Source organism: Chryseobacterium sp. PMSZPI, assembly GCF_002835665.1.
Taxonomy (GTDB): domain Bacteria; phylum Bacteroidota; class Bacteroidia; order Flavobacteriales; family Weeksellaceae; genus Chryseobacterium.
Window position 1 is genome coordinate 1 of the sequence record NZ_PIZV01000060.1, and the last position, 86,674, is coordinate 86,674.

Below are 86,674 nucleotides of genomic sequence, written 5' to 3' on the forward strand. Positions count from 1 at the left end.
ACCGGAGTGGTACTTCTGGAAACAGACCATACAAGGGATCTATTATATCCGATACCAAAAATTTTGGCACCGAAATCGATTCCTTTATTATCTGTTTTAGTTGTTGTGAATGAGAAATTACTCTGTAGGTTAATGATTTTCTTTGGAGAGGTGAAGGTAAGATTACCATTAGCTAAGCTTCCTGAACTTACGTATAAACCATCGCTAGGCTTTCTATATACAATATCCTGAATACCATCTCCATCGAAATCTATTAGATTTTGGGCATTTTTTGCCTCGGCTTTTGTAAAACCGAATAACCCTGATACCTGAAAATGTCCAAAAGGATTTTGTGTTGGCCATAAAATACTGATTCCTACGCCCGGGATTCTTCCGTTGATTCCCCATTCAAATGATGAATTCGCTTGAATTTTAGAAGGAGTAAGAGATGCCGGAAGATAAGGGAATGCATCCGCAATACTTGCATTGACATCCTTATCTGCCGTAAAGTTGGCTCCTGTAGTTTTTAAGTCATCATAATATTCAAGATCATGTCGGGAAGCAATGCCGCCGTTCTGATCGAGTTCTTGAATGCTTTGAAGAAGTGTTTTGTAAAATTGACCGGTGGTATAATTCATCTGATAACTTCTGATCAGCTGACCGTTATATCTTACATAGATTTTATTAAGCTTATAAGGCTCAATTCTTTTTACTCCCTGTTTAGCATTGATGCTGATATCCTGCCTTGTTACTGACGTTTCTCTTTCAAAGTCTACGCTATAAAGACCATTGGCACCGTCGTACCCTGTATAAATAATGCTTTTGATATGAAATACACGTCCTCCGTTAAGGTTGGCATTGTCTCCTGAGAAACCACCTGGAGAAACATTATCATAGACATACTTGATATTGTTTTTGTTTGGATCCTCTACTTTCCATATTCCCCAATGAACGATGTTTCCTGCCGGATTTGTGATAACAGATTGTGCATCAACTCCATTTTCGTCACCTCCGTAATAGGTTTTCATCCCGTCTGTACCAGTTACTACCCATCGATAGTTTGCAGGGCTGGAACCATATCTTTCGATTTTTGTAAAATCATGGTTTCTTCGTAAGAAAAAGACTTTTTTGTTGTTGGCAAAATTGTCTGTTCTTTTCTGTTTGTTGGTGGTATATATACCGCTGGTTTCATCAATGTCGTTATGCCTGTGGGGAAGGTAGCTTCCGTCATATACCAACATTTCGCCATTTAGAGAATATAATTCTGTTTCGTCTGAAGGACTGAAAACCGGGCTTCCCCATCTTGTATCGATGGTAATTGAAGACAATCCGCTGACGTCCCAACCTTCACCAAGCCATCCGTTTCCGTTACTACTGCTATAAGCTACCGATAGAGAAGGTTGCATTCCTTTTCTTCCTGATGGGATTACGATAGGGTAGGATACATTTGCATCTCCTTTCTGACTTGCAGAAGGAGGTTTTACAAATTGTACAGCAGAAGTAGGGTCACCAGCTTTAAGTCCACTGATGCTTGTTGGAGCAAATGCATTCGTTTGAGGGGATTCAGGAACCGAAATGATTCCGTTGATATAATCATTATCACCACTACTTTCAATAGTAACCGTCTTTGTCTTGGTATCCACTACCGCAGACTTTTCTACGATCCATTGCTTTTTATTGTAATCAAAATAAAAAGTCTTGATATCCTTAGGCGAAACCAATCCCAAACGCTTTTCATCGTAAGGAATAGTAAGCTTCACTTTTTTATTTAATTTCCCTGATACTACTGAAAATCTGTAAGCAGAGACTTCAGGAGTAATATTTTTAACGCCATTAGAAGTAGAAGGGAAATCTTTTGTTCTAAGCTTTAAAAATTGAACGGCTGCTGCTTCTGTACTTTCTTTTTCAATAGCTACACCAAGATTTTCGTAAGTAAAGCTATATTCTTTATCTTTTAAAATGTCAATGCTTTTTGCTGTAGCATAGTTATCGGCAGAGATTTTAAAAGAACGTGTTTCAGCAGGAATTTTAAATGCTTCTGTTACGCCTCCTGAAGATAAAGTAAAGGTACCTGCCGCCTTATCTTTTTCAGAAAGGGTGATGGTTTTTTCAAACTCTCCGTTCTGAGTAGCAACCTGTTCTGTATTGATAATAACATTTCCAGAGGAGATATTATTTCCTTTGATATATAGTTTATCACCAGAAAGAATCGTACTGATATTAAAATGATTTCCGGTTTTGTGGTTTTTGCCGAAGGTAATTTTAAGGTTCTTTACTTTATATTTTATTCCTGCTGAAGGAGAAGAAAACATAACGGTGTTTACTCCTGTGTGCAAAAGAGCAGAGCTGATTTCTTCTCTCTGATGTGTCCAGGAAGTGTTTGGAACGATAATTTCTCCTCCCACAGCGATATTACGGTTGACAGATCTTGGAACCGATTCGTGTGAAGCAAGTCCAAAAAGATCATATTCAAGATAAGCCGGTACGTTTTCTTTAGCACCGGAAGATAGATCTACTGTAAAGAAATTGTCCGAAATACGATCTTCTTCGTTTTCAGAGAATGTTCCTATGGTTCCTTGCTTTTCTCTTGCTTCATGTGAAATGGTTTCAATAGAAAGCGGCTCTTCCGAAAAAGAAGTAGGTATTACAGTATTCTGTACAAGATCAGTAGCTGGATGAGTATCGGATTCTAAAATACTTTTCAAAAGCATTTTATCTTCTTTTGCCAGAACGTTCTCTTCGGTCTGATTTTGATGAGGAGGATCTTCAGTCAGAAGTTTCTGAGTTCGATCTTTCTTCCATCTGCTCATGAGCTCCTTCTTGAACTCGCGCACGCGATCTCTGTCCCTGCGTGTAAAGCTGGCAAAGACAAACATGCAGGCAAAAAAGCACACCAAAAGTATGGGCTTCTTTGTAAAAGGAAGTCTTTTGATATTTATTTTCATGGTTTTCTGTTAGTCGACGATTAGTTTAAAAGTTTTTATGATTTTTCCGTTCTGGGTCAGATTCACGATATATGAACTCTGAATTCCTAATTGCCCTAAGTAATGGTTTGAGTTTCTGTCTATCTTTTCCAGTTTAACCAATCTGCCGGCACCGTCATAAACTGATATTTCCAGATTTTCCATAGGAGGGAATACAACCGTAAAGTTTTGTCCCTTTTTTACAGGATTTGGATAAAGAACGATCTTATCAAGATTTATTGTGGACTCTGTTTCATTATGAATGGAGGATTGTCCTGAAGTATTAGTTTCTCTTGGATCTTTAAGACTGCTGGAGGCAAATGTAAAATAGTTATGATCTCCTTCCCTTGAAAAATCTACACGACTGAAATCGATGTAGTTTTCATTTTCAACACCCTGGATTTTAGTGATATTACCTGAAGCATTTTTTAGGAACATCCAGTATACTAAAGAATTTCGATCAGGATTTATTACCGTTTTATTGATTCTTACCTTATAATTGGATTTTGGAATTTTAGAACCAATAAAATTGATCTCCCAGTTTCTTTCAAGAACATTAAAATTTCCGTCTCGTTTCAAAGAAAGATCTTTTCCGTCGTCCGACCACATTACAAAATTTTTGTCATCAAGTTGTGTGGGGTTTTCTCCATTAATCCTTTTAATATCATTCATTCCTATGGTGAGGAAAAGATCAGCCTGGTTTACCGATTGTTTCTGATAAAGCTCATTACCATCATCCCTTCCTAAACCTGTAGGGCGAAATTGATAATCCTTATGTTTGGCCGGATCCCAAATCACATCACCTGTACTGGAATAATATTTTCCTTTTTCCAGGGAGATACCATATTTAATGGAGAGGTAAGAATGGATTTTTCCAAGTTCAAGTTTATTTTCTCTTTTAGGAATAAATACGAGTTCATAGAGGTTTTTATCATCAAAGCGTATTTCAAGTGTATCCTTTTTCTGGAGAGCGTCTGAAGTGCTCACGAAGGAAAAAATACTTGGTTTCTGTCGTATTTCAAGTTTTTTCCCCGTTTCATTTTTTTGGAATATATTGTTTCCCAGAGAGGAATGGGTGTCCTTATTTTCCCATATCGTTTCTTTGTCTTTGGATATGTGAACAAGGCTTAAGGTGTGGCTTTTGTTCCGGCTATACCGGATATATTTTTTTGCAGAGCGGTTTTTAATTCCGCAATGGAAGTTAAGCAGTGTTCCGTCACTGCATCCCGAATCTTCGCGGGTACCGGGAATTGTCCGTTCCCAAAGCTGTACTTCCGGCTTCGTCAACTGTGAATACACAGCTCCGGAGCATGATAGAAGCAGCACGGCCAGAAGCTTTGGCCGAATGAATCTGTTATACATATGCTATTAGTTTTTTTAATTATCTCGATAAAATCATTAAAATGCGAAGTACTCTGCAGAGTATGCGGACCTAAACGTATTTTTTAATGTGGGGGGATACCCCCAAAAATGGCAAGGAAAGAACCTCCTGCCCAAGGAAATAGTAGTTCTTAAGTTGTTCATGTTAGCGTGTTATTAGTTTTAGCAAATGTAATGAAAGATCTCTGATGTTTGTGTGTTTTTTATTAATAAATTTTTAATAAATATTAAAATAAATTAAAATTAGATATGTTTATTTCTTCAAATGTTGATTGTTCTTACGGTTAAAAGGTGTTTGTTTTTTATTAAATCTGTTTATTGGGATATATTGTGTTGGTGTTAAAAATATCTTTCGGTGAAATTTCCCAAAACAGAGATTCTGTTACAACTTACCTTAATTGAGATACTTTAATTGTTCGCACTCTTCTGAACTTTGTCATGCAAAAACAACAGAGTATAAATGCTTTAAAATATTGATGATTACTATCACTCCCAATGATATGTTAGGTTGATTCTTTATTTTAAAATATAAAATGAAAAACAAAATGCAAACAATATTAGGAGCCAGCGGGCAGATTGGCGAAGAACTGGCAAGAGAATTAAAAAGAAATTTTACTTCGGAAATTCGTATTGTCAGCAGAGATGCTAAAAAAGTAAATGATACGGATGAGGTATTTTCGGCAGATTTGTCTATTCGTGAAAAAGCTATTGAGGCCGTAAAAGGAAGTGAGATTGCTTATTTTACATTAGGACTTCCCATCAGTTCGGATCTTTGGGAAAAACAGTTTCCATTAATACTTCGTCATGTAATTGATGCTTGTAAAATTAATGAAACAAAGCTTGTGTTCTTTGATAATACTTATATGTATCCGCAAGATGATAGGGTTTTAACTGAAGATACCGTATTTGATCCGGTAGGAAGAAAGGGAAGAGTAAGAAGAGAAATGGCAGACATGGTGTTGAAGGAAATTCAGACCGGTGAGCTGAAAGCGGTAATTTGCCGTGCCCCAGAGTTTTATGGTCCCGGAAAAACACAAAGTATTACCAATACATTGGTTTTTAATAATATCAAGGAAGGAAAGAAATTAAAGGTACCATTGAGTACTCATAAAAAAAGAAGCCTGATCTGGACACCTGATGCGAGCCGTGCTACAGCACTGATTGGAAATACCCCTGATGCGTATGGGCAAACATGGCATCTTCCGGTAGATAAAAGTCATCCGACTTATCAAGGATTCATCAGAATTGCTTCCGAGATTTATGGTAGAGATCTGAAATATTCTGTAATTCCTAAATTTGTTTTTAAGATCGGATCATTTTTCAACCCAAAAGTAAAAGAATTATTGGAGCTACTCCCAAGATATGAATACGATAATATATTTGATGATTCAAAGTTCAGAAACAGATTTCCTGAATTTCAGGTAACGACTTATAAACAAGGAATTAGCCAGATTAAAGACGAACAGTTTTCAGGAAAACAATAAAACTGTAACTTAGAATTAATTTTATACATCATATTCAAATCTGAAAATCAATTTATGAAAACTCCGGATAAAGTTTCGTCAATTAGCACTTTACATCAATTTTTAGGATTGAAGAAGTCATCAAATCCGTTGATCAGTGTGTTCAATTTTGATGATGTGAAGCTGGAATCCGAAACGATTCTTAATGCAATCATCACAGATTTTTATGTAGTGGCGCTTAAAAAAGATTGCGCAGGAGGGAAGTGCAGGTATGGGCAACAGTATTATGATTTTGATGAAGGAATTATGTATTTTATTGCTCCCAATCAGGTTTTGCAGTTTGATAATATACTCTTGAACGGGGTGAAAGGATTTGTGTTGGTCGTACACCCTGATTTCTTTCAAGGTTATCCTTTAGCGACAAAAGTAAAAGACTACGGATTTTTTTCCTATGCAGCGAATGAGGCTCTGAATCTTTCCGAGAAAGAAGAAAAGTCCATTGTCGATATCATTGATAATATAGAACGGGAAATAGAAGCCAATATGGATTCTTTCACGCAGGATTTGCTTGTATCTAATCTTGATCTCTTGTTGAAATACTCCGATCGTTTTTATAACCGTCAGTTTTTGACGAGAAAGAAAGTCAATAATGATTTGCTTTCAAAATTGGAAACAATATTGGATGATTATTTTAAGAATGATAAACTGATTGTGGATGGTATTCCTACCGTCCATTTTATAGCCAACGAACTGAACTTAAGTGCCAATTATCTCAGCGATATGCTTCGGGTACAGACAGGGCAAACCACACAGCAACATATTCAAAACCGGCTGATTGAAAAGGCAAAAGAATTATTATCTACCACAGACATGTCGGTTTCCGAAATTGCCTATCATTTAGGCTTTGAACATCCTCAGTCTTTTCATCGGCTTTTTAAAAATCGTACCTCTTTATCACCCTTAGAATTTAGAGCATCGTTTAACTAAATTATGTAGACCCCAAAATCCAGAGATTAGGTTACAATTGACTGGAGGAAGGAGACTGAAAGTTATTTTCAGTTATAATGATTGATAGGCGACAATGCCATTAATTTTTGCTTTAAGATTGATAAAAACAAATGAATCATTATTCTTTATGACTTTCATAACTTCCAGCTTCAAAATTTTTTTATCCCTAACTGATATCAGATAAACTCGTTTTTAATTTTACTAGGAATTACATTATATTTTCTTTTAAATGCTGCAGAGAAGTGCCTTGGATTTTTATACCCAACAATTTCGGATATTTCATTAATATTTAAATCTCCTTCAAGAAGCATTTTTTTGGCATGCTCCATTTTTATATCGTTCCAGAAATTAAATACAGTTGTTCCGAACAGTTCCTTAAATCCTTTTTTTAAGGTAAATTCATTGGTTCCTACCCGATGTGCAAGGTCAATTAATGAACAGTTTTGATGAAGGTTATTGACAATAAAATCTCTTACAGCATAGATTTTTTCTTCATCTTTTTTAAGTATGGAAGATTTGGAGGATTTGCTTTTAAAAAGTTGTTCCAGCTGCAAAAGAAGGAGTTCAGCCACTTTAGCTTCAAGGTAAATTCTTTTAAAAACACCTTTTCTGTCACAGTGGATAATATCGTTAAGAATTTGATACATCTCCAGACTGATTTTGTGATGGTCCGGATGGATAAGAGCTGAATGTTGTTTGTCAATAGAACTTCTGAAAATGTTGAATAGTTCAGAATCTTCAGGAAGAAATCGCTTAAAAAAGTCCGGTGCTAAATTGATTTCCAGAATCTGCATTTCTTGCCCATCAAATTCCATTTGACCACACATTTGATGCGCATAAATAATATTATGTTGATAGCTGTCAAAGCATACTTTATAACCAAAGTTTTCTGAAAGAGCAGAACTCTTACCTTTCAATGAGAAATGCATTTCAACACTTTCAAAATCAGCTTCAAAATAAAGCAATATCTTGTTTTCCAGAGATGCATTTCCAAAGCCGATATGAACATTTTCAAAACAGATTTCATGATAATATCCGTTTCCGTAAGGAGGTTTCAGATAAGTAATGCACTCTTTGATATCACCATCATCCATGAAATAAGCATTGGGATATGGTTTTTCTACCAATCTTCCTCCAATTTTATCGTCGTAAATTCGTAATGTCATTATTACTCTATTTTTTAATTAGAATTCTCCTTTTTACGGACTTTTTACTCCTTATTGCGTACCTGTATGTGTTGCTTTAGATATTACTTTTGCACAAAGATAATAATTATTTAGAATGATTCTTAATAACAACTTGTTTTTAATCATACGAAATGGAATAATAAATAAAAGAAAAAGGACAATGAAAAAATATGAAACAATACAGGGTGAATTTACTGTAACCGGAAAAAAATACATTACTCCGCATTATATCAGGATTTTTCTTACGGGTGAAAAAGTTTCTCAAATTGCCAATACAACGATTGGAGTTAATAATAAAATCCTTATTCCTCCAAAAGGAGTGAATACCATTCACTTCCCTGAATTTGATTATGAAAAAATGCAATGGAAACCTCAGCCGGAAAATATACGCCCGAGTATTCGAACATATACCCATCGGGGAATTGATCTTGCTAAAAATGAAATATGGATTGATTTTGTAGCTCATGGAGATGAAGGGCCGGCATCAGCCTGGGCCATCAACGCCAAAGAAGGTGATGTGTTAGGAATTTTAATGAAAGACGGAAAAACCGAGTTATACGCAAAAGCCACCAACTACTTTTTGGTAGGCGACGCAACGGGAATTCCCGTCATTGCTTCGATTCTGGAGGATTTACCACCATCATCAAAAGGGATCTGTATTCTTGAAGTAGATAGCAAAATTGATGAACTGGAATTGCAGACATTAGCAGATATCAGGTTTATCTGGGTTCATAATGAAAATCCCCAAAAAGGAAGTCGATTGGCGGAGATCGTCAAGCAACAAACCCTACCGGAGGAATCCCGTTCAGGATATGTGGCTGCAGAATTTTCATCTGTTAAAGAAATCCGTCATTATCTCCGAAAAGAAAAACAGTGGAAACAGGAAGAGTTATATGCGTATTCATATTGGAAATCGGGAGTAGCTGAAGATAAATCAGCGACAGAAAGACATGAGGAAAATGCAGCTAAATAAACGATTTTAAAATATGAAATATTCAAATAAAATAAACTGGTCTTTTGCAGCAGCAATAACGGTATCTCTTTGTTGGCTGACTGGTGATATTTTTGTTGCCGGATTCGATCCGAACCCTGCTGATTATCCATTGTTTTCAAAGACGTATGCTGATCAGGTAAATGTAGAATTTGCGACTTTAATGTTGGAGGGATCAACATCTCGTTTGATGTTCGGAGCCTTGATCGGAGCCCTTACAGGTCCGTTGTTGCTGCCGGCAACCTGGTTGGTTTTTCAATTTTTTAAAGAGACTCAACAATGGTATTCGGATTTTGTTTATTGGGTTTTGCTGGTAGGGGCGGTATTATCTCCTTTGGGCCATGCCGGATTCTTTTATGTTGGCGAAATCTACAAAGCGATATATCATACGGATCCGATTGCCCATTCCTATCTTTTAGAAACAGGCAGAGGATTTATGAAAATGCTTAATATCGCCTGGGGAGCAGCCATCGTAGTTTTGGCAGTCGGCTGGATCTCATTTGTAATATGCATTATATTGAATAAAACTTTGCTTCCAAGATGGATGGCACTATTGACTCCATTTGTTCTGACTTTGTTTATCATTCCTATAAAAGGATTATTACCCCTTCCTTATTCGGGCTGGGTTGGGGGAGCGATATTTAATATTGCTTATTTAGTATTCTTTAGTTCATTGCTGTTGTTTTTTAGAAAGAGACTTAATCATGTTTAAAATAAAACTAATAACCATGATCTTTGCATAGTAAATTTGAAATTGAGCACTAAAAAAGTGCTCAATTTTTATAAAGATATGAATGTAAATCGACTTTTATTAGTATGAAAAATATCCTGACGAGTAGAAGCAAATATAAGCTTATAATTTAGTCTCAGTTAGAAGTAGAACGAAATAGGAATCAAGATTTTTGAGTACCTTAGGATAATCAAAAAATAATAACCATTAAAATTTAAAATCATGAAAAAAACAATATTCATTGGTTTTCTTTTCTTCAATATTTCCATTATAAGTGCACAATTGATAGAGTCGGGAAGTCACAATACAAATGGCTATATTAAATCGGACGGAACGATTGAAAGCAGTAGCCATTCTACGGTAGGTTACGTTAAAAAAGACGGTACCATAGAGAATAGCAGCCATTCTACTTTGGGGTACATCAAAGATGATGGAACAGTAGAAAATAGCAGTCACAGTACGATTGGTTATGCTAAAGGAATAAAAAAAGAATGGGCAGCAGTCGTTTATTTCTTTTTTAAACTTAACTGATCATTGGCTTTGTAATTTCCCGCAGATCACACAAATTCCGCAGATCAGCATAATCGATCCAACTTTCGAGAGGATTTATTTTCATCATCAATGGACGAATACTTTATGAATATGGGATCAAGAGCAAAAGCTGGAGCTTAGAATATTTAGATCTATTTAATTTAAAAATTTCACGCAAAGGATTTCTATTATTTGGTGTTGTATTTTGGAAGCAAAGGTTGAATCAATTGTATTGATTCTTTCTAAGCGTACGCATATCTACATCGCTTCATCAGCGATTTTTGTCGCTCTCTTAGGTCCCTTATCAATGATCAATTGCATCTTGTCTTTGCATCTAAATAAAATTTCAGTATAAAGTTTTTAGAGGAGTAAAAATATAATTCATTTTTTACCTAGTCCCCAAGTTTTGTACCTGATCCTGAATATGTCCTAGTTTGAGATTGTATATCTGACTTTTCGTATTTCCTAATTAACGATCAAGTCTGTAAATATATTCCTCAATCTCCATTTGTCTGGCGTTGGCGAAACCAATGTCAGTACCGATTTTAACAAAGCCATTTTTTTCCAGGACTTTCTGCGAACCAAGATTGTCAAAGGCAACGCGTCCAAAAATGGGCCTGTTTTTTTCTAGGGTAAGAAAATTTTTCAACGCTGATGATGCAACGCCTTTTCCCCAGAATTCTTTATCAATCCAGTAGGTAATTTCTGTATCACCCATCATAACAAACTTGGCAATGCTTCCTGCAATCATTGAATCAGCTATAATGGTCTGGTTGTTGACTGTCGGATCATTCAGTAATTTGGTGTACTTGGCTAGATAAGTCTCTTTATTGACGGTATCTTTTGAAGTAAATGCAGCAAGGTGTCTGCCTTCCTGGTCAAGCTGAAATTGAAAAAGAAGATCGAGATCCTCAACCGTTGTAGGTCTGAGTTGTATCTCATATTGAGTATTATTCATTTTGGTCGATTTTTTAGTGTATCGTCAAATATAATTAAATATTGAGGTGGAAAGTGAACTTGTGGTATGCCTAAGTCAATAACTACTGTTGGCCAGGATGTTGGAATAATCAATTTAATTCGGTTTCTTGTTTTTAGTGCTAAACTTTACTATTAGGTTTACCAGGTTTAAAATATTTAATAATAAAATTGAAAATATCCAAATCCAATAGGCCGAATCTAACTCTATTATTTTTCCATTTCTACCGCTTTCGCTAACTAAAATTTCATTCCATTTTATAAAACTTATTGAAACTCCAAATGCTAAAAAGGAAAACAATATTCCAATTTGAGGATACTTTTTTGAAAAAAACAGCGAATTTAATGCAAGAATATTCGAGGACCAAACCAAAGTTTCAAATATTCCACCTCCTAAAAAAGCAAAAAATCCGGATAAAAATAGTTCCAGTCCGGAATATTTTTTAATTCCATCATAATCTTGAACTACTAAAGCATTAAAACATAGCGAAAGCAAGAAGAAAAATATAATCAGAATTTGATATTTATATTTTTTAAACCAAGATTTTATTTTCATTAAGATCATCTGATATTTTTATTCCCGAATATAAATACTATTATCAATTCTACAAAATGAGCCGCATGCGATATGATACTTGATGAAAATGATAATTTAATGCAGATTTAATGCTGAGGTCATCTTAATAACAATGGAATCCGGTAGTTTCGTAAGCAATTTACAAATTATTAAATCCTATTATTTACTTAAAAACTAATCATGATTCAAAGACAAATACTTGGATGGATGCTTATGCTTGCTGTGACGGGCATCGGATGTCAGAATAATCAATTGACTTCAGCTTCGATGGAGGAAGAGTTTTCTTCAAAATCCAATACCGGCAGACTCGCTGCGACAGATGTTAGTGTTAATCCTTTTGTAGATACCGGTGCTTATATCAGTTCCGGTTTTAGCTTTTTAAATCCTTCCCAAATTAATAAAAATCGACAGGCCATTGGCGGGAATGCTTATACTGAAGTCTACGGATTCAATATTCCGGAAGAAAACAGGGTAAGGGGTATTCGGTGGAACACTGATGATGAAACGACATCGATCTGGAGGCCGCAGGGTATTGCCGGATTTACCAAAGATGGCGTTCGGTACCTGTTGGTGAGTTGGTATGCAAAGGATGATGCTGAATATAAAGGTTCACGTATTACTCTGATTGACATTAGCCCAAGTTCAAGTACTTATTTAACGTATCGGCATATTTTGCTGGTACAACCTGATATTCCGACAAGTACAGCCACGTATACCCAGTATGGTTCTTTTGCTTCATTGAAAGTACATGCCGGAGGTATTGCTTATTTTAAAGGCAAAGTGTACCTCAGCAGTACCAATTTGGGAGTTCGCATATTCGATCTTGATAAAATTATTGAGGTGAGTACAGGAGACAATACGAATGATAAATGTGGTAAAGATGCCAATGGTAATTTATTCGCCTTCAACTATCGGTATATATTGCCCCAAACAGGATATCAGAAGATCAATAATGCAAATCCGTTCTCTACCATACAGGTTAATGATGAAGGGACTCAGCTCTGGACCGGACAATATTATGCAGGCAGTGCTGATGCTTCCATTGTCCCTAAGGTTTTTGGTTTTCCTGTAGACACCAGCGGAATGCTTCAAAACTCGGGAATAATTGCCGTAGTTCCCAAGAATAGCCTTTTTGCAGATAATCATGCCCATGGTATCCAGGGTGTATTTAGAAAAGGGAACAGAACATGGCTTTCCTGTACCGGATCTCCAAGCAATTCTTACGGTTCCAATGCCAGACTGGCAAGATATACCGATGGGGCTGATGACACCGTGCGTTACCGATGGCCATATGGTGCAGAATCCCTTTATTATGAATCCCAATATAATTATCTGTGGAGTCTTACAGAATATGAGCCCAATGCCGGAGCGCAGAATGGAAGCCAGGTCAACAGATGTATTTTTGCAGTGGATTTTTCAAAATATGAATAGCAGCAAATACAAAATATTTAAAAATAAAAACCATCATAACGCAATGATGGTTTTGTTTTGATAATGATCTATTGAGAATTTAAATTCTTTCTTTTCTGCACGATTAGAAGAGGAGCAGATTTCTTCCAACTTCACAAAAAGCGGATTGTTGAATGTTGGCAATTTATAAAAAACATTCTTGACACCGGCTGGAAATGTTTTAAAAAGTTAGCGGACAAGAAACCAGATTGCAGCAGCAATTCCGGCATAAGCAGTCACCGTAATAATATCAGCTATGGGTTGTGAGAAGCGTTTTTCTGCAATTCTTTCACTATTGATCTGGTTCTTATGGAATTTTAGAATTTTTTTAGGATTATGAACCGGGTGTGCCACCAGACTATCTCTTTCCCATTTATCAACGATTATTTTATAACTCCTGCCGTCAACGTCAATTTTCACATTTTTACCTGCGGCAAGTTTCTCCTGAATGTTAACCGGAATAGGTGCTTGTTGAGCATTCATGTTTTGGGGACTAGCTGTTGTTCCGGAAGGAATATTGGCAGGAGCTGAACCTCTTTTAGATTCCTGTTTATTGTCGGTTGTTGTCTCCACTTGCTTTTTTACCTGGTAAGTATAGCAACTGGCAAGGGAAAATAATACAATGATGAGATAAAAATTCTTTCGCATTAGCCAAATTTAATAATTTAACGGAATATTTAGTGTTTTCTTTTGAAAGATATTGTTAAAAAAGGAATTTTAGATAATATTGTTGTTAGAATGTTTAATTTATAGTATTAAAACTACCCGAAAGGAATTATAAGATAACAGGAAAATAAGATTGTAGAATTTTGAAGAAATAGAATCTTCAAAATTGTGAGTATTTTAGAGAGTGACATTAGGGTTTTCCGTAATTAATATATTATTATTTCTTGTATGTTTACAGGTAAAAAACTTATATGTTGCTAACCTTAATTAATATTTCATTTGGTGTTGGTGAATTTTTTTCAACAATATTCTTAATCTTGATTATTTTATCATTCTGTGCATATCTCTATAGGACTTCGAAATATGAAAAATTTCAGAAATCTAAATATGCAATTTCATGTCTTTCAATCATGCTAACTTTACATTTAGTAGTCTTTCCTTTTTTGTACACCTTGATGCTCAAAAATAATCCGGCTAGTTTTGAATTTAAAACTGCTATCCATGATAATCGGAAAAAGGTGGTGCTTAATGAATGGATTGATGATTCTAAAAATATTCCTTATGAGATTAAATATCTAGAAAATATTAAACTCTCAAATTATAAAATATTAAACAAAACATTAAATGAACTGAAGCAACTGACATTTACAGAAGGAAGTATAGTACATAGCGATATCAATTTTAATATTCCTGGTAAAGATTATATGGCTACCATTTATGTTTTTGATAAAAATGGCACTTTGAAAAAGCAATTACACAAAAATGGAGGATATACTGAATTAGATTCTATGAAATTTGGAAAGGTGTTAACTGAAGATATTAATTATCTAAAAAAAGAACTTCATTACTACAAAGTTAAAAAAGCTGAATTAGACAGAAATAATTTTTGGACTTTTGCAACATTACTTCCATATAGTATATCTTCTATTTTTACAGGAAATATGTCTCCATTAACACCAATGGCTAATGTATTCTACACTTTTCATTATATTTTAATCTATTGTATTGGAATAGGTGTTTTTCTTCATTTTTTAATTCTAAATCTAGAGTTAATTATTAGAAATCGTAAATCTTAATTTTGAATTTTATAACTGTAATTATTGCAAAATGTATTATAGTTTTTCATAAAATAAAAAATCTCAGCATTGCTGAGATTTGAAAGTTTCTTCGGGTAATTTTAAAATCATTTTGAATCTCCAGGTTTGTGTTTGTGAGGTTTTAGATCTGGATGTTTTGGTTTTACTTCTGGAGTAACTCTTCTCCTTCTGTCTGGAGTTCCATCAGGTTTGTTAGGTTTTGGACCTGGTTTAATTGCTTTAATTGTTTTCATAATAAATTTATTAATATGTTGAATTTAAGTAGAATAAAACGTTTGGAGTTATGGAAAACCGTATTGTTCGGAATTTCATGATTATTTTAATTGATTTTTCATTCTCTAATGATTAATAATTATAATGTCGAAATCACCCGAAGTGGTTCGTATAATAGAGTGAGATCTCTTATATTTGATTCGGCTCACTGGCTGAAGTAAGTGAAACCTAAACTTTAAAATTTCTTATCTGAAATAATGATGAATACAGATACTATAAGATTTAATAGGTTGATTCCTGAATTATTAGTGACAAATATTGAAAATTCTAAGAAGTTTTATATTGAACAATTGGGATTTACACTGGAGTATGAAAGAGAAGAAGACTATTTTGCATTCATTTCATATGAAGGCTCTCAACTTATGCTTGAACAGGATTGTCGCGATTCCTGGATGACTGATGAACTTGTTTTTCCCAGAGGTCGGGGTATTAATTTTCAGATTGAAGTAAATCGCCTGGATGATATTATTGATAAAATTAAAGCTAATAAGTTAACGTATTTTAGAGAACCAAAAGAAGTTTGGTACAGAATAAATACAGTCGAAGAAGGTGTTAAGGAGCTTCTTATACAAGATTTTGACGGATATCTTTTGAGGTTTCAACAATATCTTGGAGAACGGGAAATAAGTCAGTAAACTTTTATTTTTTCAATCTGGTGAGAACTTTGATTGTACTTAGAAAAGACTTTTAAAATAAAATGATTCAATATGAAGTCTGGAGAAAGACAAAGCCTCTGACAGTCTTAAATTAATATAGACAGAACAGCCTTTCAGAAAAACTGAAAGGCTGTTTTTATTACTTAAAAATCTCCTGATCATAAAGCAGATGATCATCTTCATCAAAACTTATTATCAAAACTTTATATTGTTTGGCAGTGTCGTTATTGAAGAATTTAATTCTCGGAGGAACATTATCGCTATCAAATAGATTCGGGTTCCAATATAGAGTTTCGCGGGTATCGTTTTCAATTTTTACATCATCATCTAACATTTCAACAAGGAATTCCGATGGTTTATCATAGCCTTTTACAATAGATGAATTATTCTTTTTTGTTTCCTTTTCATCATTCTTAGATTTCATATTGCCTCTCATTGTATAGATGGCTACGGCATCACCTATTAATCCGGCTCCTTTGATAATTTTAACCATAGCAATATTGCCGATAGGAAGGTTAGAGATCATGGAAGCATCAGTAGGAATTTCATCCAAATAGAGCTTAGCTTGCTGGCCACGGATATAAGGTACATTGATTCCCGAATTGTTTCTTTGAAATGATAAACCGGCAGCTCTTCCTTGTAGCCAGTCTAAGATATTACTCGAGCCGGCAGCATGTTGATCTTCATTAACGAAATCAAATATGGTAGAGTTGACGGAGCTAAACATTCCGGTGGATAGTTGTTTATTTAAGTCTTCTTTGGGGTCTTTCTTTTTTCCGACTAATTTTACCTGCTCAATTTGTATGTCATTGTCCTCTATTTTTTTATTGTTTTTTTGAGTATTGATTGCTCTGGAAATGGTTGGAGGAAGGGCTTTGCTCGTATTAGCTTTTACCAGAGTATATTTTGTCCCCGGGAAATTGCCTTTAAATTGATTAGGTGTAACCAATGGTTCTACCGTGACGAATACGTTATCTGTACCGGATTCTTTATTATTTTCCGAATTGGTAAATACCGAAACCTCTAAAGGATCATTGTAGTTAAGATTATTTAAATAAATATATCCGTTTTGATCCGTTTTAAATTGCTCAAAAACAGGCTCACTTTTGCCTAATTTCAATACTAAATTAACTGTAGTATTGATTAGTTGGGCATTATTTTTAATAGGTTTTAGTTTATAAGAAAGAAATTGTTGAGAACGGGTTGTTATGGTAGGTGTAGCTCCGCTAAGTACAGAATTCCAGTCGAATCTTTTCCAATTTTCAGAAATAAGCAAGGCGTCCAAAGCTTCGCTATTGGCATTCTTAGAAAAATATTGGGCAGGCCGGTCTATTTTTGTCGTAAAATCTCCCGTTAACCAAAGGCTGCTCAGTAAATTTTCTTCTTCCGGGTTTTGAGTACCATCATCTTCGCTTACCAAAACCGTGTAATTTTTAAAATAAGAATCCGGGGAAAGATCAATACTATTGAAAGATCTTGGAGTTTGTTTGATCTCCTGACCTATAATTTCAGCTTTCTCAATCTTTAAATTATTAGGTTTTATAAAGCAAAGCCTTTTGGCCACAAGGTTGTCCTGATCGTCAAAAATGGCCAACTGCAAAATACCGTTAGCTCCATTGCTGATTTTAGTCGGAATAAGACTCGAAGCTTCATTGATTAGCTGGCTGATATTGGCTTTGTAAGCAAGGTGATTATTGATTGTTCCAATGATTTTATAATTCTGAAGCTGTTGTTTGAGATTGACTCCTTTTAAACTGTATTTTATCCCTTCTTTAGAGCTGGTAGCTTCTAGATGAAGACCGCTGTCTGCGACTTGTGGCAGATCTGTCGTTTTACTTTTTCCGGTGTTATCCTGAATAATAACTTGGTATTTTTTTCCTAAAACCGGTGTGATGGTAAAGGATGCCACGTTCTTATCAAAAGATTTAAATGTAGTTATAGAAGTATTGGGGTTTTGGGTATCTATTACTTTTCCGGTCCAGTTTTCCGGCAAATAAGTATTGCTTGATAATCTTACTGCAAATTTAGTAGGCACTCCATTAATAAAAGTTCCACCCTCAGGAAAGGCCTTTGCAGACCAATCGGAGCTTTTGGAAATAACCAATGATTCCGGGGAATTAGGGTTATAAATCGGAATTGTTTTAACAATCTGAAAATCTTCATTAAAATTAGTCATGTAAGGTGTATAGGCTCTTACATAATAAACCTGTTCAGGAAGATCCTCTTTCAACTGGAAATCTCCACTGCCTTCACCGTTGGTTAGCAGGATGGTTTTCCAATCTATTAATTTTTTATCAGCATTATACAATTCAACAAATAGGGTAGTAGATAATGTGGAACGGTTATAACCGTCAAATACAAAGCTTTTAAACCAAACCTTGTCACCGGCTGCATATTGTGATTTGTCGGTAAGTACATATACTTTTTCCTGTTCGTAGTTATCCTCAAGATTTGTAATTGCTTTTTCCAGTTTCGTTTGAGCCAATATAGGCTGCACCATGGAAAGGAGCAATACACCAAATATATTTTTCATAGAAATCTTAACGCATTTTAATTCAGCGCTAATTTAATCATTTAAAGATTCGAAAATTGATATTTGGGTATTTCAAAAGAAAGAAGTTATTAATTAATACCTTTAGACTAGGGTTTATGAGCAATAGAAAATTTGTTAATCTATAAAATTGAACAAGTATTGAAGTTTCTTTATTCTTCCTTATGCCGGGATAATGCAATAATGTTGTTATTTATTTATTTATTTATTTATTTTCTGTGTCATTAATACTAGAACTTTCTGGTATCTTTTTACAGTGTTAAATAAATTATTGTTGTGGAAAATAGGTATGATGTTTTTTTGCCTATTTTCGGTAAAAATTTCGATGTGTTTTATAGGATAAGAAGTAATTTAAATATATCAATTGTAATTAATAAAACGGATATAAAGAACATTATTAATATTGTTCCTCAGATTGTATGGAAGAGAAACTTTATTATTAAAAAGACAAATACTTGCCTTATCTCATCCAATACAACCGTACGTTGTCAGATACAACTATAAGTAGCATAATTACAACCAAGAATATCTATAATCCTGATATATATGGATGACCTGACTGCTATCTTTGTCCTGTCAAAAAGATTTAAAATACAAGAATATGGACATAAAAAAACTAGGCGATAAAATCGTTCATGCACGAAAAGAAAACAGAATGTCCCAGGCACAGCTTGCGCAACTCCTGTTTATCAGTCCGCAGGCGGTTGGAAAATGGGAACGTGGAGAATCCGTACCTGATTTTATTACCATTAACCGTCTCTCTGAAATTTTTAATTTGGATCTCAACTATTTTTCAGAGAATGTACCATCTCAAAAAGACGGGGCAGTCATTAAAAATACAGCCAATATTACTGACCAAGCTGAACAAAAAAATAGTACAGAGATTACCCCTTCAATTTCTGTGAATGAACCATTACTTACTGATTTTAGTGGAGGGGCTTTCGTAGGGACGGATTTTGCAGAAGTTAACGCTCCGGAGAGAAAATTTTGGGGAAGTGATCTGAAGGGAGCCGATTTTTCCAAAGCAAATTTAAGCGGCAGTTCTTTTAAGAATAGTGATGTGAGTGATGGTAATTTTGAAAGTGCAGATCTTACAGATTGTGTACTATCTAATAATAACCTCTCTGGAACAAATTTTAACAAAGCTGTTCTGCTTCGGACAGAGTTTTCCTCATCTGATCTTACTCAGGCAAGATTTACCAATATAAACTTAATTGATGTAAGGCTGGTGAGTGGTGATCTGAGAAAAACAATTTTTGAAAACTGCGAATTTGACGGAGTAGATTTTAGCTCTTCAGATATGAGTGGGATTTGTCTGGATAGACAGCTTTTCATTAATGTGAAATTTGATAATGCCAGACTGAAAGGGGTTTCTTTTAAAGGATCTGCGTTAAAAAATGTTTCATTCCGATCAACATTTGCACTTACCAACAGATACTATAAAACCCTTAAAAGTATTGATTTTGAAGGTGCAATGATGGATAAATTAACTTATGCAGCCCTCAGAGGAGCTGGGGTAGATTTACCGAATGTAATAACAGTATAGATTGTTTGATAATAGTCAAAGTGCTTCGTTGAATACATAAAATACTGATTGCATTTAAAAAAAATAAACATTAGAAATAAAGATTAACCCCAAAAAATAAAATAATATGTCATTTCAAACTTACATTAAAAACATTGAAGAAAAAACCGGAAAATCCCGTTCTGATTTTGAAAATTTGGCTGCTGAAAAAGGATTTACCGAAGAAGGAAAAATAAGGAAGGGAGTGAAAGCAACAGAAATAATCAATTGGTTAAAAGAAGATTTTGAACTAGGACATGGACATGCTACCGCTATGTATGCCTATATTAATGGAAAGCGTGAATAAAATTGAATTTTTTCTATTCCTGTAAAAAAATAATGAGGCTGTCTAAAAAGTCAAATAATTTTGGCTTTTGTCATTGACTACGTCGAATCTTCGATTTCTGACGTAGGAAGAATCTCATTGATTATCATTTATTTGAGATTTTTCACTCCATTTCTGAACTACGTTCGTAAACTTTCAGTTTATGTTCAGAATGACACTTTTTAGACACCTTCATTATAGTTAAATGTGAAGAGGGTATTTTTCAGATCACTTCTTTAGAGTACAGAATTGTTAAGCCAAATTAAAATAACATTATTCTATCCAAAAATGTCCTATAGAATAGGTTCTGGCTTTACCGGCCACAATTACTCTTTCGCTTTTGTTTTCACAATAGAGTTGGCCGCCTCTTTCTGATAACTGGCGGGCAAAAAGCTTATCTTTTCCTAATCTTGATGCCCAGAACGGAATGAGAGAACAATGTGCAGAACCGGTTACCGGATCTTCAAGAATTGAGGATTGCGGTGTAAAATATCTTGAAACAAAGTCACTGTCGGTACCTGCTGCGGTCACAACAACGCCTCCCGGATCCAGATTAAGAAGATCAAAAACAGATCTTTCAACATTGATCTTTTTGATATCTTCCTCGGACTCATATAGCAGAACATAGTCTCTTGATTTGAAGACCTCTTTAGGCTGTATATTAAGAGACCTGATTATATTATCCGGAAGTGTGGAAGGTTCAGGCATTCTTGACGGAAAATCCATATAGTAAAATCCGTCTTTTACCTCTACTGTTAATTCACCACTTTTGGTTTCAAAAATAATTCTGCTGTTCGGATAGTTTAAGATGGAAGCTAAGCAATGAGCCGTAGCAAGAGTAGCATGTCCGCATAAATCCATTTCAATTTCAGGCGTAAACCATCTTAGATGAATCGTGTTGCCATTGTCAATAAAGAAAGCTGTTTCTGCCACAGCATTTTCACGGGCTATTTTTAAAAGGATGTCATCGGGTAGCCAGTTTTTTAACGGGACAACGCATGCAGGATTTCCATGGAAAATCTCTTCTGTAAACGCATCTATTTGATATAATTCTAACTTCATGATTGAGAAATTTTAGGTAAGTGGCAAAGATAATCTATTTTAGAACAGGTATTTGATTTACTGTATTTTTTAAGTATACCGCTGGGCATTTTGACTTAAAATCACGTGAGTTAAAATATCAAAATGCACAACGGAGTTTAAATATATTTTATGGTAAAATTCAACGCTGATATTTTTACGATTGTGTTGTTTTTTTAAATACAGAAAAACCCTTCGATGATTCACTTTTTTCTTTTGTTTTTGATGAGAATACAGGATGTTGACTCAATATTTTCATGGTTGGTGATTCACCTTTCCAGCCCATGCTTTTATCCAGAAAATAAAAAACAGAGCCATCATTGGTTGTAATCTCAAAAAAATAATCCGTGAATTTGTTCAGTGTATGTCTTACAGGCATATAGGTTATTTCTTCTATTTGCTCAGAAGGATAAGACTTTTCGTTGATGATCAGGCTGTTATCGGCTAGTAAAACGTCCGCAGGTGGAAGATGTTTTCTTAGCATTCGATATTCTGTAGAACAGACCAATAATAAAAAAAGAAAACATAAAATACTTGGCATAACCCAAATAAAAAGTTCTTTTTCTTTAGTGTAGATAGAAAGTGATATTGTAATTACATGAATACCAATGACAATGAATCCATATCTGGAAAAAAAGAATTCAAAATAACTTGGGTTTAATTTTTTCATAAATAATAGTGTTGGGTTGTCGCTGCAATGAAATTAAGCGAACAGAAAATGAATTTCATTCTATAAAAATACAAAAGTTTATAGAAAAATTTAGTCTGATATTTCTCAGTGCCTATGGAAAAGCCTATTTATACAAGAAAAATAGGTTTGCCGGAACCATCCATGCAATAAAATCTATCATTTGTTTATAGAATCAAATCTAATTTGTTTTCGAATTATATCTATGGGGTAAAGTGTTGTATCTAAGAAGTATATGGTAGTTTTGTACTTACAAAAATTAAAACACAAACTTATTATAGCGAACCTTAAAATGCCTAATATAGAACGTGTTTTATAAGTGACGACTTGTCAGGCATTTTAAGTTCACCAAAAATATTATAACCAATGGAAATACCGGCTTTTATATAGAGGAAATCGTTCTCTTTACAGAACTTTACTTTAGTATTCTCCGAACTTACCTTAATTCGAACCTTAAAAACAATCAAATGAAAGAAAGGATACGTTTTCTAATACTCGCTTTTGGAGTATTTTATTCTTCTGTTAATGTATTGCACTCCCAAGTTGGGATTGGTTTATTAAATCCACAAGGGGCTTTACATATAGATGGTGCTAAAGATAATGCAGCAACCGGGACGCCGACAGCAGCACAAGTTGCGAATGATATCATTATTAATAAAACAACAGGTTTCATTGGAGCAGGAGTACTTAATCCCCAGGTTAAACTCGATATGAGATCTGCAGGAGCAGAAAATGCTTTAGGGCTTAGTACAACTACGATGACTGCTGTAGATGCCGGTGCAGGAGCGGTGAGGTATGATGTAGCTAATATTCCTACAGGTCCCAAAATTGAAGTTTCAGATGGAACAGTTTGGCATAAAGCCTATATTGCCCCTCAAAAAGCAGTGGTAGTTGCCCGAAAAATAACCAGTCAATCCATAACACAAAACACAGCTACCAATATCAACAACTGGAATATGGTACGGGATATGAGTAATAGTTTTGATGCCACGTCTGGTGTTTTTACGGCTCCTCGCGATGGTACGTATACCTTTCTATTGACCTTTAATTTTAATGGAGCTGTAATCAATGACGGATCCAGAGTAGAATCACAATTTTACAATACTACTACGAATACCGTACTGGCATCTGTTTACAAAACGTTCGGACAATCTATGACCGGAACTGCTGACGATGCGAACTCCACACGGTCGACACAGGCAGGAGGATCAAGTACCGTAACCCTTACTCTGACCGCCGGTACACAAGTTGTAACAAGGCTTTGGCATAATCTGGTATCAAGTGGCTCTGTGGCACTCAGGGTGACTACTAACCCTGCAGATCCCACAAATCCTGATGATGGATTTAACAATTTAACCATTATAGAACATTAAAAATAGATGATTATGAAATTGAAAATTAGTTTCGTTTACCGGTTAATAGCTTGTATTCTATTTTTTTCTTCAGGTATAATAGCCGCTCAGGTTGGTTTTTTTACTAATAAGCCCCTGAAACCATTGCAAATTGATGCTGCCAAAGATAATGGAGCTACTCCCGATGCATTAAAGTTATCTAATGATGTAGTTGTAGACTCAATTGGAAATCTGGGGGTTGGGGTTTTAAATCCTATCACAAAAGTGGATCTTCGCTCTTCAGATAATAAAGGACTGATTGGTTTGGGAGCCGGTACCCAGACACCTGTTGAAGCCGGTGGTGGCGCAATACGCTATAATGCAAATGGCTATTTGGAATATTCTGATGGTGAACAATGGATTGCTTTGCCCCTTACCGCCCCTACCAAAGCCCTTGTAAATGCCAGTAAAAGTACTGCTCAGAGTATTGCAAGCGGTTCGACGGTCTATATATCAGATTGGATTGAAACGGTAGATCTGGGAACAACAGCCAACGGTGATTTTAATCCTTCTACCGGAGTATTTACTGCACCTCGTGATGGTTTTTATCTGGTTTCTTTCAACATTACTTTAGCCAACGGCGCTATCCCGAAAAATACATTTATAGAAACTGCGATAGAAAGTGACCGCAATATTGAGAATATTCAGACTTATAAAACGGTCAATTCTTATCCTGCATTTCAGGCTGGGGTAGTGAGTAATTTTATAAGTGGAAATTGCAATGCGATTTTTAATCTTAAAGCAGGAAATACAATTAAATTTAGTGTAAAACACAATATAGGTTCTGCAAGAAACACCCTGAATGACGGAAAATTTAATAACCTTAGTATTAGTGAATTATAAAAAAATAATAATGAAACAATACAATATAATAAAGAACCTGGGAGCTGCTTTTGTTTCTCTTCTTTTCGGGACTCAGGTTAGTGCCCAAATTGGAATTGGAGTCGATAATCCAACAAATCCTGTTGAAGTTAAAACTGATGCCGGTAAAGTGATAATCGATAAATCCGGTAAGATAGGAGTGTTGGTTGCTAATCCGAAAGTAGCAATAGATCTACGCAGCGGAACTAATGGAACGGTTGCAATAGGGAATACGAATAAAACGGCTGTACAGGCCGGTGCCGGAGCTCTACGTTATGTTGCGAGCCCAGCCATTGGAGTAAAAGGATATTTGGAGTTTTCTGATGGAACAAATTGGGTGAGTTTTTTTCCGAAGGGTAAGCCTCGTATTGTTGTTATGGCGAATAAAGTGACTCAAGATACTTATTTGTTTGAAAGTGGAAATTCTTCAGAAATTGGAACTAAATCCGGAATTGTACAAAGGCGATCATCTTATTTAACCAATTGGACGGAAAAACTAGATTCCGATTCTGGCGTTCCTACCAATAATTTTGATCCGTCTACGGGAGAGTTTATTGCTCCCAGAACCGGAGTATATTTTGCAACCTTTACTTTTGCATTACAATCAAGCCAGGTAAATACCGGAGGAAATAACCAGACAGAAGCGATATGGGAAGTGAGAAACCCTGCCGGAACAATTACTCAAAGGGTAAAAACAAATAACGGATATGCTTCTGATACCGGAGCAAGTCCTAATGCTGTACCTGTAGGCTCTGCCTGTACTGTAAGTGTTTATTTGAATAAAGGAGATAAATTAAGACCATTCACCTGGATTACGGTAGCATTTGATGGGACGGTAAGTCAGTTTGATGTTTCAGGGAGCGGAGTTTATAATTCATTGACGATTGTGGAACAGTAAAAAGAATTTAATCTTTAAGTATATATCATTTTTTGTATAAAATGTAAAAGCCATCGGCTGGAAATATTTCCAGCCGATTTTTTGTGTTTTGTTTGGAGTGAGTATAATGTGAAATTATTGTATTTAATTGAATTTTAATTTGTTAATGCCGGTTTCCTAGACTTGAATTTTGAGATATATTGAATTGTTGTTCTAGTCTATTTTATCGGTATGTAACGAAATCAATCTTAGAAGCAATGATTACTCAGGAAAAATGAAATGAACCATGAAATGGATGTTGCAATACTTAATAAATTTGCTATATTGTTAGTCTGAAGTGTAAAGTATAAATAATACATATTAGGTGTATTTCAGAAAGCACCTCTTATAAAAACTATAAACCAAAACAAAGTAAAAACATGCGAATTGTGAAAAAAAATATCATTCTGTTGCTTTCTTTCATGGTGTATCTACCAACAAAAGCGCAAACAAACGCTTCCTCAGATTCTATAGCACAACGGAATTTATTTCAAAGTTTACAACCCGAATTTGAAAAATACGAAAAACAACACGGAAATTATATTCAGACCAATAATGTTAACATGCATTATTTGGAGTGGGGAGATAAAAAGAATCCAACATTGGTTTGGATTCCCGGAACGTATAGCAATGGGTATGAATTATATGAAATTATAGACCAATTGGTAAAAATGAACCTGCACGTTATTGCCATTGATTATTACGGACACGGATTTACCCCAATTTCTAAAAAAGATCTTTCCATTTATCATGTTGCGGATGATATCAAATTCCTTTTAGATACAAAGAAAATCAAAAAAGCAATAATTGGAGGCTGGTCAAGAGGAGGGACTATAAGTTCAGCATTTTATAATGCTTATCCGGAAATGGTTCAGGCTCTTATTTTGGAAGATGGCGGTTCTGTTGCCTGGGATTTTCAGACAAAGGCTGCCAACATTGCGAAAGATATTGAAGAAACCAAACAATATTATACCAACAAAAAAACAATGGTTTTTGATAACGAGTTTGATGCATATTGGTGGATGTATAACAATTGGGGGATAAAAGGAAAAGAAAAAGAAAAGCTGAAAAAAGAAATTTTTACTTCTTATGCCCGGATCAAGAAAAATGCAAGCGGAAAATATGAAATAAACCCTGGAGCCGAAGAACTTACCGGTGAAAACTCTGCAGAAGAAAACATCGCCATTATTTACACTCCTTTTACTTCCAACACTGCTTTCGGTGCCTCAACACACCAATTAAATCCTAAAATTATTTATCGGAATCTGAATAAACCTGTGCTCATTTTAGACCCTGTGAGTAAAAATGATTGGTTCGATTTTAAAGAAGAAAATGACAGGCTTACAGATGAACATAAACCTTTTATTGTTCACAAAGTATATGAAAATACCTGGCATGGCGTAAAAGACGAACGCCCAAATGAAGTAGTGAAGGATATTAAAACATTTCTACTGAATAATAAGCTGATCAAATGAAATTTTCACTTCTCTCTGCGCGAAGTCTCCTGACTTTGAGCTAGGTTATCCAAACAGCTGTAAAGTAAAAATATTTAAAAATGAATTTTAAGATCGTATTACCACTTTTATTATTTACTATCAATTTTGCTCCTGGGCAAAGCACAACATTAAAAAAGCCGGGGTTACTTGACAAATCACTGAAAAAGGACAGCGTTATTGCCGAGTTTTCAGAGCTCTATCATTTAACCAATACCATTCATCCCGGGCAATTTATGTTTTGTTCAAAAAATGAATTTGATACAACATATTCCTCTTTAAAAAACTCTATAAAAACCGATCTTTCTCTTGTTGAGTATTATAAATTGACAGCCACCTTAATGGCAAAAATTAAAGACGGGCATACAGCCGTTGATAGGGGACGAATTATTGATTTACTCAATGACAGATTGATTTTTCCTTTCAGTATCTATGAGATTAAGGGCAGCTATTATCTGGATAAATCATCCCAGGAAAATAAAGAATATACAGGATTGAGAATTCTAAAAATAAATGGAAAAGAGATCCATGCTGTGGTGAATGATATTAAACAATACATTCATGTTGAAGGTAGAAATGAAACAGGATTAAATGCGCGGTTTAGTAATTTTCCCTTTTATTATTTTATTTACGATCAGACAGAAAAATTTGAAATTGAGTATGTAGACCGTAACCAGCGTAAACTGAAACGTATATTTCAAGGAATGCCATTTAAAATGTATACCGGTATTATTTCAAAAAAAATGGAACCTTTAACCACAGAGTTCAAAACGAACGATTTAGCTGTTTTAAAATTCCGTTCATTTGAAAATGGGTATAATGAGGCAGATAGAAAAATTGCAGAGAAACAATTAGACCACTTTTTTATACGACTTGACAGTTTAAAGACTAAAAACTTAATTATCGATTTACGGGATAATAGCGGCGGCTCAGCAGATATTGCTAACTATTTATTTTCATATTTATGCAGCACTCCCTATTATTATTTTGATTATATGGGAGCAAAATATAAAAGCGTAAAAGACTGGAAGCATTACGCTCAATACCCGGACAATATTGAAGAAATAAATCTGAACGAAACAAAACTCAAGGATGGATTAAACTGCTACACAGAAACCAACAGTACAGATTGGTGGTTTAAACTCCAACAAAACAAGCCCAATTTTTACAAAGGAAAAATCAGCGTTCTGATCAATGGCAGTTGTTTCTCCACCACCGGACATCTGTTAGCATTGATGAGAGAGTATAAAATCGGGAAATTGTATGGAGAATATTCACAAGGAAGTAATTACAGTAATGCGGGAGGACAGGCATTTGTGTTGCCGTATTCTAAAACATTAGTTTGGATCCCTACTTTTCAGTACAGAATGAGAACTCCTCATTTCATCAGTGATCCAAAAGGAATTAAGCCGGACGTTGAAATACAAACAGAACCAGATGACCTGAGAATAGGGTTTGACAGACCAATGGATTTTGTGATGAAGCAAAACTAATTATGATGAATTTTAACTACAAAAGTCATAAAAGTTTTATTTTTTTAACACTTTAGTGCACTTTAGAAAGTTTAAAGAAATACTGCACATTTAAGTTCACATAAGATGAAAATCTTTGATTTTCAACAAAACTTTAGTGTACTTCTTATACGGAAAGTATATAACTTAAATAGCTTAAGTGTTTAAAAAATCTTTTGTGACTTTTGACTACGTCGAACCTACGATTTGTGGTTTAATAAAAAAATAAACAGTATTATTATTCTGATTCCGGTTTTTTTTAATCATAAAATCCTTAAATCTAGGTAGTTTCCCGTTCGTATTTTATTTGTAAGTTAGTGTCGCAAAAAATAGGACAGTATAAAATACACCGAACAGCTTTAATAAAGGAGAATTCATACTGTTTTATTTCTCACTATTAAAAAAATATACACCAAAACCTAAAAATTATTAATATGAAGAAGGCACTGATTATTCTGTCAATAGGCACTTTGCTTGCTGCTTGTAACAAAAAAGCTGAACAAAAAACGGATGCTGCAAAGGATACTGTCGCCATAGAAAATCCTACAGCTATGGAAAAATCTTCGGGTGGAACTACCCAATTTGATATCAATTCCATACCGGTTTCCAGCGCTGAAGTGGGTGAATTACCCTTTTTCAGTTTTCCCAAAGGGTTGGGCTTCCAAAACAAACCGGTACAAAGAAGTTATGACCTGCTGTTTTTTCCACTTAAAGGCGTAATGACACCAATAGAAGGAAAAGTATGGAAAACCTATGTAGTCAACGAGAAAAGCAATACAGAAGAGTGGTCGTTGCCTTATTTTTTGAAAAGCTATGATGATGCGATTACAAAAGTGGGGGGTGTAAAAGTATTTGATGGTAAAGTTTCTCAGCAAGAGCTTGACAGAATAAAAGAAGAAGCCAAGTATTTTGGAGAAGAAGGCTCTATAGATTATTGGAATGAACCCGTAAAAGTGTATGTCATAAGAAGACCAAATGGCGATGATATTTATATTCAACTTTATGGAAATACGGCGACCGGAGCAATACAAATTCTACAGAAAACACCATTTGAGCAAACAATTTCAATATTAAAATCTGATGAAATAAAAAAAGCATTAGATGCCACAGGCAAGGCTGTATTGCATATTAATTTTGATACAGACAAAGCGAGTTTAAAACCCGATGGCAAAACAGCCGTTGATGAAATAATAAAGGTCCTGAAAACCGACAGCAATCTAAAACTTGCCATTAACGGATATACAGATAACAGCGGAAATGATGCCCATAATGTTCAACTCTCAAAAGATCGTGCTACAGCAGTATTGAATGCTATTACTATTTCAGGTATTGATAAAACAAGACTTTCAGCAGAAGGCTTCGGCAGCAAAAATCCGATTGCAGATAATAGTTCTGAAGAAGGGAAGGCGCAAAACCGTAGAGTGGAGCTGGTAAAAAAATAATGAAACCCTTATAAGAATATAGGATTAGATATTCTTTTGCTTAAAACAAATCTCAACGAAAGTTGGGATTTGTTTCATTTTAAATTCTGCTGTACAAAGACTCTTCAAATTGTTTTTTTTTAAATTTATAACTATTTTATATAAAGCGGATTCTATAGTCTGTATTTATGTTTTTAATAAAATATTTGTTTTGTAATGATTAATAATTTATGAATTTTAATAAAATTTAAATTTAATTCACGTATAATTGATTATTATTATGTAATTTTAGTTGTATAAATCAACGGACTAATAATCAAATATGAAAATTTATTTATTAATTTCTTCAGGAGGCCCTGCTTTAAACACTAGCTTAATAAGCGCTATACGAATTCTGTTAGCGCGTATTGGGCAAATTCCAACAGTTCATCCCAAAAAGAAAAACCTCATTATATAAATAGAGGTTCTTTTGCTTATAGAAACACAAACACACAACCTAAATATTAATTATATGAAAAATTTATTTTTCTGTGGCATCACTATGCCCAAAGTAGTACTGTCTACATCATTACTTGTTACAAACATTTTGTGCTATGCACAGCTTGAAAAAACCTATGCAACCAGCCAAACTAACCAGGTTTATGGAGTCTGTGTACTTTGCTCTGTTCAGAACCCCCAAAAAGCAGTAGGTTCTAATGAAACCGACTATGCTACTATTAATCTCCCTGTAGGTCTTGATGCTAGTATTGAACAGGAATTTACATTTCCTTTGGCTCCTGCATACCGTAAAATTTCTATTGGTATTGGTACTGCTAATACTCCTACAAAACAACAACTCCAAAGAGAAATTTACGTTGAAACTTTTAATAATAATGTATCTAATGGTGATAGAAGAAGAGTGGTTGACAACATGTATAAGGCAACAACAAACAATAAAAGAGGAACTATTGAATTTGTTGCTGAAAAACAATTTGATAAAGTAATAGTTTCCATAAACAGTGGATCAGTGGGAATCAATCTGGCTGAAGAGCTAAGGATTTATTATGTCCATCATCTGCCAACACAATTTACTGCTTGCGGGAATCCTCCTGTGGATCCATATGTTTATTATCCGATGGATGGAGATCTCAATGATAAAATAAGAGGAAAATATCTTTCATCTTCTGGTCATCTATTTTCAGACGGAAAATGTGGAGAGTCCATTGAAGACGTATTAGGAGGGACGGGGCTTGCGACTGTTGCTGTAGATAAAGCAACTTTGCTAAGCACTGGTGCAACCATTTCATTTTGGGGAAAAATAAAGACAGTCAATCCGGGGCTTGTATCCTATATACGAGTATTTGATATTCAAAACATGGAATTTATGATTGCTACCGATAATACCTATTTATTTCAAAATTTCACCCCTGAAGCCCCCGAAAACATCAATTTTGGTCTTAACCCTGATGAGTTTGCTCATTATTTATTAACGTTTTCTCCAAATGGAGATAACTCAACACTTACTTTAACATTGTATATAAATGGAGAGAGACAAGGGGAAATACAAAATTGGGACACTCCTAAAGATGATAATTTTATACAGTTCCATTTAGGGAAATCAAGTATTGATGAGCTAATCATTTATAATAGAGAATTGACCGATGAAGAAATTCAATCATTTGCAAACCTTTATAATAGACCATCAAACCTTATAGCTTCTAAAGCTCAAAGAGCACCAGCCAGCGAAATATTTACCCTATCTCCAAACCCTACTACAGGGCAAATTACGTTGAATGGAGATATTCAGTTTGCAGATGCTGAGATTTTCGTTACCAATACTTTTGGAAAAAAAGTATATAGTTCAAAATTCCAATCTAAAACTTTTGAGCTCCCTGCCACATTGCCGGCAGGTATTTATATCCTTAATCTTAAAACAAAAGAAGGTAAAATATATTCTCAGAAAGTGATGCTGAGAAGGTAAAAACTATTTTCAATAGCTATACCATAAATAAGGCAGGTTATGAGATAAAATAACCTGCCTGTTTTTTAGATGTTTTAAAGGCTTTCAGAAGGCTTGGGCAGCTGTAGATAATAGTTCTGAAAAGGGTAAGGCGAAAAACCGTAGAGTGGAGCTGATAAATAAGATTATTTCCTTTAAACTTGCTCCAAAATCAGGAGACTTCAGAGAGCGGATGTAATCTAAAAAAAAAAGAGATGAATCAAACTGATTCATCTCTTTATTATATTGTTCTTGTATTAAGCCTCAATAAACTCCAAAAGATCTTTATTAATTGTTTCGTGCTCCGTAGTAGGCATTCCGTGAGAAAAACCGGGATACGTAATCAATTTTCCGTTTTTCAATAGTTTTGCGGATTTTATAGCCGAATTTTCGATAGGTACAATTTGGTCATCTTCACCGTGAAGAACCAAAACCGGAATGTCCACACCTTTCAGATCTTCAGTGAAATCAGTTTCAGAAAATGCTTTGATTCCCTCATAATGAGCTACAATACCACCCATCATTCCTTGTCTCCACCAGTTTCTTTGTACACCGTCTTTTACATTGGCACCTTCTCTGTTGTATCCATAGAAAGGGAACGTTAAATCAAAATAAAACTGGTTTCTGTTATTCAAAGTCTGTTCTCTGATCCCATCAAAAACTTCCATTGGAACCCCGTCAGGATTGTTTTCACTTTTTACCATTACCGGTGGAACAGCACTAATTAAAACTGCTTTTTTTGCTCTACCATTGGCATATTTATGGACATATCGGATCACTTCACCACCTCCTGTAGAGTGTCCGATGTGTACAACATCTTTCAAATCAAGGAATTCTACAAGTTCTGCAGCGTCAGAAGCATATTGTTCAATAGTGTGATTATAGATGTTCTGGCTTGAGCGGCCGTGTCCTCTTCTGTCATGGGAAATTACTCGGTACCCTCTCTGTAAGAAAAAGATAACCTGTGCATCCCAATCGTCAGATGATAATGGCCATCCGTGGTGAAACATCAATACCGGTCCTGCTCCCTGGTCTTTGTAATAAATCTCTGTTCCGTCTTTTAATGTAAGTGTGCTCATAGTTGTAAATTTTTAATGTTAATGAATATTTTATTTTATAATTTTTTTGTTGTCTTGATTCTTTAGCAAATGTATAACAGTTCGTTTTCACAGAAATTAATCTAGTTTAATTTCGTACATTTTGATAACATTTTTTTGTTTGGGTAGTTTAATTTAATTTCTGACCCAATCTTTTTCTCAGATCATTATTAAATCTTAGCATTTTGGTATCATCAAATAGCTTCTGAACAATGAAGTTTACACGTTTTTTTCTAATTTGCGGCCGTAAAATAAATGTATGTTTCAAAATATTATCAAAAACATCTCACGATTTGTGATCCTGACCCCGGAAGAAGAAAATATATATGAAGGTTTGCTGACCCTTCAGAAGTTCCCGAAGAAAACACATCTTCTGCGCGAAGGAGAGATTTGCCAGTTTGAAGGGTTTATAAAGGAGGGCTGTGTCCGAACGTATTATCTTGATGAAAACGGTTTTGAAGTAACCCTTCTGTTTGCTGTTGAAGATTGGTGGATTACCGATATTGATTCTTTTAATAATAGAACACCCTCGAAGATTTTTATAGAAGCCCTGGAAGATACCGAAATTTATATGTTGAATCCGGAAACTAAAGAGGAACTGATGCAGAAGGTTCCGAAGTTTGAAAGAGCATTCCGGCTGATGATGCAGCGGTATGTGGTGACGCTTCAAAACCGACTGGTTAACACCATTTCTCAACCTGCTACAGACCGTTATCTGGAATTTATCAGGGTTTATCCTACCATTCCGCAGCGTGTAGCACAGTATTATATTGCATCGTATCTTGGCGTTTCAAAGGAGTTTGTGAGCACCATCAGAAAACGTTTAGCGAATAAAGAGAAACAAAAATAAGACATAGAAAATTTTCCTCTCCCGGAGCGGCCGTGAAAAATAAAAAACTGAAAGGTGGTTTATACAAAATGTGTAAACCACCTTTTTTATTTAGAGTAAAAGAAAAAGCAATTTATTAAACCAGTTAAATTTCTAAGATTTTTATCAGTTCTACATTTGCTGTATTAATTTAAACCATAAAAAATGATACAGGAAAACAAAACAGCAGAAGGCTTGGGAATGCCTTGGGAAGATATCTACGGATACGCACAGGCGGTAAAAAAAGGAAATACCGTTTGGATTTCCGGTCAGTTGGGACACAACAAAAATGGAGAATTGGCAGAAGGAATGGAAGAACAGATGAGACAAACCTATGCCAATATCAAAGAATTATTGGCAAGATACGATATGACGATGGAAAATGTGGTGGAAGAAGTTATCTATGCAATGGATATGGCAACAGCGTTTGAGGCAAGGAAAAATTTCAAAACAGAATTTTACAATCATCCTAAATCTGTAGCCAGTACAATGGTTGGAGTAAGTGGACTTGCATTGCCGGGACAGCTTGTCGAAATTAAAATTGTGGCGACTGTCTAAGTTTCTTTATATTCTAAAAATATGATTTATTAAACTAGTTAAATGTACATTATATTTCATCACTCTAAATTTACAGTATCAAAAAGACGGAGATTTTGGATTCATTAAAATTCTTGATTATTTCCGATTTGAACATTAGTTAATTTCAGAAAGTATAGAGGTTTTACTGATGAATTTTCCGATGGTGATGTAGTGATAAAAATTAAACAGTGTCTTTTTTAAGAGTGAAACGTATGAAGTGTCTAGGCTTGGATTTTATGATCTAAGCCTATTTTTTTTGTTTGTATTTAAAGTGTTGTTTTAAATTTAAATGCTTTATTATCATTGTTTTTTGTTGGTTGTTATTTAGGTTTTGATTAAATAGAGTGACAACGTTTGAAAATAAATTCAACTTTTTATCATTAAAGATGATTTATTAAACTAGTTAAATGTATAGTCTTTCTGACTGCTCTAAATTTGCCATATCAAAATCAAACAAATACTCAATAAGATTTTAAAATTTAGAATAAAATTCTTACTAAACAACATTTAAAAATTAAACATTATGAAAAAGTTAATCTTAACATTCGCAGCAGTAGTAGTATCGGTAACAGCATTTGCTCAGAACGCAGGGAAATCAATGCTGAATCCAACAAACCACGCTTTGGTTTTAATTGACCACGAAGGACAGATGGCATTCGCAACAAAAAGCATCAGCATGGAAGAGCTGAGAAATAATGTAGCCTTAATTTCCGGAGGTTCAAAGATCTTCAAAGTTCCTACAGTGGTAACTACAGTGGCAGAAAAATCGTTCGCTGGACCTGTTTTTCCTGAAATTTCAGAAGTTTATCCTGAAGCAACAAGTGGATATGTGGACAGAACTACGATGAACACTTGGGAAGATGTAAATGCTCATAAAGCCATCACAGGAAAAAATAAAAAGAAACTGGTTCTGGCAGGTCTGTGGACAAGCGTTTGTGTGGTAGGCCCGGCTTTATCTGCTATTGATGAAGGGTATGAGGTGTATATCATCACAGATGCTTCTGGTGATATTTCTAAAGAAGCTCACGATCAGGCGGTTACAAGAATGGTTCAGGCTGGTGCACGTCCAATTACATCTGTTCAGTATGTTCTTGAATTACAGAGAGATTGGTCTAGAAAAGAAACATATAAACCAGTGAATGATTTGATGAAAAAATATGGTGGGGCTTACGGTCTGGGAATCCAGTATGCACAGGATATGCTTAAACACTAATCAATTTCAACAATGGCAGGTTGAAAACCTACCTGCCTTTTCTTTTTCAAACCCCTAAAAGTAAATTATGAAATCAGTACATAAAATTCTATTCTCAATGGTGTTAGGAGCAGGATTGATGAATGCTCAGAAAGCTGACTTAATTGTAACCAACGGAAAAATAACAACGATGGATGATAAAAATCCGGAAGTTCAGGCAGTTGCCATTAAAGACCATAAAATTTTCCGGACAGGAACGAATGTTCAAATTTTAAAGCTAAAAGGAAGCTCTACAAAATTAATTGATGCTAAAGGAAACAGAGTAATTCCCGGATTATTTGATAGCCATTTACATGTAATTCGTGGGGGAAGATTTTATAACACAGAGCTTCGGTGGGATGGGGTAAAAACCTTGAAGAGAGCTTTAGAGATGCTGAAAGAGCAGGCTCAGAGAACACCGAAAGGACAATGGGTAAGAGTGATTGGTGGCTGGAATGAATATCAGTTTGAAGAAAAAAGGTTACCAACTTTGGCAGAAATCAACGAAGCAACGGGTGAGGTTCCAACTTTTGTGATGTATCTCTACGGAAAAGCCTGGTTGAATAAAGCTGGTTTAAAGGAATTGAATATTAACGGAGACACCCCCAATCCGTCTCAGGGTTTAATTGAAAAAGACAGCAACGGAGATCCTACTGGTTTGTTGGTGGCAGAACCTAATGCATTTATTCTGTATTCAACTTTAGCAAAATTACCTGAATTATCAGAGGCAGAAAAAGAAAACTCTACATTACAGTATATGACTGAACTTAATCGTCTTGGAGTAACTGCTGTGATGGATGCAGGTGGTGGTTTTCAGAATTTTCCGGACGACTATGGAACAACAGATGCTCTGAATAAGCAAGGAAAAATTACGGTTAGATTACCTTATTATCTGTTTGCTCAAAAGAAAGGTTCTGAATTGTCTGATTATACAAAATGGACCGGAATGGTTGATATTGATGATCACGGGCATAATGGCCACAATGAAATTGATTATCATGTGAATGGAGGTGGAGAAAACCTGGTTTCAGATGGTGCCGATTTTGAAAATTTTCTTTTTCCAAGACCGGAATTACCTGCAACAATGGAGAAAAATATGAAAGATGTGGTAAGTCTTTTGGTGAAAAAAAGATGGCCTTTCAGAATTCATGCAACCTATAATGAAAGTATTACAAGGTTTTTAAATGTCATTGAAGAGGTCAATAGAGAAACCCCTTTGAACGGATTGGTCTGGTTTATTGATCATGCTGAAACAGTGTCTGAAGAAAACATGAAAAGAATTAAGACCATGGGCGGAGGTATTGCAGTGCAACACAGAATGGCCTATCAGGGTGAAAGTTTCATCCACCGCTATGGTAAAAAAGCTGCTTTGGCTTCTCCACCGGTAAAGAAAATGCTTGAAATGGGAATTCCAGTAGGGTTGGGAACAGACGGAACGAGAGTGGCAAGTTATAATCCATGGGTTGCTTTATATTGGGTTACTTCAGGAAAAACTTTGGGTGGAACTCAGGTTATGGCAAAAGAAAACGCTCTGGACAGAAAAACAGCTTTATCACTTTCTACTTTTGGGGGGTATGAGCTTATAAAGGATTATGAAAAAGGAAAAATCAAAGAAGGATATTTCGCAGACCTTACCATTTTAGACAGAGATTATTTCAGCGTTAATGAAGAAGAAATTAAAGATATTACTTCAAAATTAACCATTGTTGACGGAAAAGTAGTGTATGGAGACGAAACATACAAACATGTTGCTCCAGCTTCGCTTCCTGTACTTCCAGAATGGTCTCCTGTAAAATATTACGGCGGGTATCAAACCAAATAATATTAAAATCATAGTAAACCTTAACCTAAAATTAGGCAGATTTTACAACTGAAGGGCTAAACATTCCCCTCCCTTGGAGGGGTGGCGAAAATTCAAAGAATTTTTGACGGGGTGGTTATCTCAAACCACAAAAACCTCATAACACTTAAGTAAAATATAAGTTATCATGCATGCTGTTGAAAAGAGCACTTAAGTATTATGAAAATCTCTGATTTTCATCTAAAGTGAACTTACTGATACAGTCGCAGTATAAACTTTCTTAAGTGAACTAAAGTGTCAGAAAAACACATTATGTAAGTAATACACTTCTCCAAACAGTTTCCATTAAATATAACCATCATGAAAAAGTTCATCCAAACCATCACCAATCCAAGCCTTGAAGGAAAATTAATTCACATTGCTTTATTGACTTTCAGAATAGCATTATCATTAGAATTAATCTTTGCTCACGGACTGAAAAAACTCGGAATAGGTGTTGTGGAAGCAGAAAAGGTTCCCAATCCATTAAATCTTCCGGAAGCATTCAACAGTCTTTTTGCTGACGCCGCTAATTTGTTTTTTCCTGTATTTGTCATCTTAGGATTATTGACAAGAGCAGCAGTTTTACCAATATTAGCGGTGACTTTAACCGGATATTTTGTCCTTCATTGGAATGATGCTTTACTGATAAAAGATACACCGTTTATGTATAGTTTATGTTATTTGTTTCTGCTTTTTGTGGGCCCGGGGAAATATTCTATTGATCATTATATAAGAAAAAAATTACAATGAAAAAGCTGATTAAGATAGTATGGATTGTTCAGATTATGCTTCCCATTGCGGTTTCAGCACAGTTTAAACTCATGAGGTTTGATGAGAATTATGCAGCGTACCGGGATTCAACAAAAACATTTTATAATTCTCTGAAATATATTCCGCTTTCTGAAAATAATAACGGTAAATATTTATCCTTAGGCGGAGAAGCAAGAGCGGAATTTGTAGAATTTAATAATGAAGACTGGGGCAGATTGGGAATTGGAAGCAATCCTTTTTTTATCCAGAGATATACAGTTCATGGTGATTTGCATTTAGGGTCAAGGGTAAGGGTTTTCGGACAGTTGCGAAGTGCCTGGGAGAACGGAAGGAAGAACGGGCCAAGACCAATAGATGAAGATCATCTTAATGTTCAGAACCTTTTCCTGGATGTAGATGTCGTTAAAAATGAAAAAGAAAAATTAACCGTTCGTGCGGGGAGACAGGAACTTGATTATGGAAGCGGAAGATTGATTTCTGTGCGGGAAGGTCCGAATTTAAGACTTTATTTTGATGGATTTAAACTAATGTATCAAAGAGGAAATTTCAAATCAGATGCTTTTGTGATGATGGCAAGCGAAATTAATACCGGAGCCTTTGATAATAAGATTTCAAAATCTGTAAGCCTTTGGGGAAGTTATAATACCTTGATTCTTCCGAAAAGTGGGAATTTAGAATGGTATTATCTGGGAATTCACAGAAAAGAATCCCGTTTTGAAGATGGAGTAGGAGATGAAACAAGGCATACTTTAGGCGGCCGGTTTTGGAAATATGGAGGCGGTTTTATTTACAACTTTGAAATGGCGTATCAGTTCGGGAACTTTAATAAAGGAACAATAAGTGCATGGACGGCTTCTGCGGATATAGGGTATATGTTTGAAAATGTGAAAGGAAAACCCACCATCAACCTTCGTAACGATTATATTTCGGGCGACAAAAACAAAGGAGATGGGAAATTGGGGACTTTCAATCCGCTCTATCCGAAAGGTGGGTATTTCGGATTCAATCCACAAATAGGACCTGTGAATCTTATCGATATACATCCTTATGCAACCATAGATTTGAGTAATACAATAACAGTTCAGGCAGATGTGGTTTTCAATTGGAGATATTCTTTACAGGATGGTGTTTACAGGCCAAGCGGCTCATTGAATCTCGCTTCCATGAACTCTAAAAAGAGATATATCGGAACAGCTTTTTTAGGCAGTTTTAATTATAAAATCAATAAATTTTTCACCTTTAATACTGGGATCCAGTATTTCAAAACCGGAGCATTTGTAGATGATATTATCGAAAATGACAAAGACGGACTTTTTATTAATTCAAGAATAGTATTCAAATTTTAATGAATCGGATCTTTTTAATTATCTCACGTCAATGCTGAGAATGATTTCTAAAACTAACTTTGATACATACTAAAACTTAAACATTTAAAACAATTATTATGAAAAATATAGTAAAGAATACATTGAGTAAATCCATGTTAATTACCGGGTTGATTTTTTCAACGTTAACTTTTTCTCAAACAACAACTGCAAATTCCTCTGTAGTTCCTACAGCTGTTGGAACTTCAAAAAACTGGGGTTCTGTGGATGGGATTTCAATGATTGGATTGGTTCAGGGACCCTCTTCTGCAGAAGCTCAATTACAGGTTGCCTGTGTTTTTGAATATACGGATAATGACATCCACAGTGCTCAGGCATTACCCGCAAACCTAAATGGATTGGTGCATTTGGATGAAGCTTTGAAAGGAGAATTTACAAAAATAAGACAAGGCGGTTACTTCAAAGGACATTCTTTGGAAACTATTTTGATTTCTCCTCCAAAAGGATCCATGTCTGCAAATAAACTGTTGCTAATTGGTTTAGGAGACCGAAACAAATTCACTCCAGAATTGATGACATCTGTGGGAGAGGTTGCAGCACGTGAAGCCATGAGATTAGGAGTAAGTAATTTTGCCTTTGCAAGCGATTTAAAAGATGCCGGTATTGATTCTCCAACAGCTCTGGTAGCAGGAAATGTAGTAAGAGGTATTGTGAATGCGAACCGCTCCGAAGTTTATTTGAAAGAACATAACCTTTCCAAAACTAAGAAATTAGAAAAAGTACATCTTCTGGCAGGGCCTTCATTCTTTGAAGTTGCCGGAGGGGGAATTAAAGAGGCTATTGCGGAAGTTAAGAAATAGCTTTACTCTGATAGGTTTAATTCACTGGAAAGTCTTGACTAATTCAGTTTAATATTATAAAATGCCGGATATGGAAAATACCTGGCATTTTTTTTAATTTTTGTTGTGAGAAGTTGCGAGACTTTGAGCTAGTAAATAAAATCATTTCCTTTAAACCTGTTCGAAAGTAAAGAGACTTCAGAGAGTAGATAATATAAACATCACTTATGATTTTTCCATAAAAAATGCCCCTAAAAAGGTCTGGCTTTTTGGGGCATTCTATTGTAAGGATATTCTATTATGGAGCTTTTACTTGCTCTATCTTTATATATATTTTAGAAAGGTTGGGTTGGGCACTACCTGAAGTAGGTGCACCTACCATAATGGTTGCGGTATAAGCGGTTTTTGAAGAAGGATTACTGTCTATCCAGGTATATCTTCTATGCTCGGGTCCGCCACCGGCTCCGTCTATAATTCCTATGTTCCCCCAGTAAGCCGTTCCTATTGGCCCTGTGCTCTGAGGAACCCAAGTCGTTGATGAATCTGCCATACCACCCCATACTCCTGAAGTAATATTGTTTGTTGTTACGGCTGAACCAATATAACCACCATATTCGGTATTATAGTTCCAATACAGATTAACGGTAGAACCTGTATTATTAAACAATTGCACATTAGGAACTGCAGTGGTTGTACCACTTGTCGTATCAAATATTACCCTGATCGAATACTTACCATCCGGAGTAGCAAGAGGTAGAGTGTAGGCTTGTTTCCCGTTGGAATCGGTTGTTAGGGTTGGATATCCCATCACAGCAAGAGATGAAATGTCTGCACGACTTGTATTTCCCACTGTAGCAGTACAGTTTTGTGCTGCTGTTAAGAAAGGAACTGTAGTGCTGTTCATAGGAATACTCATATCATTAGCAGTGGTAGGAGTACCAGTCACAGAGAATACCAATTCGCCATCACCAAACTCCAGAGTTCCGGGTCTTAGTTGAAAGGTTAATCCGTTCACAGTAAAAGGAGCTCCTGAATTATACGAACCTCCGTTTCCTTGATTATAGGTAATTCTTAAGTTTCCATTGTAAGGAACACCGGGAGTATAAGTAGAAGGATTTAAGTAAGCTGTATTACACTGTAACGCGGTAATAGCCGAAGCAATGGTATTTGTTGTTGGTGTAATTCTTTGCCATACATTTCCATCAAAATAATAATAGCCGATAGCAGTAACGTTAATACGTTGTCCTGTAGCATCACCACCGGTAACATCCGTAATATAAATTAATGCTCCTCTCTGATCGCTGCCATAGGAAGCAGTATTTGCGGTAAGCTCGGCTCTTGTAAGTCTCGGAGCCTGTAATCCGTATGTTTGTGTGTTATCCGTAATTACTCCAGAATTATCTCTTTTAGCAGATACATCCATCGTTGTTTTTGGTAAAGATGTATTGATGCCTACTTGGGCAAGCGAGAACCCAGAAATCAGAATAGCACTGAGGTGTGTAAATTTTGTTTTCATGTTAGGTGTTATTTTGGGTAAGTCAAATATAGCTTTTTTTTATGAAAAAATAAAAAAAATTACCTTTATGATAAAAAAAAACAATTAATTCATAAGGTTCTATTGAAATATGAGATTTTGAGCGGGTTTGTAATGTTTTTAATTTCAGTATCCTTTTTTTGATTAAAGCTCTTATATCAACTTTTGCTCACCTAAGAAGTTTAAAATAACCCCCGCATAAGTTCACATAAAAGGAAAATCAAAAATTTTCATAAAAATTAGTGCTTTTATCTACGCAATGCTTGTCGTTTAAAAATACTAAAATGTTTAAAAACTTTTGTGACTTTTGGCTATGTGGACCCTTCGGTTTGTGGTTTAATAAAATATTTAAACAGATTTAACATAATCGGGCACGGTCAGGTATATAATGTCATAATTTTTTCTATATTTAGAAGTACATTAGTATATACAATGCCAATACACCCAATACCTCCGGATGGAGGCATGTTATATAAAGAAACAGATATGACTCAGTTTTTCCCTGAGCCATTAAATGCAATAACTGCTCTGTTGTTTTTAGCCATAGCTATTTTTTGGACCGTTAAAATGAAGGGGAATTTTAAAGAATATCCTTTTTTAACCTATTGCCTGATTTTATTATATATAGGTGCCATTGGAGGAACTGTTTATCATTCATTCAGACAATGGCCGGTATTTATCATGATGGATTGGATGCCCATTATGTTGCTGTGCTTGTCTGCCGGATTTTATTTTTTAGCTCAGAGCATCAGATGGTACTATGCTGTTGTAATGGTTCTTGTATATCTGATACTTATGTTTGTGTTGAGAAATTGGATTTTAATAGATAATACAGCTCTCTTTATCAATGTAAATTATGCCATCATGGCTTCATTTGTGCTTTTTTCGGTATTAAGTTATTTGATATATACTCAATGGAAAGCTGGCAAATGGGTAGGCTTTGCTTTATTATCTTTTGTTCTTGCGCTTACTTTCCGGATCATTGATAAATGGGATTGGGCGAGTTTCGGAACACATTTTTTATGGCATACATTTGGGGCGGTAGCAACATTTTGTATGTTTAATTATATCTATCTTACGCGGAATATAATGAGAAACCATAAGTGGTTTTTATTTTCATTGAACTCCTTATTCATATATGAAATCTGTTTAAGCTTAACCACAAAAGTCACAAAAGTTTTTATTTTTTTAACACTTTAGTCCACTTAAGAAGTTTAAAATGCCCCTGTATAAGTTCCAGTACACTTAAGATGAAAATCAAAGATTTTCGTGAAACTTTAGTGCACCTATCTGCACAATTCTTGTTACTTAAAAATACTAAAGTGTTTAAAAAGCTTTTGTGGCTTTTGACTGCGTCGAACCTTCGATTTGTGGTTTAATAAAAAAATAAACAGTTTTTCTATGAAATTCACAGTTTACTTCTTTTACTGTTGAAAGAAAGATGATTTACTTATATTTGCTCTGCAAAGTAAAATTAAATGTTCAAAAAAGTAAGCACTGTATGTATCCTTGGATTGTATACGGTTTTTTGTTCGGCCCAGCAGGTCCGGCCCTCCAAATCATCTGAAATTTACCGCGAAATCAAAACCCTTAAACAGCTGCCTAAAGTTTTATACCTTGCGGCTCATCCCGATGATGAAAATACGGGATTGCTGTCATGGCTAATCAACGATCAAAATGTAGAAACGGGTTATTTGTCTTTAACCAGAGGGGATGGCGGTCAGAATTTATTAGGTACAGAGCAGGGTGCTGCGTTGGGTTTAATCAGAACGCATGAACTTTTAGAGGCAAGAAAGCTAGACGGTGCCCAACAGTTTTTTACCCGTGCGATTGATTTCGGATTCTCTAAAAACACTACAGATACTTTTAAACAATGGAATATAGATAATATTACAGCAGATGTAGTCTGGGTAATCCGTAAATTCCGTCCGGATGTTATCATTTGTCGTTTTCCTCCTACTGCAGCAGCAGGTCATGGACAGCATGCCGCTTCGGCGGTGGTTGCAGAAAAAGCTTTTAAGCTGGCGGGCGATAAAACAGCTTTTCCGGATCAATTAAAATATGTTAATACATGGCAGCCAAAACGCGTATTGTGGAATACTTTCCGCTTTGGTGGAGTCAATACAACCGATGAAAATCAACTGAAAGTTACCGTTGGGCAATATGATGCACAATTGGGAATGGGGTACGGAGAATTAGCAGGATTAAGCAGAAGTTTGCATAAAAGTCAGGGTGCAGGAACACAGTCTGTAGCCGGTATCAGAACTGAATATTTTGCCCATGTTGCTGGTGAGCCCGCAAAAACAACACTTTTTGATGGAGTAATGAAGACTTGGACTTCACAAGGAAACGCTGATATTGACCAGTCATTAGATAAAATTATTTCTGCTTTTAATTTCAATAATCCTGACCAGAGTTTGCCAGCTTTGCTTGCTTTGAGAAAAAAGGTCATGACACTAAAAGATGCAGATCTTAAAACGGATAAAATTAAATCTCTTGACCATATTATTTTAAGCTGTGCCGGGTTTATGGGTGAGGTGGTTACCAATCAGGCTGAAGCGGTTGCCGGAGATCATTATAATTTCAGGTTAAATCTGATTTCAAGAGCTTCAAATCCTGTTGTTTTAGAAAATGTTAAATGGTTAAGTCAATCCGAAAGCTTCAACAGAAAACTATCCAAAGATTCTTTGATTACCATTCAGCATGACATTCAGATTCCTGCGGATGCAGCACTTACAGAACCTTACTGGTTGGCAAAACCTCCTGTAAATGCAGCAACTTTCTCTGTTCCAAATGATACTTTAGTCGGTTTGCCAGAGGCAGAATCACCATTGAATGTTTTGCTGGATTTAAAAATCGGTTCAGAAGATTTTCAGGTTAAACTTCCTTTATCTTTCAAGAAATTAGACCCGGTGCGTGGTGATGTAGTTGAAGCCTTGCGCATTGTTCCTGCATTGGAACTGAAATTTACACAACCACTTTATGTAGCCAAAGAAAATGAAGATTTACATTTGAGTTTAAATGTTAAGGTTAACTCTAATAAGCCGTACAATAAAGGTATTCTCAACCTGATGTATAACGGAGAACGATTAGGGGAAACTACTATAAATTCGGTTAAGGGGAAAGACTTTACCGTTGACTATATGATTCCAAAAACTAAGCTTGCCACAATCAATTCATCCCGTTTGCCATTGGATGCGAATTTTGTTGCAGATGGAGTCACTTATAATAAAAAGCAACTATTAATTCAGTATCCGCATTTACCTTCCTTACAATATTTTGCGCCTGCCACTGCCACCGTAATGAAAGGCGATATTCAGGCGAAGGTTAAAAAAGTTGGGTATGTAGAAGGTGCGGGCGATTTCATTCCCGATTTCCTCCGCATCGCAGGTATTCAGGTAGATGTTTTGAAAGACGAAGATTTTTATGGAAACATAGGTGAATCTACTGGAACCGGCAGTCAAAACAAATTATCACAATATGATGCTATTGTATTGGGTGTTCGTGCAAACAACACAGAGAAAAAACTGGGGCGCTGGATGCCTTTCTTATGGTCTTATGTAAAAGCCGGAGGTAATCTGGTGATGCAGTATAACACGAACCAGGATACAACCGTTGATCAATTGGGAATGTACAATTTCAGTGTAGCCAATAAGCGTGTTACCGAAGAAAATGCTGCGGTTACATTTTTAAATCCCAATCATAAATTACTGAACTTTCCGAACAAAATTACTGCGGATGATTTTAAAGGCTGGGTACAGGAGCGTGGAGCCTATTTCCCTGCTCAATGGGATGCAGCGTATGAACCGCTTTTTGAAATGCACGATACAGATGAAGAGCCATTGAAAGGATCAACTTTATATGCCCAATATGGAAAGGGTAATTTTATTTACACCCCATTGGCGTTCTTCAGACAGCTTCCTGCGGGAAATGTGGGTGCGGCACGTTTATTTTTTAACTTTTTATCTGCACAAAAAAACTGATGAGCAAACAACTTAAAAATTGGAATATCTGGTACATACTATTAGCCGTTGCATTGGTATTGCAGATCGCATTTTATTATTGGTTTACTAAATTCTGGGCATGAGTACTATAGATTGGACAGTTCTTATTGTTACACTTGTTGCAGTGGTGGTGTACGGCGTATTCATCGGTCGTGGCCAAAAAAGCAACGAATCCTACCTGAAAGCAGATAATAAAATGCCCTGGTATATTGTGCTGATAGGGATTATGGCTACACAGGCAAGTGCCATTACATTTTTGTCAGCGCCGGGTCAGGCTTATACAGACGGGATGCGTTTCGTTCAGTATTACTTTGGGTTACCTTTGGCGATGATTGTGATTTGTATCACTTTCATTCCGATTTTTCAGCGCTTAAATGTTTATACGGCTTATGAATATTTAGAAAACCGTTTTGATAAAAAAACAAGGGTACTTACTTCACTGCTTTTTCTTTTTTCCAGAGGTTTATCAACGGGAATCAGTATTTACGCTCCGAGTATTATCTTATCAAGCGTTTTAAACTGGAATATTTATTTAACCAATGTCCTGACAGGTGGTATTCTGTTGATTTATACCTATGTTGGGGGAGCAAAAGCGATTGCACACACTCAAAAGTTACAGTTTCTCATTATTCTGGGAACCATGGCTTTTGCAGGGTATTTACTTATCCAGAATATGCCGAATGGAATCGGTTTTAACGATGCGCTGTATCTGGCAGGAAAATCCGGAAAGCTTAATGTAATTACCACAGAATTCGATTGGAAAGATAAATACAATATTTGGAGCGGGCTGATCGGTGGCTTTTTTCTGGCGCTTTCTTACTTCGGTACAGACCAGAGTCAGGTGGGAAGGTATATTACAGCAAAAGACAATACCAATGCAAAAATGGGTCTGCTGTTGAACGGGTTGGTTAAAATTCCGATGCAATTTGCTATTCTCCTGATCGGTGCCTTACTTTTTGCTTTCTTTTCTCTAAAACCTGCTCCTATTTACTTTAACGAACGTTCTTATCAGTATTTAAAGGAAACAAAACCTGAACAGGCTGCGGCTTTTGAAAAAGAACATCAGGATTTACAGATAAAATTTAATGCAGAATCGAAAGAAATTTTAAAATTGAAAGAGAATAATTCTCCCCAACTTAATAAAACAATTCAGGATTTTAAAAATACACAAACCGAGGTAAAAGCATTGCACGGAAGGGTGGAGGAAGCGATCAATAGTTCAAACTATAATGCAGAAAAAACGGATACGAATTACATTTTCCTGTATTTCGTGAAAAATACCCTGCCTGTAGGAATGATCGGTTTGCTGTTTGCCGTCATTTTCCTGGCCAGCTGGGGTTCCATTTCGGCAGCATTGAATTCCCTTGCCGCCTGCTCATTAAAAGATGTTCATCTGATATTTAAAAAAGATATTCCTGATGATGCAACAGAGTTGAAGTATAGTCGCCTGCACACTTTAGCCTGGGGTATTTTCTCAATCGGTGTAGCTATGTTTGCCACTCAAATGGGCTCCCTTATTGAAGCTGTGAATGTATTAGGTTCTCTTTTCTACGGTCCGATATTGGGGATTTTTCTGGTTGCATTTTACTATAAAAAAATCACCGGTTCCAATGTATTTATTGCTGCAATTTTATCAGAAATTGTGGTTATTGCCATTTACCAGTTTGATATCGTTTCTTTCCTTTGGCTTAATGTAATCGGTGCTGCAGCGGTTATTGTATTTTCAGCAATCGGATTGCTATTTTATAAGCAAAAAGTAGTAAATTCGTAAGCGAATAATGACAAAAACAAATAAATAAATATAATATGAAAGCAATAATTAAATCTGCTACCGTCCTTGTTGCGACAATGACAATCTCCATGAATGCCTTTGCACAGGATACTAAAAAACCTGCCAGCCCTCCGGCTACTGCAACCGGAAAAATTAAAGATGCAACCATTACCATTGCCTATAGCAGCCCTTCTGTTAAAGGGCGTACCATCTGGGGTGGTTTAGAAGCTTATGATAAAGTTTGGCGTGCAGGTGCCAATGAAGCAACAACTTTCGAAACGGATAAAGACATTACCGTTCAAGGTAAAAAACTGGCTGCAGGTAAATACAGCTTTTTCTTAATTCCTAAAGCATCCGGAACCTGGACTGCGATTTTTAATAAAGAACCAAAGCAATGGGGTGCTTATAAATATGAACAAGCTAAAGATGCTCTACGTGTTGATGTGAAAACAAAAGCTTTACCGGTAACACAGGAAACTTTAGTGTATAAAATAAATAATAATGGTTTCACAATGGATTGGGATAAAATCTCAGTTCCTGTAGAGATCAAATAAATGTAAATATAACAAGTTAAAATCCCGGTTAATCCGGGATTTTTTGTGTAAAATTTTGATTTGAAAATTTTACTTCTTTATTTCATTTTAGTTAAAATGTTGATTATTAATTTATTATGTAATGTAGTGTGTCTCGTTTCATCAGTAAGGTTAAATGATTTTTGATTGATGTTTTTAACGATAAGGAAATTGCCATTATAGAATCAATTTGATTGAGAACGCTATTCTTTGAATTTATATTTGTGGATATTTTTCCACAAGCTGATCAATATATTTCCACAACATTCATAAATTCTTACATCAATCTTAGAATATCTTTACTACCGTAATAACAATATCAATTAAGATATATAAAAGAATAATGAATGGTTAAAATTTATACAAAATTATTTTTTGCAGTGTTAGCTTTAAGTCCGGCTATTGTTTTTTCTCAGGCAGGGAATGTTGGTGTTAATACTGCTAATCCAGGTTCCACTATGGATATCTCCGGATCATTAGCCGCAAATTATAATGCTGTCAATACAAACTCTTATAATTTGACCTCAACAGACTTTCACGTCTCTTATAATGGAAGTTCCGATGCCGTTTTTAATCTTCCTTCTGCAATAAGTGGGATTGGAAACTATAAAGGACGGATCTATAGGATTAAAAATAATACAAATTTTAGCATTACAGTAAATTCTGCAGTTCCAGAGACCATTAATGGAAGCCCTAGTGTTCTTGTACCGGCCAACCAAAGTGTAGAATTAGTTAATACCGGGCTTACAGGAGCTGTTTCGTCTTGGGAGATACTTTCAAAAGGAACTTCTTCTACAGGAGATTATATTATTGTAAAGCCTAATGCTATTCAAACGATATCTACCGGATCAGATGTTACATTCGGGTCTGTAATTGCAGTTAATAACATTACTTATAATGCAGGTGTTTTTAATTTGAAAGCCGGTAAAACATATGTGCTCCGTTGTCAGTTGCATGCTACAGAATTCTCATTGGCTGGAGGCTTCTTTGTCTATGAATGGGTGGATGCTTCAAATAATTCTGTTCTTCCTTCCAGTACCTCTGGTGTTGTTGATGCAATCAATAATTATCCTGCAACTTCAATAGGCGGTCAACCAGAAGCTTATGCTATTTACAGGCCTACAGTTGATGCTTCCGTAAAGGTAAGGCTAGGAGGAGCAGGAACCGCTCAGCTGAATCCTCAAATAGGATTTATGACCGTAACAGAACTTGCAGGAGGTAATGGAAATGGCGGAACAACAATTATTAATAACAATATTACCGCGAGCAATGGTCTTACTTTATCAGGTACAGATGTAAAGCTGGGAGGAACTCTTTCACAAGCTACTAATATTGTAATGGCGGGAAATAATTTAAGTATTAATGGTGCCGGGAAAGTCCTGATGGGTACCAATACAGTACCGTCAGGTGCATCTAATGCAAAAGTAATAATTGATAATGGCACTACCAATGGAGCTCTTCAGATTAAAGACGGTACTCAGCAGTTAGGTTATGTACTGACAAGTGATGCCAATGGTTTAGCAACATGGTCGTCCACAGTTACTACAGCATTTGCTAATAATTGGACACCATATACCGGAACATTGGTAAATCCTTATACAGGAGGAACCGGGGGAGCCGGATTGAATACAGGGATTCAGGTCACTATTCCGGCGAAGGGCTGGTATTTTTTTAGATGTGGAGTCGCCATTAATTCTGACTGTAATGATTACTTTTTCTATATTAACGGTATTGGTGATGTCTGGAGAAGCTACTGTGGATCAAACACTGCTGCATTCATGTTTCCCAGAGATCAGAACCGTGTATTGTATTTTGCTACACCAGGAACCTATACTGTTTTAGCTGGTAAAACAAATGGAGTAGTACCGGCCTCATTCAATGCTGGAAATCCTTCTTTTTATCTCGATTTTGTAAAATTCCAAAACTAATATAGCAACCTTTTTACTGGAATAATAAGATTCAGCAATTCTAATAAAACAGATTACAATACTGCAAGGAATAAATCCTTGCAGTATTGTTTTGTATGATTGCTTTATTAAGCCTCAATAAACTCCAAAAGGTCTTTGTTAATTGTTTCGTGCTCCGTAGTAGGCATTCCGTGAGGGAAACCTGGGTATGTAATCAGTTCACTTGGATTTTCAAAGCTGTATTTTTTTGCAGAATTTTTTTTGAGTAAATAGTAGGTATCAATACCTTTATCTACATCGTTGAGCGATTCCTTTCTTATAGCTCGATAAATAGATCTTTTAGGAATACCACTTGCGTAGTTAATCAGATGACGTATGGTTACTTTCTCCGACCATTTGGGCAATCCTAAATTAAATTTGGGAATCGGGTCATCAAGATTAAGAAGACCACGCTCCACCAAAATCATGATGGAAACCGCATCAAACTCCTTTGCAATAGAGCCTGGATTAAATATTGATTTGTTATTTAATTCCGTTTGTTTCGTTTCATCGGTAAAACCAAATGATTTTTTGTAAATAATGGTATTGTTTTTAACAACAAGAACATTTCCGTTGAATAAGCCTCTTTCATAAGCCTTTGTCATCACGGAATCAATTTTACCGGCATAAGCGGAACCTTTTTCTGTTTTCAAATGTCTGGTGCCGCAGCTAAATACAATCAATAAGGTTAAAAAGGAGCTGGTATTTCTTGCTCTAGTAAGTGTTTTCATGAGTGTTTGTTATTATTTTTTTAGTTTAAGCTCTAATCTTTGTCAAGGTTCCAAACCTTGACAAAGATTATGAAATAGGTAGCTTTTTGGATTTGATTCTATGGTGAATATTGATGTTTTTGTAATATATCAGTCAAGGTCTATTTCATTTAATATAGCTGCAATTTAATATTTAAATAGGAAAGCTTTAAAATGGAACAAGAGCAAAAGTTGTGGGGCTTAGAATATTTAATTTTTAAATTTTACGCAAAGGATTTCTATTATCCGGTGTTGTATTTTAGGAAGCAAAGAGCTGAATCAATTGTATTGATTCTTTCTAAGCGTACGCCTATCTACATCGCTTCATCAGCGACTTTTGTCGCTTTCTTAGCTCTCTTATCAATAATGAATTGAATCTTGTCTTTGCGTTGAAATTAAATTTCAATATAAAGCTTAGAGACGTGAAAGATAGAACATTTTTCCTCTTTAGATTAACCAAACTTTTTGCTTAGTCCACAACTTTTGGAACTGATCTTTAATATTTAAATAGGAAAGCTTTAAAATTTATTAAGAGTTGAAATATGGTAATAAAAAAACGGCAAATATCTATGATATTTGCCGTTTTGTGAGCTCGACAGGATTCAAACCTGTAACCTTCTGAGCCGTAATCAGATGCGCTATTCAGTTGCGCCACGAGCCCGTTTGTTATCTTGTTGTTTAACGGTTGCAAATATACCACTTTTTTCCGTTCTTTGAAGAATGAAACAGAAAATTTTACTTTTATTTACGGTATTTTCGCTAATTGCCTGTAAAAGAGAATCAAAAATTTCGTCCTCAGACTGGACAAATATCTCAAAACGTACCCAATACAAGGAACAAGAAGGAAACTTGGAGTTGAAATCGGGAAATTTCACCTACAATTTCAACAAAAATCAAACTCCTTTTAAAAAAATCATCTTGCTTAATGCAAGTATGGCAGGGTATATTTCAGAGCTTGGTGCAGAAAATCTGATCATCGGAGTGTCGAGTCCGGAATATATTTATTCGGAAAAAATCCAGAACCTATTGAAAGAAGGAAAAATTCAAAATGTAGGAAGCGAGCAGAAGTACGATGTTGAAAAAATTATTTCCCTGAAACCCGATGCGATTTTTACCAATCATATTGCAAGTTTTGATAACACCTATGAACTGTTGAAAAATAACGGAATCCAAGTAGTGTTTTTAGATGAATATATGGAACAGCAACCGTTGGAAAAAACAGCATATATCAGGCTTTTTGGAGAACTTTTAGGAAAAGAAAAAGAAGCGGGAGAGAAATATCTGGAAATTGAGAAAAGCTATAATGAATTGAAACAATTAGCTTCAACAGCAAAAGAAAAACCGGTTGTTTTAGCTAATGAAATGTATGGTGATGTGTGGTATCTTCCGGGAGGAAATACTTCTGTAGCCCATTATATTGCTGATGCCAATGCTTCTTATATCATGAAAGATAATAAAGATGAAAAAGCTTTAACCATGAGTTTTGAGGAAGTATATGCAAAAGCAGGCGGAGTCCAATATTGGGTTAATGCAGGAAGTCACACTTCTAAAAAGGAAATGTTGAAAATGAATGGCTTCTATGGAAAGCTTGACGTATTCAATAAAGGAAAAATTTATACGATGACCGGTAAAGAAAGACAGAAAGCGAATGATTTCTTTGAAAGCGGTGCCGTAAGATCCGATCTGATTCTTAAAGATTACATTAAAATTTTTCACCCTGAATTGCTGCCTAATTATCAACTGACTTATATGAAAGAGTTGCAGTAACTCGGACTATTGCTTATTTTTGCCTTTCCTTTTTATAAAGTTATGTGGAAAAAAATTAAACAACTGATTTTCATTATTCTTGCTCTAAATGTAATTTTTATTATTTGGGGAAGATTCTTTAATCCGCCTATTACCATCACCCAGATAGGAGGACTTTTTGAATATGGAAAATTACATAGAGACTATATTTCCTATGATGAAATGGGTAATAATGTAAAAAAAGCTGTAATTGCTTCTGAAGATCAGAAATTTTTCGACCATAACGGCTTCGATTATACGGCGATTGAAAAAGCGATGAAGCATAACGAACAGGGAAAGAAAATAAGAGGAGGAAGTACCATTTCTCAGCAGACGGCAAAAAATGTCTTTCTTTGGCAAGGCCGAAGCTGGATCAGAAAAGGGCTGGAAGCCGTTTATACTTTCATTATCGAGAAAGTATGGGGAAAAGATATCATTCTTGAACGATACCTGAATTCTATCGAAATGGGGCAGGGAGTATTTGGTGTGGAAGCTGCCGCTCAATATTATTTTGGAAAATCATCCAAAGATTTAAGTGCCTCAGATGCAGCTTGGATTGCCGCTGTATTGCCTAATCCAAAGAAGTACGACCCTAAAAATCCATCCCCTTATTTGAGGAAGAAACACAATTGGATTATGAGACAGATGAGGAATGTGAGTTTGAAATAGTATCTTTGTACTAATGAAATTCTTTAATTCCAGCACAAATTTTGAGTCAGTTCTTAAAAAATATTTTTCTTTTAAGAACGAAACCCTTTCTTTAGAGCCATTTGCAGAGTTTTTAGAGAGTGTTAAAAGGGCGGATTTTACCGATGTGCTCAATTTTCTCAGAAGCAATCCGAATTTTGCTGAGAACTTTAAACATTACATTCATAATATTTTTAAAGACAGGCCTTTCAACCTATCCTTAACGGAAGCGAATATTCTTTCTGAAAATGCCTTCTTTCCTGAACTCAAAAAGAGAATCCTGAATAAGGTTCTTCCCCCTGTTGAGAACGAGAAGACGGTATGGTACATGATCGATAACGTCAGTATGAGGCCGAAAAAGGATTTAAAATATTTACATAACCTTCCTGAAAATGAGATTGATGAGTTCCTGTCTATTATAGGAGCCTCCGATTTTATTATTAAACCCAATGTGAAGAAAGAGCTTATTTTCTCAATGAACATTCTTTCATGGAGGGTAACGGGAATGGCCATGGAAGTAGAAGTGGTGAGAATGGCTCCACAATACCGAAACCTGGATAATCCATTTCTGGCGCTTCAAAATGAATTGGAAACATTAGCAGATGATCTGGTAAAAGATCCGGAGCTGCAACTTCATTCTAAAGACAGTCGATATAAACAGATCAAAATTTATGCTGAGCAATGCCTTGAGTTTGTTAATATAGCCTTTAAAAACTCAGCAAAATATGGTATTTCGGGAAAAATCAATCAATCGTTGTTGAAGATCCGTCAGCAGACTAAAAGGATTTATGAAATCGTACAGTTATTGGTGATTGACACGGATGAAGATGTGTTGGTTAAGTCCAAACAATTGGTCTTTAATATATTGAGTTATAAGTCTCATAAAAATAATATTGCAGACCTGATCAATGATAGTACAAGATTAATTTCCCATCTTATTACCAACCATACTGCAGAAGCGGGAACCCATTATATTACTTCTACGAGGAAAGAATATATGACCATGTTCTATAAAGCCAGTGGTGGTGGGATTATTGTAGGAGCACTTTGCGTATTGAAAATGCTTTACGGTTATATTCCGGGAAGTGATTTTTCCCATGCATTTTTGTATTCGATGAATTATGCGATGGGATTTGTGATGATTTATCTGATGGGATTTACGTTGGCAACAAAGCAGCCGGCGATGACTGCTGCAACAATGACTAAAGTCTTATCCGAGGAAGGAAACAGTAAAAGAAATAATACCGAATTTGCTCATCTTGTATCCAAGTTATTCCGAAGCCAGTTTATTGCTTTTGTAGGAAATGTATTGCTTGCTTTTCCGATAGCATTAGCTATTATTTATGGTTTGGATGTCTTTTTTTCACAGAATCTTGCTGTTGAAAGATCAGATAAATTATTAAAGGATCTGGACCCTTTTAAATCCAAAGCGATTCTGCATGCGAGTATTGCCGGTTTCTATCTGTTCATTTCAGGGATTATTTCAGGGAATATCGGAAACAATTCCGTGTTTTATCAGATTCCGGAAAGGATCGCGAAAAACTTATCTATCAGAAATTTCTTTGGGAAAAAATTTGCAAAAGGATTATCTAAATATTATGCTAAAAACTGGCCGGGAATTATCTCTAATTTTTGGTTCGGGGTTTTCTTGGGGGCAACTGCTCCGGTAGGGATGTTTTTCGGTCTCGATTTAGACATCAGGCACATTACCTTTGCCGCAGGAAACTTCGCTTTAGGCCTTTACGGAAAAGACTTTTCTGTAGATTCTTATACCTTCTGGATTTCTTTTTTTACGGTCTTTTTAATAGGGTTCTTTAACTTTCTGGTAAGTTTCAGTTTGTCTATGTTCCTTGCGTTTAGATCAAGAAAGATGAACTTCGGACAGGTAAGTGAGATCTATAAAGAAATTTTCAGGTATTTCGTAAAGCATCCGCTGAAATTCTTCCTGCCATTAAGTTCAGGATTGGACAAAAAAGCAGATGACCTGATGAGCAGTACGATTTCCAATAAATCGGAAGAGCACTGATCAGGTTTAATAATATAAATAACAAAAAAGCAGACTGCCTTTAAGACAGTCTGCTTTTTTGTTATCCTGCTGCAACAGTTTATTATGGTCTACAATCAGTAATAAGACATAATGTAGGAAATGATCCCGACAGTATACTGGTCGGTCTCCATCGCTGATTTGTTTTAGTTTTTTGTACAGTAAGTGCTTTTTTTATGATAATTTGATTTTATTTATAGACTCTGAGTATGTCAATTATCCTTGGGATATTTTATTTTTTTAACAGTTCAATATGCTTTTCCAATTCAGAAAAAGGAGCATAGCCTTGTTCAATAATGGTATATTTTCCATCTTTTTCAACCAGCATTGTTGGGAAAGATTGGGCGTATTGCGCAGCTTTATGAAAGTTGTGCAGAGTAACCTGTTTCATTTCTTCTGAATGAAAAGCCTCTAAAAATCGTTGTGGATCAATACTCAAATTTTCACAAATCTCAAGGTAGGTAGCATCAAGATTGAGATCCTTTCCCCAATAATATCTTGCTTTTTGTACAGCAACCATGAAGGGAACCGTTTGTTCAGGAGCAATTGTTTTTACTGAAACCATCGCTCTGGATGGAATTTCACTATCCAATACAATTTCTTGCTTTAACAACTCAAAATAACCTTCACCAAATGTTATTCCCGTACGTTCTGCTACAGCTTCATCATGTTTAAGAAAGAAATTAACCATCTGCGGTGATTGTTTTCTAACATTAGAGCCAGTCCACATTCCGCCGGAAAGGATTTCAAAATCCAAATCGTTTTTGTACTGGTTGTATAGTTTTAACATGTTGTCGGAATTACCGAAGCACCATCCGCAAAGGGGATCCATGATATATATAATTCTCATTTTTTTGTTTTTAGATGTGTTTTGAGCTTAATATAAGTAAATTCAAAGCTCATATTGTTAACCTGAGTTCGTGACAAAATTGTTTGTCAGTATTCCATTCATTTATATTATTACAACGCAATGCTCGCAAAGATTTTTTTTAGATCCTTATGTTTTTAAGATCGCAAAGGCGTTTCACTCAGCAATGAAGCTGAGAATATCTTCGCTAAATGAAATGCATTTGCGAACGTTTTTTTTTCAAGTTTGATTAAAAAACTCTTGTGATCCTGACGTTAAAATTCTTGCAATTCTATTTCATCGCATCTACAACTGTTTTGCTGTCTACGAATTGTTCAAATTTTACGATTTTACCGTCTTTCAGATGCCAGATATGAGCAACGCGGGCAGAAAAGGGCTTCATAGTTACTTTATAGGTTCCGGTATAAGTTCCAAAAGCAACTACCTTATCACCCTCAGCAACATAATTTTCCGGTGTGAACTTATAATCAATCCATTCGCTTCCCAAACGGCTGAAAACGTTTTTGGTAATTTCTTCCAATCCTACATAGGTTCCAGCATAAGGAAAGCCTTTAGCTTCTGTCCATTGAACATCATCTGCAACATGACTAGCCAGTGCTTTTCCGTTTTCTTCAGATGTTTTTCCTTCGTATGTACTTTTTACAATTTCTAAATTGGTCATTGTTATATTCTTTTTTATTGAACAGCCTGATAGCAGAAGTACGGCCATCAGACTGTAAATGATGGATTTCATAAGTTTGGGATTACCACTTCATTTCTCCGGTATTCACCTTTGCTCCAAGCTGAAGCGCTGTTTCAAAAGTCAAATTAGGATATTTAGCTTTGATAGCTTTTACCAAAGCTTCAGAGGTTGTATTGGTTTTCAAAGCCTCTTCATAAAACTGAATATATTCTTTAGTGTGTTGTACAGACGTTAAATCTGCAGCATCAGTTGATTTGCCATGAGCAGGAATAACAATGGAAGGGTGTAATGAGGCTATTTTATCTAATACTTTAATCCACTGGGCACGGGATTCGGCAGTTTGTGCATCAGCCATCCAAAGGTTGAAGGTATTTCCGAATACGTTGATACCACCTACCACAGCTTTTGCAGAAGGAATATACATGAATGTTCTTGCAGGGAACTCCTCTAACCCTATAACTTCAAGTTTTTCACCTTCCAATTCAAGGCTGCTTCCTTTTAATACTTGTGGTAATACAATATTGCTGGTTACTGCTGAACCTAACTGACCACCCCAAACATCAAGTTTCTTCTGTGCTGTTCTGGCAATTTCTTCCACCACTTTAGGCGTTGCATAAGCAGTTACTCCTGGAAAATGTTTTTTGAAAACTTCCAATCCGAAATAAAAATCAGGATCATTGTGGGAAACATAGATAGCCTTTAAATTCTTTCCCAAATCTTTAATTTTCTGAGCAACTGTTTCTGCATCTGCCAGAGTAAACTGGGCATCTACTAAAATAGCATCCGTTTGTCCTGAAACAATAACAGAAGCTACCCCGAAACTGTTTTCTGAAGCGTTATAAACATCTAATGTAAATTTTCCTGCTTCTAATGTTTTGAAATTTTGTGCTTGTGTTGACATATTAAATAATGTTATGAATGTTAATACTGTTGTTTTTACTAATGATTTCATCTCTGTTAATTTTATGAATACAAAATTATGGCCGTTGATTTTGCTAAACATTGAACAAGTTCAATAAATATCTTTCTGATTGATAGGACAAAGTTCTCAATACTTATCGGTTTAAGTATTGAACAAGTTCAATAAATGAAAATAGAAGGATTTGAGTTTGGAGTAGGGAATAGATTAAAAACCTGGAGAAAGAGGGTATTAATATTTAGTTGTTTTGAAAAACATGAAAAATAGAAGAGATATTATTTTCCTTTGGTTGTTTTTCGTCTGATTTTACTTAAAAATTCATGACTGATTCCAAGATAGGCAGCCACCTGTAAATTCGTAAGTCTTTGATTAAGGGATGGATATTTCTCAATAAAATCCAGATAACGCTGGTCAGCAGTTTTACTGAGATTATCAATCATTCTGCGCTGCAAGGCACTGTGAGTTTTTTGGGTCATGATTCGGAAAAGTTCCTCTACAAAAGGGAAATTTTCATAAGCAAAATCCTTGTCTTTTTTTGAAATAATAAGAACCTCACTATCTTCAATGGCCTCTATAAAAAGTTGTGAGGGACTTTCATTGGCAAAACTGTCGATATCCGTAAGCCACCAGTCTTCCATTCCAAAATAGAGAATCTGTTCTGTTCCTTTTACATCAATATGGTATACTTTGAAAAGCCCTTTGGTAATGAACGCTTCAAACCTGCAAACTTCACCTTCTCGCAGTAAAAACTCCTTTTTTTTGATGGTTTTTGAAGTAAATAAATTACAAAACTCCGAAATATCTGTTTGAGAGTTTGAAATGTGACGAGAAATATTAAGATGCAGGGCTTCAATCATTGGGAATGTGTTTGGTGAGCAGAATGATACAAAAATATTAAAATAATATTGATGAAAGTATTGAGTTTATACCTTGATAAGATTTTTATTCCTCAATACATTCAAATTAAAGGATTTGCAAATCATCAAACTTATCCTCGCCAAATTTATCCTGAAACTTTTTCAGATAAAAGCTTTTGCGCATTTTAAAATCATGTTTCAATAATGGAGAGTCTATTTTAATAAGGATACATTTATTTTCAATATTAACACTTCTTACTTCATTGAAAAGGCTTTCATCAAGATAATCTTCAAGAAAATCTTTAATGTCAAAAGCTACAAGTTTATCTTCAAAGCCATAGATTCTGGCAAAAGATTTTACCAATTCAGAGGACTGATATTCGCGTTTTTTCTTCTTCATAATCGGAGTTCACGTGCGTGATTTGAGTTTGTAAAGAGGTTGGTTACCAGTGGTTGTTATAGTTTTGAGTTTGAAAGTTAAGGTTTAAAGTTTTAATAATGTGAAATGGGATGCGAAGGTAATCATTTCATCATAAACCACTAAGAAAAATGGGCGATAAAATGTATTAAGTTTGGTTAAAACTGATAGTTTTTAATATTTTGGGCCAGCATTCACACGGATTTTGCCGGTTACCTGGATAATGATTAGGAAGAAAACTTAAACAATATAATTACACTTCAAAAATAATACTTTCTTCATTGATTTTTTTTACAACACTTTCCGTACGCTCTCGATGCGTATCTGTAATGAAAATCTGTCCAAAACTTTCTCTGTTGACCAGTTCGATCAGCTGAGAAACACGGATGTCATCAAGTTTATCGAATATATCATCCAGCAAAAGAATAGGTGTTTTTTTCGTTAATTCTTTAACAAGGCTCATTTGGGCAAGTTTAAGTGAAATAAGGAAAGATTTCTGTTGCCCTTGAGATCCCACTTTTTTAATTAAAACATGATCCATTTCAAAAAGAAGGTCATCCTTATGAATTCCTTTTGAAGTATACGTAAGCATACGGTCTCTTTCAAGACTGTCTTTTAAAAGTTCTTCAAAAGAATTCTCCAATAAATGAGACTCATAGATGACTGAAACCGTTTCTTTTCCCCCTGAAATAATTTGATAGAAATTCTGAACAATAGGATTTAATTGCTCTACAAATTCTTTTCTTTTCTTAAAAATCTTGGTCCCGAATCTGATAATAGGATCATCATAAATTTCCAGTGAATCCTTATCCCAGGTTCTGTTTTTAGCAAAATATTTCAGCAAGGCATTTCTCTGCTGAATTGTCTTTTGATATTGTATCAGGTCAAAAAGATATTCGGAATCGGTTTGAGAAATCATCGCATCCAAAAACTTTCGTCTGCTTTCTCCCGAGTCGGAAATCAAATTGGAATCATATGGTGAAATCATTACACTAGGCAAATAGCCAATATGATCAGCAAGTCTGTCGTAGCTTTTATCGTTTTTTTTAATGACCTTTTTAGCTTCCTTAGGTTGAGAAATTCTGATGATGTCTTCACTTTCTTCGTTCTGAATTTCTGCATCAATTGTGAAAAAATCTTCCTCTCTTTTGATGTTGTTAAGGTCTGTATTTCCCAAAAAACTTTTTCCTACCGACAGATAATGAAGAGCGTCCAGAATATTGGTTTTTCCAACACCGTTATTGCCTACAAAACAGTTGATCTGTGGGGAAAATTCAAATTTTTTCTCTGAATGGTTTTTGAAATTGTAAAGGGAAAGCTTCTTGATAATCATTCGTCAAAAATACTCCATTATTAGTAAAAATAAAAAAGGAAGTGCTGAACAAGTTTCCACTCCAAAAGAGAAATAGCTGTCATCTCTTTTATTTTCAGCGAAATAAATGAAAATATAAGTGATAATGCTGGATAAAAAAAATGAACCTGCATAAAGAGGTTTAAGGTGAAAAATCCCAATAAGGCTGCTCATAAGAACCAAAGCATAAGCAATGTATTTGGTATTCTGGACTCCGATTAACATAGGGAAAGTTTTTACCATATCACTGTTCATATCCCGGATATCAAAAGGAAGCACCAAGGCGGTGATAAAGAAAAAACTGATCAGGAAAATCGGAAGATTAAATTCCGGAAGGGTCAGCCAGCAATTGACAAGTGCCCAAACTAATCCTACGTAAAATACCTTTAAAAGAGGAATTTTACGAATATAAACATCCAAAAAGAAACTGTTGTACAATAATCCTAACACCACAATGATAAACCATTTTAAAAGTCTTATTTCATTGTGATTGTGAATGATTAAAAGCGCACATATAACTCCTGCAACAGCATTTAGAATCAATATTTTAAAAAAATGTCTGGTATATTGGTACTTAGTATAAAGATAACCGCTGAAATAGGTGATAAAAATAAAAAGAACAGTAGGGAAACGGAATGTGTTTTGCTCCTTCATAAAAAATACTGCAAAAAGAGTCCCCATTAAGGATACATAAATCTGACTGTCTATAACGGATTTTTTCAGTATTTTTAAGATGTTCATTTATCAAAATTAATATATATGAAAAGATTTTCCAAGATATTTATGCTTTTGCTTGTAATGCTAAGCTTTTCAAAGGCTTTTGCGCAGAAATACTATGATGACCAGTGGAAGAAAATCGCTGAAAATAGTAAGAAAGGAGCGTATAAATCTAATCTTCCCATTATTTTAGACATAGAAAACCAAGCAATGAAAGAAAACAATGCCCTCCAGCTGATCCGTTCCCTAAAGGCGGAATTCAGTATTGTAAATCAGACTATAGACGATGACCAGAATGATGCCGCTTCAAAATTCTTTAGTAAACTTCAGGGAACAGAAGCTAAATTGAAGGGGAATGAAAAACTGGTATACAAAGTTTTGTTAAGCGGATTTTTCCTGGATTATTATAACCAAAATTCGTGGAAAATTAATGGAAGAACCAATATCAACTCACAGGATTTGTCACAAATCGAAACCTGGAGCAAACTTGATTTTAAAAACTATTTAACTCAAAGTTATAAAGAGCTGGATCAACAAAAACCGGAAATGAAAAAAGTTTCCCTGGAAAAATATAAAGTTATATTTTCCGGAACTAAGGATATTGCCTATTTCCCAACTTTATTTGATTGGTACGCTCTTAAAAAAGTTGCTTTTTTATCGGATAACGGACTTTTTACAAAGAATGAACTTACAGAAAATCGTACTACAATCAATGTCATTTTTGATGAACTGATTGCTCAGAATAACGGAAATCCAAAGCTGTATTTCATGAAAGAGAAATTGGATGAAAACTGTAATTTTAAACAATGCAAAGATAAACTGGAACAGCTTCAGAACCTTGCGAAATCCAGTGTAGAAGGCGACTATAAGGTGATCATCATGGAAAGTATCATGAGTGAACTTATCGCCAAAAAGAAAATAAAAGAGGCTCTCGCTATTGCCGCGCAAGCAAAAAGCCAATATCCGAAATCTTCTTTTATTGATAATATTAAAAATAAAGAAAATCAAATCACCAATCCACTACTGAATATTAAATATGAACAACAGACTCAAAGTAATTTACCTATTCACTTTGTTGCAGAATATAAAAATCTTCCGGAATTTTCTCTAAATATCTATGAAGTAAAAGATGATCTTACATCCTTCCTGCAGTATGTCCAGAATTCATATGCTGATACTTTCAGTAAGGTGAAAAAGAATTTGGTAAGAAAAGAAACATATCAGCTTTCTGATGCCAAAGATTATGAAGTTCATAAGACATCCCTGGAGATTAAACCACTTCCTTCAGGAATTTATGTTGTAGAATATGCTGTAGCCGGCACGGAGCCGGACAAAGATTCCAGACAGAATTTTTACTTTTTGGTTTCAGGAAACAGAATTATTTATCAGACAAAAACCGATAATAATCCGTTTTCCAATGAGTTAAAATTAGTCAATAGCGAAAACGGTAAAACAATGGCTAACGAAACTCTTACATTTTATGAATTTGTTTCCAATAATACGCTGAATAAGATTGAAGGCAAAACAGATGCAAAAGGAATCTTTAAGTTTCCTTCTACTGCGAGTAACGAATACTACAGAACTTTTCTTATTCAGCAGCCGAAGAACAACGATTTCCAAATTATGCAGGTATATGGAAGCAGAGGAGATGTGGAAGATTATAATCCTAATAAAGAAAGCCGTACAAACGCTCAGATTTTTACAGACAGAGCCATCTATCGTCCGGGGCAAACCGTATATTTCAAGGTTATTAATACCAAAATAAATAAAGAAATAGAATCTGTGCTTTCAGGAGTAAAGCAAAAAATAACTTTATTGGATGCCAATAGTCAGGAAGTGACTTCTCAAAACTTTACCACCAATGAATTTGGTTCTTATCACGGCAGTTTTATTCTTCCCAAAGGAAATCTTAACGGGGTATTTTATCTGAGAACAGACGGAGAGCCTCAAGGTTATAAAGATATCAGAGTAGAAGAATATAAGAGACCAAAGTTTGAAGTAACTTTCGATCCCGTAAAAGACGAATACAAATACGGGCAAACTATAGAATTGAAAGGAAAAGCAATGATGTTTTCCGGTGTTGCACTGAGTAATTCTACCGTTAATTACGAAATTAAAAAACACAATATCCGATGGAGGTATTTCTGGTGGTACCCACAAGGTGATGATAATGAGAATTCAATCCTGGGAGAAACCAAAACTAATGAAAAAGGAGAATTTGTTATCCGTCTGGACCTTAAAAAAGATGAAAAGTTAGAAGGAATTCAAATTGATAATTATGAAATCAATGCTTCGGTTACAGATATCAATGGGGAAACACAGTCTGCCAATACACAACTGAAAGTGGCCTCCGTTTCTCATTATATAAAAGCGGATGATATTAAAAATACTTTTAGTGATGAAAATGTAAAATTAAAAGTAGAAACAAAGAATTATAACGAACAAGCCGTTAAAAAATCCTATCAGGTTAAGTTGTCAAAACTTGCGGCTCCTGACAGAATTTTCAGAGATAATTTTAAAACAGCAATTCAAAACCTTCCAAAATACTCCAAAGAAGAATTTGTGAGCAAATTCCCACATGATTTATTTGATAAAAATGATGATATCAAGAACTGGAAAACCTCTTCTGTCATTCTGAATGGAGTAACAAGAAGCGAAGAATCTCTTGATCTGGGAAAACTGGACGCAGGAGAGTATCAGTTGGAACTATTTAATATAGAAGGAAAAGATACGATAAAATCTTCTCAAAACTTTAGTGTTTGGGATAAAGCTTCTTTGAAATCTACTCAAAAAACATTCCTGACGGTTATTGCTCCAAAAGATGAAGTGACAAGAGGAGAGAAAGCGAAAATATATGTGTACTCTGCTATCCCTGATGCACTGGTAAATGTATTTGTTCAGAATGGATCAGGAAAGACAATTTCAGAAACTCATCCATTGAAAAAAGGAGTATTAGAATATATGGTAGATGTACCAAAAGATAAAAGTGTATCGGATTTGAATCTTCAATTCCAGTTGGTGTCATTCAATGATGTGAACACCCAGTCCGTCAACTTAAAAATAAAAGATACGGAACGTCCTTTAAAAATTGAAACCATTACTTTCAGAGATAAAATGGAGCCTAATTCAAAAGAAAAATGGACCGTGAAAGTAACAGGTAATGACAAAGAAAAGGTAAATGCAGAAGTATTGGCTAATATGTATGATATGTCTCTGGATCAATTTGCTGCCAATAACTTCGGCTGGAATAAATTGTATGTGCCTTACAGTATTATTACATCTTATGATATGAGAGATTATCTATTGCAAAAAAGCTATCAAAAAAGACAACCTTATTTTAATAGAGTTTATGTGAATGTTCCATATTTTAATTGGCTTGATGGAAGATTTGGTGATATGAATGATACTGACGGAGATGGAATTTATGATACAGAGGATGCTTGTCCTACCGTTCCTGGATTACCCCAATATAAAGGTTGCCCTAAGCCTTTAAATGCAATTGCAGATGAGGCTGTAAGTTATGGAACTATGAGGAGAGCAAAAGTGGCTGCAGTGGCTGCGCCAATGGCAAAAGAGGAAGTCTTAGTAGCTGATGCTGCCGGAGCAGCTAATCAAGCAGAACAAAAGGAATCTCTGGAAAAAGTCCCTGTACGTCAAAATCTGAACGAAACCGCATTCTTTTATCCTAATCTGAAAACAGATGCAGAAGGAAACGTAAGTTTTGAGTTTACTTCCCCTGAAGCCCTTACAAAATGGAAGCTGATGTTCCTTGCTCACACAAAAGATGCCAGAGCAGCAACCTTGGAAAAAGAAGTGGTAACACAGAAAGAATTCTCTGTAACGCCTAATTATCCAAGATTCTTGAGAGAAGGTGATGAATTGAATTTACAGTCAAAGCTATCCAACCTTACCGCTAAGAAAATGAGTGGTTCTGCTGAGTTACAGATTTTGGATGCTTTCACCAATGAGAATATTTCTTCAAAATTCGGAATAGCTTCAGGAGTACAAAATTTCAATTTGAATGAAAACGGGAACAATGCACTAACATGGAAATTGAAAGTTCCTAATAACGTTTCTTCCATCATTATAAAAATAGTAGCAAAAGCAGGAGCGTACTCTGATGGAGAACAACAGGCTATTGCGGTGTTGCCAAACAGAATGCTGGTTACAGATGCCGTTCCGGTTTTTGTAAAAGAAGGAGAAACGAAGACTTTTGTATTGGATAATCTTAAAAATACAAATTCTACAACCGCTTCTAATGTTTCCAATACATTGGAATTAACGACAAACCCGATTTGGGAAATTATGTTTGCGCTTCCAAGTTTGAAAAATGATCAGAACAATTCTGCTGATGTTATTTTCAATAAATGGTTTGCAGACGTATTGGCTTCTGAAATATTTAAAGCCAATCCAAAAATGAAAACAATCTTTGAGGAATACCAGAACAAAGGATTGTTAAATTCCAACCTTGAAAAGAATCAGGAGTTAAAACAATTATTGTTGGAAGAAACTCCTTGGGTGTTGCAGAGTAAAAATGAAGGCGAACAAATGCAAAAACTGGCATTATTGTTTGACGTGAATACGATGAGAAACTCGATCAAACAGGATTGGGATGATTTGAAAAAACTTCAAAACCCTGATGGAGGATTTTCTTGGTATGCCGGGTATCCAAGTTCTTACGGAACTTCATTGTATATCCTTAAAAATCTTGGGAAACTTAATACTTGGCTGAAAGGAAATGTAAACGATTATCAAAGTTCAGAACAAAAAGATATAGTAGCAAAATTGATTCAGTATGTTGATAATGAAATCAGCAAATATGCGGATATGCAAAAAGAAAATATCTGGAGCAACTGGGCGCTGGATTATCTCGATACCCGAAATTATTGGGAAAAACAATATCCATTAAAAGGAAAAGGAGAGACATTAAAATCTTTGGTAAAGCAAAAAGCAAAAACGGCTAAAATCACAGATTTCACATTCTTCGGACTTCACCGTGCTGCATTGCTGATGAATGATTACGGATTGAAAGACGTATCGGATAAACTGATGACCTATCTGAAAGAAACTTCTACCGATACAAAAACGCAAGGTGTTTACTGGAAGCAAAACTTAAATGATTGGGGTTGGTTTGGTTCAAAAGTAGTAAACCATGCCGGAGCATTGGAAGCGTTCAATACATTGAAATCTAATGATCAGCAATTTATAGAAGATATGAAGATCTGGCTGGTTACTCAAAAAGAAGTAAACTCCTGGGGAAGTTCAAGAAGTACTTCAGAAGTGATATTTACCATTTTAAATTCAGGAAAATCATGGACAAGTCCTGAAAGTGATAAAGCTACCATCATTTGGGGTGGAAAAGAATTGGTACCTCAGACACAGGCTACAGGATATGTAAAATCTGCAGTGAAAACAGATGCTATCGATAAAAATCTGGCAACCGTTACCGTTACAAAACCGGGACCGGGAATTGTTCAGGGAGGACTGTTCTGGCAGTATTATGAAGATCTTGATAAAATTAAATCTTCCGAAAATTATATTTCTGTAACAAAAGAATTGTATAAAAAGGTAAAAACCGTAAACGGAGAAGAACTTCAGAAAATTACGACAGAAACTCCATTGAAAGTAGGAGATAAAGTAACCGTAAGAATGATCCTGAATACAGACCGAGCTATGGAATTCATTCATATTAAAGACATGCGTGCAGCAGGATTTGAACCCATAGATGCACTATCAGGATATCAATGGAAAAATAATTTAGGATATTATCAGTCAACAAAAGATGCCTCTACCAATTTCTATATCCAGTCTATGCCGAAAGGAAAGTATGTGTTTGAATATGATGTGGTTGCTAATGCATCCGGAAAGTTCTCAAATGGGATTACCACCATGCAGAATTATTATGCTCCGCAAATGAATGCCCACACAAAAGGAAGCAGTGTTCAAATTTTGGAATGATTTTTGGCTATAAGGAAATAATTAAAATTTTAAACCAAATAAAATGAAATTTTCAAAAACTTTAATTACAGGATTGGTATTGATGGCTGGGGTAAGTGCTTTCGCTCAAAAGAAAGCTGAAAAGTTTGAAAAACTACAGATTGAAATGTTCCCAAAGGCTAAAGATGGATATAAACAAGTATATATTCAACTTCCGATAGCAAAAAATGAAAATGACTTAAAAGTTGAGGTTTTCGCGGGAATTGAAAAAATGTTAGACTGCAATAATTACTCTTTAATGGGAGAAATGAAAAGTCAGGATCTTCAAGGATGGGGATATAACTATTATGAAGTAGAATCAAAAGGAGAAACAGCAGGTACATTAATGGCTTGCCCGGGACAGAAGCTTTCTAAGAAGTTTGTTACTCTTAAACCGGAAATCGTAAGATATAACAGTAAATTACCATTGGTATTTTACGTTCCAAAAGACGTTGAAGTACGTTACAGAGTTTTACGTCCGGACACTGCAATGAAAAAAGCAGTTCAGAAATAAAATTTGCAAGCTTATTATAACCAGAAAACTCCTCACAGCAATGTGGGGAGTTTTCGTTTTTATAACATTCTTTTACCGTAATAGATCGCAAGGTTTTTTGAAGATATTCATCCTTTTTAAGATCGCCAAGGTGTTTCACTCAGCAATGAAGCCGTAAATATCTTAGCTGAATGAAATACCTTTGCGAACAAAGTTATTTTCAATATAGATCAAAACCTTTTGCGATCCGAGCGTTAAAAGAATCAGAATTTCATTAACCCGAACTCAAATTAATCATAATATTTGTTCTAAGTTTTCTTTGAAATTTTTCAGTTCAGAATTTTTAAATGCCTTTGTATTCTATGAAAAAGATCCTTAAAAGAAGAGAACTAAAAGTGGAGTTAAAATTTTTTTCATTTTTTTTTAGTTTTTAATTAACTTTTAAACGGTTTTGATAAGACTTTATTTCAAAGACTTTTATACTTAAACAGATTTTAAACTTATTTTAGATTCAAGGTTTTGTTAAATTATCCTTGAGTATTTTAACATTTTTTGCATTATATTTGTTATAAACATAAACCATGAAAGACAATTTATTGATTTTTGCGTTTGGTTTTCTTGTGTTCCCCGCTTTGAGCTGGGCACAATCTGCGCCGGATTTTAAAGAACTTTTAGATAGTGCAATGGTTCGGGACTCGAACCTCAAAATGCAAATCACCCAAAATAAACTTACCGATCTTGACGAACATAAGCTGAAAGATATCTTTCTTCCTACTTTGGAAGTGAGTGGTAAAGTAGGCTATGTTAACGGAACTGCAAGATTGACGTCTCCGGAAATTAATCTGGCTCCATTCATCAATATTCCGGAAGGAAGCTTCAATAATAACTTTAATGTATCCGGATTTTCAGGACTGGCAAAAGCAGATGCCAAAATGCTTGTCTATTCCGGAGGGAAAGTAAAATATCTTAAAAAAGCAGTTGAAGAAAAGAAAAAGTCGGAAGATATTTTGTTGGAAAAAACAAGAGATGAGGTTATTGCCAGCATTTCTAAAGCCTATGATCAATTGGCTTTGATCCATCAATCTAAAAAAGTACTGGATGAAAGTACCAGAAGATTGGATATCAACAAAAAAACAGCAGATAAAGCTTTAGGTTATGGTTTGATTACCCCTTATGATCACAAAAAAATTGAACTGGCACAAGCTACTTTAAATGCAAAAGTGGTAGAGTATGAAGGTAAAAAAGAACTCCTGCTTACCCAACTTTATATTTTAACAGGTATCAATAAAGAACGTCTTAGAATGATCGACCCTGTTTTATCTCCCGTAGAATTGCTTGCTGCTGAAAAGGGAATCGAACAAAGAGCTGAAATCAGGGCGTTGGAACATGGGATTTCTGCAGCGGACTATAAAATAAAAGCAGAAAAAACATGGATGATTCCAAAAGTACAGTTGATGGCTTCTGCCTATTATATCGGATTATATGGAAACCGTATCAAAAGTTCGGAAAATATAATTCCGGCTGTTCCGGTATTAGGTTACGAAGGTAGAAAATTGGACTGGAGTCCTAATAATATCAATGTATTTCCACTGATTACCGCTGGAGTTGGTTTTAAATGGGAAATTTTTGATGGAAAAGAAGGAAAACATGCAGAGGAAACAGCCAAAGTCGGAAAAGAAGTGTTGCAAAATCAGAAAGAAGATGCACTGAAAAAGCTTACTTTAAATTTGGCCAATAATCAAACGAATTATGATATTGCAAGCGCACAAATTACTTTAAAAGCTAAAGAAAAAGAGTTGGCAAAAAATGCATTGGTACAAGCCGAGAAAGAATTCAGATACGGAATGAGTAAGTCATCACAACTTATCGATGCCGAAAATGATCTGGAAGCTGCTGAACTTGAATATCAAAATGCAATTTTCAACCAAAGAAGAGCGGGAATAGAGCTGATGAGGTCCACTCAGGAATTGGATATCACCAAATTTTATTTAATCCCTTAAAAATTAAAATGATGCATAAAAATATATCTATACTTTTTGCTGCTCTATTATTGTTAGGGAGCTGTGACAAAAAAAACGAAAAAGTAAAGGAACCGGAAGGAAAAACTAAAAAAGACGTTATTTCTTTTGCTCCGAAAGTTACCGGGAGAATATTAAAAATATATGTTTCTGAAGGTCAGACTGTAAAAAAAGGGGATACCCTGGCACAGCTTGATGTTCCGGAAGTTTCTGCAAAAATAGCTCAGGCACAAGGCGCTGTGAATGCTGCTGCAGCCCAGGAACAAATGGCTAAAAATGGAGCTACAGCAGATCAATTGAGACAGCTTCAGGCAAAATATAAAGGACTGAAAGAGCAATATGATTTTGCTCAAAAATCCTATAGAAGAGCCAATAATATGTTTCGTGACAGCTTAATGTCTCCACAGGCTCATGATGAAGTCTATGCAAAGCTTCAGGGTGCCAAAGCCCAATATGATGCTGTGGTAGCAGAATTGGACGATGTGAAAAGAGGAACCCGTTTTGAAAAAGTAGAAATGGCAGCAGGACAGGCATCCCAAGCTAAAGGAGCATTGCAGGAAGCTAATGTAGCTTATTCTGAAAGATACATTATTGCGACCAATAATATGGAAATAGAAACCATCAGCCTGAATACAGGAGAACTAGCAACAGCTGGTTTTGCACTATTCAATGGATATATTCCCGAGAGTACGTATTTCAGATTTACCATTCCTGAAAGTGCGATTTCAAAATATAAAAAAGGACAGGAAGTGCAGATGCAGGTAGTGTACAACAAAGAAGAGCTGACAGGTAACATTGTCTACATCAAGCAGCTGACAAAGTATGCTGATATTACTACTGCATATCCGGACTATCAGCTACAGGACGCTATCTATGAAATTAAAGTGAAACCAAAAGATATGAATAAGGCTAAAAACATTTTAGTCAATGCAAATGTGATCCTGAAATAATAATGAGATTGTCATTCTGAACGAAATAAAATGTAGTGAAGAATCTTAATGAGATTTTCTAAGTCTGTATAAGAATGATAAAACTGGATTATTGAACTTTTCAATTTTCCTATCCGGCATAAAAAATAAAAGTAAAGTAAACAGATGAAAGAATTTTTCCGCCTTTTAGCACGCGAGTTCAAACTTTTTATTGGCAATTCTACCTTAAGGACGGTGTTCTTTGTGGCACCTATTTTTTATGCAACCTTATTGGGATTTGTCTATAAAAGCGGAAAAGTGGAAAATACACCTGTTTTGGTTATCGACAGAGATAATACTCCTCTGTCTAATCAGTTGACCGAAATGCTGGATGATAATAAGAGTATTAAAATTATTAAATATCTACAGGAACCTCTGAGTATTAAAGATGAAGTGATACGACATGAAGCAGCAGCTGTAGTCATTATTCCTTCGAGATTTGAAGGAGATATGCTTCAGAAAAAATACCCTGAACTGAATGTTTACATCAATACAGGAAATGTTTTAACTGCTAATTTTGCCTCCAAAGCACTTCAGCTTACCATAGGAACCTTTTCTGCCGGAGCTTCCATTAAAGCATTGCAAAAAGCAGGAATGCCAGCTGCAAAAGCAGCTACTCAATATGAGCCGTTCAAAGCCAATTATATTACGCTTTTCAATACAACAGGGAACTATCTTATCTTTATGTGGCCGGCTATGTTGGCTGTGGTGTTGCAACAGGTCATTTTATTAGCAATGGCCGTAAGTTTTGCCGCAGAGTTTGAAAGAGGCTCTTTTGTGAAAGAATATCTGAAAATGAAAAAATGGGCATTTCCAACAATGCTGATTAAGGTAATTCCGATCTGGGTATTTTCTATTCTTATCGTGAGTGTATATTATTTTATGCACATGATTTTTAGAGTGCCAATGCCGGAAGGAATACTTAATTTTATTCTTCTTACGGCTGTTTTCGTAGGTTCTGTATCATTCCTTGGGGTATTTATCAGTATCTTAATTCCTGATGCGTTGAAAGCGACCCAGATTCTTATGGTAATTGCTTCACCTGCTTTTATCATCAGTGGTTTTACATGGCCTTTAAGCGCAATGCCTGCTTTCGTTCAGTTTATTGCGAATATTATTCCATTAACGCCTTTTCTGCAAGCCTTCAAAATTCTATTAATTCAAAAAGGATCTGTAGAACTTACTTTTCCTTATCTAAAACATCTAAGTATTCTTTTGGTAGTATATGCTATTTTAGGATGGATTGCTTTAAAAATTAAGCTTTGGTTTATATTTAAAAAATCAACTTCACAGGAAATTATAGCAGAAGGTACTTCTCAGAATGACGTCGAATAGGTTTTGTGACTAGTTGGTCATAGTTGACTGAAGGTTGCTGGTTTAAAACGTTCAATCTTTGAACCCGATTAACCTGAACTGTTGCACTTAATGTCAATCAATAACAACCTCTAACTTACCCCTCCTCATTTCCTTTTTTTCAACCAATTATTAAAATCAAAAGAAAAAACTAATATATTTGTCTGTAGTTAATTAGATAAATTATGGAAAATGTATTTGATGCAAAAGATGCTCAAAACTATATTGATAGAATAAATAACCTGGTAGAAGATACACATGGTTTATGGGGAAAAATGACGGTTGACCAGATGTTGGCACATTGTAGTATCACTTATGAAATGGTTTTTGAACCTGAAAAACATAAGAAACCGGGAGCTATTGCAAAATTCATTTTAAAAACATTTGTGAAACCTAAAGTTGTGGGAGAAAAAGCGTATCCAAGAGATTCCCCTACAGCGCCTCAGTTTTTGGTTTCAGGAAGAAAGAATTTTCATGAAGAAAAGACAAGATTAATAGGCTTTATTCAAAAGACTCAACAATTGGGAGCGGATGCTTTTGATGGAAAAGAATCTTTTTCTTTCGGAAAATTAAATGCCCAGGAATGGAATAATATGTTTGCAAAACATTTGAATCACCATTTAGCACAATTTGGTGTTTAAAAATACCTTTATGAAAAAACTTTTATTACTCTTTATCTTGACTGCCAATTTCGTTTTTGGGCAGATGCCGGATATTTCAAATGTATGGATGAACAACAGTAAACCTTACATTGGAACGATTGGTAACAAAGGACAGGAATTGAAACTTAAGATCAATACTTCCGAACAGAATAAAAAAAACGATCAGGAATATTTTATTTCCGGATATTCTCTTGTGGATAATAACTATGCCAAATTTGAAGGCAAAATAGTGGTGTCAAAATATAAGGATGCCAGAAAGCGCGGTAGAATATTTGGGGAGTACGAATTGTCTGAAGAAAACAAAGGAAAGCATTCCGGTACCTTTAAAGGGAAATTTGTTTACGATTTTAAATGGAACAGAAAAACCGAACAAATCGAGGAACAGAATCTTGAACTTACAGGAGATTGGAAAAGCTATGACGGGACTTTAGACTTTAAGACTCATTTAAAAAACCAATAAATAATTGAATAAGAAGTTCAGCTTTTAATCCCGACTTTTTTAATTTAGAAACGATATATGAAATTAGGAGCATTCTCTATCAGCTTAAGTGTAAAAGATCTTCAGAAATCTAAAGACTTTTACGAAAAATTAGGCTTTACAACGATGGCAGGAAATACAGCACAGAATTATCTGATCATGAAAAACGGATCTACTTTAATAGGTCTTTTTCAGGCCATGTTCGATGGGAATATGCTTACGTTCAACCCGGGATGGAATGAAAATGCAGAAAACCTTGATGCTTTTGATGATGTACGTACTATTCAAAGGCATTTAAAAGAAAATGGAGTGGAGATTGATAAAGAAGCTGATGAAACTACTTCAGGCCCCGAACATATTTATTTGAAGGATCCTGACGGAAATATGATTTTAATAGACCAGCACAGGTAGTTCAGACTGAAAGTTATCAGGAGGAATATATCTATATCATCAACAAAACATATTAAACTTAACTTATAAAAACATGGCATCAGTAAACGTTTATTTGACATTTAATGGAAACTGTAGAGAAGCATTTGATTTCTATAAATCAGTTTTTGGAGGAGAATATCCTTATATCGGAACTTTTGGAGAAATGCCTCCAATGGAAGGGAAAGAAATGAGTGACGAAGATAAAAACAAAATTATGCACGTTAGTCTTCCAATTTCTAAAGAAACCGTATTAATGGGAAGTGATACCGGAGGAGAATGGGCACCTCATTTCAAAGAAGGAAATAATTTTGCTGTTTCTATCAATGCAGACTCAAAAGAAGAAGCCGGAAAATTATTTAATGGTCTTTCTGCGGGCGGGCAGGTAACTATGCCAATGGAAGATACATTCTGGGGAGCTTATTTTGGAATGTTTACTGATAAATTCGGTATCAACTGGATGGTAAACTATGATGACCCTGCAAAGATGCAACAACATCCATAAGGTCACTATCTTTATCCGAAATAAATATAATTAAAATCTACCGGCAGTTATTTTGCCGGTTTTTTATTGTAATCTACTGTATTAATCAGGATAGAAGCTAGGAGCTGGAAGAGGGAAGTTGTGAAGACTATAAATAATAAAACCCGTTGTGCGTTTTGAGCTAAAATCGACTGAGTCGGGGTAAGGAAATCCGGTAAAAGGGCCGGAAGCTGGAAGAAAGAAGCTGGAAGTTACTTTCAATTATAATGACTGATATCCTATGGCATCACTCATTTTTGCCTTAAGACCGATAAAAAAGACAAGTCGCCATTCTCTATGGCCTTCATTACGCCCAGTTTCCAGCTCCCGGCTTCAAAATCACTTTACTCCGAGCTGACATTAAAATATCAAAATGCACAACGGGTATAATAAACTATTTTATCTTGTTTATATCATATTAATTTTACAGAGTCTTTCAATACTTATAACTACAAGTAACTTCCAGCCTCCTTCCTCCATCTTCCAGCGTTTAACCTTAGTTCTTTACCCCGAACTCTGATAAGTCTAAAAACACTTTAAACCAGTTGATTAAATATTGTTTGCTATTATTGATTTAAAATATTAATTTTGTTTAAAACGATAGATAATAGTAATTAATGAAAATGAGAAAGGTGTTTACGAAGTTGGTTTTCACAACATTGAGCTTAGGGTCTGTTTTAACGTTTGCACAGAAAAGTGATCTGGGTGCCTGGTATATGTATTTTGGAAATAATAAGATCAGTAAGAAGCTGAACTTGCATAATGAGATCCAATACCGGAATTTTGATGCGATTGGAGATTTGGAACAGCTTTTAATTCGTACCGGAATAGGGTATGACCTGACAGAAAACAATAATAATGTATTATTAGGATACGGTTTTATTCTAAGCCAACCTTATGTAAAGGAAGAAAAAAAAGAAAACATTGAACATCGAATCTTTCAGCAATATATTACAAAACAGAAGTTTGGACGTTTTAACCTTCAGCATCGTTATCGTTTAGAAGAACGCTTTCTTGAAGATGATTTCAGAATGAGATTCCGTTATATGTTAGGAGTGAATATCCCGATTACCCAAAAGGAAATGTTACCAAAAACTCTTTATGCATCAGTATACAATGAGATTTTCCTACATTTCAATAGTCCGGTTTTTGACCGAAACAGGGTGTATGGAGCTTTAGGGTATGTCATCAATAAAAATATGAGGATAGAAGCGGGATATATGAATCAGATTCAGGAGAATAAAAACAGAGGACAGATTCAGATTGGTTTTTATAACAATATCCCATTTACTAAAAATTAAAAATGACCGTTTCTGCTGAATGCTCTGATGAGATTGAAAAACAGTTAATTTGTATCATGAGAGATTAATTATAACAAAAAATAAAAACAAACACATATGCATTCAGGAAAAAGATTCGGAGCGCGCGAGTTCATGAAATGGACGAGACGCAGTATTTATGTTTTAACGATATTTTCAGCCATTCCTACCGTACTATACTTTTTGGGTTGGAAATTTCTTTCTATTCCCTGGCAGCCGATTGCGATCTTGGGAACTGCTGTAGCTTTTATAGTTGGATTTAAAAATAACGCAAGCTATAGCCGACTTTGGGAAGCCAGACAGATTTATGGAGCAATAATTAATGATAGCCGAAGTTTTGGATATATTGTAAGAGATGCTTTAGCCGGAAAGAATCCCGGAAAGGTAAAAGAAATGTTTCTTCGTCATTATGCATGGCTTACAGCACTTCGTTTTCAGCTTCGGGAGCCAAGGGCCTGGGAGAACATGGGGACGGCTCAATTTGATGAGTATTCAAAGAAATATGATATCCCGGAAAGACTGTCCCGCCTGGACGAAGAGTTGAAGAAATACCTTTCAGAAGATGAACGTCAATATATTCTAAGTAAGAAAAATAGAGCGACGCAGCTCGTAGCAAACCAGAGTAAAGAATTGTCCGAAGCTTACGAAAAAGGAGAAATTAATGATTTTCAATGGACGCAAATCAATCAGCAATTGGTAAAATTTACGGATAATCAAGGAAAAGCAGAAAGGATTAAAAATTTTCCTTATCCGAGAAACTTTTCTTCCATTACAACCTATTTGCTGTTATTATTTATTCTTTTTGTACCCTTTGGATTAATAAAAGAGCTTGATAAATTAGGAGATGGGACCGCATTAGAAGGCTGGACCTTATGGTTCAATATTCCTTTTTCATTATTGGTAACCTGGTGTTTTCATACATTGGATAGCGTAGGAGAGGCTTCCGTAAACCCTTTTGAAGGAAGCCCAAATGATGTGCCTATTACCCAGATCAGCCGCACCATTGAAATTGATATGAGGGATATGTTGGATGAATCTGATCTTCCACCAGCGATTATTCCCAAAAATAATATTGTGCTTTAACAAGAAGTAAAAGATTAGGATATCGACCTGCTTTATCTATAAAATTTGTAAGGTTTTAATCCAAAAAATAATACTTAAAAAACGAATTTAAAAATGATTCATAGTTATGTTATCATATCTATTGCAGTATTGCTTTCTGTGATGATATTAGTGATGATCGGACAGAAATTAAAAGTAGCCTACCCAATTTTTCTTGTGATTGCAGGGTTGCTGATAAGTTTTGTTCCCGGAATGCCCCGTATTGAAATAGAGCCTGATTTGGTCTTTCTTATTTTTCTGCCTCCTATTTTATTTGAAGCAGCATGGTTTACCTCATGGCAAGACTTTCATAAATGGAGAAAACAAATTTTTTCAATGGCCTTTGGATTGGTGTTTTTAACCTCAATCGTTGTTGCTTACCTTTCATCATCTATCATTCCCGGACTTACGGTGGCGATGGGGTTCCTTTTGGGAGGAGTGAATTCTCCACCGGATGCAGTGGCGGCGACTTCGGTGTTAAAGCATATGAAGATTCCTAAGAAAATTACGAATATTCTGGAAGGGGAAAGCTTAATTAATGATGCATCCAGTTTAATTGTGTTTAAATTTGCTCTTGCAGCGGTAATTTCAGGACAGTTTATCTGGAGAGATGCCGTTCAGGATTTCTTTACAATGGCTATTGGAGGGATTGTGGTTGGTGTTGTGATCGGATTTTTATTTGGAGCACTGTTAAGGATAATTCCAACAAATTCCAATATTGATACGGTTGTTACACTTATCGTTCCTTACATTATGTATGTAGGTGCAGAACATTTTCATTTTTCAGGGGTGCTTGCGGTGGTTGCAGGAGGATTATTGATGTCTTACAATTCACATTGTTATTTAAGCCATACTTCAAGAATTCAATCCGGGAATGTATGGAGTGTACTGATATTCCTGATGAATACGATTATCTTTATTCTCATTGGACTTGAACTGCCTATCGTTGTGGAGGGAATGAAAGAATATTCTATAGCTGACGGTATCTTTTATAGCGTTGTTATTGGTGGAGCGATTATTGGAACAAGAATTTTGTATAGTTATGCGTTGATGTATTTTCCGAGGCTTTGTTCAAAAGAATTAAGATTAAAAGTTCCTAAACCGGATTGGAGAGAGCCCTTCATTATTAGTTTTGCTGCCATGAGAGGAGTAGTTTCATTGGCTGCAGCATTATCGATTCCTGCATTTTTACCTAATGGAGATGCATTTCCACATCGAAATATTATTTTATTCGTAACTTTCGTTATTATATTGATTACTTTAGTTGGACAAGGTTTATTACTATCTCCAATCTTAAAAATGTTAAATATACAAGATGCAGGAAGTGAACTTCCGGAGGAAAAACAAGAGGTTATCCTGATGAGAAAACTGAAAGAAACGGCTCTCCATAAACTGGATAATGACTTTTCTGAACTGGCCGTAACAAACAGTCTGGTACGTCATCAAAAACACAAACTGGAAAATGAAATGATGCTAATGGCTGACAAAGCTCAATGTATGGCATCTACAGGAGACTATGTAAGTGCAATCAATGAAAATAAAGATGTGCTTCGCCAGATTATTCAGGCTCAGAGAAATGAGTTGCACAGAATGAAAAAAGAGAAAATATTTGATGATCATGTGATGAGAACCATTGAAATGCAATTGGACTTTGATGAAGCGAAAATTACCGGATTTTCGCATGGTTAAATAAATTTAATAAGAATCTCAATCCCAATTTTTAATAATATTAAAGCTAATTGTATGAAGAACTGTTAAATCAATCATATGAATACACCAATCACCATTCAGTACAAAATCAATGCTTCACCTGAAAAAATATGGAAAGTATTGACAGATAAGAATGAAATGAAATCATGGTATTTCGATATTCAGGATTTTGAACCGAAAGTAGGAAAAGTATTTAATTTCTATGAACCGGGAGGGGAAAATAGATTCCGTCATCAATGTGAAATTTTGGAAATTATTCCGAATGAAAAATTAAAACATACTTGGTCCTATCCGGATTATTCAGATGCGAAAACTATTGTAACTTGGGAATTGTTTCCGGAAGACAAGGGTACTTTGGTAAAATTGACCCATGAAAATATCGAAAATTTTAAAATTTTAGGAGATCGCTTTTCAAAAGAACAGTTTATGCAAGGTTGGAATGCTATTATCGGACAAAGTTTAAAGGGATATTTAGAACAATAATAATGATTGAATTACAAGCTTTTAATATTGAGGATGCTCAGACGTTAATCTCAAAAATAACAGATGAACGTATGCTTCTCCAATTTGCAGGACCAATGTATCATTTTCCTTTGACAGAAGATCAATTGGAAGAAGATTTATCTAACCCAGACAGGAGATTATTTAAAATTGTAGATCAAAGTAATGGAAATGCAATCGGACACGCTCAGATCTTTTTGAAGGAAGAAACATTTTTGTTAGGAAGAATTTTGATTTGGGATGATAATAACAGAGGGAAGGGATATGGTAAAAAAGTAATGAAGGAACTTTTGAAGTATGGGTTTAGCCATTTCGATAAAGATACTGCTGAACTGAACGTGTACGATTGGAATGTCGGGGCAATTGAATGTTACAAAAAAGTAGGATTTACCATTGATCCCCATATTAAAAAAGAAGCTAAGATTGACAAGGAAACATGGATCTCTCTTAATATGAAGATTCGTAAAAATACTTTTGAATTACAGGAATTATGATAGAATTTACAGGGCTGAGACCCATTCTTTGGACAGAAAATCTTGATGAAACCATAGGGTTTTATATGCATGTTCTGGGCTTTACATTAATGGCCAGGAATGATGAATGGGAATGGGCATCACTTCGTAAAGATGAGGTGCATATTATGATTTCCCAACCCAATAAGCATGAAAAGAACCATGGGATTGGTTTTACCGGTTCATTTTATTTTAATGTAAATCATGTAGATGATCTTTGGGAAGACCTTAAAACGAAAGCCGACGTTTGCTATGAAATCGAAACTTTTGAATGGGGAATGCGGGAATTTGCGATCTATGATAATAACGGTTATATACTACAATTTGGTGAACCTGTGGATAATATTGGCAATACGGAATAAAATTTGCTATTTTTGGGGAAATATTTAAAATATCAATGAAAAAAAATATTATAGCGGGTTTCGCAGCAATTTTATTACTGGCTTCTTGTAACAAGGATAAAGAAATCCTGAATACATTAAGCAATTATAATAATTCAATGGAGACAAAAGGATATCACTTTGGTGATAAGCTGGAACTTCCGAAAGAAGTAACGGACAATGCAGAAAGCGTAACCATTAGTTTTGGAGATAAAGAAACGACAAGCTTAGTTATTGATCCAAAGTTTTTCACTTTAGGAGATAATGCGGTTACTTTTAATATTAAAACAAAAGGAGGAGAAGTATTGAATCAGGATGCTACAATCAATGTATTTGCCAAAAATCCTGAAAAAAACATGGTATATCAGATTGTAGCAGAATATCCGCATGACCCTAAAAATTTTGTACAGGGATTTCAAATAGAAGGAAACACCATTTATGAAAGTGATGGTCAAAACGGATCTTCTCAGATTTTAAAATATACATTAGGAACGACCACACCTCTGGCTTCTACAAAACAGGCTCCTGAAGATTTTTCTGAAGGAAGTACCATTGTAGGCGATAAAGTCTATCAGTTGACATGGCAGAGTAAAAAAGGGTATATCTATGATAAGAATTCTTTAAAATTACTTTCCGAATTTGCTTATCCAAATGTATTAGGTGAAGGTTGGGGATTGACATATGACGGGAAAAACCTGATTGCATCGGACGGGAGTAAGCTTTTATATTTCCTTGATCCGAACGATCCTTCAAAACTTATTAAATATATTGCTGTTGCCGGAAGTTCACAAGCATATGATCAATTGAACGAATTAGAGTATCACAACGGATTTGTTTATGCAAACGTGTGGCAAAAACCAATCATTCTAAAGATTAATCCTGCTAATGGAGAAGTTGTCGGGACTTTTGATTTCTCGGATATTGCCAAACAAAATACAAAAGGAAGTGATGATGTATTGAACGGAATTGCTTTCAAAGGTGATAATATGTTGGTAACAGGTAAAAACTGGCCAAAAATATATGAAGTTCAGGTGAAATAAATAATTCATCTATCTATAAAACATAGCGTTCCTGAAGGGACGCTATTTTTATGTAAGGCGTAAAATTTAGTATTTTTGAAAAATGATTAAAAATCTCATGAGGCGAAACATAATAGCCGGTTTTATGGCAGTGCTTCTGCTGGCTTCTTGTCATAATAACGAAAAGATGCTGGATATTTTGGCTGATTACAATAATTCAAAAGAAGCTAAAGGCTATCATTTTGGTGATAAATTGGAACTTCCAAAAGAGGTGACGGAAAATGCTGAAAGTGTAACCATAAGTTTCGGAGATAAAGAAACAAACAGTTTTGTCATTGATCCCAGGTTTTTTACTTTGGGGGATAATGCTGTTACTTTTACTATCAAAACAAAAGGAGGTGAGGTGTTGAATCAGGATGCAACAATCAACGTATTTGCCAAAAATCCTGAAAAAAATATGACCTATCAGATTGTTGCGGAATATCCGCACGATCCCAAGAATTTTGTAGAAGGGTTTCTTGCAGAAGGAAATATAATCTATGAAAGTGATGGGTTAGATGGTGCCTCACAACTTATAAAATACACATTAGGATCAGCCACTCCTGGCATGGTTAAGCAGCAGCCTGCTGGTGTTTTTTCTGAAGGTTGCGCTGTAGTTGGAGATAAAATTTATCAGTTAACTTATAAGAATAAAATAGGATTTGTTTACGATAAAAAAACATTCGAACAACTTTCAGAATTTCCTTTACCTAATGTGATCGGAGAAGGTTGGGGGTTGACCTATGACGGAAAAAACCTTGTGGCAACAGACGGTTCAAAAAACCTTTATTTTCTTGGTATTAATAATCCTTCAAAAATTGTGAAAACAGTTTCCGTGGCAGGAAATACCGAAACATTTGAGCAGCTTAATGAATTGGAATATCATAACGGTTTTATCTATTCGAATGTATGGCATAGACCGATTATTTTAAAAATTAATCCAACAACCGGAGAAGTCGTTGGTAAATTTGATTTTACCAAACTGACCGGCGAAAATGATAGAGGTGAAAGTGAAAATGTATTAAACGGAATCGCATTCAAAGGAGAGAATATGTTGGTTACAGGAAAAAATTGGGCTAAAATCTACGAGGTTGCTATAAAATGAGGGACATAATGAAACATCATTTTAGTTTAAATAAAAGTATGTAAATTGCAATCTTCTCCGGAGGAAAATTATCTTTAACAAAATACAATTTGAGGCTACTATATTTAATATGCATTTTCATTTTCTGTACATCGACGGCACAGAAAATTCTTCCTTTGGATACTCTGAAATTAAAGGAAGCCAAAGATATGCTTGCAGATGATTATGGCAATCTCTACATCTATAAAAACAAAGACTTCAGCTTTACAAAATACGACTCATTAGGGAAACAGATTGGAAAAATGATGCTTACTGTTCCTTATAAGGTCCAAACAGTACAAAATCCATTGAATGTTCCTCTGTTTTCTGAAAATGCTCAGGAAATGAAATTTGTAGATCAAAATTTGAATGAAATCCAAAAGCTTGATTTTAAACAAAAGTTTGGTTTTATCAGAATGGCTTATGCAGAAGATTTACAGCAGCTATGGCTATTGGATGATAGTACAAAGCGACTGATACAATATAATTTCAGGAACGATACAACCATCAATTCATACCCTTTTGATATTAGCTTTGAAGACCTGTTGGATTTGCTGGTATATGAAAATAAAATTTATATTCTGACAAGAAAAAGCGTCAGTGTTTATACGCTGAAGTTTGAGAAACTTTATGAAACCCCTGTGAATAATGGAAAACGCTTCAGAAGAGAAAATGATACGATTCTGGTTGTTGCCAATAATTCCATTTTAAAATATGTTCCTGAAAAAGGAATGGTCACTATTTTTGAAGATCAGGATGCACAAATTGTGGATAAAAACATCCTATCTTATTTTGAAATCAAAGGGAACAAGCTTTATCTTTACAGTCTTGAAAAAGTAAAGAAAACCGACTTGCCAAAAGAACCAGAAACTCAACCGGAAGTAAAGCCGAATTCCACGGAAAAACCAATAGAACATATTGAAGAAAAGGAAAAGGCAAAATCCGAAGGAAAATCTTCAGACAATACATTAGAAAAATTGATAGAAGAAGCTTCCGATGTTCAGGCGACAGTGGTGGAGAAGCTTATCAATTAATCAGTAAATACAAGGAAAAAAATATGCATATTGCAGTTACAGGAAACATTGGAGCAGGAAAAACAACTTTAACTACGATGCTCTCCAAGCATTACGGATGGGATGCACAATTTGAAGATGTAGATCACAATCCTTATTTGGAGGACTTTTATTCGGATATGAGCAAGTGGAGTTTTGCGTTGCAGGTGTATTTCCTGGGAAGTAGATTCCGTCAGGTGAAAGAAATCAGAGAAAGTGGTAAAAATATTATTCAGGATCGTACCATTTATGAAGATGCCCACATTTTTGCAGAAAACTTAAATGATATGAATCTTCTTTCTGACAGAGATTTCAATAATTATTCATCACTTTTCGATCTGATGAAAACCTTTGTTTCTGCACCGGATTTATTGATTTATTTAAAATCTGATGTACCCAATCTTGTAAAGAAAATCTACAAAAGAGGGCGTGAATACGAAGCGTCCATTAGTATCGAATATCTATCAAAACTAAATCAAAAATATGAAAAGTGGATTTCCAATTATACGGAAGGTAAGCTTTTGGTTATTGAAGTAGATGATTTGGATTTTGTTGAAAAACCGGAGGATTTCGGATTTATTCTGGAGAAAATTGAAGCGGAACTTCACGGATTGTTTTAGCAAATATTTATCAGAATATTAAGAGAAGTCCAAATGATTTCTTAGTAAATTTGTTGTAAACAAGTTTAATCCTAAATAATTAAAAATGTTAGTTAAAGTTTTACATAACGGAAACTGTTCAAAGTCAAATGCTGTATTGGAGTATCTTGATGAAAATGGAGTGTCTTTTGAGATTATCAATATCATTGAGGATCCGTTGAGTGTATTGGAGATTAAAACAGTTTTGAAGAAACTTAACCAAAGCGTTTTCCATATCATTCGTAAAACGGATAAATTATATATTGAAAATTATGCAGATAAAAACTATTCCGAAGAAGAATGGATTAAAATTTTGTCTGAAAATCCTTCACTGATACAACGACCTATTTTAGTAAAAGGTTCCGTAGCCATGTTAGGAAGACCTATTGAAAATGTAAAATTCTTTATTGAAAAATAGAGATATAGAAATAATACTTAATTGGCGGAACCAAAAGTAAAAAATAGCAACTATGCAAGTCAACTTCTAATTGGAAACTTCAGCCAATTTTAACCAATATTTAAAGACCATTTAAATCATATTAAAAATGCACTCAGCTAGAGTGCATTTCTTTCTTTTACTACTTAAACAGTATAAAGCTTATATATAAATACTTTAACTAACATTACAGATGTCCATAATTCTAATAAAAAAATATTTTTTATATATATAAGTGGTTGATAAATAGCGATTTGGCATAAAAGAATAAATCCCAGTATAATTGATTTATTTTATATATTTAAATCAAGTTTTTAAAACAATAACTAACATTAAAAAACAATTATTATGAAAAAAAGTAATTTTATTAGTAACCATTGGAGTTACTGGACTTGTAAGCGCAAAAGGTGCATTAGAAAACAAAATTGAAACAAAAACTGCTAAAGTTGCTTTCCAACTGTGTGGGGTTATGGTAACTTATTACAACTCATCGGGGCAAGCTACAGGGCAACAATGGTTTACCTCTGATCAACCAATTTAAATAGCTGCATGGCTTATCAAGCTGGGGTTATTGCCGATTTAAGATCTAAAGGTTATAATGTAAAGCAACAAACGGCATTAGGGCAATCAACCGATGTTAACCCTTAAGAATCAACCAAAAAAAATATAATGAACAAGTTTCTTTTTCTTCTATCTCTTTTATTTTTTTGGGGCTTATCAGCACAAAAGCAGATACACATACAATACTTGAATGTAAGGTCACCTATTGCCAATGTATATGAGGATTTATATACTAATGGTACAAAGGTTATATCAAAACAAGATGGTAACATTATGTGGACAGACCCAAGTTTTAATAAAAATAAAAAAACTCAAGATTTTTATTTTATTTCTAATATTGATGATACAACAAATGACAGGAATTTCTTTTTTACATCATTTGTTAAGGACAATGCAGAAGACTATTATTTTGTATATGATAAAGTTCCACAGATTAATTGGAAAATTGAAAAAGAATCTACTAAAAAAATACTTGGTTACGAATGTATAAAAGCAATAGCTAATTTTCGTGGTTCTTCAGTAACTGCCTACTTTACAAAAGAAATTCCTTATTCTGTTGGTCCATTTAAATTTTTTGGGTTACCAGGTGCAATTCTTGATGTAAGGGTTGATGGTAAAGATTTTGATTTATGGAAAGCTGTAAAAGTTGACCTTAATGACAAATCTAAAGTTGAATATAATCCTGATTTTCCTAACTTTACAAAAGCTAAGATGAAAGACTATATAATACGAAAAGATGATGCTGCAACCAGTTTCTTAAATAGTAGTAAAATTAGTGGAAGTACTGGAAAAATAGCAACAGTTCGTCTAGGTGTTGAACAACATTTTGAATGGGAAGACCAGACGACCAAATAATTTTAATAATCATTAATTATAAAAGCACCTCTATGGGTGCTTTTTTACTTTCGTGTTTATCCATAGAGAAGGATTTATTGCTGATTTTAAAATTCCAGGTTTGGGCTAAAGCCTATGGAAGGTTTTTATTTATTAAATGGGCTAAAGCCCATTTCTATCGATCATCAAAATCTTTTACATTTTATCTGATAATAAAAAAGACTGTCAAGCCAGACAGTCTTTAATTTCTACAATAGAATAACGCCTTCTATTTTTGCTACTTCTTTATAAATATTTACCACCTGGTTAGCATCCAAAACAAATGCATTGATATTGCAGGCAGTGTATTTTCCATTTTTGCTTTCGCGATTTCCTAATGTAAATTTAATACCATCAAAAACTTTGTAAATTTCAGTAAGTTTTGCCTGGTCTGTAGGAATAATAAATTTAAATAAATAATCTTCCGGAAAATCGTGATGATCCTCCAGTTTTTCGCTCAGAGATTTGTAAAAATCTTCCGGGCTTGCGTGTTGATTTCCTTGTAATATATCCATCTGCAATTATTAATATAATATAAATATAACGAAATTTTTCCTATTTTCCAAACGGTCCCAACAGGGATTTTGAGTTCTGATGTTCATAATCTTCGATAATATTGAACAGCCCGCTTACCAGTTGCTCCGAAGCAAGTTGGCTTAATCCTCCTGCATTTACCGTATTCTTATTTCCACCTAAAAGACTTCCCAGGAAATTACTTCCGGATAAGGCTGTGTTGATGGTTTTCACGATTCCGTATTCATTTAATTTCTCATCTACCTTTGGAGCTATCGCTGCGATAAGTTGCTGAGAGGTCTTTTCTTTGAGAATCTGGGTGGCAGTAGTCCCCTGGATAATTCTTGATACGTCCTGAGCATTTAAGCTGTTTACGGCACCCTGTAGAATTGGTCTTGAAGTATTGACAGTATAAGCTGCTGCCTGTGCAATATAATCTCTTTCTTTAGCTACTAATGAAGGTGCAATTTTTTCCAACATGGAATTAACCTCTCTCAATTGCTTGGGAAGAGCCTTATCTACCATATTGTTTTGAAGAAAAGCTTCTTTATTGGTGTAAATTCCCATCCCTTTATCAATCCCGTTAAGAAGCATTCTTTTAATAATGGAAAGCCCCATATCGGATGTCGCCAATGTTGTGCATGACTGTACCGTAGTGGTTATCAGGGTACCGGTCCCTATTATAAGAGCCGCTGCTATAATATATTTTTTCATTGATCTTTTTCTTGGTTTTTCAAAAACTGCACCAAAGGTAAATACTATTATCTATTTAACAAAATATTAAATTTTGCATGCGCATTTGGTGAATTATTTTCTGAAAATTAATATTTGGGCAT

Annotated in this window: 75 protein-coding genes and 1 tRNA gene; 53 read left to right on the forward strand and 23 right to left on the reverse strand. The window is 35.1% G+C overall.

All coding sequences use genetic code 11. The annotated features are described in order from the left end of the window. Window positions 1-2,924, reverse strand: a 2,924-nt coding sequence (locus CW752_RS11945; RefSeq protein ID WP_228401729.1) for a SpvB/TcaC N-terminal domain-containing protein, incomplete at its 3' end; no start/stop codon positions are given. A 9-nt stretch (window positions 2,925-2,933) separates the two neighbouring features. Further along, the gene (locus tag CW752_RS11950; protein WP_101239944.1) at window positions 2,934-4,304 is read right to left on the reverse strand and encodes a T9SS type A sorting domain-containing protein; all 1,371 of its coding nucleotides are present in this window, start codon (window positions 4,302-4,304) and stop codon (window positions 2,934-2,936) included. A gap of 563 nt (window positions 4,305-4,867) precedes the next feature. Between CW752_RS11950 and CW752_RS11955 the strand changes: the two genes are divergently transcribed. Both CW752_RS11955 and CW752_RS11960 read left to right on the forward strand, forming a co-directional pair. Beyond that, window positions 4,868-5,806: an NAD-dependent epimerase/dehydratase family protein gene (locus CW752_RS11955; RefSeq protein WP_101240007.1), complete on the forward strand. Its 939-nt coding sequence runs from the start codon at window positions 4,868-4,870 to the stop codon at window positions 5,804-5,806. A 54-nt stretch (window positions 5,807-5,860) separates the two neighbouring features. Further along, on the forward strand, window positions 5,861-6,772 hold the full coding sequence (locus CW752_RS11960; protein ID WP_101239945.1) for a helix-turn-helix domain-containing protein: 912 nt from the start codon (window positions 5,861-5,863) through the stop codon (window positions 6,770-6,772). Between the two features lie 197 nt (window positions 6,773-6,969). Here the strand turns inward: CW752_RS11960 and CW752_RS11965 are convergent, their stop codons facing one another. Continuing rightward, a complete protein-coding gene (locus CW752_RS11965) occupies window positions 6,970-7,959 on the reverse strand; it encodes a helix-turn-helix transcriptional regulator (protein ID WP_101239946.1) in 990 nt (329 codons plus the stop codon). 181 nt (window positions 7,960-8,140) lie between these two features. Between CW752_RS11965 and CW752_RS11970 the strand changes: the two genes are divergently transcribed. From CW752_RS11970 to CW752_RS11980, 3 genes are all read left to right on the forward strand, one after another. Next, the gene (locus CW752_RS11970; RefSeq protein WP_101240008.1) at window positions 8,141-8,953 is read left to right on the forward strand and encodes a siderophore-interacting protein; all 813 of its coding nucleotides are present in this window, start codon (window positions 8,141-8,143) and stop codon (window positions 8,951-8,953) included. A 13-nt stretch (window positions 8,954-8,966) separates the two neighbouring features. After that, complete coding sequence (locus CW752_RS11975; RefSeq protein ID WP_101239947.1) at window positions 8,967-9,683, forward strand: DUF6796 family protein; 717 nt, start codon at window positions 8,967-8,969, stop codon at window positions 9,681-9,683. Window positions 9,684-9,923: 240 nt separating this feature from the next. Then, a complete protein-coding gene (locus CW752_RS11980) occupies window positions 9,924-10,232 on the forward strand; it encodes a 5-fold beta-flower protein (RefSeq protein WP_101239948.1) in 309 nt (102 codons plus the stop codon). 469 nt (window positions 10,233-10,701) lie between these two features. On the opposite strand, the gene CW752_RS11985 is transcribed toward CW752_RS11980, so the two are convergent. Together CW752_RS11985 and CW752_RS11990 are read right to left on the reverse strand one after the other, a co-directional pair. Further along, entirely contained in the window at window positions 10,702-11,190 is a 489-nt protein-coding gene (locus CW752_RS11985; RefSeq protein WP_101239949.1) for a GNAT family N-acetyltransferase, read from the reverse strand. Window positions 11,191-11,304: 114 nt separating this feature from the next. Beyond that, on the reverse strand, window positions 11,305-11,763 hold the full coding sequence (locus CW752_RS11990; protein ID WP_133121686.1) for a hypothetical protein: 459 nt from the start codon (window positions 11,761-11,763) through the stop codon (window positions 11,305-11,307). Between the two features lie 201 nt (window positions 11,764-11,964). Here CW752_RS11990 and CW752_RS11995 point away from each other — a divergent pair, with 201 nt between their 5' ends. After that, window positions 11,965-13,215, forward strand: coding sequence for a hypothetical protein (locus CW752_RS11995; RefSeq protein WP_101239951.1), 1,251 nt, complete (start codon window positions 11,965-11,967; stop codon window positions 13,213-13,215). A 207-nt stretch (window positions 13,216-13,422) separates the two neighbouring features. Here CW752_RS11995 and CW752_RS12000 read toward each other — a convergent pair whose 3' ends face one another. Continuing rightward, the gene (locus tag CW752_RS12000) at window positions 13,423-13,881 is read right to left on the reverse strand and encodes a hypothetical protein (protein ID WP_101239952.1); all 459 of its coding nucleotides are present in this window, start codon (window positions 13,879-13,881) and stop codon (window positions 13,423-13,425) included. Between the two features lie 269 nt (window positions 13,882-14,150). Here CW752_RS12000 and CW752_RS12005 point away from each other — a divergent pair, with 269 nt between their 5' ends. Continuing rightward, window positions 14,151-14,975 carry a hypothetical protein gene (locus tag CW752_RS12005; RefSeq protein WP_133121687.1) on the forward strand — a complete coding sequence of 275 codons (825 nt, stop codon included), beginning with the start codon at window positions 14,151-14,153 and terminating at the stop codon, window positions 14,973-14,975. 107 nt (window positions 14,976-15,082) lie between these two features. Here CW752_RS12005 and CW752_RS16930 read toward each other — a convergent pair whose 3' ends face one another. Continuing rightward, window positions 15,083-15,229 carry a hypothetical protein gene (locus CW752_RS16930; protein ID WP_185117623.1) on the reverse strand — a complete coding sequence of 49 codons (147 nt, stop codon included), beginning with the start codon at window positions 15,227-15,229 and terminating at the stop codon, window positions 15,083-15,085. 237 nt (window positions 15,230-15,466) lie between these two features. Here CW752_RS16930 and CW752_RS12010 point away from each other — a divergent pair, with 237 nt between their 5' ends. Next, the gene (locus CW752_RS12010; RefSeq protein ID WP_101239954.1) at window positions 15,467-15,904 is read left to right on the forward strand and encodes a bleomycin resistance protein; all 438 of its coding nucleotides are present in this window, start codon (window positions 15,467-15,469) and stop codon (window positions 15,902-15,904) included. A gap of 160 nt (window positions 15,905-16,064) precedes the next feature. On the opposite strand, the gene CW752_RS12015 is transcribed toward CW752_RS12010, so the two are convergent. Further along, a complete protein-coding gene (locus tag CW752_RS12015; protein WP_101239955.1) occupies window positions 16,065-18,458 on the reverse strand; it encodes a hypothetical protein in 2,394 nt (797 codons plus the stop codon). Between the two features lie 619 nt (window positions 18,459-19,077). On the opposite strand from CW752_RS12015, the gene CW752_RS12020 reads away from it, so the two are divergent. Together CW752_RS12020 and CW752_RS12025 are read left to right on the forward strand one after the other, a co-directional pair. Then, complete coding sequence (locus CW752_RS12020; protein ID WP_101239956.1) at window positions 19,078-20,022, forward strand: pentapeptide repeat-containing protein; 945 nt, start codon at window positions 19,078-19,080, stop codon at window positions 20,020-20,022. A gap of 106 nt (window positions 20,023-20,128) precedes the next feature. Then, entirely contained in the window at window positions 20,129-20,347 is a 219-nt protein-coding gene (locus CW752_RS12025) for a DUF4287 domain-containing protein (protein ID WP_101239957.1), read from the forward strand. Window positions 20,348-20,638: 291 nt separating this feature from the next. Here CW752_RS12025 and CW752_RS12030 read toward each other — a convergent pair whose 3' ends face one another. Both CW752_RS12030 and CW752_RS12035 read right to left on the reverse strand, forming a co-directional pair. Beyond that, window positions 20,639-21,427 carry a PhzF family phenazine biosynthesis protein gene (locus tag CW752_RS12030; RefSeq protein ID WP_101239958.1) on the reverse strand — a complete coding sequence of 263 codons (789 nt, stop codon included), beginning with the start codon at window positions 21,425-21,427 and terminating at the stop codon, window positions 20,639-20,641. A 175-nt stretch (window positions 21,428-21,602) separates the two neighbouring features. Next, complete coding sequence (locus tag CW752_RS12035) at window positions 21,603-22,115, reverse strand: hypothetical protein (RefSeq protein WP_101239959.1); 513 nt, start codon at window positions 22,113-22,115, stop codon at window positions 21,603-21,605. A 485-nt stretch (window positions 22,116-22,600) separates the two neighbouring features. Here CW752_RS12035 and CW752_RS12040 point away from each other — a divergent pair, with 485 nt between their 5' ends. From CW752_RS12040 to CW752_RS12070, 7 genes are all read left to right on the forward strand, one after another. Next, on the forward strand, window positions 22,601-23,506 hold the full coding sequence (locus CW752_RS12040) for a hypothetical protein (protein ID WP_101239960.1): 906 nt from the start codon (window positions 22,601-22,603) through the stop codon (window positions 23,504-23,506). 12 nt (window positions 23,507-23,518) lie between these two features. Continuing rightward, window positions 23,519-24,367, forward strand: coding sequence for a hypothetical protein (locus CW752_RS12045; RefSeq protein ID WP_101240009.1), 849 nt, complete (start codon window positions 23,519-23,521; stop codon window positions 24,365-24,367). A 10-nt stretch (window positions 24,368-24,377) separates the two neighbouring features. After that, a complete protein-coding gene (locus CW752_RS12050; protein WP_228401731.1) occupies window positions 24,378-25,283 on the forward strand; it encodes a hypothetical protein in 906 nt (301 codons plus the stop codon). Window positions 25,284-25,690: 407 nt separating this feature from the next. Beyond that, entirely contained in the window at window positions 25,691-26,776 is a 1,086-nt protein-coding gene (locus tag CW752_RS12055; protein ID WP_228401733.1) for an alpha/beta fold hydrolase, read from the forward strand. A gap of 80 nt (window positions 26,777-26,856) precedes the next feature. Further along, window positions 26,857-28,287, forward strand: a complete 1,431-nt coding sequence (locus CW752_RS12060) for a S41 family peptidase (RefSeq protein ID WP_101239961.1) — start codon at window positions 26,857-26,859, stop codon at window positions 28,285-28,287. A gap of 452 nt (window positions 28,288-28,739) precedes the next feature. Beyond that, window positions 28,740-29,747, forward strand: coding sequence for an OmpA family protein (locus CW752_RS12065; protein ID WP_101239962.1), 1,008 nt, complete (start codon window positions 28,740-28,742; stop codon window positions 29,745-29,747). 490 nt (window positions 29,748-30,237) lie between these two features. Next, a complete protein-coding gene (locus CW752_RS12070) occupies window positions 30,238-31,686 on the forward strand; it encodes a LamG-like jellyroll fold domain-containing protein (RefSeq protein ID WP_101239963.1) in 1,449 nt (482 codons plus the stop codon). Between the two features lie 275 nt (window positions 31,687-31,961). Here the strand turns inward: CW752_RS12070 and CW752_RS12075 are convergent, their stop codons facing one another. Then, on the reverse strand, window positions 31,962-32,783 hold the full coding sequence (locus CW752_RS12075) for an alpha/beta fold hydrolase (RefSeq protein WP_101239964.1): 822 nt from the start codon (window positions 32,781-32,783) through the stop codon (window positions 31,962-31,964). Between the two features lie 277 nt (window positions 32,784-33,060). Here CW752_RS12075 and CW752_RS12080 point away from each other — a divergent pair, with 277 nt between their 5' ends. From CW752_RS12080 to CW752_RS12110, 7 genes are all read left to right on the forward strand, one after another. Next, a complete protein-coding gene (locus tag CW752_RS12080) occupies window positions 33,061-33,651 on the forward strand; it encodes a Crp/Fnr family transcriptional regulator (RefSeq protein ID WP_101239965.1) in 591 nt (196 codons plus the stop codon). Window positions 33,652-33,834: 183 nt separating this feature from the next. Beyond that, window positions 33,835-34,227 carry a Rid family hydrolase gene (locus CW752_RS12085; protein WP_101239966.1) on the forward strand — a complete coding sequence of 131 codons (393 nt, stop codon included), beginning with the start codon at window positions 33,835-33,837 and terminating at the stop codon, window positions 34,225-34,227. 544 nt (window positions 34,228-34,771) lie between these two features. Then, entirely contained in the window at window positions 34,772-35,461 is a 690-nt protein-coding gene (locus tag CW752_RS12090; RefSeq protein ID WP_101239967.1) for a hydrolase, read from the forward strand. A 67-nt stretch (window positions 35,462-35,528) separates the two neighbouring features. Beyond that, complete coding sequence (locus CW752_RS12095; RefSeq protein ID WP_101239968.1) at window positions 35,529-37,301, forward strand: amidohydrolase; 1,773 nt, start codon at window positions 35,529-35,531, stop codon at window positions 37,299-37,301. A gap of 339 nt (window positions 37,302-37,640) precedes the next feature. Beyond that, window positions 37,641-38,072, forward strand: coding sequence for a DoxX family protein (locus CW752_RS12100; RefSeq protein ID WP_101239969.1), 432 nt, complete (start codon window positions 37,641-37,643; stop codon window positions 38,070-38,072). Beyond that, window positions 38,069-39,439, forward strand: a complete 1,371-nt coding sequence (locus CW752_RS12105) for an alginate export family protein (RefSeq protein ID WP_101239970.1) — start codon at window positions 38,069-38,071, stop codon at window positions 39,437-39,439. The genes CW752_RS12100 and CW752_RS12105 overlap by 4 nt, the downstream gene beginning before the upstream one ends. A gap of 98 nt (window positions 39,440-39,537) precedes the next feature. Beyond that, entirely contained in the window at window positions 39,538-40,278 is a 741-nt protein-coding gene (locus CW752_RS12110; RefSeq protein WP_228401735.1) for a M17 family peptidase N-terminal domain-containing protein, read from the forward strand. Between the two features lie 277 nt (window positions 40,279-40,555). Here the strand turns inward: CW752_RS12110 and CW752_RS12115 are convergent, their stop codons facing one another. Then, window positions 40,556-41,773, reverse strand: a complete 1,218-nt coding sequence (locus tag CW752_RS12115; RefSeq protein ID WP_101239971.1) for a hypothetical protein — start codon at window positions 41,771-41,773, stop codon at window positions 40,556-40,558. Window positions 41,774-42,223: 450 nt separating this feature from the next. Between CW752_RS12115 and CW752_RS12120 the strand changes: the two genes are divergently transcribed. The 5 genes from CW752_RS12120 (at window position 42,224) to CW752_RS12140 (ending at window position 50,066) form a co-directional block, all read left to right on the forward strand. After that, entirely contained in the window at window positions 42,224-42,991 is a 768-nt protein-coding gene (locus tag CW752_RS12120) for a hypothetical protein (protein WP_228401737.1), read from the forward strand. A gap of 278 nt (window positions 42,992-43,269) precedes the next feature. Beyond that, complete coding sequence (locus tag CW752_RS12125; RefSeq protein WP_101239972.1) at window positions 43,270-45,774, forward strand: PIG-L family deacetylase; 2,505 nt, start codon at window positions 43,270-43,272, stop codon at window positions 45,772-45,774. A 100-nt stretch (window positions 45,775-45,874) separates the two neighbouring features. Beyond that, entirely contained in the window at window positions 45,875-47,566 is a 1,692-nt protein-coding gene (locus CW752_RS12130) for a sodium:solute symporter (RefSeq protein ID WP_101239973.1), read from the forward strand. Between the two features lie 35 nt (window positions 47,567-47,601). Continuing rightward, complete coding sequence (locus CW752_RS12135; protein WP_101239974.1) at window positions 47,602-48,120, forward strand: DUF2911 domain-containing protein; 519 nt, start codon at window positions 47,602-47,604, stop codon at window positions 48,118-48,120. 365 nt (window positions 48,121-48,485) lie between these two features. Beyond that, window positions 48,486-50,066, forward strand: coding sequence for a hypothetical protein (locus CW752_RS12140; RefSeq protein ID WP_101239975.1), 1,581 nt, complete (start codon window positions 48,486-48,488; stop codon window positions 50,064-50,066). Between the two features lie 107 nt (window positions 50,067-50,173). Here the strand turns inward: CW752_RS12140 and CW752_RS12145 are convergent, their stop codons facing one another. Together CW752_RS12145 and CW752_RS12155 are read right to left on the reverse strand one after the other, a co-directional pair. Further along, window positions 50,174-50,815: a serine hydrolase domain-containing protein gene (locus tag CW752_RS12145; RefSeq protein ID WP_101239976.1), complete on the reverse strand. Its 642-nt coding sequence runs from the start codon at window positions 50,813-50,815 to the stop codon at window positions 50,174-50,176. Between the two features lie 605 nt (window positions 50,816-51,420). Further along, window positions 51,421-51,494, reverse strand: a tRNA-Arg gene (locus CW752_RS12155). 59 nt (window positions 51,495-51,553) lie between these two features. Here CW752_RS12155 and CW752_RS12160 point away from each other — a divergent pair. From CW752_RS12160 to CW752_RS12170, 3 genes are read left to right on the forward strand one after another with little or no spacing between them, the layout of a single operon-like run. After that, window positions 51,554-52,600, forward strand: coding sequence for an ABC transporter substrate-binding protein (locus CW752_RS12160; RefSeq protein ID WP_185117624.1), 1,047 nt, complete (start codon window positions 51,554-51,556; stop codon window positions 52,598-52,600). 42 nt (window positions 52,601-52,642) lie between these two features. Beyond that, complete coding sequence (mtgA, locus tag CW752_RS12165) at window positions 52,643-53,287, forward strand: monofunctional biosynthetic peptidoglycan transglycosylase (protein WP_101239978.1); 645 nt, start codon at window positions 52,643-52,645, stop codon at window positions 53,285-53,287. A 13-nt stretch (window positions 53,288-53,300) separates the two neighbouring features. Beyond that, the gene (locus tag CW752_RS12170; RefSeq protein ID WP_101239979.1) at window positions 53,301-55,331 is read left to right on the forward strand and encodes a recombinase; all 2,031 of its coding nucleotides are present in this window, start codon (window positions 53,301-53,303) and stop codon (window positions 55,329-55,331) included. A 250-nt stretch (window positions 55,332-55,581) separates the two neighbouring features. Here CW752_RS12170 and CW752_RS12175 read toward each other — a convergent pair whose 3' ends face one another. From CW752_RS12175 to CW752_RS12205, 7 genes are all read right to left on the reverse strand, one after another. Next, a complete protein-coding gene (locus CW752_RS12175) occupies window positions 55,582-56,199 on the reverse strand; it encodes a DsbA family protein (RefSeq protein WP_228401739.1) in 618 nt (205 codons plus the stop codon). Between the two features lie 289 nt (window positions 56,200-56,488). Continuing rightward, window positions 56,489-56,878 carry a nuclear transport factor 2 family protein gene (locus CW752_RS12180; RefSeq protein WP_101239981.1) on the reverse strand — a complete coding sequence of 130 codons (390 nt, stop codon included), beginning with the start codon at window positions 56,876-56,878 and terminating at the stop codon, window positions 56,489-56,491. 82 nt (window positions 56,879-56,960) lie between these two features. Further along, entirely contained in the window at window positions 56,961-57,851 is an 891-nt protein-coding gene (locus tag CW752_RS12185) for an MBL fold metallo-hydrolase (protein ID WP_101239982.1), read from the reverse strand. 242 nt (window positions 57,852-58,093) lie between these two features. After that, a complete protein-coding gene (locus tag CW752_RS12190) occupies window positions 58,094-58,675 on the reverse strand; it encodes a Crp/Fnr family transcriptional regulator (RefSeq protein WP_101239983.1) in 582 nt (193 codons plus the stop codon). Between the two features lie 106 nt (window positions 58,676-58,781). After that, complete coding sequence (locus tag CW752_RS12195; protein ID WP_101239984.1) at window positions 58,782-59,075, reverse strand: hypothetical protein; 294 nt, start codon at window positions 59,073-59,075, stop codon at window positions 58,782-58,784. 271 nt (window positions 59,076-59,346) lie between these two features. Continuing rightward, window positions 59,347-60,426, reverse strand: a complete 1,080-nt coding sequence (gene recF / locus CW752_RS12200; protein WP_101239985.1) for a DNA replication/repair protein RecF — start codon at window positions 60,424-60,426, stop codon at window positions 59,347-59,349. A 3-nt stretch (window positions 60,427-60,429) separates the two neighbouring features. After that, window positions 60,430-61,185, reverse strand: a complete 756-nt coding sequence (locus CW752_RS12205; protein WP_101239986.1) for a hypothetical protein — start codon at window positions 61,183-61,185, stop codon at window positions 60,430-60,432. Window positions 61,186-61,203: 18 nt separating this feature from the next. Between CW752_RS12205 and CW752_RS12210 the strand changes: the two genes are divergently transcribed. The 21 genes from CW752_RS12210 (at window position 61,204) to CW752_RS12310 (ending at window position 85,307) form a co-directional block, all read left to right on the forward strand. Then, window positions 61,204-67,119, forward strand: a complete 5,916-nt coding sequence (locus tag CW752_RS12210; protein WP_101239987.1) for an alpha-2-macroglobulin family protein — start codon at window positions 61,204-61,206, stop codon at window positions 67,117-67,119. Window positions 67,120-67,162: 43 nt separating this feature from the next. After that, complete coding sequence (gene eco / locus CW752_RS12215) at window positions 67,163-67,651, forward strand: serine protease inhibitor ecotin (RefSeq protein ID WP_101239988.1); 489 nt, start codon at window positions 67,163-67,165, stop codon at window positions 67,649-67,651. Window positions 67,652-68,211: 560 nt separating this feature from the next. After that, window positions 68,212-69,630 (forward strand): TolC family protein, encoded by a 1,419-nt coding sequence (locus CW752_RS12220; RefSeq protein ID WP_185117625.1) that lies wholly within the window; start codon window positions 68,212-68,214, stop codon window positions 69,628-69,630. 11 nt (window positions 69,631-69,641) lie between these two features. Continuing rightward, complete coding sequence (locus tag CW752_RS12225) at window positions 69,642-70,598, forward strand: HlyD family secretion protein (protein WP_101239989.1); 957 nt, start codon at window positions 69,642-69,644, stop codon at window positions 70,596-70,598. Between the two features lie 144 nt (window positions 70,599-70,742). Then, window positions 70,743-71,951: an ABC transporter permease gene (locus CW752_RS12230; RefSeq protein WP_101239990.1), complete on the forward strand. Its 1,209-nt coding sequence runs from the start codon at window positions 70,743-70,745 to the stop codon at window positions 71,949-71,951. 203 nt (window positions 71,952-72,154) lie between these two features. Continuing rightward, window positions 72,155-72,610, forward strand: a complete 456-nt coding sequence (locus CW752_RS12235) for a DUF1569 domain-containing protein (protein ID WP_101239991.1) — start codon at window positions 72,155-72,157, stop codon at window positions 72,608-72,610. A 10-nt stretch (window positions 72,611-72,620) separates the two neighbouring features. Beyond that, complete coding sequence (locus CW752_RS12240; protein WP_101240015.1) at window positions 72,621-73,091, forward strand: hypothetical protein; 471 nt, start codon at window positions 72,621-72,623, stop codon at window positions 73,089-73,091. Between the two features lie 57 nt (window positions 73,092-73,148). Further along, window positions 73,149-73,520, forward strand: a complete 372-nt coding sequence (locus tag CW752_RS12245; protein WP_101239992.1) for a VOC family protein — start codon at window positions 73,149-73,151, stop codon at window positions 73,518-73,520. Window positions 73,521-73,593: 73 nt separating this feature from the next. After that, the gene (locus CW752_RS12250; RefSeq protein ID WP_101239993.1) at window positions 73,594-74,043 is read left to right on the forward strand and encodes a VOC family protein; all 450 of its coding nucleotides are present in this window, start codon (window positions 73,594-73,596) and stop codon (window positions 74,041-74,043) included. Window positions 74,044-74,684: 641 nt separating this feature from the next. After that, complete coding sequence (locus CW752_RS12255) at window positions 74,685-75,362, forward strand: DUF2490 domain-containing protein (RefSeq protein WP_101240016.1); 678 nt, start codon at window positions 74,685-74,687, stop codon at window positions 75,360-75,362. A gap of 96 nt (window positions 75,363-75,458) precedes the next feature. Beyond that, window positions 75,459-76,463 (forward strand): bestrophin family protein, encoded by a 1,005-nt coding sequence (locus tag CW752_RS12260; protein WP_101239994.1) that lies wholly within the window; start codon window positions 75,459-75,461, stop codon window positions 76,461-76,463. 93 nt (window positions 76,464-76,556) lie between these two features. Continuing rightward, window positions 76,557-78,170 (forward strand): Na+/H+ antiporter, encoded by a 1,614-nt coding sequence (locus CW752_RS12265; RefSeq protein WP_101239995.1) that lies wholly within the window; start codon window positions 76,557-76,559, stop codon window positions 78,168-78,170. A gap of 78 nt (window positions 78,171-78,248) precedes the next feature. Beyond that, on the forward strand, window positions 78,249-78,674 hold the full coding sequence (locus CW752_RS12270) for an SRPBCC domain-containing protein (protein WP_101239996.1): 426 nt from the start codon (window positions 78,249-78,251) through the stop codon (window positions 78,672-78,674). Window positions 78,675-78,676: 2 nt separating this feature from the next. Further along, window positions 78,677-79,186, forward strand: coding sequence for a GNAT family N-acetyltransferase (locus CW752_RS12275; protein ID WP_101239997.1), 510 nt, complete (start codon window positions 78,677-78,679; stop codon window positions 79,184-79,186). After that, window positions 79,183-79,566, forward strand: a complete 384-nt coding sequence (locus CW752_RS12280; protein WP_101239998.1) for a VOC family protein — start codon at window positions 79,183-79,185, stop codon at window positions 79,564-79,566. The genes CW752_RS12275 and CW752_RS12280 overlap by 4 nt, the downstream gene beginning before the upstream one ends. A 35-nt stretch (window positions 79,567-79,601) precedes the next feature. Further along, a complete protein-coding gene (locus tag CW752_RS12285) occupies window positions 79,602-80,624 on the forward strand; it encodes a glutaminyl-peptide cyclotransferase (protein WP_101239999.1) in 1,023 nt (340 codons plus the stop codon). Window positions 80,625-80,721: 97 nt separating this feature from the next. Beyond that, entirely contained in the window at window positions 80,722-81,747 is a 1,026-nt protein-coding gene (locus tag CW752_RS12290) for a glutaminyl-peptide cyclotransferase (RefSeq protein WP_101240017.1), read from the forward strand. Window positions 81,748-81,902: 155 nt separating this feature from the next. Further along, window positions 81,903-82,799, forward strand: a complete 897-nt coding sequence (locus tag CW752_RS12295; RefSeq protein ID WP_228401741.1) for a hypothetical protein — start codon at window positions 81,903-81,905, stop codon at window positions 82,797-82,799. 23 nt (window positions 82,800-82,822) lie between these two features. Continuing rightward, entirely contained in the window at window positions 82,823-83,437 is a 615-nt protein-coding gene (locus CW752_RS12300; protein WP_101240001.1) for a deoxynucleoside kinase, read from the forward strand. Window positions 83,438-83,522: 85 nt separating this feature from the next. Next, on the forward strand, window positions 83,523-83,873 hold the full coding sequence (locus CW752_RS12305) for an ArsC/Spx/MgsR family protein (RefSeq protein WP_101240002.1): 351 nt from the start codon (window positions 83,523-83,525) through the stop codon (window positions 83,871-83,873). A gap of 687 nt (window positions 83,874-84,560) precedes the next feature. Next, a complete protein-coding gene (locus CW752_RS12310) occupies window positions 84,561-85,307 on the forward strand; it encodes a GLPGLI family protein (RefSeq protein WP_101240003.1) in 747 nt (248 codons plus the stop codon). A 227-nt stretch (window positions 85,308-85,534) separates the two neighbouring features. Here the strand turns inward: CW752_RS12310 and CW752_RS12320 are convergent, their stop codons facing one another. Next, complete coding sequence (locus tag CW752_RS12320; RefSeq protein ID WP_101240005.1) at window positions 85,535-85,840, reverse strand: DUF493 family protein; 306 nt, start codon at window positions 85,838-85,840, stop codon at window positions 85,535-85,537. A gap of 40 nt (window positions 85,841-85,880) precedes the next feature. Beyond that, window positions 85,881-86,552 carry a DUF4197 family protein gene (locus CW752_RS12325; protein WP_101240006.1) on the reverse strand — a complete coding sequence of 224 codons (672 nt, stop codon included), beginning with the start codon at window positions 86,550-86,552 and terminating at the stop codon, window positions 85,881-85,883. Window positions 86,553-86,674 lie beyond the last annotated feature (122 nt).

Excerpts from the sequence above, each read along its gene's own strand:
- CW752_RS12035 (WP_101239959.1), bottom strand. The coding sequence starts at position 22,115 with ATGAAAAAATTAAACCCAAGTTATTTTGAATTCTTTTTTTCCAGATAT.
- CW752_RS12005 (WP_133121687.1), top strand. The coding sequence starts at position 14,151 with ATGTTGCTAACCTTAATTAATATTTCATTTGGTGTTGGTGAATTTTTT.
- CW752_RS11995 (WP_101239951.1), top strand. The coding sequence starts at position 11,965 with ATGATTCAAAGACAAATACTTGGATGGATGCTTATGCTTGCTGTGACG.
- CW752_RS12305 (WP_101240002.1), top strand. The coding sequence starts at position 83,523 with ATGTTAGTTAAAGTTTTACATAACGGAAACTGTTCAAAGTCAAATGCT.
- CW752_RS11985 (WP_101239949.1), bottom strand. The coding sequence starts at position 11,190 with ATGAATAATACTCAATATGAGATACAACTCAGACCTACAACGGTTGAG.
- CW752_RS12085 (WP_101239966.1), top strand. The coding sequence starts at position 33,835 with ATGATACAGGAAAACAAAACAGCAGAAGGCTTGGGAATGCCTTGGGAA.
- mtgA (WP_101239978.1), top strand. The coding sequence starts at position 52,643 with ATGTGGAAAAAAATTAAACAACTGATTTTCATTATTCTTGCTCTAAAT.
- CW752_RS12010 (WP_101239954.1), top strand. The coding sequence starts at position 15,467 with ATGATGAATACAGATACTATAAGATTTAATAGGTTGATTCCTGAATTA.
- CW752_RS12045 (WP_101240009.1), top strand. The coding sequence starts at position 23,519 with ATGAAATTGAAAATTAGTTTCGTTTACCGGTTAATAGCTTGTATTCTA.
- CW752_RS12205 (WP_101239986.1), bottom strand. The coding sequence starts at position 61,185 with ATGAACATCTTAAAAATACTGAAAAAATCCGTTATAGACAGTCAGATT.
- CW752_RS12280 (WP_101239998.1), top strand. The coding sequence starts at position 79,183 with ATGATAGAATTTACAGGGCTGAGACCCATTCTTTGGACAGAAAATCTT.
- CW752_RS11950 (WP_101239944.1), bottom strand. The coding sequence starts at position 4,304 with ATGTATAACAGATTCATTCGGCCAAAGCTTCTGGCCGTGCTGCTTCTA.
- CW752_RS12000 (WP_101239952.1), bottom strand. The coding sequence starts at position 13,881 with ATGCGAAAGAATTTTTATCTCATCATTGTATTATTTTCCCTTGCCAGT.
- CW752_RS12025 (WP_101239957.1), top strand. The coding sequence starts at position 20,129 with ATGTCATTTCAAACTTACATTAAAAACATTGAAGAAAAAACCGGAAAA.
- CW752_RS12020 (WP_101239956.1), top strand. The coding sequence starts at position 19,078 with ATGGACATAAAAAAACTAGGCGATAAAATCGTTCATGCACGAAAAGAA.
- CW752_RS11980 (WP_101239948.1), top strand. The coding sequence starts at position 9,924 with ATGAAAAAAACAATATTCATTGGTTTTCTTTTCTTCAATATTTCCATT.
- CW752_RS11970 (WP_101240008.1), top strand. The coding sequence starts at position 8,141 with ATGAAAAAATATGAAACAATACAGGGTGAATTTACTGTAACCGGAAAA.
- CW752_RS12245 (WP_101239992.1), top strand. The coding sequence starts at position 73,149 with ATGAAATTAGGAGCATTCTCTATCAGCTTAAGTGTAAAAGATCTTCAG.
- CW752_RS12115 (WP_101239971.1), bottom strand. The coding sequence starts at position 41,773 with ATGAAAACAAAATTTACACACCTCAGTGCTATTCTGATTTCTGGGTTC.
- CW752_RS12175 (WP_228401739.1), bottom strand. The coding sequence starts at position 56,199 with ATGAGAATTATATATATCATGGATCCCCTTTGCGGATGGTGCTTCGGT.
- CW752_RS12210 (WP_101239987.1), top strand. The coding sequence starts at position 61,204 with ATGAAAAGATTTTCCAAGATATTTATGCTTTTGCTTGTAATGCTAAGC.
- CW752_RS12080 (WP_101239965.1), top strand. The coding sequence starts at position 33,061 with ATGTTTCAAAATATTATCAAAAACATCTCACGATTTGTGATCCTGACC.
- CW752_RS12040 (WP_101239960.1), top strand. The coding sequence starts at position 22,601 with ATGAAAGAAAGGATACGTTTTCTAATACTCGCTTTTGGAGTATTTTAT.
- CW752_RS12060 (WP_101239961.1), top strand. The coding sequence starts at position 26,857 with ATGAATTTTAAGATCGTATTACCACTTTTATTATTTACTATCAATTTT.
- CW752_RS11960 (WP_101239945.1), top strand. The coding sequence starts at position 5,861 with ATGAAAACTCCGGATAAAGTTTCGTCAATTAGCACTTTACATCAATTT.
- CW752_RS12190 (WP_101239983.1), bottom strand. The coding sequence starts at position 58,675 with ATGATTGAAGCCCTGCATCTTAATATTTCTCGTCACATTTCAAACTCT.
- CW752_RS12260 (WP_101239994.1), top strand. The coding sequence starts at position 75,459 with ATGCATTCAGGAAAAAGATTCGGAGCGCGCGAGTTCATGAAATGGACG.
- CW752_RS12070 (WP_101239963.1), top strand. The coding sequence starts at position 30,238 with ATGAAAAATTTATTTTTCTGTGGCATCACTATGCCCAAAGTAGTACTG.
- CW752_RS12095 (WP_101239968.1), top strand. The coding sequence starts at position 35,529 with ATGAAATCAGTACATAAAATTCTATTCTCAATGGTGTTAGGAGCAGGA.
- CW752_RS12090 (WP_101239967.1), top strand. The coding sequence starts at position 34,772 with ATGAAAAAGTTAATCTTAACATTCGCAGCAGTAGTAGTATCGGTAACA.
- CW752_RS12110 (WP_228401735.1), top strand. The coding sequence starts at position 39,538 with ATGAAAAATATAGTAAAGAATACATTGAGTAAATCCATGTTAATTACC.
- CW752_RS12235 (WP_101239991.1), top strand. The coding sequence starts at position 72,155 with ATGGAAAATGTATTTGATGCAAAAGATGCTCAAAACTATATTGATAGA.
- CW752_RS12250 (WP_101239993.1), top strand. The coding sequence starts at position 73,594 with ATGGCATCAGTAAACGTTTATTTGACATTTAATGGAAACTGTAGAGAA.
- CW752_RS12180 (WP_101239981.1), bottom strand. The coding sequence starts at position 56,878 with ATGACCAATTTAGAAATTGTAAAAAGTACATACGAAGGAAAAACATCT.
- CW752_RS12125 (WP_101239972.1), top strand. The coding sequence starts at position 43,270 with ATGTTCAAAAAAGTAAGCACTGTATGTATCCTTGGATTGTATACGGTT.
- CW752_RS11990 (WP_133121686.1), bottom strand. The coding sequence starts at position 11,763 with ATGAAAATAAAATCTTGGTTTAAAAAATATAAATATCAAATTCTGATT.
- CW752_RS12240 (WP_101240015.1), top strand. The coding sequence starts at position 72,621 with ATGAAAAAACTTTTATTACTCTTTATCTTGACTGCCAATTTCGTTTTT.
- CW752_RS11975 (WP_101239947.1), top strand. The coding sequence starts at position 8,967 with ATGAAATATTCAAATAAAATAAACTGGTCTTTTGCAGCAGCAATAACG.
- CW752_RS12285 (WP_101239999.1), top strand. The coding sequence starts at position 79,602 with ATGAAAAAAAATATTATAGCGGGTTTCGCAGCAATTTTATTACTGGCT.
- CW752_RS11965 (WP_101239946.1), bottom strand. The coding sequence starts at position 7,959 with ATGACATTACGAATTTACGACGATAAAATTGGAGGAAGATTGGTAGAA.
- CW752_RS12065 (WP_101239962.1), top strand. The coding sequence starts at position 28,740 with ATGAAGAAGGCACTGATTATTCTGTCAATAGGCACTTTGCTTGCTGCT.
- CW752_RS16930 (WP_185117623.1), bottom strand. The coding sequence starts at position 15,229 with ATGAAAACAATTAAAGCAATTAAACCAGGTCCAAAACCTAACAAACCT.
- CW752_RS12140 (WP_101239975.1), top strand. The coding sequence starts at position 48,486 with ATGGTTAAAATTTATACAAAATTATTTTTTGCAGTGTTAGCTTTAAGT.
- CW752_RS12220 (WP_185117625.1), top strand. The coding sequence starts at position 68,212 with ATGAAAGACAATTTATTGATTTTTGCGTTTGGTTTTCTTGTGTTCCCC.
- CW752_RS12255 (WP_101240016.1), top strand. The coding sequence starts at position 74,685 with ATGAGAAAGGTGTTTACGAAGTTGGTTTTCACAACATTGAGCTTAGGG.
- CW752_RS12270 (WP_101239996.1), top strand. The coding sequence starts at position 78,249 with ATGAATACACCAATCACCATTCAGTACAAAATCAATGCTTCACCTGAA.
- CW752_RS12195 (WP_101239984.1), bottom strand. The coding sequence starts at position 59,075 with ATGAAGAAGAAAAAACGCGAATATCAGTCCTCTGAATTGGTAAAATCT.
- CW752_RS12050 (WP_228401731.1), top strand. The coding sequence starts at position 24,378 with ATGAAACAATACAATATAATAAAGAACCTGGGAGCTGCTTTTGTTTCT.
- CW752_RS12100 (WP_101239969.1), top strand. The coding sequence starts at position 37,641 with ATGAAAAAGTTCATCCAAACCATCACCAATCCAAGCCTTGAAGGAAAA.
- CW752_RS11955 (WP_101240007.1), top strand. The coding sequence starts at position 4,868 with ATGCAAACAATATTAGGAGCCAGCGGGCAGATTGGCGAAGAACTGGCA.
- CW752_RS12320 (WP_101240005.1), bottom strand. The coding sequence starts at position 85,840 with ATGGATATATTACAAGGAAATCAACACGCAAGCCCGGAAGATTTTTAC.
- CW752_RS12225 (WP_101239989.1), top strand. The coding sequence starts at position 69,642 with ATGCATAAAAATATATCTATACTTTTTGCTGCTCTATTATTGTTAGGG.
- CW752_RS12105 (WP_101239970.1), top strand. The coding sequence starts at position 38,069 with ATGAAAAAGCTGATTAAGATAGTATGGATTGTTCAGATTATGCTTCCC.
- CW752_RS12130 (WP_101239973.1), top strand. The coding sequence starts at position 45,875 with ATGAGTACTATAGATTGGACAGTTCTTATTGTTACACTTGTTGCAGTG.
- CW752_RS12300 (WP_101240001.1), top strand. The coding sequence starts at position 82,823 with ATGCATATTGCAGTTACAGGAAACATTGGAGCAGGAAAAACAACTTTA.
- CW752_RS12170 (WP_101239979.1), top strand. The coding sequence starts at position 53,301 with ATGAAATTCTTTAATTCCAGCACAAATTTTGAGTCAGTTCTTAAAAAA.
- CW752_RS12120 (WP_228401737.1), top strand. The coding sequence starts at position 42,224 with ATGCCAATACACCCAATACCTCCGGATGGAGGCATGTTATATAAAGAA.
- CW752_RS12185 (WP_101239982.1), bottom strand. The coding sequence starts at position 57,851 with ATGAAATCATTAGTAAAAACAACAGTATTAACATTCATAACATTATTT.
- CW752_RS12265 (WP_101239995.1), top strand. The coding sequence starts at position 76,557 with ATGATTCATAGTTATGTTATCATATCTATTGCAGTATTGCTTTCTGTG.
- CW752_RS12135 (WP_101239974.1), top strand. The coding sequence starts at position 47,602 with ATGAAAGCAATAATTAAATCTGCTACCGTCCTTGTTGCGACAATGACA.
- CW752_RS12075 (WP_101239964.1), bottom strand. The coding sequence starts at position 32,783 with ATGAGCACACTTACATTAAAAGACGGAACAGAGATTTATTACAAAGAC.
- CW752_RS12145 (WP_101239976.1), bottom strand. The coding sequence starts at position 50,815 with ATGAAAACACTTACTAGAGCAAGAAATACCAGCTCCTTTTTAACCTTA.
- CW752_RS12030 (WP_101239958.1), bottom strand. The coding sequence starts at position 21,427 with ATGAAGTTAGAATTATATCAAATAGATGCGTTTACAGAAGAGATTTTC.
- CW752_RS12160 (WP_185117624.1), top strand. The coding sequence starts at position 51,554 with ATGAAACAGAAAATTTTACTTTTATTTACGGTATTTTCGCTAATTGCC.
- eco (WP_101239988.1), top strand. The coding sequence starts at position 67,163 with ATGAAATTTTCAAAAACTTTAATTACAGGATTGGTATTGATGGCTGGG.
- CW752_RS12275 (WP_101239997.1), top strand. The coding sequence starts at position 78,677 with ATGATTGAATTACAAGCTTTTAATATTGAGGATGCTCAGACGTTAATC.
- CW752_RS12290 (WP_101240017.1), top strand. The coding sequence starts at position 80,722 with ATGAGGCGAAACATAATAGCCGGTTTTATGGCAGTGCTTCTGCTGGCT.
- CW752_RS12015 (WP_101239955.1), bottom strand. The coding sequence starts at position 18,458 with ATGAAAAATATATTTGGTGTATTGCTCCTTTCCATGGTGCAGCCTATA.
- CW752_RS12230 (WP_101239990.1), top strand. The coding sequence starts at position 70,743 with ATGAAAGAATTTTTCCGCCTTTTAGCACGCGAGTTCAAACTTTTTATT.
- CW752_RS12325 (WP_101240006.1), bottom strand. The coding sequence starts at position 86,552 with ATGAAAAAATATATTATAGCAGCGGCTCTTATAATAGGGACCGGTACC.
- CW752_RS12310 (WP_101240003.1), top strand. The coding sequence starts at position 84,561 with ATGAACAAGTTTCTTTTTCTTCTATCTCTTTTATTTTTTTGGGGCTTA.
- recF (WP_101239985.1), bottom strand. The coding sequence starts at position 60,426 with ATGATTATCAAGAAGCTTTCCCTTTACAATTTCAAAAACCATTCAGAG.